Below are 111587 nucleotides of genomic sequence, written 5' to 3'. Positions count from 1 at the left end.
GGCCGCCTGGAAGGCGCGGGCCCGCTCGTTGGCCTCGCGGGCGGCGGCGGTGGCGACGGAGGGCCAGACGCGGTCGATGGCGGCGTTCACGGCGGCGCCGACGAGGACCGCGAAGGCCGAGATGCCGATCCAGAGGAGGACGGCGATGGGCGCGGCGAGGGAGCCGTAGATCGTCGGGCCCTCGACCTGGCTGGTCAGGTAGATGCGCAGCAGGAAGCTGCCGAGGACCCACATCCCGAGGGCGACGAGGGCGCCGGGGATGTCCTCGATCCACGGCGATCTGACGGGCACGGAGACGTGGTAGAGCGTGGTGAGGAAGGCGATGGAGAGCAGGATGACGGCCGGCCAGTAGAGGACGGCGACGACCTCGGTGCCCCAGGGGACGAACTCGACGACCCGGTCGGGGCCGACGACGGCCAGCGGCAGCACGACGGCTCCGATGAGCAGCGCCACGATGTAGAGGAGCAGGGCGAGGAGCCGGGTCTTGACGATGCCCCGGTGCCCGTCGAGGCCGTACATGACGGTGATGGTGTCGATGAAGACGTTCACCGCGCGCGAGCCGGACCAGAGGGCGATGGCGAAGCCGAGGGAGATCAGATCGGGCCGTTTGCCCTGGGTGATGTCGTCGAGGAGGGGTTCGGCGATCTCGTGGACGCCCCGGTCGGAGAGGACCGTGCCGGCCGCGTGGAGGATGTTCTCCCGGATGCTGGCGACGGTGTCGGTGTTGGTCCAGTCGTCGGCGTAGCCGAGGACGGCGATCAGGCCGAGCAGCAGGGGCGGCAGCGACAGCAGGGTGAAGAACGCGGCCTCGGCGGCGAGGCCGAGGATCCGGTACTCGATGCACGAGTCGACGGTGTCCTTGAGGAGCAGCCAGGCCATCTTCCGCTTCGAGACGTTGCGGTAGAGGACGCGCGCGCGGTGGAGCCTGCTCCAGGGCCGACGCTCGGGCCGATCGGGTGTTTCTCTTGCTGCCTGCACCTGCTTACCGTATCGGCATGGCAGCGAGCACCCACACCGTGACCAACCAGCCACCGCCCCTGCTCGGATACGACGTCTTCACGAGCGACCGGGCGCTGGCGGAGGCGGTCGAGCGCCACCTCTCCCCGGACCTCCTGGAGGAGGCGCGCGACGAGCTGGGCCTGCTGGGCCGGGCCACCGGTTCGGCGCAGGTGCGGGAGTGGGGTGAGCAGGCGAACGAGCACCCGCCCCGGCTGCGGACCCACGACCGGTACGGCCAGCGGATCGACGAGGTCCTGTTCCATCCGGCCTGGCACCGGCTCCTCGGGAAGTCCGTCTCGGCGGGGCTCACGCACGCGTGGGGCCGTCCGGGTGGTCATGTGCGGCGGGCCGCCGGGTTCCTGGTGGCGTCGCAGGCGGAGGCCGGGCACGGCTGCCCGGTGTCGATGACGCACGCGGCGGTGCCCGCGCTGCGCGCCGAGCCGGAGCTCGCGGAGGTCTGGGAGCCGGCGGCGCTCTCGCACGTGTACGAGCGGGAGCTCCGTCCGGTCGCGGAGAAGCCGGGGGCACTGCTCGGCATGGCGATGACGGAGAAGCAGGGCGGCAGCGACGTCCGGGCGAACACGACGGAGGCCCGGCCGCTCACGGCCGACGGCGAGTACGTCCTGACGGGGCACAAGTGGTTCTGCTCGGCGCCGATGTCGGACGCCTTCCTGGTCCTCGCGCAGGCGCCGGCGGGACTGACCTGCTTCCTGGTGCCCCGGGTGCTCGCGGACGGCTCGCGCAACGCGTTCGCGATCCAGCGGCTCAAGGACAAGCTGGGCAACCGGTCGAACGCCTCCGCCGAGGTGGAGTTCGACGGCACGACCTGGGCGCGCCGGGTCGGCGAGGAGGGGCGCGGGATCCGGACGATCATGGGGATGGTCGCGGCGACCCGGCTCGACTGCGTCCTCGGCTCGGCGGCGCTGATGCGGCAGGCGGTGGCGCAGGCCGTGCACCACGCCTCGTACCGCTCGGCCTTCGGCGGGCTGCTCGTCGACAAGCCCCTGATGCGGAACGTGCTCGCCGACCTCGCCGTCGAGTCCGAGGCGGCGACGGTCCTCGGCATGCGGCTGGCGGCGGCCTACGACGCAGCTGACGGCGGCGGCGGCGACGGCGAGCGGGAGCGGGCCTTCCTCCGCATCGCCGTTCCGGCGGCGAAGTACTGGGTGACGAAGCGGTGTACGCCGGTGGTGGCGGAGGCGCTGGAGTGCCTGGGCGGCAACGGGTACGTGGAGGAGTCCGGGATGCCCCGGCTGCTGCGGGAGTCGCCGCTCAACTCGGTCTGGGAGGGCTCGGGGAACGTGCAGGCGCTCGACGTGGTGCGGGCGCTGCGGACCGAGCCCGCCGCCCTCGACGCGCTGTTGCGGGAGGTGGGGGCGGCGCGGGGCGCCGACCACCGGCTCGACCGGGCCGTCCGGGACCTCCTCGCCGAACTGGCGGACCTGGAGGGGATCGAGGCCCGGGCGCGGCGGCTCACGGAGCGGCTGGCGCTGGTGCTCCAGGGCGCGCTGCTCGTGCGGTGGGCGCCGCCGGAGGTGGCGGACGCGTTCTGCGCGGCGCGGCTCGGCGGTGACGGCGGCGCCGCCTTCGGGACGCTCCCGCACACGCTGGACCTGCGGGCGGTGGTGGAGCGGGCGCGGGCCGTGGCCTGACGGGCGGTACGGGAGCACGGGCGTACGGGAGCACGGGCGTAGGGGAGCACGGGCCGTGCGGGAACGCGGGCCTTACGAGAACACGGGCTACGGGAGCACGGGCCGTGCGGGGGAGGTGTGCCGCGCGTGCCAGGGGTGGACCTGAGGGGGTGTCGGTCAGGTCGGCACGCGCGGAAAAGCGGGGGTGGTGCTGCGCCGACACGGCACCACCCGCCGCTGTCACCACCCTCGCCCAGGAGGCCGGTCGGTCGCCAGAGTTGCAAAGGGTTGCAGGATTACCCGAACCGGGCCTCGCCGGGCGCTCCCGAGCGGCACGATGGGCACCGACACTCCGGACGTCTGCTCTGTGCAGAACCGATACAGCGCCCCGGGTGGCTGGGAGAGACCGATGAAGAACACGCAGCTCGACATGAAGCGGCTCGCCGCCATGGACGCCGCCCAGGCCAGCCGGCTGCTGCACCGGGTGCGCGAGGAGACCCTGGCCGGCCGGCGGCCGCCGATCGCGCCCCGCCCGGTGATCGACGCGTCCTGGCGGCGGATGGCCCGGCTCGGCCTCGACCCGGACCAGAGCACCAGCACCGTGCTGCTCCAGCGGGACGAGCTGGAGGAGCGGCGCAGGACCACGCTCCTCTCCGAGGTGATGCAGACGCTGAGCGGCGGCATCGCGGGCATCGCCGACGCCTCCCTCCAGATCATGGTGGTCACCGACGAGCACGGCCGGGTGCTGTGGCGCCAGGGGAACCTCGCCGTGCTGCGGCAGGCGAACGGCATCTGCCTGGAGGAGGGGGCGGCCTGGACCGAGCACGCCACCGGGACGAACGCGGTGGGCACGGCGCTCGCCCTGGGCCGGGCGGTGCAGGTGCACTCCGCCGAGCACTACGTGCAGTCGCTGCACAACTGGACCTGCGCCGCCGCGCCCGTGCACGATCCGCGCGACCAGCGGCTCCTGGGGATCCTGGACGTGTCCGGACCCGCGTCCAGCTTCCATCCGGCGATGCTGGCCCTGGTGGGTTCGGTGGCCCGGCTCGCCGAGGCCGAGATGCGGGAGCGGCACCGCCGGTCGGTCGAGCGGCTGCGGGCGGTGGCGGCGCCGATCCTGTGCCGGGTGGGCGGCCGGGCGGTCGCGGTGGACGGCCACGGCTGGACGGCCGCGGTGACCGGGCTCGCGCCGGTGGACCGGATCCCGCTGCCGAAGTCGTTCCGGGCCGGCCGGGTCTGGCTGCCCTCGCTCGGCGTGTGCGCGGTGGAGCCGCTGCCGGGCGGGTGGCTGCTGCGGGTCGAGGAGGAGACCGTGCCCGAGGAGCCGGGCGCGGGGGCGGCGAGCCGGGTGGTCCTGGACCTGAGCAGACCGCGCCGCTGGACGGTGGCCGTGTCCGGGGCGGCGGGCAGCTGGCAGCAGGAGCTCAGCCCCCGGCACGCGGAGCTCCTCTATGTACTGGCGCTGCACCGTGACGGCCGGACGGCGGCGGAGCTGGCGGACGACGTGTTCGGGGACCGGACGCGGACGGTGACCGTCCGGGCGGAGATGTCCCGGGTGCGGCGGAACCTGGCGGGGGTCCTGGCGCACCGTCCGTACCGCTTCCGGGAGGAGGTCGCGGTGGAGGTCCTGCGTCCCGAGCGCCCGGAAGACCTGCTCCCCCACTCGACGGCTCCCGCCGTCCGCGCCGCGAGCCCGGCCTGACCGGCGGGGCCGGGAGGGGGACGGCCCGGTCGGCGGCGCGACAGCGCCTGTCCGCATGCCGGACAGGCTGTCCGCCGGCACCGAACAGAGTGGGAATCCGGCGCTCCGCATGATGCGATGGCCCCATGAGCATCACTCTCACCACCTGGTCCCTCGAACAGACCTCCCCGTCCGACCTCCGCCCCGCCACCCCGCCGGAGGGCGACGACGTGGTGATCCGGCGCGCCGAGGTGCCCTCGGCGGAGTTCAGCCGCTTCCTCTACACGGCGGTCGGCGGCGACATCCGCTGGTCCGACCGGCTGTCGCTGACGTACAAGGAGTGGCAGGAGATCGCGGAGAAGCCGGGCGCCGAGATCTGGGTGGCGTACGACAGGGGGACGCCGGCCGGGTACGTGGAGCTCGACCCCCAGGACGACGGCGTGGTGGAGATCATCTACTTCGGCCTGATACCGGCCTTCCGGGGCCGCAGGATCGGTGGCCACCTCCTCTCCCACGGAGTGGCGCGCGCCTGGGACCTGGCCGAGCGCTGGCCGGACCGGGAGGCCACGAAGCGGGTGTGGCTGCACACCTGCTCGTTCGACGGTCCGCACGCCATGGCCAACTACGAGCGGCGCGGCTTCCGCCTCTTCGACACCAAGGTCGAGGAGGTCGAGGAGCCGGAGACCCCCGGCCCCTGGCCGGGCGCCCACGCCTGAGCCGTACCCGCCGGGCGCCCACGCCCGAGCCGTACCCGCCGGGCGCGCACCCGAGCCGCCCGCCGAGGCGCACCGGTCGAGCCGCGCGCCCCGGCCGTGCGCACGGACTCCGTCGAAGGGGGCCCCGTTCAGGGCCCCTTCGACGTGACCTGGAGCACACCGTCTCGTTCTGCGAGACGAGTATGTCCAAATTCTGGACGATGCTGGACTGGGTCCAAAGTCCCGTGACACGCTTCCGTCATGTCTGGAACTGGAACTGCCTTGGTGAGTCGGCGGCACGTCGACCTCGGCCGCATGTCCAGCGCCATCTGTCCGGCGCGCTGAGAGAACCGGCACCGCCGCGATCTCCTTACCGCCCGACTCTGCCCCACCCTGCTGCGCACTGACGCGCCACCCTCTGACCTGAGCGCGAGTGTGCAGGTCAGAGCCGCCCTCTCGCAGTCCCGAAGGACAAGACGCCATGGCCGCCACCCCGGAAAACCCCACTCCCGCCGCCGCCCGCCGCAAGACCGGGCGCCACCGCGGCGAGGGTCAGTGGGCCGTGGGGCACTTCACCCCCCTGAACGGCAATGAGCAGTTCAAGAAGGACGACGACGGTCTCAACGTGCGGACACGTATTGAGACGGTCTACTCGAAGCGCGGCTTCGACTCCATCGACCCCAACGACCTGCGCGGACGCATGCGCTGGTGGGGCCTCTACACCCAGCGCAAGCAGGGTCTGGACGGCACCAAGACGGGCGTGCTGGAGCCGGAGGAGCTGGACGACGAGTACTTCATGCTCCGGGTCCGCATCGACGGCGGGCGGCTGACCACCGAACAGCTCCGGGTGATCGGCGAGATCTCCGAGGAGTTCGCCCGCGGCACCGCCGACATCACGGACCGGCAGAACGTCCAGTACCACTGGATCCGCATCGAGGACGTCCCCGAGATCTGGAACCGCCTGGAGGCGGTCGGCCTGTCGACCACCGAGGCCTGCGGCGACACCCCGCGCGTCATCCTCGGCTCCCCCGTGGCCGGCATCGCCGCCGACGAGATCATCGACGGCACCCCCGCCATCGACGAGATCCAGCGCCGGATCATCGGCAACAAGGACTTCTCCAACCTGCCCCGCAAGTTCAAGTCCGCGGTCTCCGGCTCGCCGCTCCTCGACGTGGCGCACGAGATCAACGACATCGCCTTCGTCGGCGTGGAGCACCCGGAGCACGGCCCCGGCTTCGACCTCTGGGTCGGCGGCGGCCTGTCCACCAACCCGAAGCTCGGCGTCCGCCTCGGCACCTGGGTCTCCCTCGACGAGGTCCCCGACGTCTACGAGGGCGTCATCTCGATCTTCCGCGACTACGGCTACCGCCGGCTGCGCAACCGCGCCCGGCTGAAGTTCCTCGTCGCCGACTGGGGCCCGGAGAAGTTCCGCCGGGTCCTGGAGGACGAGTACCTCGAGCGCAGGCTGACGGACGGCCCCGCCCCCGAGCAGCCCGCGGGCCGCTGGCGCGACCACGTCGGCGTGCACCGGCAGAAGGACGGCAGGTTCTACGTCGGCTTCGCGCCCCGCGTCGGCCGCGTCGACGGCGCCACCCTGACGAAGATCGCCGCGATCGCCGAGGAGCACGGCTCCGGCCGGGTCCGGACCACCGCCGAGCAGAAGATGCTCGTCCTCGACGTCGAGGAGGCGCAGGTCGAGTCCATCGTCTCCGCCCTGGAGGCGCTGGACCTGCGGGTCACCCCCTCGCCGTTCCGGCGCGGCACGATGGCCTGCACCGGCATCGAGTTCTGCAAGCTCGCGATCGTCGAGACGAAGGGCCGCGGCTCCTCGCTCATCGACGAACTGGAGCGTCGCATCCCGGAGTTCGACGAGCCGCTGACGATCAACATCAACGGGTGCCCGAACGCCTGCGCCCGCATCCAGGTCGCGGACATCGGTCTCAAGGGCCAGCTGGTCCTGGACGACGAGGGCAACCGCGTCGAGGGCTACCAGGTGCACCTGGGCGGCGCGCTCGGCCTGGAGGCCGGCTTCGGCCGCAAGGTCCGCGGCCTCAAGGTCACGGCGGCCGAGCTCCCGGACTACGTGGAGCGGGTCCTCAAGCGCTTCCAGGCGGAGCGCGAGACCGGCGAGCGCTTCGCGACCTGGGCGGCCCGCGCCTCCGAGGAGGCGCTGTCATGAGCGAGCGTGCCGCGCCGTTCCACTGCCCGTACTGCGGGGACGAGGACCTGCGTCCGGGCGAGCAGGGCCACGGCGCGTGGGAATGCGCCGCGTGCAGTCGAGCCTTCCAGCTGAAGTTCCTGGGGCTCCTCGCCCCGGCGACTTCGAGCAACACCACTGGGAGGGAAGAGACATGACGATCGCTCAGGACGCGACCTCGGCCGACCTGAAGGCACTCGCCGAGCAGGCCGGCCGCGATCTGGAGGACGCCTCCGCGCTGGAGATCCTCCGCTGGGCCGTGGACACCTTCGGCGACCGCTTCTGCGTGACCTCCTCCATGGAGGACGCGGTCGTCGCCCACCTCGCCTCGCGCGTGAAGCCCGGCGTGGACGTGGTCTTCCTCGACACGGGCTACCACTTCGAGGAGACCGTCGGCACCCGGGACGCCGTGGACGCCGTCATGGACGTTACCGTCATCACCCTGACCCCGCGTCAGACCGTGGCCGAGCAGGACGCCGAGTACGGTCCGAAGCTCCACGACCGCGACCCGGACCTGTGCTGCGCGCTGCGCAAGGTCAAGCCCCTCGAAGAGGGCCTCACCGCGTACGGGGCGTGGGCCACCGGCCTGCGCCGCGACGAGTCCCCGACCCGGGCGAACACCCCGGTCGTGGGCTGGGACGAGAAGCGCCGGAAGGTCAAGGTCTCCCCCATCGCCCGCTGGACGCAGGACGACGTCGACGCCTACGTCGCGGAGCACGGTGTCCTCACCAACCCGCTCCTCATGGACGGGTACGCCTCCGTCGGCTGCGCCCCCTGCACCCGCCGCGTCCTGGAGGGCGAGGACGCCCGCGCCGGACGCTGGGCGGGCCGCGCCAAGACCGAATGCGGGCTGCACGGCTGATGACCCCCACCCCTCAGACCTCCCAGGAGAACCACGTGACCGGTGCCACCATCTGGCTCACCGGCCTGCCGAGCGCCGGAAAGACCACCATCGCGTACGAGCTGGCCGGGCGCCTCCGCGACGAGGGCCACCGCGTCGAGATCCTCGACGGCGACGAGATCCGCGAGTTCCTCTCCGCGGGCCTCGGCTTCACCCGCGAGGACCGCCACACCAACGTGCAGCGGATCGGCTTCGTCGCCGAACTGCTCGCCTCGCACGGCGTGAAGGTCCTGGTCCCGGTCATCGCCCCGTACGGCGACAGCCGCGAGGCGGTCCGCAAGCGCCACCAGGCCGAGGGCACCGCCTTCGTCGAGGTGCACGTGGCCACCCCCGTGGAGGTCTGCTCCGTCCGCGACGTGAAGGGGCTCTACGCCAAGCAGGCCGCGGGCGAGATCAGCGGCCTCACCGGCGTCGACGACCCGTACGAGGCGCCCGAGAACCCCGATCTGCGGATCGAGTCCCAGAACCAGACCGTGCAGGAGTCCGCCGCGCAGCTCCACGCGCTGCTCACCGAGAGGGGTCTGCTGTGAGCGACGCACGCGCAGCCGCCGGGCCGCAGACGACCACGAAAGCCGCGCCGCCGCGCCGCGCGGACGGAGAAGCGAACGAAAGGGGCACCGTGACCACCGTCGCCCACGCCCACGACACCACGGACAGTCCGTTCGCGCTGTCGCACCTCGACTCCCTGGAGTCCGAGGCCGTCCACATCTTCCGCGAGGTGGCGGGCGAGTTCGAGCGGCCGGTGATCCTCTTCTCCGGCGGCAAGGACTCCATCGTCATGCTGCACCTGGCGCTGAAGGCCTTCGCCCCGGCGCCGGTCCCCTTCACGCTGCTGCACGTCGACACCGGGCACAACTTCCCCGAGGTCATCGAGTACCGCGACCGGGTCGTCGACCGGCACGGGCTGCGGCTGCACGTGGCCTCCGTGCAGGAGTACATCGACGCCGGCAAGCTCCGCGAGCGCCCCGACGGCACCCGCAACCCGCTGCAGACCGTCCCGCTGACCGAGGCGATCCAGCAGCACCGCTTCGACGCCGTCTTCGGCGGCGGCCGCCGCGACGAGGAGAAGGCCCGCGCCAAGGAGCGGGTGTTCTCGCTGCGCGACGAGTTCTCGCAGTGGGACCCGCGCCGCCAGCGCCCCGAGCTGTGGCAGCTCTACAACGGCCGGCACGCCCCCGGCGAGCACGTCCGGGTCTTCCCGCTCTCCAACTGGACCGAGCTGGACGTCTGGCAGTACATCCAGCGGGAGAAGATCGAGCTCCCCGAGATCTACTTCGCCCACGAGCGCGAGGTGTTCGCCCGCAGCGGCATGTGGCTCACCGCCGGCGAGTGGGGCGGCCCGAAGGAGTCGGAGACGGTCGAGAAGCGGCTGATCCGCTATCGCACCGTCGGCGACATGTCCTGCACCGGCGCCGTCGACTCCGACGCCACCACGCTGGACGCCGTCATCGCCGAGATCGCCGCCTCCCGGCTCACCGAGCGGGGCGCCACCCGGGCCGACGACAAGCTGTCCGAGGCCGCGATGGAAGACCGCAAGCGCGAAGGGTACTTCTAATGAGCACGTCCACCGAGCAGCTGTCCGACCAGCTGGCGGCCACCACCCTGCTGCGCTTCGCCACCGCCGGCTCCGTCGACGACGGCAAGTCCACCCTGGTGGGCCGGCTCCTCCACGACTCCAAGTCGGTCCTCGCCGACCAGCTGGAGGCCGTGGAGGCCGCGTCCCTCAAGCGTGGCCAGGAGGCGCCCGACCTGGCGCTGCTGACCGACGGCCTGCGGGCCGAGCGCGAGCAGGGCATCACGATCGACGTGGCCTACCGCTACTTCGCGACGCCCCGCCGCCGCTTCATCCTCGCTGACACCCCCGGGCACGTGCAGTACACCCGGAACATGGTCACCGGCGCCTCCACCGCCGAGCTGGCCGTGGTCCTGGTCGACGCCCGCAACGGCGTCGTCGAGCAGACCCGCCGGCACGCCGCCGTCGCCGCGCTGCTCCGCGTCCCGCACGTGGTCCTCGCCGTGAACAAGATGGACCTGGTCGACTACCGGGAGTCCGTCTTCGCCGCGATCGCCGAGGAGTTCACGACGTACGCCTCCGAGCTCGGCGTCCCGGAGATCACCGCCATCCCGATCTCCGCGCTCGCCGGCGACAACGTCGTGGAGCCGTCCGCCAACATGGACTGGTACGGCGGCCCGACGGTCCTGGAGCACCTGGAGACCGTCCCGGTCAGCCACGACCTGACGGCCTGCCACGCCCGCTTCCCCGTGCAGTACGTGATCCGCCCGCAGACCGCCGAGCACCCCGACTACCGGGGCTACGCCGGTCAGATCGCGGCCGGTGCCTTCCGGGTCGGCGAGGAGGTCACCGTCCTGCCGTCGGGGAAGAAGTCCACGATCACCGGGATCGACGCGCTCGGCGAGCCCGTGGACATCGCCTGGGCCCCGCAGTCGGTGACGATCCGGCTCGCCGACGACATCGACATCTCGCGCGGCGACCTGCTCGCGCCGAGCGCCGACGCCCCGGCCACCAGCCAGGACGTCGAGGCGACGGTCTGCCACGTGGCGGACCAGCCGCTCGCCGTCGGCCAGCGGGTCCTGCTCAAGCACACCACGCGCACGGTCAAGGCGATCGTCAAGGACATCCCCTCGCGGCTGACCCTGGACGACCTCTCCCAGCACCCGAACCCCGGGCAGCTGGCCGCCAACGACATCGGCCGGGTCGTGGTCCGCACCGCCGAGCCGCTCGCGCTCGACGCGTACGCGGACTCGCGCCGTACGGGTTCGTTCCTGCTGATCGACCCCGCGGACGGCACCACGCTCGCGGCCGGCATGGCGGGCGAGTCCTTCGCCACGACCAAGGCCGTCGTCGCGGTGGACGAGGAAGAAGGGTGGGACTTCTGATGACGGGTCAGGACTTCTGGTCCACCTTCGCGAAGGAGGGGGGCCGGGTGGGTTCCGGTGCCCTCGGCGCGGGCCGGGGAGGTGTCGCGCGATGTGCGTGCTGACCTCGACGCACCGCGCGAGCGGTGCGACACGGCTCCACCCGCTCCACCCCGAACGACATAGACGCAGGCTTCGCTGAGAAGTCGAACCGAGGGGAACCCACCCGTGCCCACCACCCGTACCACCCTGCGCCGCGGCCTGGCCGCCGCCGCCCTGCCGCTGCTGATCGGCGTCCTCGCCTCCTGCGGCTACGGCTCCGACGCCAAGAACGACGAGAAGAAGGTGGCCGCCGAGGGCGAGAAGCTCTCCGCCGACACCGTACGGCTCGGGTACTTCCCCAATCTGACGCACGCCACCGCACTCGTCGGTGACCAGGAGGGCATCCTCCAGAAGGAGCTGGGCGGCACCAAGCTGGTCCCCACCACCTTCAACGCGGGCCCGTCCGAGATCGAGGCGCTGAACGCCGGATCGATCGACATCGGCTTCATCGGCCCCTCGCCGTCCATCAACGGCTTCGTCAAGACCAAGGGCACCAACCTCCGCATCGTCGGCGGCGCCGCCTCCGGCGGCGTGAAGCTCGTGGTGAACCCGGCGAAGATCAAGACCCTGGACGACGTCAAGGGCAAGAGGATCGCCACCCCGCAGCTCGGCAACACCCAGGACGTGGCCTTCCTCAACTGGGTCTCCGAGAAGGGCTGGAAGGTCGACGCCCAGAGCGGCAAGGGCGACGTCTCCGTGGTCCGCACGGACAACAAGGTCACCCCGAACGCCTACGCCTCCGGTGCCGTCGACGGCGCCTGGGTGCCCGAGCCGACCGCGTCCAAGCTGGTCGCCGACGGCGCGAAGGTGCTGCTCGACGAGTCCGACCTGTGGCCCGACAAGAAGTTCGTCATCACGAACATCATCGTGTCGCAGAAGTTCCTCAAGGAGCACCCGGACGTCGTCGAGGCGTTCCTGCGCGGCTCGGTGAAGACCAACGAGTGGATCAACGCCAACCAGGACGAGGCGAAGGCCTCGGCCAACGCCAAGCTGAAGGACCTCTCGGGCAAGGCGCTGGGCGCCAAGGTGATCGACGCCGCGTGGCCGTCCATCCAGTTCACGAACGACCCGCTGGCGGCCACCCTGCAGGCCCAGGCCGACCACGCCGTGAAGGCCGGTCTCCTGGAGAAGCCCGAACTGTCCGGCATCTACGACCTGAAGCCGCTCAACAAGGTCCTGAAGGCCGCGGGTCAGCCCGAGGTCTCCGACGCCGGTCTCGGCGCGAAGTAACAGCCCGCAGCTGATCCCCAGGAGGTGACGACCATGGCCACGACCACGACGCTCGCCAAGGCCGAGGACCGTGCGGCGGTGACCCATGCCGCCCGCATCGAGCACGTCTCCAAGTCCTTCGGCGGACCCGCCGGCGGGCAGCTCGTCCTCGACGACATCTCGCTCGATGTCGCCCCCGGCGAGTTCGTCACCCTCCTGGGCGCCTCGGGCTGCGGCAAGTCCACCCTGCTCAACCTGGTCGCCGGGCTCGACCGGCCGTCCGCGGGGTCCATCGAGACCCCCGGCGGCCGGCCGGCCCTGATGTTCCAGGAGCACGCCCTCTTCCCGTGGCTCACCGCGGGCAAGAACATCGAACTGGCCCTGCGGCTGCGCGGGGTGCCCAAGGCCGAGCGGCGCGACGAGGCCGAGCGGCTGCTCGCCCTCGTCCGGCTCGGCGGCTCGTACGGCAAGCGGGTCCACGAGCTGTCCGGCGGCATGCGGCAGCGGGTCGCGCTGGCCCGCGCGCTCGCCCAGGACAGCGACCTGCTCCTGATGGACGAGCCGTTCGCCGCGCTCGACGCCATCACCCGGGACGTGCTGCACGACGAACTGACCCGGATCTGGCGGGAGACGAAGCTGTCGGTGCTCTTCGTCACCCACAACGTGCGCGAGGCCGTGCGGCTGGCCGAGCGCGTCGTCCTCCTCTCGTCCCGGCCGGGCCGGATCGCGCACGAGTGGACCATCGACATCCCTCAGCCGCGCCGCATCGAGGACTCCGCCGTCGCGGAGCTGTCCCTCGAGATCACCGAGCACCTGCGTGGGGAGATCCGCCGTCATGGCCAGCACTGAGACCAGTCCCAAGACCGACGACCTCGCCGGTCTCGAAGCCGGCCTGGACGCCCTCGACAGCGTGCAGATCCGGCGGACCCCGGTCCGCGAGGTGCTGGTCAAGAAGGTGCTCCCGCCGGTCGTCGCCGTCGTGCTCGTCCTGGTGGTGTGGCAGCTCCTGGTGTCCCTGGAGGTCACCGACGCGTACAAGCTGCCGGCGCCGTCCGCCGTGTGGGACAGCCTCACCGTGATGTGGCGGGAGGGCACGCTCTTCGGCGTCCTGTGGACCAGCGTGTCCCGGGCCCTGTACGGATTCGTCCTGGCGCTCGCGATCGGCACCCCGCTGGGCCTGCTCGTCTCCCGCGTGAAGTTCGTGCGCGCGGCGATCGGCCCGATCCTCGCGGGGCTCCAGTCGCTGCCCTCGGTGGCCTGGGTGGCGCCCGCCGTCCTGTGGCTCGGCCTCAACGACAGCATGATGTACGCGGTGATCCTGCTCGGCGCGGTCCCGTCGATCGCCAACGGCCTCGTCGCCGGCGTCGACCAGGTCCCGCCGCTCTTCCTGCGGGCGGGCCAGACGCTCGGCGCGAGGGGGCTCAAGGGCGCCTGGTACATCGTGATGCCGGCCGCGCTCCCCGGTTACCTGGCCGGTCTCAAGCAGGGCTGGGCGTTCTCCTGGCGTTCGCTGATGGCCGCGGAGATCATCGCCTCCTCGCCGGACCTGGGCCTCGGCCTCGGCCAGCTCCTGGAGAACGGCCGCAACAACATCGACATGGCCGGGATCTTCCTGGCGATCATCCTGATCCTGATCGTCGGCATCGCCATCGACCTGCTCGTCTTCAGCCCGCTGGAGCGCGCGGTCCTGCGCCGCCGCGGCCTGCTCGCGAAGGGTTGAGCCGTCCCGTGAACCGTCCCGTCCTCCTCGTCGTCGCCCACGGCAGCCGTGACCCGCGACACGCGGCGACCGTCCAGGCACTGGTGCGCCGGGCCGGTGCGCTGCGGCCGGGGCTGCGCGTGGAGACGGCGTTCCTGGACTTCAACCTGCCGTCGGTGCCCGGCGTCCTCGACCGGCTCGCCGCGGACGGGGTGCGGGAGGTCGTGGCCCTGCCGCTCCTCCTCACCCGGGCCTTCCACGCGAAGGCCGACGTCCCCGCCGTGCTGCGCCGGGCTCCCCAGCCCCTGCGCATCCGCCAGGCGGAGGTCCTCGGCCCGTCGCCGCTGCTGATCGCGGCGGTGGAGCGGCGGCTGTACGAGGCGGGCCTCACGCCCGCCGACAAGAGCGCGACCGGGGTCGTCCTGGCCTCGGCGGGCTCCACAGACCCGGAGGCGATCGCGGTGATCGCAGAAACGGCGCGGGAGCTGCGGCGCACCGGTTGGTGCTCCGTGCGGCCCGCGTTCGCCTCCGCATCCCTTCCCCGCACGGAGGACGCCGTCCGGGCCCTGCGCGCCGAGCCGGACGTCCGGCGGGTGGCCGTCGCCCCGTACGTGATCGCCCCGGGCCGCCTCCCGGACCGCATCGCGGCGGGCGCGGGCGGGGCCGACGTCCTCGCGGACGTCCTGGGCCCCTCCCCCGAGCTGGCCCGTCTGCTCCTGGAGCGGTACGACGGGGCCCACGCGGCCCGCCGCCCGGTCGCCAGGACCGCTTAGCCCTTCGGGTTCCGTCCGCTGACGGCGAGGGCGCGGTCGAACGCCGGGGCGTCGTCGGGCACGTCGACGGGGGCGGCGAAGCCCTCGTACCGGCGGTACGTCTCCGCGTACCGCTCGACCACGCCGAGCAGGAACACCGCCGTGGGCTCGGGCAGGTCGAAGTCCTGTCCGGTGGAGCGGGCCAGGTCCCAGCCGTGCAGGGCGAGTTCCTCGACGAGCATGGCGGCGACCTCGCCGGCCGGCATGGCACTGCCGACCATGTCGACGTCGCCCTCCCAGGCCTCCGGCCTCTCCCAGGCGGCCAGGGCCCGGTCGAGCCGGGCCGCGTACGCCTCGGCCCAGCCGTCCTCGCCGGCGAAGTCCCGCTGGACGGTCTCCTCGGGGAGCTGGGTGCGCAGGGCCCGGTGTTCGAGGCCGTGCGAGGTGTAGAGGACCAGGTGGTTGGCGAGTTCGCGGACCGTCCAGTCGGCGCAGACGGACGGCGTGCCGAGCTGTTCGGCGGTGACGGCGCGGGCGACCCGGACGGCCTCGGCGGCACAGAGAGTGAGGTGGTGATGGATCTCGTTCATATGCCCGACGCTAGGCAGCGCGGCGCCCCCGGTCTTGAACTTTCGCGACACCCCTAGCTGAAGTCCAGTCCGCCCGTGCGGGTGCGCTTGAGTTCGAAGAGGTCGGGGTGGCCGGCGAGGACGCGGAAGCCGTCGAAGAGTTCGGCCGCCTTCTCGCCCCGTGGGATCGCCCGCAGCACCGGACCGAACCAGACCGTGCCGTCGACGTGGATCGTCGGGGTGCCGACGTACCCCCCGACCTCGGGGTCCTTGCCCGCGTCGTGGCTGCGACGGACCACCGCGTCGTACGCCGGGTCGTGGGCCGCGGCGGCCAGTTCGGGCGGGAGGCCGAGCTCGTTGAGCGACTCGGCGATCACGGCGTCGAAGTCCTTCTGCTTCTTCTCGTGGATGCGCGTGCCGTACGCGGTGTAGAGCGGGCGCAGGACCTCCTCGCCGTGCTGTTCGGCGGCGGCCGCCGCCACCTGGACCGGGCCGATGGAGGCGTCGACGAGCTCGCGGTACCAGTCGGGCAGGATGTTGCCCTCGTTGTGGAAGTACAGGCTCATGACCTTGAAGCGGAGGTCGATGTCCCGGTGGCGCTCGACCTCCAGGATCCAGCGGGAGGTGATCCAGGCGAAGGGGCAGGCCGGGTCGAAGTAGAAGTCGACGACCGGGCGGTGGGGGGCGGACGTGGTCTCGGTGCTCGTCATGAGGTCGAACCTAGCCAGGAGGTGGCCCGCCGTCACGGGCCATTCGGCAGCCGATCGGCTGGGCCACTCTCGGTCAGTCCCCCCGTGTCATCTCGATGAGCTTGACCACGGTGTTCCAGTTCCGGCCGGTGGCGACGAGCCCCTTCACGACGGAGGGCCGGGAGACCGCCTCGCCCAGCTTGGACCTGCCGAGGCCCTCGGGGGCGTAGAGGTAGAGCACGCGGTCGCCGAGGGCGAAGTCCTCGGGCAGGAAGGCCTCGCGGTCGATCGCGGCGAAGCGCTCGGGGGCGACGGGCCCGGAGCAGTAGAAGACGTGGAGCTGCTTGCCCTGGAGTTCGGCGGCCGGGAAGGGGCAGGCGGCGGCGACGGCGGCGAGGTAGTCGCCGTCGCGGACGAGACAGTCGACGCGGAAGCCGAAGCGGTCCTCGATCGCGTCCTCCAGCGCGGTCCGGAGCGCGTCCTCGTCGGTGCCGGAGTCGGTGGTGAAGACGGCGTTGCCGCTCTGGAGGTAGGTGCGGACGTCCGTGTGCCCGAGACCTTCGAGGAGGTCCCGGAGCTCCGCCATGGGGACCTTCCGGTGCCCGCTCACGTTGATGCCGCGGAGCAGGGCCGCGTAGGTTTTCGCCTTCGTCATGAGGGCAAATCTAGGCGGCCACCGCGCCTCGTGGGGGGCGGCACGGTGGCCGGTTCGAACACTGTCCGATGGCGGGGGCGCGGAGAAGACCCTTCACGGATCTGTGACTTATTCAACAAGGTTTCGTAACAGCGAATCCGTCATCTGCGCTGATAGCGGGCGAGGACCCGGTTGCCGTCCTCGACCAGGCGTCTGCGCAGCTCCGCGCCGTCGATGGCGCCGCTGTAGTACTCCTGGAAGGCCGGTGTCGCCACCTTGTCCTTCCACTCCGGGTAACCGCGCACCGACTGCGCGGGCGCGGGCCGCAGCCATCGCGCCACCGCCGCCCCGGTCGCCCAGCCGTCCCGCGCGGTGTGCAGGGAGGGGTCGGCGAGCGCGGCCGTGCCGGTCGGCAGCATCCAGTCGCCGCGCGCGAGCCGCACCATGTTCGCCGGGCGCAGGAAGAAGTCGAGGAAGCGGGCCGCCTCCTTCTTGTGGGGGCTGTCCTCGGCGATCGACAGGGTCTGCGGGGAGACGCCCTGGGCGAGTCCTTCCTCGCCCGCGGGGGCGGGCAGCACGACCCACTCGAAGCCCTCGGGCGCCTGCTGCGCGATCTGCTGCCGGTAGGCGAAGCCCAGGGGGACCATGGCGTACTTGCCGGCGAAGAAGCCGGGCAGGGTGTCGGATCCGCCGCTGCCGAGCGTGGTGCGCGGGGCGGTCCGGTCGGTGACGACCTGGTCGTGGACGGTGCCGGGGACGATGCCGTCGGCCTCGGTGAAGTCGAGGGCGACCCGGCCGTCCGGGCCCCGGTGGAAGAGCCGGCCGCCGGCCGACACGCCGAGGTTGAGGCTGACGGAGACGGGCTCCCTGAGCGGCCAGGCGACCGCGTGGCGGCCGGGCCCCATGGTCCGGGTGAGGTCCTGGGCGATCCGCCGGAACTCGGCCCAGCCCCAGGGTCTCTCCGGGGTGGGGACGCGGACGCCGGAGGACTCCAGGATCCTCCGGTTGGCGATGAGGACGCGCGGTTCCTGGAGGAAGGGCACGCCGTACACGCCCTCGCCGAAGGTGGTGGTCTCCCAGCCGGCGGCGGGGATGTCGGCGCGCAGCCGCTCGGACAGCAGCGGGCGGAGGTCGGCGAGCCGGCCGCCGTAGGCGAAGTCGGCCAGGTCGTCGGAGGCGTCGTGGATGACGTCGGGCGCCTCGCCGCCCTCGAAGGAGGTGAGGAGCTGGTCGTGGACGGAGTCCCAACTGCCCTGGACGTACTCGACCTGGACGTCGGGGTGGGTGGCGTTCCACTCCTCCACCAGCTGCCGGTTGGCGTCGACGGACTCCTTCTGCCAGGCCAGGGACTGGAACCGGAGCCGTACGACACCGTCGTCGGGGCCGTCGCCGCCCGCGGTGCAACCGGTCAGGAGCAGGGCGAGCGCGGCCGCGGCGGCCAGGGTCCTCCTCATGACTTCACCGCCCCGGCGAGCGCCCCGCCCGCGATCCGTCTCTGGAGGATTCCGAAGACGACGAGGGACGGCAAGGTCGCGAGGAGGGCCGCGGCCGCCAGCGGGCCGAGGTCGGCGACGCCCTCGGCGCCGAGGAAGTGGGTGAGGACGACCGGGAGCGTCTGTTTCTCCGGGGTCTTGAGCAGGACGAGCGCGAAGAAGAACTCGTTCCAGGCGGTGACGAAGGCGAAGAGCGCGGTGGCGACGACGCCGGGGACGAGCAGCGGCGCGGTGACCGAGACGAGGGTACGGATCCGGCCGGCGCCGTCGACGGCGGCGGCCTCCTCCAGCTCGGCCGGGACGGCCCTGACGTACCCCATGAGCATCCAGAGGGCGAAGGGCAGCGACCAGACCACGTAGACCAGGACGAGACCGGTGACGCTGTCGATCAGGTGCAGGTTCTTGAGGACGAGGAAGAGCGGGATGATCACGAGGACGAAGGGAAAGGCCTGGCTGATCACCACCCAGCCGGTGGCGGCTCCGGCGAGCCGGCCCCGGTGGCGGGCCGTCGCGTAGGCGAGCGGGGTCGCGACGAGGACCGTGACCAGGGCGGCGAAGGCCGCGGCGAGCAGGCTGTTCGCGGCGGCCCCGAGCAGCGGCTGCTCGTCGAAGGCCTGCCGGAAGTTGTCCAGGGTGGGGTCCTCCGGGGTCCAGGTGGGGTGGAGCGAGGCCAGCTCGGGCGCGGGCTTGAAGGCGGTGGAGACCAGCCAGAGGAAGGGGAGGGCGAGGAAGGCCAGGTACGCGAGGAGGGCCAGGTACTGGCCCGCTCGCGCGGGCCCGCTCGTCCGCAGGGCGCTCACCGGTCCTGGTCCCCTTTCAGACGGCGTACGAGGGAGAGGGCGACGAGCACCGAGACGGCGGCGACCATCACGCAGCCCATGGCGGCGGCGTAGCCGAACTGCCCGTAGCGGAAGGCCTCTTCGTAGGCGAAGAGCATGGGGAGACGGGTCCGGCCGCCCGGCCCGCCGTTGGTCAGGACGTAGACCAGGGCGAAGGAGTTGAAGTTCCAGATGAGGTTGAGGGCGGTGACGGCGAGGGCCACCGGCCGCAGCGCGGGCCAGGTGACGGCGCGGAAGCGGCGCCAGGCTCCGGCGCCGTCGAGGGCGGCGGCCTCGTGGAGTTCCCGCGGGGTGTTCTGGAGCCCGGCGAGCAGGGCGACGGTGGTCTGCGGCATGCCGGCCCAGACGCCGACGACGACGACGGCGGGGAGGGCGGTGGCGAGTCCGGAGAGCCAGTCGCGGCCCTCGCCGAGGCCCAGGTTCCGGAGGGTCTCGTTGAGGATGCCGGCGTCGGGGTTGTAGACGAGCCGCCACATGATGCCGACGACGACCTCCGGCATCGCCCAGGGGACGATGGCGAGGGCGCGGGCCAGCCAGCGGAAGCGGAGCCTCTGGTCGAGCAGGAGGGCCAGGCCGAGGGCGAGCAGGAACTGCGGGACGGTCACCCCGACGGCCCAGACCACGCCGATGCGGAAGGATTCCCAGAAGAGCGCGTCGTGCAGCAGGTCCTGGAAGTTGAGGGTGCCGACCCAGCGGGTGGCCTGGGTGCGGCCGGACTGGGCGTCGGTGAAGGCGAGCGCGATGCCGTAGAGGAGCGGGCCGACGCTGAGGACCAGGATCGGCAGGAGTGCCGGGAGCACCAGGAACCAGGCGCCGGGGTCGGGGCCGCGGGGCCGGGCTCCGGGAGCGGCGCGCGGTGTGCGCGCGCCGCCGGGCCGCTCGGTCACGGTCGCCGAACTCACGATCAGACCCCCGTTCTCCCCCGGACCCCGTCCGGGGGGACCCCCTGCCGATGACGCCGCCGTGGGAACCCCGTCATGGTGCTGACGGGGCGTGGGGCCGTCAAGGCGCCCTGCGGGGCGGGCCGCGCGGATGGGAGACTTTGGCGCGAACGCACAGGTGAGGGAGAGGTCGATGGACGAGGCGCGGGCACGGGAGATCCTGGCCGGGGCGGGGCTGCCGGTCGCGGAGGCGCGGCTGCTCGCCCTGGGGGAGAACGCGGTCTTCGCGGTGGGCGACCTGGTGGTGAAGGTCGGCCGGGACGCGGAGCTGTCCGCGCGGGCCGAGCGGGAGCTCGCGCTGGCCTCCTGGCTGGAATCGGCGGGTGTTCCGGCCGTCCGGGCCGCCGAGGAGAGGCCCCGGCTCGTGGACGGCCGTCCGGTCACGCTCTGGCACCGGCTGCCGGACGCGGTGCGGCCGACGGAGCCCCGCGACCTGGCCCCGCTGCTGCGGGCCGTCCACGGGCTGCCGGAGCCGACGGGGTTCGCGCTCCCCCGCCGTGAGCTGCTGGGCGGGGTCGAGCGGTGGCTACGGCTCGCGGGGGACGCGATCGACCCGGCGGACGCGGCGTTCCTGCGGGAGCGGCGCGACTCCTTCGCCCCGGCGGCGGCCGCGCTCGTCCCGCACCTGCCCCCGGGCCCGATCCACGGGGACGCCCTCCCCCGGAACGTGCACGTGGGTCCCGACGGTCCGGTCCTGGTGGACCTGGAGACCTTCTCCTCGGACCTGCGCGAGCACGACCTCGTGGTCCTCGCCCTCTCCCGGGACCGGTACGGCCTGGACCCGGCGGCGTACGAGGCCTTCACCGAGGCGTACGGCTGGGACGTCCGGGAGTGGGAGGGGTGCGCGGTCCTGCGCGGGGCGCGGGAGACCGCGAGCTGCGCGTGGGTGGCCCAGCACGCGCCCTCGAACCCGAAGGCGCTCGCCGAGTTCGAGCGGCGGGTGGCCTCGCTGCGGGACGGTGCCACCGAGGTGCGCTGGTACCCGTTCTGACATCATGTCCGGTGCCGAACCGGGCCTGACGAACGGGGTGTCGAGATGCGTGTCGAACTGTCCGGGGTGACCCTCGACGTCGAGGTGAGCGGGGAGGGACCGGTCGTGCTGCTCGTGCACGGCTTCCCCGACAGCCACCGTCTGTGGCGGCACCAGGTCGAGGTGCTGAACACGGCCGGTTTCCGGACGGTCGCCCCCACCCTGCGGGGCTTCGGCGCCTCCGGCCGTCCCGAGGGCGGCCCGGCGGCGTACCACCCGGCCAAGCACGTGGGCGATCTGCTGGAGCTGCTCGCCCTGCTGGGGATCGACCGCTTCCACGTGGTCGGTCACGACTGGGGCTCGGGAGTGGCGCAGGGAATCGCGCAGGTCGTTCCGGACCGGGTGCTGAGCGCGACGCTCATGTCGGTGGGCAACCTCGCGGCGATCCTCGACGCCGGGTGGGAGCAGCGGCAGCGGCTGTGGCACGTGACGATGTTCCAGCACGAAGGGCTCGCCGAGGAGTGGCTCTCCCGTGAGGACTTCGCGCATCTGCGCGACATGCTCGGCGAACACCCGGACAGGGAGGCGGTCCTGGAGGAGCTGCGCGCTCCGGGCGCGCTGACCGCCGCCCTGAACATCTACCGGGCGGGCCTGCCGGTCGAGGTCCAGCTGGCCCCGCCGGCGGCCCTCCCCCCGTTGACCGTCCCCGTCATGGGCGTCTGGTCGACCGGCGACCGCTTCCTGACCGAGCGGCAGATGGTCGGCACCGCGGAGCACGTGACCGGGCCGTGGCGCTACGAGCGGGTGGAGGACGCGGGCCACTGGCTCCCCCTGGACCAGCCGGAGAGGGTCGGCGAGCTGCTGCTGTCCTTCCTCAAGGACAACGGCTGAGGACCGTCGCGAAAGGCCGCGGACGCTGCGGGCGCCCCGGGTGATCCGGGGGGGGCCGGACGCGTGGGGCGAGGACCTTCACCTCATGCGACCGCGGCAGGGACGCCCCGGGCCGGTGCCGGCCCCGGGCGGCGGGCCCGCAGAAGACCCGTGTCCCTGCTCCGGCCCCGCCTCACCTCCGCCAGAACAGGTGGTGGACGACGCCGCTCGCGGCGGGCACGACCTCCAGGTGGAAGCGGTCCAGCAGTTCCTCGGGCGACTCCCACAGCCGGATCCCGGAGCCGAGCTCCACCGGCGCGACCGCGATGTGCATCGTGTCGACGAGGTCCGCGTCGAGGAACTGCCGGACGGTGCCGACCCCGCCGCCGAGGCGCACGTCCTTGCCGTCGGCCGCCTTCCGCGCCCGGTCGAGGACGGTGGCGGGGTCGCCGTCGACGAAGTGGAACGTCGTGTCGGAGAGGGTGATCGAGGGGCGCTCGTGGTGGGTCAGGACGAAGACCGGCGTGCGGAACGGAGGCTCGTCGCCCCACCACCCCTGCCACGCGTGGTCCTGCCAAGGCCCGCGCTGGGGACCGAACTTGTTGCGTCCCATGATCTCGGCGCCGATGTTCCGGGCGAAGTCCCGCGTGAAGTAGTCGTCGAGCCCCCGGCTCCCGCCGGCGTCCGTGCGCATCGGCCAGCTCGCGGTGGCGCCGGCCCACGCGAACAGGCGCTCGGCGTGCGGGAGGCCGAACGGGTTCTCCAGACTCTGGCGCTCGTCGGGACCCGCCCCGATCCCGTCGCTCGACACGTTGAAGTTCATGACTCTCAGCAGCTGTCCCATGCGTCTCTCCTCCGTCGGGTCCTGTCGCGTCCGCGTGCGGCGCGGTGCTCACACCCGTACGTCGAACGGGACGCGTCGGAATCGACGGCGAAGGAGAGAGAACGGCTCCTCCCGACGGCGCGGAGACCCGGGCCCGCACGAAGCGGACCGGTCACCGGCCCTCGCCGGAAGCGCGCGAGGCCCCCTAGCCCGTCGCGACGGCCGTCCGCAGGGGCCACGTGGAGTCGACGACCGCCTGCGCGTCGCCCTTGCCGCGCAGGAAGGCCTGGAGGCCCTCGGCCCAGACGCGGTACCAGCCGATCTGACGCTCGTGCAGCTCGGCCGGGTCCAGGTCGGCGATCTGCGGGTGCCGCTCGGCTATCGCCACGGCGACCCGGACGGCGGCGAGCGCGTCGGCTGCGGCCTGGTGGGCGGTTTCGAGCACCACGCCGTACTCCCCGCAGACCGCCTCCAGGGTCCGCTTGCCGCGCCGGTAGCGGTCGACGGCCCGGTCGATGGTGTACGGATCGACGACCGGACCGACGGCCGCCCCGCCGAGCCGCTCCTCCAGCGACGGCAGCCCGTGGCGGCGCAGCTCGGCGGCGAGGAGCGTGAGGTCGAAGGAGGCGTTGTACGCGACGACCGGGACGCCGTCCTCCCAGTAGGCGGCGAGGGTCGTCGCGATCTCGTCGGCGACCTCGCGGACCGGCCGGCCCTCGGCCGCCGCGCGCTCGGTGCTGATGCCGTGGATCGCGGCGGCCTGGTCCGGGATGCGGACGCCCGGGTCGGCGAGCCAGTCCCGCCGCCGCTTGACCTGTCCGCCGCCGTCGACCTCGACGATCGAGGCCGTGACGATACGGGCCTCCAGCGGTTCGGTGCCGGTCGTCTCCAGGTCGAAGCCGACAAGGGTCGCGCCGTGCCAAGCCATCGAATCCTCCTTGCGTGATCTCCCCCGTGGTGCTGACCACCCTCGCACGCACCACTGACAACGTCCCCGGTCGCCCCCGGGGGCGGGTCAGGAGACCGGTCGGGAGTCGAGCCAGACCGACTCGAATTCTTCCCGGTACGTCTCGAAAAGTCCGTGATCTCCGTCACGGGTGGACTGTCCGTGCCGGACGACGTTCCGTCCGCCGCCGCGCAGGACGAGGACCGGCGCCTCCATGCCCCGGGCCCGGCGCAGGTACGACTGGACGACGCCGACCCCGTCCGGCCCGTCGCCGTCCACCAGGTAGGCGGTGAAGCGCGGGGTCTCGTCGAAGACGTGGATCTGGAAGGCGCCCGGATCGCGCAGTTTCGAGCGGACCCGGCGCATGTGCAGGATGTTCATCTCGACCGAGCGGCTCAGCTCGCCCTTCCTCAGTCCGAGTTCGCGCTCGCGGCGCTTGACGGCGCTGCTCGCGGGGTTGAGGAAGAGGAGCCGGGTCCGGCAGCCGGACTCGGCGAGCCGGACCATGCGGCGGCCGGAGAAGTTCTGCACGAGCAGGTTGAGGCCTATGCCCGTGGCGTCGAGGCGGCGGGCGCCGCCGAAGAGGTCCTCGGCGGGCAGCTGCCGCTGCAGCCGGACCCGGTCGGGGTGGACGGAGACGACGTCCGCGTACCGGTCGCCGACGAGGTCCTCGACCGCGTCCACGGGCAGCCGGTCGGCGGAGGGCACCCCGGCGCCGCCGCCGAGGATCTCCAGGATGCGGGCGGAGGCCCGCTCGGACTGGGCGAGGACGGTCAGCGAGAGGGCCCGGTTGCGGGAGACCACGTTCCGCGTGACCTCCAGCTCGTCGAGGGCGAGCTCGACCTCGCGCCGGTCGTCGAAGTAGGGCTCGAAGCAGGGCCAGTGCTGCACCATCAGCTCGCGCAGCTGCGGCAGCGTGAGGAAGCTCAGCACGTTGTCGTCGGCCGGGTCCAGGAGGTAGCCCTTGCGCCGGGAGACCTCGCGGACGGCGACGGCCCGCTGGACCCATTCCTGGCCGGCGGGTCCGGCCGCGGCCACCACCCACTCCTCGCCGTGCACCGGTTCGTACACGGGCCGCAGGACGGCGGCGACCACGGCCCGCAGCCGCTGTTCGACCAGATTCAGCCAGATGTAGGCGCGGCCGGCGCGCTGGGCCCGGGTGCGGACCTCGCTCCAGGCCTCGGGCCCCCAGTCGAGCTCCGCCCCGATCTCCACCGGCCGCCCGACGGCGACCGCGCCGGGCGGCACGGCCGTGTCCGGCGGCAGGACGACGCCCGGCGGCACGGTTGTGCCCGGCGGCACGGCCGCCCCGGACGGCGCCTCTGCGGGGTCGGCCGGGCCCCCTTCGTGACCCGCGTCACCTGGGGGCAGCTCCAGACCTCCCGAGCTCACCCGCACACCGCCTTCTGCTCCCGGACACCCGTTCCGGCGGACAGGATGACCATGTGACAACGATCAAGGAAGGGTACTCCGCGAGCGGGAGGCGGTGCAGCAGGATCGTCAGGCTGCTTCCTCAACTCCCCAGATCGGGCTGTCCGTTCTGGGAGGCGAGATCGGCCGGAGTGAGCGGATTCATAGCGGTTACGTCCCTGGGCGCGAGCTGGAAGCCCTGCCAGTGGACCGGCATCGGCTGCTGGTCCTCGTCCCGGGCGATGTGGTGGAACCCGATGTTGACCCACACGGACGGTTTGGTCAGGGTCTCCCCGTTGACCCACTTGTCCACGCTGTCGCCGGCGCCGGCCGCGCAGCCGCCGATGTTGTTGCTCGCGAACTTCTCGCAGGCCCGGGACTGGGTGAAGTAGACGTCGTGCTTGGTGAAGCCGCGGCCCGCGTGGGTGTCGGTGTGGCCGGGCACGATCTCGTACGAGCGGGCGTGGCCGTCGGCGTTCTTGCCGGTGCCGCTGACCACCCGCCACCAGCGCATGTTGTGGGCGTCGCCGGCGAGTTCCTTGGTGACGACGGTGCGCTTGGTCTTCACGGTGGGCCCGCCGCCGCCCGCGGGGGGCGCGGTGACGGTGGAGTCGAACTGCTCGATCCGGTCCTTGGTGGAGCCGTCCAGGCCGAAGTCGAGCTTCCAGAAGACGTTGTGGGCGTGGCTGGTGGCGTAGCCGCGGGCGCCCTTGCCGAGGGGCCAGCTCCGTCCGTCGGTGGCGTTGTAGTCGACGGGCGAGAGGCTGCCGGTGGCTCCGACGTTGGCGCCGATGGTGCCGTCGGCGGTGAAGCGCCACTCGGTGATGTACTCGTACCAGCCGACCTTGTTGACGGTGTAGACGAGCAGGTCCTTGGCCTGGGCCTGCCAGACCTTGGAGCCGTTGTCGCTGGCCATGCGGTACGCGTGTCCGCGCGCCCGCGTGGTGGTGCACAGGCCCTTGACGTCGCCGACGTCGGCCACCTTGACGGTGGTGAGGGTGCCGCCGGGGCACTCGGCCGGCTTGAGGTTCTGCAGGCCGTAGCCGAAGCCGGCGCCGGTGAGGTCGTCGTACTCGGCGCCGCCGTCGTCGTACGGCACGTGGATCTGGGCGAGCCGGGCGCTGTTGAGGACGGGGATGGGCGCGGTGGCGCCGGGCGGCTGGTAGGTGACCCGGTCGAGCGTGAGCCCGGCGTCGGTGTCGTACCGCCAGCACATGCGCCAGGTGGTGCCGCCGTCGAGCTTCTGTGTGATGCGGTACGCGGCCGAGCAGTCGGGCACGGCGGGCGCCGTGGCGGTCGAGGACGGCGGGTTGGGTGCGGCGGTGGCGCCGGTCGCGGGACCGGCGGCGGCCGTGGCGGTGCCGAGCAGGACGGCGGCGGTCAGGACGGCGCCCCGCTCGCGGGTGAGCCGGTTCCGGATTCGCTGGGTGGGCATGGGGACGTACTCCCTCGTACGTGTCGTGAGGCTGTGGAGTGGCCGGGCCGGTGGTCAGCCGACGCGGGTGACGGTCCTCGCGGAGAGGTCGACGATCAGGTTCCGGGTGTCGATCCAGGCCCCGTTGAGGACCTTGGTGACGAGCCGGACGCACCGGTGCTCCCCGCAACGGGCGAGCCGCTCGGGCACGTTGCCCTCGCGGTAGGTGCGGTAGACGTCGCCGTTGAACCACAGCTGCTTGCTGGAGGTCAGCTCCTTGCCGGTGGCGTCCTCGTAGTCCTCCTTGACGCCCTTGCCGAGCGGGCTCGCGAGGATGAGCTCCAGGGCCTCGCGCAGCTCCTCGGGGTGGGCGGAGGGCTGGACCCCGCGCTGTGTCCCGGACCTCTCGACCTTGCCGGTGTCGAGGTTGACGGTCTTGGTGACGAGCTCGTCCCGCCCGTAGTCGTAGAGGCGGACCTCGGCGCGGCGCGAGGCGTCGCCTGGGACCGGGTCGGCGAGCCGGGTGCCGAGGCGCTGGGGGCCCCGGCCGCCCGTGACGTCCTGCTGGGCGGAGGCGGCGGGCGGGTTCAGCGCCAGCGCCTCGGCCCGGGCGAGCTCGTCGTCCGTGAGCGGATCGCCGCCGACGCCCTTCTTCCCCTCGGCCGCGGGCGGGACCACGGTGGCCGGCTGCGGCGCGGAGCCCGCTGCCCGCTCTCCCGCCTCCCCCTGCCCGGTGGCGCCGGCCGGGCCTCCGCCCGTCGCCGCACCCGCGGCTCCGGCTGCTCCGGTTGCTCCGGTTGCTCCGGTGGTTCCGCCGGTTCCGGCGGAGTCGTTCGCTCCTGCCGCACCCGGCAGGCTGATCGCGACCGCGACGGCGGTTCCCGTCACCGCCATGGCCGCTCCGGCCACCACCTTCCCCAGGTGGCGGCGCGCTATTTCGTACACACTTCCCCCTCTGTCCCCCTCTTGGTCTGCGGTCACCCGGTAGGACGGGGCGAAGTCCTAGGAGGTTGCCACTCTTTCGGGCAGGATCTGGCCGAAGAAGAGCTATGAAACCCGGACAGAAGAGGAAGAGTCGTATCCATGCAGGTCTGGCCGGGACAGGCGTACCCCCTGGGCGCCACCTATGACGGAGCAGGAACCAACTTCGCGGTCTTCTCGGAGGCCGCCCACAGGATCGAGCTGTGTCTGCTGCACGACGACGGCTCGGAGACGGCGGTGGAACTGCGAGAGACCGACGCGTTCGTACGGCACGCCTATCTGCCGGGCGTGATGCCCGGTCAGCGGTACGGGTTCCGTGTGTACGGCCCGTACGCGCCGGAGCGCGGGCTGCGCTGCAACGCGGCGAAGCTGCTGCTCGACCCGTACGCCCGCGCGGTGTCCGGGCGGATCAAGTGGGGCGAGGCGGTCTACGGCTACCCGTTCGGGCGGCCCGACGCGCGCAACGACCTCGACTCGGGTCCGCACACCATGACCTCGGTCGTGGTCAACCCGTACTTCGACTGGGGCGACGACCGGCGCCCGCGCACCGAGTACCACCACACGGTGATCTACGAGGCCCACGTGAAGGGCCTCACGATGCTGCACCCGGACCTCCCGGAGGAGCTGCGCGGCACGTACGCGGGGCTCGCGCACCCGTCGGTCATCGGCCATCTGAAGGACCTGGGCGTGACCGCGCTCGAACTGATGCCCGTTCACCAGTTCGTGAACGACCACCGGCTGGTGGACGCGGGGCTCTCGAACTACTGGGGCTACAACACGATCGGCTTCTTCGCCCCGCACAACGCCTACGCGTCCTGGGGCGACCGGGGCCAGCAGGTGCTGGAGTTCAAGTCGGCGGTCCGGGCGCTGCACCAGGCGGGCATCGAGGTCATCCTCGACGTGGTCTACAACCACACCGCCGAGGGCAACCACCTGGGTCCGACGCTCTCCTTCCGGGGCCTGGACAACCCCTCGTACTACCGGCTCGCGAACGACCGCCGGTACCACACGGACACCACCGGCACCGGGAACTCGCTGCTCATGCGCTCCCCGCACGTGCTTCAAATGATCATGGACAGCCTGCGGTACTGGGTGACCGAGATGCACGTGGACGGCTTCCGCTTCGACCTGGCGGCCACCCTGGCCCGCCAGTTCCACGAGGTGGACCGGCTGTCCTCCTTCTTCGACCTGGTGCAGCAGGACCCGGTGGTCAGCCAGGTGAAGCTGATCGCCGAGCCGTGGGACGTGGGCGAGGGCGGCTACCAGGTGGGCAACTTCCCGCCGCTGTGGACCGAGTGGAACGGGAAGTACCGGGACTGCGTGCGGGACCTGTGGCGCGGCGAACCGCGCACCCTCGCCGAGTTCGCCTCCCGGCTGACCGGCTCCTCCGACCTGTACCAGGACGACGGGCGGCGCCCGCTCGCCTCGGTCAACTTCGTCACCTGCCACGACGGCTTCACGCTCCGGGACCTCGTCTCGTACAACGACAAGCACAACGAGGCGAACGGCGAGGGCAACCGGGACGGCGAGAGCCACAACCGCTCCTGGAACTGCGGGGTGGAGGGCGAGACCGAGGACGTCGGGATCGCCGAGCTGCGCGCCCGCCAGATGCGCAACTTCCTCGCCACGCTGATGCTCTCGCAGGGCGTGCCGATGCTCAGCCACGGCGACGAGTTCGGGCGGACGCAGGGCGGCAACAACAACGCGTACTGCCAGGACAACGAGGTCTCCTGGGTGCGGTGGCCGAAGGAGAACGACGACGCGGACGCCACGCTCCTGCGGTTCACCCAGGCGATGGTCCGGCTGCGCCGGGACCATCCGGTCTTCCGGCGCCGCCGCTTCTTCCACGGCAGGCCGGTGGAGGGCACCCACGACGAACTGACCGACATCGCCTGGTTCACGCCCGAGGGCGAGGAGATGACCTCCCGCGACTGGCAGGCGGCGCACGCCCAGGCGCTGACCGTCTTCCTCAACGGCAACGCCATCTCGGAGCCGGGCATGCAGGGCGAGCGGATCGCCGACGACTCCTTCCTCCTGATGTTCAACGCCTCCTCGAAGGAGTTGGAGTTCGCGGTGCCGGACAGCCACGGGCGCTGCTGGCGCATGGTGGTGGACACCTCGGACCCGGAGGGCATGCCGCCCCGGGAGGGCCCGGAGCTGGCGGGCGGCGAGCGGGTGACGCTGGCGCCGCTCAGCCTGACCGTGCTGCGCCGACCGGCCTGAGCCCTCCCCGTACGGGGCCGGGCGACCGGTCCGAGTTCCCGTACGGGGTCAGGCGACCGGCCCGAGTTCCCGTACGGGAGGGGTGGCCCGGACCGCCCAGGACAGCACCGCGCAGGCCACGGCCGCTCCCACCGCCACCGCGAAGGCGGCGGGGGCGCCGTGGCCTTCGGCGAGCCGGCCGGAGAGGGCGAGGGCCAGGGCCTGGCCGCCCACGATCCCGCTGGTGAGGAAGGCCATGGACTCGGCGAGCCGGGTGGCCGGCACGGTCCGCTCGGTGAGTCCGAAGACGGTGATCAGGTGCGGGGCGTAGGCGGCGCCGAGGACGACGACGACCGCGTACAGCGCGGCCAGGGAGTCCACCAGGAGCAGCGGCGCGGAGAGGACGACGAGGCCGGCGGTGGCGGCGCGCCAGCGGGTCGTGAGTCCGATCCGGGCGGGCACGGCGGCCGTGGAGAGGCCGACGGCGGCGCTCATGACGCCCATGGCCGCGTAGACCAGCCCGGCCTGGGCGGGCGCGCCCAGCTCCTCGGTGAGGGCGGTGATCCCGGCCTGCGAGGCGCCGAACATGGCGCCCTGGAGGGCCATCGTGCCGCGCAGGGCGTACGCGGACCCCGGCAGCCGCGTCCGTTCGGCGGCACCCGTACGGGTGGACGCGTCGCGCTTCGGCTCCGTCGCCCGGGCCGTCGGGTGGAGGGCGAAGGCCGAGCCGCAGCCGGCGAGCAGCAGCGCCGCCAGGAGGAGCGCGGCGGCGGGGTGGGCGAGGGCCGCGGCGAGTCCGACGAGGGCCGGGCCGAGGACGAAGGAGATCTCGTCGAGGGTGCCCTCGAAGGAGAGCACCGTGCCGACGAGCCGGTCGTCCGCGCCGGAGCGGCGGGCGAGGGCCACGGAGCGGCTCCGGGCGAGCGGCCCGATCTGCGGGACGGTGGCCCCGGCGAGCGCCCCGAGCGCCATGAGCGGGCCGGTGGCGATCCCGGCGAGGGCGGCGAGGACCAGGGCGGTGACGGCGACCGCGTTGGCGAGGGAGGCCGCGAGGACGATCCCGCGCTGGCCGTGCCGGTCGGCGAGCCGGCCGATGACGGGTCCGGCGACGGTCTGGCCGGCGGCGAGCGCGCCGCCCGTGAGGCCCGCGGTGGCGAGCGATCCGCTGGTCTCGGCGACCAGGAGCAGGCTGCCGAGCTGGCACATCGCGGTGGGCAGCCGGCCGAGGAAGGAGACGACCGGCAGGGCCGGGCCGAGCAACGAGAGGGTGGCGCGGTACGTCCTGAGCATCACGCGAACGTAACGCGATGCACTCGAACGGGTGCATGGGGCGATGACACAGAAGCCCTCCAGCGGGGTACGTACGTTCGCATGACGCCCATTCCACCCACCTCGACCTACCGGTTGCAGCTCCAGCCGGAGTTCCCGTTCGCGGCCGCCGAGCGGGCCGTGCCGCATCTGGCCGGCCTCGGGGTCTCCCATCTGCACCTCTCCCCCGTCCTGGAGGCGGTGCCCGGTTCGACCCACGGCTACGACGTCACCGACCACCGCTCGGTCCGGGCCGAACTGGGCGGCGAGGAGGGGCTGCGGGCCCTGGCGGCGACCGCGCGGGCGCACGGCCTCGGGCTCGTCGTGGACCTGGTGCCCAACCACATGGCCGCCTCCCCGCGCCACAACCACGCGCTGCGCGCCGTGCTCCGCGAGGGCCCCGACTCGCCGTACGCGCGCTGGTTCGACATCGACTGGCGCGCCGGGGACGGCCGGGTGCTGCTCCCCGTGCTGCCCGCGCGACTCCCGGAGGTGCGGGACCGGTTCCGGGTCTCCGGCGGGTCCCTGCACCTGGACGGCCAGGAGTTCCCGCTCCGCGCGGGCACCGAGGGGCTGCCGCTCGACGAGCTGCTCGACGCCCAGTGGTACCGGCTCGGCTGGTGGCGGCTCGCCCGCACCGAGCTCGACTACCGGCGCTTCTTCACCATCTCGGACCTGATCGGGGTGCGGGTGGAGGACCCCGAGGTGTTCGCGGCGAGCCACGCGAAGATCGTGGAGCTGGTCGCGGACGGGGTGGTCGAGGGGCTGCGCATCGACCACCCGGACGGACTCGCCGATCCGCAGGGGTATCTGGAGGACCTGGCGGCGGCGACCGGCGGGCGGTGCTGGACGGTCGTCGAGAAGATCCTCACGGGGTCCGAGACGCTGCCCGCCGCCTGGCCGGTCGCGGGCACCACCGGGTACGACGCGCTGCGGCAGCTCGACGGCGTCTTCACCGACCCGGTGGGCGCCGACGAACTCGCTGACGTCTACCGGGAGTTCGTGGGGAAGGCCGGGGACCGGGGCGGTCGCTGGGAGGCGACCGCGCACCGCGCCGCGTACGAGGTGGTCGGCCACGACCTGGCCGCCGAGACGGCCGCGCTGACCCGGATCGCCGGCCGGATCTGCGCCGCCGACCCCGAGCTGCGGGACCACGCCCCCTGGGCGCTGCGCACCGCGATCCGGGAGCTCCTCGTCCGGGTGCCCGTCTACCGCCCCTACCGGACCGGCGGCGAGGAGGTGCTGACCCCGGAGGCGGCACGCGGCGCGAAGGCCGCGTTCGCGGTGCCGGAGGAGGCGACGGCGGTCGACGTCGTACGGGACCTGGCGCTCGGGAGACGGGGCGACGGGCCCGAACACCGGGCGTTCCGCGCACGGTTCGCGCAGACCTCGTCCGCACTGCGGGCCAAGTCCGTGGAGGACACCGCCTTCTACCGGTACGCCCCGCTGCTCTCCGCGAACGAGGTCGGCGGCGACGCGGGCCGTCCGGCGGTCGCGGTGGAGGAATTCCACGCGTACTGCCTGCGGATCGCCCGGGACTGGCCGGACACCGGCACCGTGCTGACCACGCACGACACCAAGCGCAGCGCGGACGTCCGGGCCGGGATCGCGGTGCTCGCCCAGTGCCCGGAGGTGTGGACGGAGCTCCTCGCGGAGGTCGCCGGGGTGCCCGCGCCCGATCCGCACGTGGCGTGGACGGCCTGGCAGACGGCCTTCGGTTTCGGCACCCCGGACCCGGACCGGCTGGTTCCCGCGATCCTCAAGTCCGTGCGGGAGGCGGGGCTCCGGACCAGCTGGACGGAGCCGGACGAGGAGTACGAGCGGGCGGTGGCCGAGTTCGCGGCGGCCGGGCCCGGCCGGATCCCGCTCCGGACCGTCTCGGAGGCGGCCTTCGCCCTGGAGCCGCACATCCGGGCGCACGCGCTCGGGACGGCGCTCGCCCAGCTGACGATGCCGGGGGTGCCGGAGCTGTACCAGAACACGGAGCGGGAGTACCGGGCGCTCGTCGACCCGGACAACCGGGCGCCGTTCGCGGTCGGTCCGGAGGACGAGCGGACCGCCCTGGTCCGGGCGGCGCTGCGGCTGCGGCGCGCGCACCCGAAGGCCTTCGGAGCGGCCGGCACGTACGTGCCGCTGGCGGCGGAGGGGCCGGCGGCCGCGCACTGCCTGGCCTTCGCCCGCTCCGGCCGGGTGGTCACGGCCGTGACCCGGCTCTCCCTGCGGCTCGCCCAGACGGGCGGCTGGCAGGACACGGAGCTGGTGCTGCCCGAGGGGCGGTGGGTCGACGCGCTCGACGGGGTGCGGGAGTTCACGGGCGGTCCGGCGACGGAGGTGAAGCTGGCGGAACTGTTCGCGGAGCGGCCGGTGGCGCTGCTCGCCCGGCTGGAGTGAGCGGACCGCCGCGCCCGTGGCAAGCTGATGATCATGACAAAGGATCAAACGGGCCGGCTCATAGGCGGTGCCTTCGGGCTCGTGTTCGTCCAGGCCAACGTGACCACCCTGCCGACGGCGGTCGCCGCACCGCTGCGGCTGCTCGCCCTCGCGGCCTTCCTCGGCCTGGTCCTGTTGGGGCGCCGCGCCGGCCGGGCGGCGCCGTCGGCCGCCGCGGCCGAGGGCACCCGGTTCGGCCGGCGTTACTGGTACGTGGTGGCGGCGGAGGTCCTCGGCCTCGCGGCCGGGCTCCTGGTGATCAGCCGCGTGCTGCACGCCCCGCAGGCGTCCGTGGGCTGGATCGCCTTCGTGGTCGGCGTGCACTTCTTCGGCCTGGCGGTGGCCTGGCGCAGACCCGCGCTCCATGTGCTCGCCGCCGCGCTCACCGCCTGCGGGGCGGCGGGCCTGGTGCTGGCCGCGCTCGACGCCCCCGTCACCGCCGTCCGCGTGACCGCCGGGATCCTCCCCGGCGTCCTTCTGCTGGTGTCGGTCTGGTGGCCGGGCCGTACGGACCCGGCCGCGCCGGCACCCCTGGTCGGGAGCGGGACGCTCGGGTGACCTCGCACGTGGTGCGCTCGGAGCCGTCGCCGGACCCCGGGTGCCGGGTGGTCGCTTCGACGCTCCGGGAGGCGCCCGCCGCGACGGCGACGGCGGTCTTCCTCCCCACCGCGGTCGCGGGGCCGTTCAGCCGCCCGGCCGGACGATCAGACTGCGCGGGGCGCGCGTGATGAGGCCGGTGGAAGTGGGACGGAAGCCGTCGGCGAGGCGCAGGCGGGGCATGGCCGTGAAGAGGGCGCGCAGGGCGTACTCCGCTTCGAGCTCGGCGAGGAGGACCGCCGGGCAGAAACCCGTCCCGTAGGTGAGCTGACCGGGGTCGTCGCGGAACGGGTCGAAGCGGTCGGGCTCGCGGAAGCGTTCCGGATCGCGGCCCGCCGAGCCGACGAGCAGGGCGACGGACGCGCCCGCCGGGACGACGCCGCCGCTCACCGGCACTTCGGCGCCGGTGCGGCGCACCGCGATCTGCACGGGCGGGTCCCGGCGCAGCGACTCGGTCCAGGCGCGGGCGACGAGACCGGCGGGCGCGTCGCGGAGGGCGGCGACCTGGTCGGGGTCGACGAGGACGTTGCCGAGGAAGGAGGCGAGCGCCTTCTCCCGTACGGCGATCTGACCGCCGCACTCCCCCGCGAGCGCGCCCGCCGCCCGGCCGCGGACGAGCCGCATCATGTCCCGGTAGGGCACGCCGACGGCAGCGGCGACGGTGCCGGCCGGGAGCCAGTGGCAGAAGTCGGCGACCAGGTCCGCCCGGGACCGTTCGGCGATCCGGCGGGCCAGGACGTGGGCGGTGCGCTCGGTGGCCGCGCGCAGGGCCTCGACGTCCACGTCGACGTGGGCCCGCGCGCACGGCGGGTCGCCGGGCCGGTGGCCGTGGGTGAAGCGCTCGTCGGTGAGGGCGGCGGCCACGTCCGCGTACCGGCTGAGGACCCAGGCCCGCAGCAGCGGGTCGTACGTGAGCGGGAACTCCTCGCGCAGGATCCGGTGGATCCTGTGCGGGTCCAGCGTGGCGCCGGGGTCGAGGGGGCTCGGCGCGACGATCCGGCCACCGGGCGGGCGGGGCCCGGCGGCGGCCGGACCGACCAGGGCCCGCGCGCCTCCGGGGACGGGCCGGCGGCCGGTGCCGGGGGGACGGGCCGGGGTGCCGGCGGGGGCATCAGCCGGGGTCCCGCCGGGCCGGGTCGGCTTCGCGCGGGCAACGGCCGACGGCGTCGCCGGAGTCATCGACGGCAGGCGCCTCCAGGGGTCCCCGGTCTCCTCCGGCCGCTCGCTCCGCGTGCCCCGGTCCGACTCGTGGTTCGGCGCGTCGCTCATCTCGCCCCCTGTCGATCGGCGGTGGGTGCCGCGGCCGGAGATCATGGCGCGCGTCCGCCCAGCCCATCACCACACGGCCCGCACCGCCCGCCGCACACCGCCGAACGGGTGAAGGCGGGGGTTCAGTCGTGCGACAGCCGGAAGGACATCTGTCCGAAGCCGACCACGTCCCCCGGCCGTACGACCACGGCGCCGGTGACCCGCCGTCCGTTGACGGTGGTGCCGTTGGTCGAGCCGAGGTCGCGCAGCACCCACATCCCGCCCTGCAGGGAGAGTTCGGCGTGCAGCCGGGAGGCCGTCTCGTGGCTGAGCCGCAGCCCGTTGACCGGGTCGCGCCCGATCCGCAGCGGGTGCGGGCCGGGGCGCGGCAGCAGCAGCTTCGGGAGCCGCTCCGCGCTCCAGGCCCGCCCGATCCGCGCCGTGAACGCGGACATCCGCTCCACCGCGCCGACCACCCGCCGGGTCCAGGTGCCCTCGGTCCGCAGGTCGGCGGTGAGCAGGGCGAGTTCGTCCGGCCGGCGGGCCTGGAGCGCGCGCTCCATCCGGAAGAGGAAGGTGTCGTGCGAGAGGCGGCCCTGGGCGGCACCCTCACGGAGCAGCACCAGCGCGCGGTCCCGCTCGGCGTCGGTCAGCCGAGGGGAGTTCGCCGGGAGCTCGAAAGGGGTCGTCACATCCGAGATTGTCGGTCCGTCGCCCCCGACGTGTCCAGAAGGGCCGCCTGGAGTCCCGTCCCGACCGGGACCGCGAGGACCTCGTCGCGCCGAGGACGCCGGTCACGGGCGGAACGACCACCACCCCGTCATCGCGCACGTCGGTGTGCTGCCCGCCCACCGCGGGCACGGATGTGTCGACGACGTCCTGACGGAGGAGACCCGGATCCCGGCCGCCGCCGACGTGCCCCGGATCCGTGCGGCGACGGACCCGGGGAACGTGCCGATGGCGGCGTCCTTCGCCCGCGCGGGCCACGTGACGTTCGAGCGCGCGATCGACTGCGTGCGGGACGCGCCGGGCGAGTCGGGGTCCTGACTGCCAGGATGGTCGCGGTGGTGCAGTGAGCGGACCGTCGACGAGGGGATTCCCGTGCTCTTCGAGGTGTGGGCGCCGAGCGCCCGTGACCGGGTGACGCTGGAGCTGAACGGCTCCGCCCACCCCCTGGACCGGGACGCCGAGCGGGACGGCTGGTGGTCGGGCGTGGTGCCCGCCGGGGACGGCGACCGGTACGGCTTCTCGCTCGACGGCGGGCCCGTGCTGCCCGACCCGCGCTCGCGCCGGCTGCCCGACGGGCCCGACGGCCTGAGCGCGGTCGTCGACCACTCGGCGTACGCCTGGCGCCACGCGTCCCCGCGACTGCGGCTGCGCGGCGCCGTCCTGTACGAGCTGCACGTCGGCACCTTCACCCCGGAGGGCACGCTCGACGCGGCGGCCGCGCGGCTCGGGGAGCTCGCGGGCCTCGGCATCACCCATGTGGAGCTGATGCCGCTGTGCCCGTTCCCCGGGGTGTGGGGCTGGGGGTACGACGGGGTGGCCCCGTGGGCGGTCCACGAGCCGTACGGCGGTCCCGAGGCCCTGAAGCGGTTCACGGACGCGGCGCACGGCCTCGGCATGGGCGTGGTCCTCGACGTGGTGCACAACCACCTGGGCCCGTCCGGGAACCACCTCCCGTCCTTCGGGCCGTACTTCACGGACGCCCACCACACCCCGTGGGGCGCGGCGGTGAACCTGGACGCGCCGGGCTCGGACGAGGTCCGGGCGTACTTCCTGGGGAGCGCGCTCGCCTGGCTGCGGGACTACCGGATCGACGGGCTGCGGCTCGACGCGGTGCACGCCCTCGCCGACACGCGGGCGCTGACCTTCCTGGAGGAACTGTCGGCGGCCGTGGACGAGTTGGCGAAGGAGCAGGGCCGCCAGCACTTCCTGATCGCGGAGTCCGACCTCGCCGACCCGCGCACGACGACCCCGCGCGCGCTCGGCGGCCTCGGGGTGCACGCCCAGTGGAACGACGACTTCCACCACGCCCTGCACACCGCCCTGACGGGCGAGTCCCAGGGCTACTACGCGGACTTCGCGCGCGCCCCGATGGCGGCGCTCGCCAAGACGCTCACCCGCGTCTTCTTCCACGACGGCACGTACTCCGACTTCCGCGGCCGCCGCCACGGGCGCCCGGTGGACCGGGAGCGCACCCCCGCCCACCGCTTCCTGGGGTACGCGCAGACACACGACCAGATCGGCAACCGGGCCCTCGGCGACCGCCTCTCCTCCTCGCTCTCCCCCGGGCTGCTCGCCTGCGCGGCGACGCTCGTCCTCACCGGCCCCTCGGTGCCGATGCTGTTCATGGGCGAGGAGTGGGGGGCGAGCACGCCCTGGATGTACTTCACCGACCACACCGACCCGGAGCTCGCGGAGGCCGTGCGGCGGGGCCGGAAGCGGGAGTTCGCCGCGCACGGCTGGTCCGAGGACGAGGTCCCCGACCCCCAGGAGCCGGCCACCCGCGACCGCTCGGTCCTCGACCGCCGCGAACGCGAACGGGACCCGCACAAGCGGCTCCTCGCCTGGCACCGGCAGCTGATCGCGCTGCGCCGCACCCTGCCCGACCTGACGGACCCGGACCTGGCGGGCGTGAGGACGGCCTTCGACGAGGAGGCCCGCTGGCTGGTCTTCCGGCGCGGGGACCTGCGGGTGGCCGTGAACCTGGGCAAGGAGCCGACGGTGATCCCCCTCGGCTCCAACGGCCGCGACCGGGTCCTGGCCTCCTGGGACCCGGTCGAGCCCCCGGCGGCGGACGGGCTCCTCGGCCTCCCCGGCGAGTCCGCGGTCGTCCTCGCGGACGGCTGAGCCCCGGGCCCCTATTCCACGATGGCCATCTCGTGCGGGGTGTTGTTGAAGCGGCGCCCCGCGCCGTCCTCGGTGGCCGTGACGATGTCCTCGATGCGGACGCCGAAGCGGCCGGGGAGGTAGACGCCCGGTTCCACGGAGAAGCACATGCCGGGGACGACGGGGAGCTCCTCGCCCTCGATCATGTACGGCGGCTCGTGGGTGGTGACGCCGATGCCGTGGCCGGTGCGGTGGATGAAGTACTCGCCGTAGCCCGCGTCCGTGATGACCTTGCGGGCCGCCCGGTCGACCTCCTGGCAGGCGACCCCGGGGCGCACCGCCTCGAAGCCGGCCTGCTGGGCCTCGCGGACGAGGTCGTGGACGCGGCGCTCCTCGTCGGTGGGCTCGCCGACGTGGACGGTGCGGGTGGTGTCGGAGCCGTAGCCGTGCTTGAGGCCGCCGAAGTCGAGGACGACCATGTCGCCGCGCTCGATGACCCGGTCGCCGGCCTCGTGGTGCGGGTCGGCGCCGTTGGGGCCGGAGCCGACGACGGTGAAGTCGACCTGCGAGTGGCCGGACTCCATGAGGAACCGGGCGAGGTCGGCGGCGACCTCGGTCTCCTTGCGGCCGGCGAACCGGACCTCGAGGATCTCGCCGTACGCCTGGTCGGCGGCGGCCCCGGCGGCCGCGATCCGGGCCAGCTCGTGGGCGTCCTTGACGCCCCGGAGCATCGGCAGGGCCTCGGTGAGGGAGACGTACGAGGTGCCGGGCAGGGCCCGCTGGAGGCCGAGGAGGTGCATGGCCCAGGCGTTGTCGCTGACGCCGAACCGGCCGTCGACGTCGAGGAGCGGCGCGGTGACGGCGTACGGGTCCTTTCCGTCGGTCCAGTCGCGCAGGGTGAGCGCGGCGGCCCCGGCGGCCTTCTCCGCGTCGGGCGCCTCCAGGGTCGGGACGACGAGCACCGGTTCCCGGCCGACGGCGAGGACGAGGACGGTGAGCCGCTCGGTGATCGCGGTGGGCCGGTAACCGGTGAGGTACACCAGGTCGGGTCCGGGGGCGACGAGCACGCCCGCGAGTCCGGCGTCGGCGGCGGACTCGACGGCCCGGGCCATCCGGGCCCGGTAGTCGTCCGCGGTGAAGGGCACGACCTGGTCGGGGGGTTCCGTGCGCGACATGGGGCCTCTCCTCGCCGTCCTCGTCCGGTGCGTCGTACGGCATCCTGCCGGGCGGGGGCGCGGACCGCGACCGGATCAGCGGCGGTCGGGGCCCTGGGCGATGAGCCGTTCCAGGAGCTCGTGGAAGTCGTCGCCGACGACGATCCGCAGGTCGCCCCGCTCCTCGTCGTGCTCGCTGAGCTGGGTGAGCGTGCCGCCCCGCCACCAGAAGACGTACGGGCTGATGGCGCCCGGCACGTCCTCGTACCCGGCGGCGGCGAAGGAGGCCATCGCGCCGAGGGCCGGGATGATCGAGGTGTCCCGGATGGGGTGGAAGGCGAGCTGGTGCCGGAAGGGCAGGGCGACGAGGGCGCCGTGCTCGCCGAGCGGGAGGCCGGTGACCCGTTGGACGACGCCGTCGAGGTCGAGGACGCGGCTCGCGGTGTAGAAGGAGTCGCCGAGGATGATCTCGAAGGACATGCCGTCGGCGTCGCGGACGGTCTCGTGCTCCTCGACGGGCAGTCCGCGCAGGTTGCGCAGGGCCCGGGCGCGCAGCTGCGCGTGGTCCCCGAGCCGTTCGAGCGCCTCGTCGGTGAGCATCATGACGCTCTCGGGCAGGTCGAGGGCGAGGACCTCGTAGAGGCCGGGGGCGACGGTCCTGGCGTAGCCGAAGGCGCCGGCGTCGATGCCGTCGCCGCTGACGACCCGGGGGTAGAGCTGGGCGCGGATCTGCTCGGGCGGCAGGGTGTCGAGCGCGGAGGGGCCGTCCATGGCGCGGACGACGAGGCCGATGTGGCGGTCGATCATGCCGGGCCAGACGCGGGGGCCGCGCCGGTCCTGGTGGCAGACGGCGGCGAGGTTGCCGAGGCCGAAGCGGCGGCCCTTGTCGTCGACGACGTGGTCGGCGTAGACGGTGACCTCCAGGCCGAGCTCGGCGAAGGTCTGGCGGACCCGGCCGCGGAAGAGCGCGGCCTCGCGCTGGGAGAAGTACGCGAACCCGGGATCCCTCGGCGCGTCCTCACCGTCCCGCCTGGATCCTCGTCGCAGCCACCCCACGCCCGCCCGCCTTCCGTCGCCGTTGCGCCCCAGGGTAGCGACTGCGGGTGTCAGCCCTTGAGCCGTCGGGTGAACTCGGCCACCGGGCCGGACGGTTCGCCGTGGGCGCCCGCCGGGACGAGGAGTTCGGCGCGGTGGACGAGCCGGGGCGCGACCAGGGGGACGGCGACCGCGCCGGGGACGCCCTCCGTCGCGGACAGCGGCAGCAGGACGAGTCCGTGCCCGGCGGCGGCCAGGGCGGCGAGGGTGCGGATGTCGCCGCCCTCGTAGCGCAGGGCGGTGCGGAAGCCGCGCCCGGCGGGGCCGCCGTGGACGGCCCGCAGCCGGTCGAGCGGGACGCCGGCGGCGGGCGCGTCGAGCCAGCGGGCGTCGACGAGGTCGTCGAGGCGGAGCCCGGGGCGTCCGGCGAGGGGGTGCCGGGCGGGCAGGACGACGGCGAGCGGCTCCTCGGCGACGCCGGTCGCGGCGAGCGGGGCGACGTCGGGCAGCCGCAGCGGGTCGCTGGGGGCGGTGACCCCGTCGACGAGCCCGGCGTCGGCCTCGCCGGCGGCGACGGCGACGGGCACCCGCTCGCGGGGCAGGGCGCGCAGGGTGACACCGGTGGCGGGCAGGGCGGCGAGGACACGGGCGGTGAGGGCGAGCGGGGAGGCGGCGACGCTCAGGGTCGCGCGGGGCGCGGCGGCGAACCGGTCGAGGTCGGCGCGGGCCGCGTCGAGGCGCAGCAGCAGCGCCCCGGCGTGTTCGAGGAGCCGCTCCCCGGCCGGGGTGGGGGCGACGGGCCGCCGGGTGAGCAGGGGCAGCCCGAGGTCGGCCTCCAGGGCGGCGATGTGCTGGGAGACGGCGGACTGGGTGTAGCCGAGGTCGCGCGCCGCCTCGGAGAAGGAGGCGAGGCGGACGACGGTGACGTACGTGCGGAGGAGGTGCGGGTCCACCGGCTCAGGACCCCCAGGGGGTCTTCAGCAGGTCCTTGGCGTAGTGCGCGAGGGAGCGGTTGTAGCGGGGCAGCAGGGGCGCGAGGGCGCCGAGGGCGAGGGAGGCTGCCTCGCGGTCGCGGCCGGTGTCGGCGAGGGCCAGGGCGAGGAAGGCGTCGACGGCGCCGGAGAGCGCCCGCTCGTCGGCGTCGAGCCGGTCGGCGGGGAGGGCGCGCTCGGCGGTGAGGAGTTCGACGCTGCGGTCGGGGCGGCCGAGGTTGCGCAGGCTGCTGGCGAGCTGGATGACGGCCCGTCGGCGGCGCAGTCCGGTGAGGCCGAGGTCGAGGGCCCGCTCGTAGTGGACGACGGCTTCCTCGGGCATGCCGGTGGAGTCGTGGGCGGCGCCCCGCTCGAAGACGGCGGCCGGGTCGTCGGCGGGCCGCTCGGCGGCGAGGGCGGCGACGCGGGCGCGGAACTCGGCGGGCTCGTGGTCGTCGAGGCGCTCCCAGAGCGCGGCGACGCGGGTCTCCCAGTCGTGATCGTTCGTCATGCGGCCACCCTAGCCGGAGGGGCATAAGCGTCTCTGATGGAGAGTGCAGCATTCATCGTTGGACGTGAACGGGCGGGGCGGCCCAGCATGGTGGCCATGAACACGAACACGCACGCCCACCCCCGCACCCCCCGGATCGCCCTGGTCGGCGACCGCTCCCCGCACGTCCGCTCGCACGTCCGGATCCCGGTCCTCCTGGACGCCCTCGCCGAGCGGGACGGGCTCGCGCTCGACGCGTACTGGATCCCCACGGGCGACGCGGAGGCCCCCGGCGCCGTGAAGGGCTTCGACGCGGTGTGGGTGCTGCCGGGCAGCCCGTACGCCAGCGAGGCGGGGGCGCTCGCGGCGATCCGCACGGCCCGCGAGGACGGCATCCCCTTCCTCGGCACCTGCGCCGGCTTCCAGCACGCCCTGATCGAGTACGCGCGGGACGTCTGCGGCCTGGAGCGGGCGGCGCACGCCGAGAACGACCCGTCGGCGGACACCGGCGACCTCCTCATCGCCCCGCTCGCCTGCTCGCTCGTGGGCCACGAGGGGGTCGTACGGGTCACCCCCGGCTCCCTCGCCGAGAAGGCGCTCGGCGCGGAGCGGACGACGGAGCGGTACCACTGCGACTACGGCCCGGACAGCCGCCACCTGGACACCCTGCGGGCGCACGGCCTGCGCTTCACGGGCGCGGACGAGGAGGGCGGCATCCGGATCGCCGAACTCCCCTCGCACCCCTTCTTCCTGGCGACCCTCTTCCAGCCGGAACTGGCGGGCGAGGGCACCGTGCCGCACCCGCTGGTCCGTGCCCTGGCGGTGGCGGCGACGGAGCACGCGGACCGCGGCTCGGTCCCGCGGCGGTGAGGCGACGGCCGGCACGGTCTGCTCGCGGGGGCTTCACGGGCGTGGCTCGCTTGACCGGCCGGGGCGCCGCCTGCAAAGTCGGGATGCGGCGCCGTGGCGGCGTCGCCTCCCCCTCCCGGCCGCCCCCTCCCGCACGTGCGGCGGACGGCCCTGACATCCAGGAGTGACCGGTCCGGTGACCCTTGACCTGGTGGTGATCGGGACGGCCATCACGCTGGGGCCCTTGCACAACAGTGCCTTCATCCTGTTGCTCTTCTCGCGGCGCGGCGTTCGCCAGGGCATGGCGTTCCTGCTGTCGTGGCTGGCCAACCTGGTCACGGTGATCGCCGTGGTGGTGCTGCTGACCGGCGGCAAGCCGCCGGCCCGTCACAGCGCGCCCTCGACCGCCGCGATCATCGCGAAGCTCGTCATCGGTCTGGCACTGGTGCTGTACGGGACGTACCGGCACCGTCGGCCGCCCCGCCCGCACGGCCCGCCCCGCTGGACCGCCCGGGTCGACAACGCCTCCCCGGTCGCGGCGGCCGGTCTGGCGTGGCTGCTGCAGCCCTGGGGACTGGTCGCCGCCGGCGCCGCGACCGTCGTCGACGCGGACCTCTCCGCCCTCGACGACTGGCTCGCCCTGGCCGGCTACTGCCTGCTGGCCACGCTCAGCCTCATCGTCATGGAGATGTACGTGGTCTGGGCGCCCACGGCCGCGAACGCCCGGCTGAACTCCCTGCGGGAGTGGCTGGGCGGACACCAGGAACAGCTCGTCGTCACGCTCGCCCTGGCCGTCGGCCTGTGGCTGACGGCCCGGAGCATCTACCAACTGGTCGCCTGACGCGGCGGACCGGCGGACCGGCGGGGCTCAGTCGGTGCGTCGCAGCGCGGGCGGGGTCCATTCGCCGGTGAGGGCGGGCTGCCGGGGCCAGTACAGGCGGAGGAAGACGTTGAAGCTGCCCGCGGGGGCAGGCAGCCAGTTGCTCTCGCGATCGGGTCCGGGGTCGTCGTGCTGGACGTGGATGTCCAGGGAGCCGTCGGGGTTGGTGCGCATGCCGCTGCGGTCGCCGATCGCGTACCGGTTCAGCGGGTTGTCGACGAAGAGCTGACGCTCGTTCATCATCGTGAGGGACCAGAAGCCGTCGACGGGCGGGATCCGATCGGCGTCGAAGTGCAGCACGTAGGCGTGGGCCCCGTCGAGGGGGCGGCCGTCGGCGTCGGTGGTGGCGTGCGGGTACAGCGCGTCGGCGTCGAGGTTGGCTCCGTACCCGAACCGGGTGATGACCGCGCGCTTGGCGTAGTCGGTTCCGTAGTCCCCGAGGCCTCGGTGCACGGCCCATCCACCGGTCTCGGCGGACTCCGCCCGGTCGAGCAGCTCGCGCAGGGCCTCCGGACCGCGCCGCGCGCCCGCGTCCAGGACGGCGAGCTCCTCGGCGGACAGGTCGTCCAGGCTCGCGCCGGGTGCGATGCCGAGTTTGGCCAGGCGGCCCAGGAAGGGGGCGTCGGCGGGGTCGGGAGGGTTGTCGACCATCATCCGGTTGAGGAGGGTGAAGTAGTCGCGGCCGTCGAGGGCGTGGACCTGGTCGACGGGCGCCGTCGTGGTGTCGGCGCCTGCGGGGACGGGGACGTCGGTGGGAGGGGAGTAGTCGTCGGGGTCGCCGGTCCACTGCGAGAGCGGGATCAGCCGGGTGGCGTCCTGGAGCTCGTTGACGGCCGGGAAGTCCGACGGGCCGCTGGTCGCGTACCGGGCGATGATCCAGTTCACGGCGGTGGGCGACTTCAGCAGGGTCAGCCCGGTGGGGACCGCTCCGGACCAGGACGGCCCGGCGATCAGGAACGGGCCGGCGGACGATCCGTTCCCGCGCCGGCCGACGACGGCGCAGACGTTGGACCAGGCGTCCAGGATCGGGACCATCCAGAAGCGGTCGCCGAAGTCGGGCAGGGTCAGCACCAGGGGCTGGTCGGACAGGTCGAGCCAGGCGCTGGAGTACAGGGTGTCGGCGTTCGGCGAGACGACCTCGGTGAAGGAGGCGTCCGGGGTGGCGCGCATGTAGCAGAACTGGTTGACCGGGGCCTTCCGGCGCGCGTCGTCCCGGGCCGGCACCGCCGTCATGCTGCTCTTCGTCACGGCCGCCGTGACCAGCGGGTATCCGTAGAGCCACGCCTCCGTGGCCGGCTTCTCCATCGACTCATCCGTCATCGGCTGCTCCAGGTGTGAGGACGATCCCCGTTCCGGCCCGACGCTATGAGCACGCCCCCTCCGTCGCCCGGCGAGTCCGCCGAACGGGTGGCGGGACGGCGGCCCGCGGGGTCGCCGGACCGGCAGGGCGCCCCCTAGGACATCCGGACGACCAGGTGGGCCCGGTGGCGGCCCCGGGCCACCAGGCGGGCGTTGGGCTCGTCGGACGCGTCGACCCAGCGCTCGGCGTGCGCCCGGTCCTTGCCGAAGCGGACGTGCCGCTCGACGAGCCGGGAGACGCGGTGGCGGTCGTCCAGGTCGAGGTACCAGACCTCGTCGAGCAGCGGCAGGACGTCGGCCCAGGCGCCCCCGTCGTGCAGCAGGTAGTTCCCCTCGGTGACCACGAGCGGGACCTCGGGCGGGACGGGGATCGCCCCGGCGACCGGCTCCTCCAGGGAGCGGTCGAACGCGGGCGCGTAGACGGTGGTGCCGGGGGCGGGGGCGCGGAGCCGGGCGAGGAGCGCGGTGTACCCGGCGGCGTCGAAGGTGTCCGGCGCGCCCTTCCTGTCGGCCCGCCCGAGCCGCTCCAGTTCGGCCCCGGCCAGATGGAACCCGTCCATCGGGACGAGCACGGCGAGCCCGCCGAGCCGGTCGACGAGCCGGTCGGCGAGCGTGGACTTCCCGGAGCCGGGCGCCCCGGCGAGCCCCAGGATCCGCCGCTGCCCCGACGGGACGAGCGCCCGCGCGCGGGCCTCCAGCCGATCGAACTCCTGCGCGTCCATGCACCGCATTCTCGCACCGCGCGCCCCGCGGGGACGGCTCCGCTCCGGAGCCCGCCGCACGCCCTCGGGAACGGCCCCTCCCCCGAAGCCCCCGCCCGGGCAGCGCTCGGCGACCCGGCGACCCGACTGCCCGGCGGCCCGACTGCCCAGCTGCCCGGCGGCCCGACTGCCCGACTGCCCCGACGACCCTCGGGGCGACCCTCCCCGGACCCTCGTTCCGACCCTCCTTTCCGCAAGGGTCGTCCCCCGCCACGACGCGGGTCGACGCGGGTGGGTTCCTACCCTTCCGCGTATTACGTTGGGGAAATGCCGTCCATCGCACTCGTCACCCTCGTCGTCCGTGCATACGACGAGGCCATCGCCTTCTACACCGACGCCCTCGGCTTCGAGCTGGTCGAGGACACCGACCGCGGCGACGGAAGCCGCTGGGTCGTCGTCCGTCCGCGCGGCTCGGCCGGCGTCGGCGGCCTCGGCAACACCGGGCTGCTCCTCGCCCGCGCGAAGAACGAGGAGCAGGAGGCCTCGGTCGGCAACCAGACGGGCGGCCGGGTCGGCTTCTTCCTCCACACGGACGACTTCGCCGGCGACCACGAGCGCATGTCGGCCGCCGGGGTGAAGTTCCTGGAGGAGCCCCGCCACGAGCCGTACGGCTCGGTCGCCGTCTTCGAAGACCTCTACGGCAACCGCTGGGACCTCCTCCAGCCGGCCGCGTAGCCACCGCGCCACCCCGGCACCACCCGAACAATTCGGTGTCGCCCGCGCGGCGGCCCTCCCTACACTCGCGGCACGGCACACCGACCGGTGTGCCGTGCCGCGAGCATTCACCGAGGAGAGCCGACCGTGCGTACGCGCCGCTTCGACGTGATCCTCGCCTCTCGCTCCGGCCGGTGGCGGCTGCGCGCCCGCCATCGCCGACCCGTGACGTCCTGACCCCTCGGGGATCCGTCCGGGAATCGCGCTGCCCCGTTCTCCACGCAGCAGCGAAAGGCACCACCCCATGCGCATCCGCAACCTCGGCATCCTCGCCCACGTCGACGCCGGCAAGACCACCGTCACCGAGCGGTTCCTGTACCTCACCGGCGCCACCCACAAGCGCGGCGAGGTCCACGACGGCACCACCGTCACCGACTTCGACCCGCAGGAGCGGGACCGGGGCATCACGATCTTCGCCGCGGCCGTCAGCTGCGACTGGGCGGGCCACCGGATCAACCTGATCGACACGCCCGGTCACGTCGACTTCTCCGACGAGGTCGAGCGCTCGCTGCGCGTCCTCGACGGCGCCGTCGCCGTCTTCGACGCCGTCGCGGGCGTCGAGCCGCAGAGCGAGACGGTGTGGCGCCAGGCCGACCGGCACGGGGTGCCGAGGATCGCGTTCGTCAACAAGCTGGACCGCGCGGGCGCGGAGCTCGACGCCGCCGTGGCGTCGATCCGGGACCGCCTCGGCACCGTCCCGCTCCCCGTCCAGCTGCCCATCGGGCGCGAGGACGGCTTCACGGGCGTCGTGGACCTGGTCCGGATGCGGGCGTACGTGTGGGCCGACGGCGCCGACGCGTTCGCCGACCTGCCGGTCCCCGACGACCTCCGGGACGAGGCCCACCACCGCAGGAGGCGCCTGGAGGAGACGGTCGCGGAGCTGCACCCGCGCGCCCTGGAGGAGTTCTGCGAGCGGGACGAGCTCTCCGAGGACGTCCTCACGGCCGCCCTCCGCGACCTCACCCTCTCCGGCGAGGCCGTCGTCGTCCTCTGCGGCTCGGCGTACCGCGACCGGGGCATCGAGCCGCTGCTCGACGCCGTCGTCGCGTACCTCCCGGCCCCGTCGGACATGCCGCCGGTGCGCGGCGGGGTCCCGGCGGACCCGGAGGCGCCGTTCACCGCGCTCGTCTTCAAGGTGAACGCGACGGCCACCGGCCGCACGACCTGTCTCCGCGTCTACGCGGGCACGATCGGGAAGGGGGACACCGTGCTCGACACCACCACCGGGCGTACGGAGCGGATCGCCCGCATCCTGCGCGTCCAGGCCGACCGGGCGACGGAGGTGGACACGGCGCGCGCCGGTGACATCGTCACCGTCGTCGGGCCGAAGTCCGCACGTGCCGGGGCGACGCTGTGCGCCCCGGACGCTCCGGTCGTCCTCGAACCGCCGACGACCGCCGACCCGGTCGTCTCGGTGGCCGTGGAGGCCCGCCGCGGCACGGACACGGGCCGGCTCGCGACGGCCCTCGCCCGGATGACGGAGGAGGACCCGTCGCTCGTGGTCCGGTCCGACCCCGAGACGGGCCAGACGGTCCTGTCCGGTCTCGGCGAGCTGCACCTGGAGGTCGCGGTGGAGAAGCTGCGGCGCGACCGGGGCCTGGAGGTCACGGTCGGCCGCCCGCAGGTGGCGTACCGGGAGACGGTGACGAAGGGCGTCAGCGGCCTGCTGTACCGGCACGTCAAACAGGACGGCGGCGCGGGCCAGTTCGCCCACGTCGTCATCGACGTCGAACCGACGGAGAACGAGGAGTTCGCCTTCGCCTCCACGGTCACGGGCGGCCGCGTCCCGCAGGAGTACGTCCGCGCGGTCGAGGCCGGCTGCCGGGACGCCCTCGTCGAGGGCCCCCTCGGCGGCCACCCGGTGACGGGCGTCCGGGTCACGCTCACGGACGGCGCCACGCATCCGAAGGACTCCTCGGAGACGGCGTTCCGCGCAGCGGGCAGGTTCGCGCTGCGCGAGGCGCTCCGCGCGAGCGTGATGACCCTGCTCGAACCGGTGGCCGAGGTGACGGTCACCGTCCCCGCCGAGTCGGTCGGCCCGGTCCTCGGCGACCTCGCGGCCCGCCGGGGCCGGGTCACGGACCGGACGACCCGCCTCGGCACGGCGGTGGTGGAGGCGACGGTGCCGCTGGCCGAGCTCTTCGGCTACGCGTCCCGCCTCCGGGGCCGCACCCAGGGTCGGGGCACGTTCACGACCCGCCCGGCGGGGTACGAGGCGGCCCGGAGCTGAGGTCGCGTTCGGCCCGCACCGACCGTGCGGGCCGAACGCCCGGCACCGGCCCGGCACGCCCCGGAAGGCAGGCCCTAGTCCTGCGGCGCCGGGCCGCGCAGGACGCAGAACTCGTTGCCCTCGGGGTCCGCCATGACCACCCAGCTCCGGCCCGGCCCCTGGCCCACGTCCGCCCTGGTGGCGCCGAGGCCGAGCAACCTGGTCACCTCGTCCTCGGTGCCGCGGTCGATCGGGCTGACGTCGATGTGGAGCCGGTTCTTCGCGGTCTTGCCCTCGGGCACCCGGACGAAGCCCAGGGTGGGCGGCATCGGGCGGGCCCGGACCTCCTCGACGGTCGGCTCCCGGGAGCCGATCTCGACCACGTCCTCGCTCCGGTCGATCACCTCGAAGTCCAGGACCTCGCACCAGAAGGCCGCGAGCGCCTCAGGATCGTGGCAGTCGACGACCAACTGGGTGAACCTGCTCGTCATGACTCTCCCCAAAAGTGCGGAAAGGTTCAGCGTACCGATCGCTCCGGGGCCGGTGGCAGGTCGAACTCGGCCCGTACGGTCTTCCCCACCGGTACGCGGCCGAGCACCGTCCACCGCGAGGCGAGCGCCTCGACGAGGAGCAGTCCGACGGCGTCGGAGGTCTCGGAGCCGTACGGAAGGCGCCAGCGGTCCAGCTGGTGGAGAGCGAGCCGGCGGGCGAGGCGGGCACCGCGCGGGGTCGAGCTGAAGCGCTGGGTGAACACACTTAAGGCGACGGCCGGTTCGCGGATCGCGGGGGAGGTCATGGGGCCAATGTGGCGGCGCCCGGCGGGAGGTGTCGGGGTGACGGACGAGGTCCCGAAGGGAAGCGAACCGGAGACGTCGGAGAGCCTGAAGGCCTTCGGGGAAGTGGTCAAGGCCTTCCGCAGGAGGGTGGCCCTGACACAGGAACAGTTGGTCCCGCTGGTGGGGTACTCGGTGCCGATGATCGCCTCGATCGAACAGGGAAGGCGCCTGCCGTCGAAGGAGTTCGTGAACCGGGCGGAGGAGGTGCTGGAGGCGTTCGGGGTCATCAGGGCGGCGGCGAAGCATCTGACGCGGAGGGCGGGACTTGCGAAGTGGTTCGCGGGATGGGCCGAGCTGGAGCCGCTGGCGGTGACGCTGTGCACCTACGAGAACCGACTCGTGCCCGGTCTGTTCCAGACGCCCGCGTACGCCCGGACGCTCTTCGAGAAGCAGATCCCGGCGATGGGCGACGACAAGATCGAGTCGAACCTGGTCGCCCGCATGGAGCGGGCAAGCATCCTGACGGATCGACCGGAGACCCTCTTCAGCTTCATCGTCGAGGAGCACGTACTGCGCCGCCAGATGGGCGGCCCGGAGGTCATGCGCGAGCAGGTCGACCACGTCCTCGCGCTCTGCGAGCGACGCACCATCGACATCCAGGTCATGGCGCAGTCGCGTGGGCACCACGCGGGTCTCGACGGCCCCTTGTGCCTCCTGGAGACCCGGGAGAACGCCGGGTACGCGTACTGCGAGGGCCAGGAGACCGGCCAGCTCATCTCCGACCCCAAAGTGGTCAGCATCCTCCAGCAGCGGTATGCCAGGATGCGGGCACAGGCTCTGTCCGAAGAAGCGTCCGTGGGCCTGCTGCGGGAGATCCGAGGAGGACTATGAGCACGACTGAACTGGCCTGGTTCAAGAGCAGCTACAGCAGCGGAAGCGGCGACAACTGCGTCGAGGTCGCCACCTGCCCCGCCACCGTCCACGTCCGCGACTCCAAGAACCCCACCGGCCCCCAGCTGGTCCTCTCCCCCGACATCTGGACGGAGTTCCTCGACCAGCTCGGCTGAGGAAGCATCACCTCCATGTCCGTGGTGCGCAACGAGCAGTCCCGCACCGGAATGCGGCAGCCGCACCGGTGAAGAACCTGCTCGTCGAGCCATACGAAGGACACGGGGGATCGCCCTGCGCGCTGCCCGCAAGAGCTGGAAGACGTACGCCCCGGGAGCCGCGGCCGTGACCGCGCTCCTCTCGACCACGGCGTGCGGGCCGGACGGCGGGACGGATGACGGGGCCGTGAGCCCGGCCCCGTCCCGTACCGCGAGCGCGACCGGCACCACCGCCCCCACCACCCCGAGCCCGACCACCGACGCCCCGCAGCCCACCGCGACCCGCTCCGCGAAGCCGAGCGGCGGCAAGGAGAAGGCTCCGGACCCGTCGGTGACGTTCTGGAACCTCGACCGCCGCGAGGTCGAGAGGTTCGTGTTCAAGGCCCGGTGACGACGGCGACACGGTGGTCGCTGGGCCGGGTCCCGTACACGCGCTTGAAGGCGACGCTCAGGCCGAACGCGCTCCGGTAGCCGACCTGTCGGGCGATCGACTCCACGGTGGCGTCGGTGCGGGTCAGCAGGTCGGCGGCGAGGGCGAGGCGCCAGCCAGTCAGGTACGTCATGGGCGGTTCGCCGACGAGGTCGCCGAAGCGGCGGGCGAGCGTGGCCCGGGAGACCCCGGCCTCCTGGGCGAGGGCGGTCACGGTCCACGGGCGCGCGGGGCGGTCGTGGATGAGGCGCAGGGCGCGGCCCGCGACGGGGTCGGCGAGCGCCCGGTACCAGGCGGGCGGGTCGGATTCGGGGCGGCTGAACCATCCCCGCAGGGTGGAGAGCAGCAGGAGGTCCAGGAGCCGGTCGAGGACGGCTTGCTGGCCGGGGTCGTCGCGGCTGATCTCGGTGTCGGTGAGTTCGAGGATCGGGCCGGCCCTGTCGTCCCGGGGGACGACGAGGACGCGGGGGAGGCCGCCGACGAGGCGGGCGGAGACGCGGCCGTCGACCTGGTAGCTGCCGGTGAGGAGCACGGTGGTGCCGCCGGGGGCGTTGGCGCAGGTGCGGAGGCCGAGGATGACGTCCTCGCTGACGTCCTCGCCGTCGGCGGTGGTGCAGTGACCGGAGTGCACGACGTAGAAGGGCGGGGTCTTCGCGGACGGGTCGTCGGTGACGGTGAACGGCTCCGCGCCGGTCACGAGGGCGACGTCGCCGGGGCCGAGCGGGACGGGCGGGAGGTCATCGCCGGGGACGACCCAGCCGGAGCCGCGGAGCAGGGTGACGACGGCGAGGGGCGTCCCGTCGGCGAAGCCGATCGACCAGGGCGAGGCCAGGACGTTGCGGCTGAACAGGGCGCCGTCGGAGCGGACTTCGTAGAGGAGGCTCGCGAGTGGATCCACGGGGCGAGTCTAGGAGGGCTGAGCGTCCGGGACATCGGGATGAGCGCGAGGACCATTCCGTGACGCACCGGCCCACCGTTTGACTGATCGCATGACGACGGACTCGAACACGAACACGAACACGAGCACGAAGACGAAGCCGATCCTGGTCCTCGGCGGGAGGGGCAAGACCGGCCGCCGCGTGGTCTCCCGCCTGAAGGAGCGGGGGTACGAGGTCCGGGCGGCCTCCCGCAAGGGGCCCGCCCGGTTCGACTGGAACGACGAGAACACCTGGGAGCCCGTTCTCGAGGGGGTCGGCGCGGCCTACCTGGTCGACTCGATGCAGAGCGACGCGGCGGTCTCGATGGGTGCCTTCGGCAAGCTCGCCGCGGCCGGCGGGGTCGAGCGGCTCGTCCTGCTCTCGCACCGCGACTGGGTGGCGGCCGAGGGCGAGGAGAAGCTGCCCTGCGAGCGGGCGGTGCGGGAGTCGGGCGCGGAGTGGACGCTCCTGAAGCCGGCCTGGTTCGCGCAGAACTTCGGTGAGGAGCCGTTCTTCCGGGACCAGGTCGTCGACGGCGAGGTGGTGTGGTCGGCGGGGGCGGGCGCGGAGCCGTTCGTCGACGTCGAGGACATCGCGGACGTCGCCGTGGCGGCGCTCACCGAGGCCGGTCACGCCGGGGAGGCGTACGAGCTGTCCGGACCGCGCCTGCTCACGCTGGGGGCGGTGGCCGAGGAGGTCGCCCGGGCGACGGGCCGGGACATCACGTACCGTCCCGTCTCCCCGGACGAGTTCACGGCGTACGCGGCGCGGAAGGGCCTGCCCGAGGACTTCGTCGCCCTCCTGAACACGCTCTTCGGCTGGATCGCCGACGACCGCTTCGCCACGCTCGGCGACGGCGTGCGGCGGGCCCTGGGCCGCGCACCCCGCGATTTCGCCGACTACGTGCGGGCGACGGCCGCGACCGGGGTCTGGCACGGCTGATCCGGAGCCGTGTGCCAGGATGCGGGGACCGGCCGTCCGCCGCACGCGGTCGGCCGGCGCCGTACGACACGAGGAGCGAAACGATGGGCACGAACCCGGCCGGTTACCTCTCCGGGATGTTCTCGCTCGAAGGGCGCAACGCCCTCGTCACCGGCGGCAGTTCCGGCATCGGCAGGGCCATCGCGGGGGCCCTGGCCCGGGCGGGGGCGAGCGTGGTGGTGCTGGCCCGCAAGGAGGCCGAACTCGTCGCGACCGTCGACGAGTTGACGGCCGACGGCTGCCGGGCGGCCCGGGTGAGCGCCGACCTGAGCACCCGCGACGGCATCAAGGCCGGGGCGGAGGAGGCGGCGGCCGTCTTCGGGGAGCCGGACGTCCTGGTGAACTCGGCCGGCATCAACCTCCGTCCGCCGTTCGGCGAGTTGGGCGAGGAGACGTGGGACACGACGATGACCGTGAACCTGGAGGCGCCGTTCCTCCTGGGCCGGCGCTTCGGCCCCGGCATGGCCGAGCGGGGCTTCGGCCGGATCATCCACATCTCCTCGCAGCAGGCGCACCGCGCGTTCGTCCGGAGCGGGGCGTACGGGGTGTCCAAGGGCGCCCTGGAGTCGCTGGCCCGCTCGCAGGCCGAGGCCTGGTCCCCGTACGGGGTCACCGCCAACACCCTGGTCCCCGGCTTCGTGATGACCCCGCTCAACGAGCGCCTCTCTTCCGACCCGGAGAAGGTCGCCGCCCTGGCCGCCCGCACGATGGTCGGCCGCAACGGCCTGGCCGAGGACTTCGCGGGCGCGGCCGTCTTCCTGGCGAGCGCCTCCTCCGCGTACGTCACGGGCCAGTCGCTCTTCGTGGACGGCGGCTTCTCGGTGCACTGAGAAGCCGGGTCGCTCGGCGACGTTCCGGCCGGGAAACCAGCCGTGCTCGCCGAACCAGACGTCGACGTCGGCGGGGACTTCGCGACGGGGCACAAGGGACTCCTCGGTCGCGTGGGGGCGAACGACGGTCAGGACACCGGGGAACCCGCCCAGTCCGCGAGGGCCCGGGCGCAGGCGTCCAGGGCCTTCGCCGTGGGGCCGGACGTCGCGGACAGCGCGGCCGACAGGGTCAGGGCGGGGCCCTCGGTCTCGCCGCCCACCGTCACGGCGCAGGCGACCGTCGCCGCCGGGCCCTCCGCGCCGGGCGGCGCGGACACGGTGAGGGTCAGTTCGCAGGCCCCGGGGCGCGCCCCGGCCGCTTCGAGGCGGCCGGTCATCGCCTCCGCGAGCGGCTCCGCGTTGTCCTCAAGGGCCCCCGGGCGCAGCGGGAACTCCTCGTCCACGGCCACGACGCCGATCCCCCGCAGGGTGGTCGCCCGCAGGTGCAGGGCGCGGGCGCCGAACAGGCCCGTGCTGTGCAGGACGTACACGGCGACGAGCGCGGCCCGCACCGCCGCCCCGAGGTCGTTCTCGGGGCCGGGCAGCGGGAAGCGCCACCGGGGCGGCCGGAGCCGTACCGGCGCGATTCCGGAGGTCAGCGCCGTCAGACCGGCGCGGACCGTCTCGCCGAGGAGCCAGGGACCGCCGGGGCCGAGCACGAGGAGCCGCCCGTGCTCGTCGACCGCGAGCGGCGCGTCCGTGTCCGTACGGCCGAAGGGGAAGAGGCGGGCGCCGAGGGAGTCGGCGAGCCGGTTCAGGGCCGGGACGTCGTGGCGGGCCTCGCGGGGGTCGACGACCGCGCCGAGGGCGGCGACCTCCCGGCCTCCGTCGGCGGCGGGGAGGAGGTGCAGGCCGTGGAACTCGCGCACGGCGCGTTCGGCGGCGGGGAAGAGCTCCGCGCCGACGGTCACCACGACGAGGACCGCCGCCATGGCGGGGTCCCCCGCGTCCCGGCCCGGCCGCCGGCCCGCTTCCGCCAGTGCCTCGCTCATGCCCGGTCGCGTCATGTCCGGTCGTGTCATGCCCGGTCGTGGATGATCGCGATCCCCAGCCGGTCGAGGAGCGCCGTGCAGGAGCGGCACACCTCGGCCTCCGTGCCGTGCTCGGGGTCGCCGTGCGGGCGGATCTTGCGGGCGACGATCGCGGCGCCCGCGAAGTGCGGGACGGCCTCGTCGAGGGTGGCGGTGCGGCCGTCGCCGCGCTGCCGGTCGAACCCGAAGAGCTCGTCGGAGACGAGGGCGGACTCGGCGCAGTAGCCGATGAAGGGTTCGCGCAGGGCCGGCGGGAGGCCGTCGAAGAACTCCCGCACGGCCGGGTGGAGGTCGGGCTCGCCGTCACCGGTGAGGTTGGTGTGGCTGGTGATGGTGCCGTGGACGAGCAGCGAGGCCGCCGTACCGGGGATCAGGTCAGACATAGAAATCCTCCGCGTCCTGCATGGGCGTCCGGTACAGGCCGATCATCGCCTCGTGCTTGCCGGTGCCCATGTAGTAGTCACCCGTGTGGTGCATGCAGAAGAACCGGCCCTGCTCGTCCACGACGTACAACTCCGCGTCCGTGGAGTCCCATCCGACCGGAAAGAGCCGCACGCCGAGGTTGCGGCTCAGCTCCGCCATGTCCTCGAAGGTGTGGCCCCAGTAGGGCACGGGCGTGAATTCGATGTAGTCGTCACGCCGGGCGTCGTGCACCACCCGAAGCCCGGCGTGCTCGTTGAGGAAGTCGGTCGCGACGGCGAACGGCTCCACCGGAAACCCGCGCTTCCGGCTCTCCTCGACGACGACCGCCACGAACGCCGCGGCCGACTCGCCGGCCTGCCGACCGGGAAACCAGCCATGCTCGGTGAACCAGGCGTCGACGTCCGCCGGGACCTTGAGAGGGGGCATGAGGGGCTCCTAACCTGCGTAGGCGGTGATGCCGGTGATGTCCAGGGCGATCGCGCACGAGGGGCACGGCTCTTTGTAGTCGTTGTGACCGAGGAGTCCGCGCCTGTCCCGCCCGATCTGCACGCTGTACATCTGCGCACCCGTCATCGCCTCCCGTACCTGGTCGATCGTACGGAGGGAGGTGCCGGACGGGTCGAGCTGACGGAGCCGGTCCGACAGGAGCATGGCCTCCGCGCACTTCCCGTGGCCCGCGCCGGCGTTCGTGCCCCGGGCGGCGTGGATGGCCTTCACCTCGTCGTAGACCTGCTGCGCGCCCGGATGCAGGTCGGGCTTGTCCTTGCCCTCGAACTGGGTCGCGCTGGTGTGGCTCGTCACGACACCGTCGTGGAGCAGCCCGCCGGAACAGGAGTTGTCCTTGAGGAGGTGCTCACCGACCGGAAAACGGGTCTTGGCCAGGTCGATCTGGTGCTTGGGGTCGTCCGGGTTCTCCGGGTCGGCCCTGCGCGCCCGGTCGGCGAGGTCGCGGGCCTCCTGGACGAGGGCCTCGCGCTGCTGCTCGGGCGTGAGGTGACTGACGTCGAGCGGATCGGTGCGGTGGTGGCGCATGGTACCCGCCGAGCTGCCGTGCCAGGGCGGGGCCGGAGTGATGCGCTTGCCTCCGGAATCGTCGCCGGAACCGGGACCGGAGCCGCCGTTCCCGCCGGGGGGATTGCCGCCTCCACCACCGTCGCCCGCGCCGCCCTCGCCCCCGTTGTCGTGGTCGCCCCCGCGCTGGCGGGCGAAGCGGTCGCGCAGGTCGTCGTCGGTGTTCTTGTGGTCCACCGAGATCTGCTTGACGACCTTCGGGAGCGTCTGGCCGACGTGGTCGCCCATCGACTTCGCCGCCTTGGTCAGGGCCTCCATCGCCTTGTCCGCGATCGGGTCGATCGCGTCGGCGATCGAGTCGCGCCCCCGGGTGCGGCCGTGCGCGGTCTTCGCCTTCGTGAGTTTGCCCGTCGTCTTCCCGTGGATGCGCACGCTGACGGTGTCGAGCTGGGTGGAGGCGTGGGTGTGCTCGGCGTGCTCGATGTGCAGGTTCTTCAGCCCGCTGCCCTTCGAGCCGCCGCCGCCCCCGCCTCCTCCGGCCGAGGCCAGGTTCAGGCTCTCCTTGCCGGACTGCACCCCGTCCTTGAAGCCGTCCGTACCGGCCTTCTTGGCCTGGTCGAGGTCCACCCCGTCCTGCAGGCCGATCGCCATCGCGCCCAGCTGCACGACCAGGTCCGCCGCCAAGCCCTCCAGGGCCGCCACCGCCGGCTCGGTCAGCGCCGCCACGACGTACCCGACGGCCTCCTCCGCGCACTCCTTGACCAGCCGCTTGACGACCTCCTGCGTGGCCCGCATCGCCCCCGCGCCGATCAGCGCCGACAGGCCACCGGTCACCGGGATCAGCGAGAGGGCGATGCCCGCCTCGGAGGCGAGGTAGCCCAGCTGCACCAGCGCCGCGAGCTTCATGCCCTCGACGGCGCCGGCCGCCAGGTCCAGGCCGCCCGCGATCGTGCGGGCGGCGCCGGCGACGTCCTTGAAGTGCTTGCCCTTGACCTTCTGCCAGTGCTCGTCGAGCGCGTCGAGCGCCTCGCCCTGGCCCGAGGACAGCAACCGCTCGAAGTGGTTGTTCGCGAGCTGGCCGTCGTCCTCCAGGTCGTCCGCGAACTCCCTGAGCGCGTCCGCCATCTCGCGGTACGCGTCCTCGTCGACGTTCGGCCAGGCCACACCGATCAGATCGAGAAGCGTGTCGGCCCAGTCCGGAACCGTGACAGCCATGTTCGTGCCCCCGTGTCGGCTGTTTGCAATGCGCAACAGTCCTACCACAGGGGGCGGCTGACGAACCGTCCGGGGGTCAGCCCTCCTCGGGCTCCAGACGCAGCGAGATCGAGTTGATGCAGTACCGCTGGTCCGTCGGGGTCGGGTAGCCCTCGCCCTCGAAGACGTGGCCCAGGTGGGAGCCGCAGCGGGCGCAGCGGACCTCGGTGCGGACCATGCCGTGGGAGGTGTCCGCGACGAGCTCGACGGCCTCGCTGTCCTTCGGGTCGTAGAAGGACGGCCAGCCGCAGTGCGACTCGAACTTCTCGTTCGACGTGAAGAGCTCCGCCCCGCAGGCGCGGCAGGAGTAGACGCCCTTCGTCTTCGTGTCGGTGTACTCACCCCGGAAGGCGGGCTCCGTGCCGGCCAGCCGGAGCACCTGGTACTCCGTCGGGCTCAGCTGCGCCTGCCACTCCTCGTCCGGCTTCTCGACCTCGTACGCCATCGTTCGTCCACTCCCTCAGTTCGACAGGCGGGCGAGGATCTTCGGACCGAGATCCGTGACGTCGCCCGCGCCCATCGTGAGAACGAGGTCGCCGGGGCCTGCCATTCCCGCGACGACGTCGGGGACCGACTCCTTGTCGTGGACGGCCGTGACGTCGGCGCCGGCCCGCTCGGCCGCCGCGATGATCAGCTCGCTGGTGATGCCCGGGATCGGGTCCTCGCGGGCCGGGTAGATGTCGAGGACGACGGAGGCGTCGGCGAGGGCCAGCGCGTCGCCCATCTCCTTGCCCAGCTCCTGGGTGCGGGAGAAGAGGTGCGGCTGGAAGACGACGAGGAGGCGGGAGGCCCCGGCGGCGCCGCGCATGGCCTCCAGGTCGGCGGTCATCTCGGTGGGGTGGTGCGCGTACGAGTCGATGACCTGGACGCCCTTGGCCTCGCCCTTGAGCTGGAGGCGGCGGCCGACGCCGGTGTAGGCGGTGAGGGCCTGGGCGAGCTCGGCCGGGTCGATGCCGACGCGGGCGCCGGCGGCGAGGGCCGCGGCGGCGTTGTGGGCGTAGTGGCGGCCCGGGACGGAGACGGTGAAGGCGTGCTCGACGCCGTCGAGGAGGACGGTCACCTCGCTCTTCATGCCGTTCGGGACGATCTTGAGGATGCGGGCGTCGGAGTCCTCGGACTCTCCGACGGTGACGACGCTCAGGCCGTCGCGGTCCGCGACGCGGCGGGCCAGCTCGCGGGCGCCGGCGTGCTCGCCGACGACCAGGGTGCCGCCGGGGCGGATCTTGGCGGTGAAGGCCTCGAAGGACTCGTAGATCTCGTCCATCGACGCGTAGTTCGCGTGGTGGTCCAGCTCGACGTTGAGGACGATCGCGACCTCGGGGTCGTACTTCTGGAAGCTGCGGTCGCTCTCGTCGGCCTCGGCGACGAAGATCTCGCCGGCGCCGTGCCGGGCGTTCGTGCCGGGGCCCGCGAGGTCGCCGCCGATGGCGTACGAGGGGTCGAGGCCGAGCTCGGTGAGCGCGACGGCCAGCATGGAGGTGGTGGTCGTCTTGCCGTGCGTGCCGGCGACGGCGATCGCGCTCAGGCCGCCCATGAGGGAGGCGAGGGCGTCGGAGCGGTGGACGACGGGGATGCCGAGCTCGGCGGCGCGGGCCAGCTCGGGGTTGTCGGCGCGGATGGCGCTGGAGACGACGACGGCGGAGGCGTCGTCGGCGAGGTGCTCGGCGGCGTGGCCGATGTGCACGGTGGCGCCGAGGGCGCGCAGCGACTCGGCGGTCGCGGACTCCTTGGCGTCGCTGCCGGCGACCTTGGCGCCGCGCTGGGCGAGGATCTTCGCGATGCCCGACATCCCGGCACCGCCGATGCCGATGAAGTGCGGCCGTTCCATGGCGGCGGGAATGGCGGGTGCCATGCGGATCTCTCCCCGGGTGGTTCGTGGCCACCTGTTGCGCGCGCAACGGGTGGGCGTCTGGAAACACCCAGCCTAGTGGCTCCCGGCCGGGGCCCCGGCGGTCGGCGGGTCCGTGTCCGCGGGGACGGGCCGGCCGTGTCCTCGGGGACGGGCCGGCCGTGTCCTCAGGGACGGGCCGGCCGTGTCCTCGGGGACGGGCCGGCCGTGTCCTCGGGGACGGGCCGGCCGTGTCCTCGGGGACGGGCCGGCCGTGTCCTCGGGGACGGGCCGGCCGTGTCCGCGCCCCCTGCACGGGGCGCGGACACGGGCCGGCCGCTACTCGCTGTGGGCGAAGAGCTTCAGGACGGGGACGCCGACCTTGTGGCGGGCCCGGGACGCCCAGTCCCGGTGGAAGAACTCCTCCACGTAGTGCGGAGCGGTGAGAACGATCACCTCGTCCGCCTTCGACTCGTCGACCACCGCCTTCATCTTGTCGAGCGGGTGGTTCTCGACCACCTGGCCGACCGCTTCGCAGCCTGCCTTCCTCAGGGCCCGGAGGGAGACCTCCAGGGCCTGCTCGGCGGGAACCCTGGCCGCCTTGCCCTCCGGTTCGTCGCCCTCCCGGGCGGCGTCCTTGAGCTCGCCCATGGCGACGTCGTCGATGGCGCGCAGCAGTACATCGGCCTGGTCACCACGCGGCTGCATGAGGACGATGAAGGACACGCCCTCGTCGCCGTGCAGGGTGGTGACGAATTCCACGTCGACGGACGTGAGGGGCTTCTCGATCATCAGAACGCTTGTGAACACCTCAGGAGCCCTTCTGCGGAAACCATCCTTCCCCGTGCCCGCACGGGGTCTGCGACAGTAAGTGTGCCCAGCCGACACTAAGCGGAACGACAAATTCCGCCGATTGTCAGATCCGACGGTAGCGGGTGAAGAGGAAGCCGTCCTGCTCCAGCACGGAAGCCACCTGGAAGCGTGTCGGGACGGCCACCGCGGGGCCCCCGGCGATCCGTTGGGCGTCGCCCGCCGTCATCGTCGGCGAGATCGTCAGGCACAGCTCGTCGAGGACGTCCGCCCCCACGAACTGGCCGAGCAGCCGGGGCCCGCCCTCGGTCAGCTGGCGGCGCAGCCCGCGCTCCGCGAGCACCGCCACCGCGCGGGCCGGCATCACCCGGGCCCCGTCGCCCGCGAAGAGCACCTCGGCGCCCGCCTCCCGGGCGGCCCGGATCCGGTCGGCGGGGGCGCCGGACCCGGTGAGGACCACGGTCGGCACCAGCGGCTCGGTGAAGAGCGGCAGCGAGAAGTCCAGGTCGAGGGAGGCGCTGACCACGGCGATCACGGGCGCGGGGCCCTGTCCCGCGGCGGCCCGGCGGCCCGCGAAGGCCTCCCGCGCCCGGGCCGGGCGGTAGCCCTCCAGCCGTACCGTTTCCGCGCCCACCACGACCACGTCGGCGAGCCCGCGCAGCATGCCGAAGATCCGCATGTCGGCTTCGGAGGAGAGCGGCTGGGAGCGCCCGTCGTGCTGACCGGCGCCGTCGAGCGAGGAGACCATGTTGGCCCGCAGCCAGGTGCCGCCCCCCTCCGGATACGCGTAGGCGTCGGCGAGGGCGTCGAGCGACCACTCGCGATCGGAGGCGGCCGACCGCCCCTGGTCGGAGGCGGTCGAGGCTGTCATGTCCGTCACAGGGAAGAGCTGGCGCATCCTCGCAGTCTGGCACGGCGCTTACAGTGGGGAACTGTGTCGACCCGTGCCCTCACCGAAGCGGCTTCCTCCGAAGCGGCCCCGCTCTCGCTCTGCTCCCGAGAGCCCCACGTCCCCGCCGAGCGCCTCGTGGCGGAGATGGTGCCGCCGCCGCGCTTCGACTCCGTGCGCTTCGACACGTACCTGCCCGACCCGCACCAGCCGAGCCAGACGGAGGCCGTCAAGGTCCTCTGCTCCTTCGCCGAGGGCCTCGGCGGAGCGCACGCCTCCGGCGCCGGCAGGCGCCGCTGGTTCGCGAGGAAGCCGGCCGCCCCGAGCGGCCCGCGCGGGGTCTACCTGGACGGCGGATACGGCGTCGGCAAGACCCACCTGCTCGCCTCGCTGTGGCACGCGACCCCCGCGGAGCCCGCGCTGAAGGCGTTCGGCACCTTCGTCGAGCTGACCAACCTGGTCGGCGCGCTCGGCTTCCAGCAGACCGTGAAGACGCTCAGCGGGCACCGGCTCCTCTGCATCGACGAGTTCGAGCTCGACGACCCGGGCGACACCGTCCTCGTCTCCAGCCTCCTCGGCAAGCTCGTCGAGTCGGGCGTGGCCCTCGCCGCCACCTCGAACACGCTCCCGGGCAAGCTCGGCGAGGGCCGCTTCGCCGCCGCCGACTTCCTCCGCGAGATCCAGGGCCTCTCCGCCCACTTCCGGCCGCTGCGGATCGACGGCGAGGACTACCGCCACCGCGGTCTGCCCGAGGCCCCGGCCCCGTACTCCGACCAGGTCGTCACCCAGACCGCGTACGCGACGCCGGGCGCCTCCCTCGACGACTTCCCGCACCTGCTCGAACACCTGGCCAGGGTGCACCCGAGCCGGTACGGCGCCCTCACGGACGAGCTCAGCGCCGTCTGCCTCACCGACGTCCGGCCGGTCCCGGACCAGTCCACGGCGCTGCGGCTCGTCGTCCTCGCCGACCGGCTCTACGACCGCGAGATACCCGTGCTCGCCTCCGGTCTCCCCTTCGACGGGCTGTTCAGCGAGGAGATGCTGAACGGCGGCTACCGCAAGAAGTACTTCCGGGCGATCTCGCGGCTCACCGCGCTCGCCCGCGACGCGAAGGGGCTCGTCGCGCAGTAGCTTGGGGGCCGTACCCGATCGAAAGGGATCCACCATGGCCACCGTGCGTCACGCCCACACCGTCTGGCAGGGCGACCTCCTCAAGGGCTCCGGCGTCGTCACCCTCGACTCCTCCGGTCTCGGCTCGTACGACGTCTCCTGGCCGGCCCGGTCGGAGGAGCCCAACGGCAAGACCAGCCCCGAGGAGCTGATCGCCGCCGCGCACTCCTCCTGCTTCTCGATGGCCTTCTCCAACGGTCTGGCCAAGGCGGGCCACGCTCCCGAGCGCCTGGAGACGAAGGCCGACGTCACGTTCCAGCCGGGCGAGGGCATCACCGGCATCCACCTGTCCGTGAGCGGCACGGTCCCCGGCCTGGACGCGGACGAGTTCCAGGCGATCGCCGAGGACGCGAAGAAGAACTGCCCGGTCAGCCAGGCGCTCGCCGGCACGACGATCACCCTCACCGCCGAACTGGCCTGACGCCCAGTCAGCACACACGCCACATGGGGCAGTTGCGGCCCGCATGGTTCACGTGCCACGAGGGTGCGTGATACACACATGCGGGTCACACGTCACGTCACACACCTGTCCTCCCCCCGGGCCCGGCGGCCCGGGGGGACCCCCTGCAGGAAAGTGGGTTGCCTCATGTCCGCGACACGACGTCAGATCCTCTCCCGCACCGGCGCGTCCGTCGCCGGGATCGCCTTCACGGGCGCCCTCTCCGAACTCTTCGCCGGAAGCGCCGCGGCCGCGGGCCGCCGGGGAGGTCACGGCCCCCTCGTACCGGACCCGGACGGTCTCCTCGACCTCCCGGCCGGCTTCCGCTACAAGGTGCTCTCCCGGGAGGGCGACCCGCTCCGCTCCGGCGAGGGCCCGGTCCCCGGCAACCACGACGGCATGGGTGCCTTCGCCGGCCGCCGCGGCCGGGTGCACCTCGTCCGCAACCACGAGAACCGGGTCACCGGGAAGATCGCCGTGCCCACCGTCCCGGGCCTCACGTACGACCCGGCCGGCAAGGGCGGCTGCACGGTCCTCGAACTCGACGGCCGCAACGACGTCCTCGGCGAGCGGGTCGCCATCGCCGGGACCGCCGTCAACTGCGCCGGCGGCCCCACCCCGTGGAACACCTGGCTGACCTGCGAGGAGACCGAGGACCGGGCCGGCACCAACGGCTACGCCAAGGACCACGGCTTCGTCTTCGAGGTCGACGGGGCCGACCCGCACCGCACCGGAGCCGTCCCGCTCACCGCGATGGGCCGCTTCCAGCACGAGGCGATCGCGATCGACCCGAAGAGCGGCATCGTGTACGAGACGGAGGACGCCTTCGAGCGGCCCTTCGGGCTCTTCTACCGCTTCCTCCCCGAGAAGCCGCTCGGCGGCACCGGCTCGCTGCGCGCGGGCGGCGCCCTGGAGGCCATGCGGGTGCCCGGCGTGCCCGACCTCTCCGTCGTCCAGGAGACCGGTGCCCGCTTCGAGGGCATCGAGTGGGTCCCCGTACCCGACCCCCTGGCGACCACGACCTCGATCCGGCACCAGGACTTCGGGCCCGGGGGCATCACGCACGCCCAGAAGCTGGAGGGCTGCTACTGGGGCGGCCGGGCCGTCTACTTCGTGTCCTCCTTCGCGCGGACCAAGGACGGCTCGGCGGCCACGCACTTCGGCCAGGTGTGGAAGTACGAGCCGCACCGGCGCCGGCTCACCCTCGTCGTGGTCTTCGGCCCGGACACCGACGTCCGGCTCCCCGGCGAGTCCCCGGACAACATCTGCCTGGCGCCGACCGGGGGCCTGATGGTCTGCGAGGACGGCAACGGGGCGCAGCACGTCTTCGGGGTGAGCAGGGAGGGCGAGGTGTACGCCGTCGCCCGGGGCGCACAGAACATCGGCACCCCGGACGCCCCGGAGTGGGGCGAGTTCGCGGGCGTCACCTTCTCCCCGGACGGCTCGACCATGTACGTCAACTGCTACGCGCCCGGCACGACCTTCGCGGTCACGGGCCCGTGGTGCTGAGCTAGCGGGCGCCCGGGATCCGGCGCACGATCGGGAGAGGACGACCGGCGCGGCGGAAGGGGCGGAGGATGCCGAAGAAGGACGGCGGACGGAAGCGGGAGAGGGCACCGGAGCCCGTGCTGCGCGACCTCCTCCGCGTTCCCGGGGGCGAGCGGATCGACCTCGCCTCGTACGACGCGGGGGCGACCCCGGGCGGCCCCGCCGGCAAGGCGGCGGGGCTCGCCGCCACCGCCGCCCTGGGGCCGCGCCTCGCCGAACTCCAGGAGCGGCTGTACGCGGCGAGCACCGCCGGCGACCGCCGGAGGCTGCTCCTCGTCCTCCAGGGCATGGACACCAGCGGCAAGGGTGGCACGGTCAAGCACGTCATCGGTCTCTTCAACCCGTCCGGCTGCCGCATCCACGCCTTCAAGGCACCGACGCGGGAGGAGCGGAACCACCCCTTCCTCTGGCGGATCATGCGGGCGCTCCCCGAGCCGGGCGAGATCGGCATCTTCGACCGCTCGCACTACGAGGACGTCCTCATCGCCCGGGTCCGGGAGCTGGTCCCCCGCCGTCTGCTCGGCCGCCGCTACGGTCAGATCAACCGCTTCGAGAAGTCCCTCGCCGAGGACGGCGTGACCGTGGTCAAGGTCTTCCTGCACCTCTCCTACGAGGAACAGCGCGCCCGGCTCCTCGCGCGCCTGGACGATCCCGACAAGCACTGGAAGTTCAACCCGGGCGACATCGAGGAGCGGGCGCTGTGGCCGGCGTACCAGCAGGCGTACGAGCTCGCCCTCGAACGCTGCACGACGGACGGGGCCCCCTGGTACCTGGTCCCGGCGGACCGCAAGTGGTACCGCAACTGGGCGATCAGCAAGCTGCTCCTCGACCACCTGGAGGAGCTGGACCCGCGGTACCCGCCGGGGGACTTCGACGTGAAGGAGTACCGACGACGGCTACTGGCCTCGTGAGCGGTGCCGGTCGCGGACGGCGCGCTGCAGCCGTCCGGACGTGCGGGCGTCGAGGAGGTCGAGGAGCTCCAGCCTTCCGCACTCGGCCATCGTGGTGAGCAGCCGGTCGAGGAGTTCCGTCTCGTGCGCGCGGGCCAGCCGGTCGGCGAAGGTGGTCATGACGTCCGTGTCGTCCAGCCAGGCCACCAGATCGAACAGGCTGTCGATCCCGGCGTCGTCGAACGCCCCGACCCAGCGGCCGAGCCGCACGTCGTCGATCTCGTCGCCCTTCCGGTCCGGCGCGTGGCCGGCCGCGGCGGCGATGACGAGGGCCGCCACGTCGAGCCGCCCCGCCTCCGCGAGCCCGACGGCGACCCGCAGACCGAACGGGTCGAGCCGGCTCCCCTTGGCCAGCTTCTCCGCCAGTCGCGTCAGACGGGCCGGGGGCGCCGTGCCGGCCAGGGCGGCCGAGACGAGGGCGACCGCCTCCGCGTTGCTCCGCACGCGGCCCACCGCCGCGGCGAGAACGCGGTCGGCCTCGGCCTCGGAGCGGGTTTCGGGGTCCCGCAGCCCCTGGTAGACGGCGGCCGCGTTGCGCTCGGTGACCCGAGCGGCGACGGCGGACGTCCATGACTCCCGGATGCGGGACCGTCCCAGCCGCTCCACTTCCGGGGCGAAGGCGAGCACGTCCGCCAGCGGCCGCAGCCGCGCCACGTCCGCGGCGAACGTCTCCGGGGACGCGCCGTTCTCCCTGAGCCAGCGCAGCAGCTCCGCCACTTCCGCCAGGGGGCGGGACCACGCGGCCTCGGTCAGGTCACGCGCCGCCTCGGGCAGGTCCTCCTCGTCCCACGTCCACCGGAGCTGCTCCTTGAACAGCTCCAGCGGCACGTCGCCGAGGGAGGTCCCCGGCCTCCGCCGCGACAGCTCCTCCTCCAGGTCCAGCACGTGGTCCCGCAGCTCCCGGGTCTGGCGTTCCGCCTCCGCCCGGAGGTGTTCCGCGTCCTGGAGGTCCTGACGGAGTTCTGCCACCTGGCGGAGGAGGTCCTCCTGGGTGTGGGCGAGGGCGGCCCGCTCCGCGCCCCAGTCCAGGCGGAGGCGGGTGAGGTCGTCGGCGACGTCCCGCACCTCCGCCTCCTTCCTGTCGAGGAGGGCGTGCAGCGCCTCGATGGTGCGGTGGGCCCGCTGCGCGTCCCGGCGCGAGCGCGCCAGCTCGTCCCGCAGGCTCTCCAGCCGGAACTCGTCCGGACTGTGGACCCGCAGCGCCTCCAGCCTCCGTCCGCGGAGCGCCTCCTTCGCCTCCGGCCGGAGCGGCGCTCCGAGGTGGTCCTCGATCTCCCGGACCAGGCGGTCGATGAAGTCCTGGGGCGCGATGCGGCGGCCGGCCAGGTAGCGGGAGACGGCGGACTTGTCGAGGTGGACGCGGTGGGCGTACTGGCTCTGGCTGACGCCCAGCCCGTTGAACAGCTCCTTCAACGCGTTGCCGAGCGCCGCGACCTCGGGGGCCCCGCCCCGCTCGACCTCCGAGGAACTCCCCTGCGTACGGGCCACTTCGGTCATCGCACCCCTCCCCCAGAGCGTTGCCACCGCACCGGCAACGGTTGCGGCTGTCGCAACGTACCGGATGCCGCCGACGGTGGGGGTCCGTACAAGCCACCACCCCTGAGGATCCCCATGCGTACGCTCCGATGGGCCCAGCGCGCCCTGATCGTCCTCGTGTCGACCCTGCCCCTGCTCCTCGTGACGCTCGCCTTCGTGCCCGCCCTGCTCGTCCTCCCCTTCCGTCGGGACCGGGCCGCGCACGCTCACGCGATGGTGCGTCAGCTCAGCGCGTGGACTCGGGTGCTGCTGCTGTCGAGTCGCGAGCGATAATCACTTTGATCGGTTAACTTCCGATCGTGAACACTTCTGTACGAAAATTGGCGGCGCTCGGTCTCCTGGGCGCCGCCCTCGTCGGCTGCGGCGGCGGCGCGGCCGAAAACCCGGCGTCGAAGGCGAAGGCGGCCGTCGTCGACGGCCCCTCGCCGAAGCCCAGCGAGGCCGCCCCCGGCCCCAAGCCCGCGCGCGTCCCCGCCGCCCCGCCCACCATGGCGCCCGGCCCCGGCGGCCTCACCCCCGTCTACACGCACCGCGCGAAGGGCGCCGAGAAGGTCGTCGCGCTGACGTTCGACGCCGACATGACCGCCGATCAGGGCCCCCGCGCCGCACGCGGCGAGCACTTCGACAACCCCGAGCTCATCGCCACCCTGCGCCGGCTCGAGGTGGACGCGACCGTGTTCATGACCGGACGCTGGGCGGAGGAGTACCCGGACCAGGCCAAGTCCATCGGCGGCGACCCGCGCTTCGAGATCGCCAACCACTCCTACAGCCACTACGCCTTCTCGTCCCCCTGCTACGGCCTGCCGACCGTCTCCCGGCCCGACATGGCGTCCGACGTGCAGCGCGCCTTCGACGCCTTCCGGGACGCCGGGGCCGTCAACGTCGTCCCGTACTTCCGCTTCCCCGGCGGCTGCTACGACGACGCGGCCCTGCGCGCCCTCGCCCCCGCCGGCGTCACCGCGGTCCAGTGGGACGTCGTCAGCGGCGACGCCTTCGCGAAGGACGCGGACGCCGTCGCCGAACAGGTCCTCGACGGCGTGAGGCCCGGCTCGCTCGTCGTCATGCACTGCACGCGCAGCGCCGCCCCCGTGACCGAGCGGGCGGTCCGCCGGATCGTCCCCGAGCTCCGCGCCCGCGGCTACCGCTTCGTCAAGGTCTCGGAGCTCATGAGCCGCTGACCCGACGACGTCCCTCCGGTCACTCCAGGCGCGCCGTCGCCCGGCACGCGAGCACCACCGTCGCCGCCGCCAGGAGCAGCGCGCCGCCGCAGGCCGCCCAGGGCGGCTCGACGGTCGCCGTGCGGGCCCCGGCGACCAGGGCGGTCATCGCGGACTTCGCCGGGGACCCCGTGGTCACGAGCGCGAGGAGGGAGCCGAGGACGAGGGCGGCGAGGGACCAGCCGGGGGCCCGGAGGAAGGGGCGGGAGGCCAGCGCGCCGACGGCGGCGCCCGTCAGGGCGCAGGCCAGGGCCGCCGACAGCCCCGTGAGGACGGCGGCGAGCGGGGTGACCCCGCGCCGGTCGCCGACCGCCGTCACCGCGAGCACCGCGACCGTGCCGACGAGCACCGGCCAGGCGGCCCCGGTGAGCAGCGCCGCGAGATGGGCGCGGCCCCGGCCGGCCGCCGCCGCGACCACGCCCCGGGCGGCGGGCGGCTCCTGGGTGAGACAGGTCCGCACCGTCCAGGCGGACACCGGGAGCAGCGCGGCCGCGGTGAACCCGAGCGCCCCGAGGACCGGCTCGCCGGCCTGGACGCCGACGCCGATGAGGGCCGCGTAGAGGAGCAGCGGTGCAAGCCAGCGCTGGGACCGGAGCAGCAGAGCCGACTGGTAGCGCAGGAGCGCCGTCATGTCCGTACGCCTTCGGTGCCGAGGTGGTGGATGTGCCAGGACGCGGCGAGGAGCACGCCCAGGAGCGCGTCGGAGTGCGCCGCGTCCACGGTGAGGACGGTGGCGCCGCCGTCGGCGCCGGGGGCGACCGCGGGGCCGCCGGGCAGGCGCCCGGGAAGCGGTCGCCCGCCGGAGGCGACGATACGGACGGAGCGCCGGGGGGCGGCGGGAGCGGACGTCGGCAGGGGCACGGCGGGAGCGGGCGCGGGCCCGCCCGTCGAAGGACCGCCCGCCGTCGGCCCGGGCCCGGGCCGGGCCTCCCGGAGACCCGCGCCCGTCGCCGCGCGTCCGGGCCCGGCCGCCGGGCCTCCGGGCCCCGGCCCCGCGAGTCCGGCAGGCGCCGCCTGCCGCACCCGGCCCGCCTGCACCCCGTACACCGCCGTCGCCTCCCCCCGCAGGCGGCGTGGGTCGTGGTCGACGAAGACGACCGTCGTGCCCGCCGCGAGGCGCTCGCGGACGACGGTGTCCAGTTCGGCGCGGGCGCCGGTGTCGAGGCCGGTCCAGGCCTCGTCGAGGACGAGCAGGGCCGGGTCGGCGAGGAGGGCCTGGGCGACGGCGACCTTCTGGCCGGTGCCCTTGGAGAGCTCCGCGAGCCCGGTCCCGGCGTGCTCGCCGGCCCCGAAGCGCTCCAGCCACTCCCCCGCCCGGGTCCGCGCCGCCGCCCGGCCGAGGCCCTGGACGCGTCCGAGGTGGACCAGGTAGTCGACGGCCGTGAAGGGGAGGGCGACGGGGAAGCGCTCGGGGACGTACGCGGTGCGGGCGGGCCGGCCGGTGACGCGGCCCTCGGTCGGCGCGTCGATGCCCGCGAGCAGCCGGAGCAGCGTGGACTTGCCGGTGCCGTTGGTGCCGACGACCCGGACGAGCGCGCCGGCGGGCAGGTCGAGCGAGACCTCCCGCAGCACCCACGGCCCGCGGAGGCCGTGCCGCCGCCCGACGTGCTCCAGCCTCAATTCGAGGGGTTCTTCTGCGGGGTGAGCTCGCTCGGCCGGACGACGACGAAGCCCTGCCCCTCCAGCTTGAGCTGCACCGCCTCGCCCGAGCCGCCGCGGATCATCGAGCCGAGGGACTGCGAGCGGTGCAGGGAGGTGTGGAGCTGCTCGCTCCAGCCGACGACGGCGTCGGTGTCGACGTGCACCGGGGCCTGCGGGGTGACGGGGATGACGATCGGGTTGCCCTCGCACACCAGGGCGATCTTGCCGTAGCCGGAGAAGACGGAGTTGAAGAGGCCGCCGCCGGTCATGCCGGCGCCCTTCACGGTCCTGATGTCGTAGTGGAGGGTGGAGTCGAAGCAGAGGACGTTGCGGCCGTTGACCGTGAAGGCCTCGCCCTGCTCGATCTCCACGATGAAGCAGTTCTGCGCCTCGTGCGCGAACCAGGCCTCGCCCTGACCGCGCACGGCCATCAGCGGCAGGCCCTCGCCGGTGACGGCGCGCTTGAGCAGGCCGCCGATGCCCTGGCCCTTGCGCTCGAACTGGAGGTCGCCGCGGAAAGCGATCATCGAACCCTGGCGGGCGTGCATCTCGCCGTTCACGGTGTACTTGACCGACTTGGCGTTCTGCAGGGTCATCCCCGGGAAGGTCGCCGCCTCGGCGAGGTGCTCGCCGGAAAAAAGATCGCTCTTCATGAGGGGCATCCTGGCCCGGAAGGGATCATTCCCACAAGAATCGCTCCTGAGTCCGATGGCAGACTTGCCGGGTGAGCAGCAACGAGACCGATCTCCGCGACGAGAAGCCCCAGTTCGTCCTCCCCCTGGTCGTCCGGATCGAGCGCGACGCGCCCCCGAGCCGTACCGACGCCCTGGAGACCGCGGCGCGGGCCGTCCTGGAGATCCTCGGCGACGACCGCTCCCTCGGCGAGGGCGAGTGGGCGCGGGCGATCACCGACTGGCAGGACGCCCGGATCCGGAAGGTGGTGCGCCGGGCCCGCGGCGCGGAGTGGCGCCGCGCGGGCGCCCTCCCCGGGATCACGGTCGGCGGTACGGAGGCGGAGGTGCGGGTCTTCCCGCCGGTCCCGCTCGACGGCTGGCCCAAGGAGCTCGCCCGGCTCCAGGTGTCGGGCACCGACCTCGACGACCCGGCCGAGCCCGGTCCCGTGCCGGAGGGCGCGGTGGTGCTGTGGTTCAACCCGGAGCTCCACATGTCGGCCGGCAAGGCGATGGCCCAGGCCGGGCACGGGGCGCAGCTGCTGTGGTGGGCGATGCCGGACGCCGACCGGAAGGCCTGGCGCGAGGCGGGCTTCCCGCTCGCGGTGCGGACCGCGACGGCCGGGGAGTGGGCGCAGCTGACGGTGAGCGGCCTCCCGGTGGTGCGGGACGCGGGCTTCACGGAGATCGCCCCGGGTTCGTGCACGGTGGTGTCCGAGGGCGGTGCGCGCTTCGCCCCGCAGCTGCGGCTCCCCCGGACCTCCTGACCGCCGCCCGCCCCGGCGGACCGACGGCCGGGCCGCCGCGCTCGGTGACGGCGCCCGGGCGACGGCGTCCGGGGCCGGCGGCGCCCTGTGCGTCCGGGCGGCGGCCGAAGCTCAAATGAAGCTCTGAACCCGGGGCGTTCACGGTTCGGACGGAGGCGCCCGGGCCATCACCTGGGGGACTGGGGACCGAAGGAGGGGGACATGACGGAACTCGGCATCGGCATCGGCTGGCGTCCCGAGATCGCGGAGGCGGTGGAGGCGCTGCCCGGCGTCGACTGGGTGGAGGTCGTCGCGGAGAACATCTGCGCGGACCATCTGCCCGATTCCCTGACCCGGCTGCGCGGGCGCGGCGTGACGGTCGTGCCGCACGGCGTCTCGCTCGGGCTCGGCGGCGCGGACCGGCCGGACCCGGCGCGGCTCGCGGCGCTCGGCGAGAAGGCGGTGGCCCTGGGGGCGCCGCTGGTCACGGAGCACATCGCGTTCGTACGGGCCGGGGGGCCGCTCACCGCGACCCCGCTGCTCGAAGCGGGCCACCTGCTGCCCGTGCCCCGCACGCGGGACGCCCTCGACGTGCTCTGCGAGAACGTGCGCATCGCGCAGGACGCGCTGCCCGTGCCGCTCGCCCTGGAGAACATCGCGGCCCTGATCGCCTGGCCGGGCGAGGAGATGACGGAGGGGGAGTTCCTGGCGGAGCTGGTGGAGCGCACGGGGGTGCGGCTCCTCGTCGACGTCGCCAACCTGCACACGAACCACGTCAACCGGGGCGAGGACCCGGCGCGGGCCCTGTCCGAGCTGCCGGTCGGGGCGATCGCGTACGTGCACGTGGCGGGCGGTGTCGAGCGGGACGGCGTCTGGCACGACACCCACGCCCACCCGGTGCCGAAGCCGGTGCTGGACGTCCTGGCGGACCTCGCGTCCCGGGTGTCGCCGCCGGGGGTGCTGCTGGAGCGTGACGACGACTTCCCGCCCATGGCGGAGCTCGCGGGGGAACTGGACGCGATCCGGACCACTGTGGGCCTGCGGTCCGCCGGGGCGGAACGGGCGGGCGCGGCCCGCGCGCACGGCGCCCTTCCGCTGATACCCGCACCCCAACGGGCCCCGCTCCTGATCGGCGCCGGCGCCCGCGCGTCGGGCGGCCCGATGCCGAGCGCCCCGGTCGTCCACGAGCCCGCGCCCGCCCCGTGCGACGGCGCCCGTCAACGCCTGGCCGTCACCCAGGCCGCCCTCCTCTCCGCGCTCGTCGCCGGCACCCCCGTCCCCGAAGGGTTCGACACCCGTCGGATCGGGGTCCAGAGCCGTGCCCTCGCGGCCAAGCGGGCCGGGGTCGTCGCGAAGGTCGCGCCGGAGCTGCCGGAGATCCTCGGCAAGGGCTTCCGGCCCGCGTTCCTCGCGTACGCCCGGTCCCGTCCCATGACCGGCGGCTACCGCCGGGACGCGCTCGACTTCGTCGAGCACCTGCTGCTCGCCGGCCGTCCGGAGGACCCGGCGGCGCGGCGGCTGCTCACGGAGTGGTGGCAGGACCGTTCCGGCAACCGTCCGCCGGGCCGCGCCACCCGGCTCGTACGGGCCGCCCGCCACGCCCTCGTAGGGAGATGACCATGGACTTCCTGCTCGCCCTCCTCTACCTCGCGGGCGCCGTCGGCATCGCCCTCGTCATCACCCGGGTGGTCCGGACGCGCGGCGGTCCCGGCGGGCCCGTCCACGACCGGTACGAGGTCGCGTTCCTCAACGGCGGCCCGGCCCGCGTCGTCGACACCGCGCTCGCCGCCCTCCAGGCGGACGGCAGGATCGCGATCGGCGGTCCCGGCATCGTCGCGGTCGTCCGCCCCACCGCGTACGACCCGGTGGAGCGCGCCGTCCTCCAGGAGCACGCCGCCGCCCCGCACGGGGCCCTGCCCCCTCTGCGTCTCGGCGTGATGCGGCACCCGGCGGTCCAGGAGATCGGCGACGGCCTCGCGGCGCGCGGGCTGATCGTCGCGCCGGCGACGCGGCGGACCACCGCCCGCCGGTGCCTCGCCCTCGGCCTGACGGCCCTCGTGCTCTTCCCCGTCTCGATCCTCCTCACGGTGATCGACTTCGCCGGCGACCCGGAGTTCCGGCTCCCGTTCGTCATCAAGGTGCTGCCGGTGCTGTTGGCCGCCGGGATCACCGCGATCGTCTGCGGGTCGATCTCCGCCCGGCAGGTCACCTCGGCCGGCCGCCGCGCGGTCTTCGCGTACGGGCGGGCGCACGGCGGCCCCGCCGACGCCGGGCACCTCGTGGCCCTGCACGGGCTGCGGGCGCTGCCGGATCCGGTGCTCCGGGAGCAGCTGATCGCCGCCGCCCGGTTCCACGCGCCGCCGCGGCGGCGGAACGGGCGCGGCGGGCGGCCCTCGCCGTCGCACTTCTCCTCCGCGGACGCGGCCGTCCTCGGCGCGGCCACGGAGTGGTGCGCGACCAACAGCTCCTGCGGAGGCGGGGGCGGGAGCTCCTGCTCGGGCGGCGGCGGGTCCTGCTCGTCCGGGTCCTGTTCCTCGGGCTCCTGCTCCGGCGGCGGTTCCGGCGGCGGTTCGTGTTCCGGTTCGAGCTCGTGCTCCAGCTCCAGCTCGTGCTCCAGCTCAAGTTCGTGTTCGAGTTCGAGCTCCAGCTCGTGTTCCAGCTCCAGCGGCTGAGCTCCCCCGGCCGTGCGGCCGATCGGGTGGCGGACGCGCCCGTCCTCCCGTAGAACCGGGGCATGGCCTGGGTTCCGCTCCTCCTCGTGGCGTACGTCGCGGCCGGTGTCGGCTGCGTGCGGGTCTGCCGTGCCTCGCTCGCCGCCGCCCGCCCGCACGGGTCGCCCGGCGGTGCGCGGGAACTCACCGTGCGCGAGGCGGCCTACCTCGCCGGGGGGCCGCTCCGGGTCACCGACCTGACCCTGGTGTCGATGCACCGGGCGCGGCGGCTGCTGCTCGCCCGCACCGGCTGGGCGACGGTCGTGGACGCGAGCGGCGGGGACGGGCTGGAGCGCGCGGTGCTGGCCGCCATCGGGCCCGGCGGGCAGTCGCCGATCCCCGCCGTCCGTCCGGTGGTCGCGGGCGCCGAGTCCGTGCGCCTCCTCGCGGAGGATCTCGTCGGCCGGGGGCTCGCCGTGTCCGAGGAGGGCCGCCGGGAGATCGCGGCGGGGGTGCGGGCGGTACGGGCGGGGTTCCTGCTGGCGCTGGTGCTGGGGACGGTCGCGGCGCTCCTGGTGCCGGCGGCCGATCGGACCCCGGTCGTCGCCGCGTTCGCGCTGCCGCTGATCGGGTCGGGGCTCTGCCTGCTGATCGGCCGGGTCGAGGTGTACCCGTACACCCGCTGGGCGTCGCCGGCCGGGCAGCGGCTGCTCTCCGGGCTCTCGTCGGCCGATCCGCTCACGGCTCTCGCGACGCGCGGTCCCGCCGTCCTCGAACCGGAGCTCCGCGCGGCCCTTCGGGGCTGAGCCCGGACGGAAGAGGGGCCGGGCGAGAAAGGGCCCGGAAATGACGCCGGTGCGGCGCGCGTGACGCGCGCCGCACCCGGAGCCGGACCCGGTGTCGCTGGAGCGACGGGCAAGGGTGCCGCCCGCCGTCTGATCTTCCGGGTCAAGGGATGGCGCGCCCGGCCGGGAGCCGGGCGCGCCACCAGGTCTCGTACGGCCGTCAGGCCAGGCCCGCCACCAGGTCGGCGACGCTCTTGCGGCGGCCGGTGAAGAACGGGACCTCCTCGCGGACGTGCATCCGCGCCTCGGAGGCGCGCAGGTGACGCATGAGGTCGACGATGCGGTGCAGCTCGTCGGCCTCGAAGGCGAGGAGCCACTCGTAGTCGCCGAGCGAGAAGGAGGCGACCGTGTTGGCGCGGACGTCGGGGTAGCCGCGGGCCATCTTGCCGTGGTCGGCGAGCATGCGGCGGCGGTCCTCGTCCGGCAGCAGGTACCAGTCGTAGGAGCGCACGAAGGGGTACACCGAGACGTAGTCGCGCGCGTTCTCGTCGGCCAGGAAGGCCGGGATGTGCGACTTGTTGAACTCGGCGGGGCGGTGCAGCGCCATGTTCGACCAGACCGGCTCCAGGGCGCGGCCCAGCCTGGTGCGGCGGAAGAGGTTGTACGCCTCCTGGAGCTCGTCGCTCGTCTCGGCGTGCCACCAGATCATGACGTCGGCGTCGGCGCGCAGACCGGAGAGGTCGTACGTGCCGCGGACCGTGATGTCCTTGGCCGCGAGCTGGTCGAACAGCTCCTGGACCTCGTCGGCGTAACCGCCGCGGTCCTCGGGGAGGACGTCGCGCAGCTTGAAGACGGACCACAGGGTGTAGCGGATGACCTCGTTGAGGTCCTTCGCCTTCTTACCGGCGTTCGGGATCTTTTCGGGCGCACTCATACGCCTATTCTCGCCCGTCACGAGGAGTGCCCCGCACCGGGGTGCCCCGTTCCCGACGTGGCGGTGATCTCGTCGGCGATCTCGTCCGCGGCCCGGTGTGCCGAGGCGACGCAGGCGGGGATGCCGACGCCGTCGTACGCGGCGCCCGCGAGCCGCAGCCCGGGGAGGGCGGCGACGGCCGCGCGGACGCGGGCGACGCGGGCGAGGTGGCCGACCGGGTACTGGGGCAGGCCGCCGATCCAGCGGGTGACCGTGCCGGCGACCGGGCGGGCGGAGAGTCCGGTGGCGGCGGCGAGGTCCTTGAGGGAGGCGTCGACGAGGTCGGAGTCCTCGCGGTGGACCTGCGCCTCCTCGCCGTGGCGGCCGACGGAGGTGCGCAGCACGAACAGGTCGGGGGCGCCGTCGGAGACCCACTGCCACTTCCGGCCGGAGAACGTGGAGGCCTTGATGGTGTGGCCGTCGACGGGGGGCACGAGGAACCCGGAGCCCGGCAGGGCGGGCACGTCGGAGCGGCGGAAGGCGAGGGTGACCAGGGCCATGGAGGCGTAGTCGATCGCGTCGAGCTCGGCGGCGGCGGCCGGGGCGTGCCCGCCGAGGAGCCCGGCGGTGGCGCCGGCGGGGGTGGCGAGGACGACGGCGTCGGCGTCGAGGGTCCGGTGCGGGGTGACCACCCGCCAGCCGGTGGCGCCGGTGCGGACCAGGGCCTCGACGGGCGTGCCGGTGAGGATCTCGCCGCCCGCCGCGCGGATCGCGTCGGCGACCGCGCCGGGAAGGGTGCCGATGCCGCCCGCGATGCCGAGGAAGGCGGCGCCGCCCAGGCCGGTGGCGGCGCCCGCCGCGTCGGTGGGGGTGGCGGCGCCGGCCCGCTGGACGGCGTGGACGGCGGCGGTGAGCGTGGGGTGGACGCGGGCGGCCTCGAAGAGGGCGGGGACGGCGGCCTTCATGGAGATGCGGTGGGCGTCACCGGCGTAGACCCCGCCGAGGAGGGGTTCGACGAGCCGGTCCACGACCTCGTGGCCCATGCGCGCGGCGACGTACGCGCCGATGGCGACGTCCTCGCCGATCTCGGTGGGCGGCAGCTCCACGTCGCCGCCGACGCGGCGCACGCCCTCCGCCGAGAGGAGGCCCTCGACGGCGGCGGGGGCGCCGGGGACGCCCATGACGTGCCCCTTGGGCATGGGGACGAGAGCGCCCCGGGACCAGACGGACGCGGTGGTCGTCGCGGGGGCCTGGAGCCGGTCGCCGAGACCGACGGCCCGGGCGAGGGCGACGGCCTCGGGGCGGCGGGCGAGCAGGGACTCGGCACCGAGGTCGACGGGCGCGCCCGCGATCTCCCCGGCGAGGAGCTTGCCGCCGATCCGGCCGTCCGCTTCGAGGAGGGTCACCCGGTGGCCGGCGAGGGCCAGCCGGTGGGCGGCGGCGAGTCCGGCGATCCCGCCTCCGGCGACGACGACGTGGGGCCCGGCGTGCTGTCCCGTGGTGTCCGCATTCATGGCACCACTCTCTCAAACCGCCCGCCCGCTCCCGTTCCGAGGCCGGACCGTGACCGCATCGCTACCGCAGGAGGGCAACTCCCGCCGGGGGCCGTACGTCCAAGGAACGTCACTCTTCACCACCCTGGGGGGATCCTCGTGCGGGCAACAAGGACGAGAACGACGGCCGCGGCCCTGCTGGCGGCCTCACTGCTCCTGGCCGGCTGCGGCGCGGGCGCCACGGACACGGCCTCGGACGGCAAGGGGGGCACGGCTGCGGCGGGGCCCGCCGACGCGGGGGCCGAGGGCGCCGCGGACCGTTCGGCCGCCGGAGCCGCCGGAGCCGCCGGGAAGCCTGCGGCGAAGACGCCGGCCGGGCAGCACGTCATCCGTACCGCCTCGCTCTCCGTGGAGGTGGAGGACGCGGCGAAGGCCCTGGTCACGGCCCGCCGGGTGGCGGCGGACGCGGGCGGGCACGTGGAGAACGAGTCGACGGAGCGGGTCGACGACGTCGCCCTCACCTCGCAGGTCGTGCTGCGGGTGCCGCAGGAGCGGTACGACTCCGTCCTCGCCGAGCTCGCGGGCACCGGGAAGCTCCTCGGCCGCAAGGCCGACGCCAAGGACGTCACCGACCAGGTGGTGGACGTGGAGAGCCGGATCGCCACCCAGCGGGCGAGCGTGGCGCGGGTGCGGGCCCTGATGGACCGGGCGGAGAGGCTGTCCGACGTGGTGACCCTGGAGGGCGAGCTGAGCCGTCGTCAGGCGGACCTGGAGGCGCTGCTCGCCCAGCAGGCCTCGCTGAGGGACCGGACGACGACGGCGACGATCACCCTGCGGCTCTCCGAGCGGGAGAAGGCGTCGGCGGAGGAGCCGGAGGAGGGCCGTCCCGGCTTCGGGGACGCCCTGAGCGGCGGCTGGAACGCGCTGGTGGGCGCGGCGGCCTGGATCGGGATCGTCCTGACCGCCCTGGCCCCGTGGCTCGCGGTCGCCCTGGTCGTCTTCGTCCTGTGGCGCCGGTTCGTCCGGCCGCGCCGCGCGGCCCGTCCCCGGCCGGCGCCTCCGGCTCCCGGCCTGCCGGACGCTCCGCGGAACGCCGCCGGGGCCGCCGTGGCCCCCGAGGCGGTGAAGCCCCCGCAGCCCCGGGAGGCCCCCGAGAAGTAGCGTCTCCCCATGAGCGAACGACTGGTGATCATCGGCGGCGACGCGGCGGGCATGTCCGCAGCGTCGCAGGCACGCAGGCTCAGGTCTCCCGGGGAGCTGGAGATCGTCGCCTTCGAGCGCGGGCACTTCTCCTCCTACTCGGCCTGCGGCATTCCGTACTGGGTCGGCGGGGACGTGGCCGCGCGCGGGGAGCTGATCGCGCGCTCCCCCGAGGAGCACCGGGCCCGCGACATCGACCTGCGGACGCGGACCGAGGTGACGGAGATCGACGTCCCGGGGCAGCGGGTCCGCGCGCGGGACCTGGAGGCGGGCACGGAGGCGTGGACCGGCTTCGACAAGCTGGTGATCGCGACCGGGGCCCGGCCGCTGCGCCCGCCGCTGCCGGGGATCGACGCGCCCGGGGTGCACGGGGTGCAGGACCTGGAGGACGGCCAGGCGCTGATCGACTCGCTGTCCGGTACGGAGGGGCGGCGGGCGGTCGTGGTGGGCGGCGGCTACATCGGCGTGGAGATGGCCGAGGCCCTGCTGAACCGGGGCTACGAGGTGACGGTCCTGACCCGGGGCGAGCAGCCGATGGCGACGCTCGACCCGGACATGGGGCGGCTCGTGCACCGGGCGATGGACGGACTGGGGATCAGGACGGTCGTCTCGGCGCCGGTGACGAAGGTCCTGACGGGCTCGGACGGCCGGGTGCGGGCGGTGGCGACGGAGGCGGACGAGTACCCGGCGGACGTGGTGGTGCTGGGCACGGGCGTGGCGCCGGAGACCTCGCTCGCGAAGGCGGCGGGGCTGCCCCTCGGGGCGTACGGCGGGCTGCTCACCGATCTGTCGATGCGGGTCCGGGGCCACGGGAACGTCTGGGCCGGCGGCGACTGCGTGGAGGTCCTCGACCTGGTCTCGGGCCGGGAGCGGCACGTGCCGCTGGGCACGCACGCGAACAAGCACGGGCAGGTGATCGGCGCGAACGTGGGCAGCGGTTACGCGACCTTCCCGGGCGTCGTGGGGACGGCGATGTCGAAGGTGTGCGACCTGGAGATCGCGCGGACGGGCCTGCGGGAGAAGGACGCCCGGGAGGTGGGGCTGCGGTTCGTGACGGTGACGGTCGAGTCGACGAGCCGGGCGGGCTACTACCCGGGGGCCGCGCCGATGACGGTGAAGATGCTGGCCGAGCGGCGCACGGGCCGGCTGCTCGGGGTGCAGATCGTGGGCCGGGAGGGCGCGGCGAAGCGGGTGGACGTCGCGGCGGTGGCGCTCACGGCGGGGATGACGGTGGAGGCGATGACGGCCCTGGACCTGGGGTACGCGCCGCCGTTCTCGCCGGTGTGGGACCCGGTGCTGATCGCGGCGCGGAAGGCGGCGGGGGCCGTTCGGGCGGCGGGCTGACCCGGGCGGCACCGGGTCCGGTCCGTGCCGGGCGGCGGCCCGTCCGTCGGCCGCGGGGCCCGGCACCCGCCGGTCGCGGGGCACGACCGTCCGTTCCCCGTGTGCCGCCGGTCCCGGCGGCGCACGGGGGCGCGGGGGCGGCGCTCAGCGGGCCGTCCGCGTGTGCACGTACTCGACGAGCCGGCTCAGCGCGTCGGGGTCCATCGCCGGCATCACGCCGTGGCCCAGGTTGAAGACGTGGCCCTCCAGGTCCTTCGCGGCGTCGAGGACCTCGTCGGTCTTGGCCTCCACGACCTCGCGCGAGGCGAAGAGCACGGCCGGGTCCAGGTTGCCCTGGAGGGCCTTGCCGGGGCCGACGCGGCGGGCGGCCTCGTCGAGCGGGACGCGCCAGTCGACGCCGACGACGTCCGCGCCGGCCTCGCCCATGAGGCCGAGCAGCTCGCCCGTGCCGACGCCGAAGTGGATGCGCGGGACGCCGTAGGGGGCGACCGCGTCGAAGACCTTGGTGGAGGCCGGCATCACCGAGCGGCGGTAGTCGGCCGGGGCGAGGGCGCCGACCCAGGAGTCGAAGAGCTGCACGGCGGAGGCGCCGGCCTCGATCTGGACCTTGAGGAAGGCCGAGGTGATCTCGGCGAGGCGGTCGAGCAGGTCGGCCCAGAGCTGCGGGTCGCCGTACATGAGCGCCTTGGTGTGCTCGTGGCTGCGGGACGGGCCGCCCTCGACGAGGTAGCTCGCGAGGGTGAAAGGCGCGCCGGCGAAGCCGATGAGCGGGGTGTCGCCCAGCTCTCCGGTGAGCATGCCGATGGCCTCGGTGACGTAGTGGACGTCCTCGGGGGTCAGGTCGCGCAGCCGGGCCAGGTCGGCGCGGGTGCGGATCGGGTCGGCGACGACCGGGCCGACGCCGGGCTTGATGTCGAGGTCGATGCCGATGGCCTTGAGCGGGACGACGATGTCGCTGAAGTAGATGGCGGCGTCGACCTTGTGGCGGCGCACCGGCTGGAGCGTGATCTCGGTGACCAGCTCGGGCCGCATGCACGACTCGAGCATGCGGATGCCCTCGCGGACCTTCAGGTACTCGGGGAGGGAGCGCCCGGCCTGTCGCATGAACCAGACGGGGGTGTGGGGCACCGGCTCGCGTCGGCACGCCTTGAGGAACGCGGAGTCGTGCGTCCGCGACTGCTGCTTCGTCTGCTGGCCCTGCGGGCTGTCCATGGCACTCACGCCCAAATCTTCGCATGTGGCGGGAAGCCGCTCGTCCGGGCCGGGTGTCCTCCCTGCACAGAGGCCCCGTTCCGCCTACTCTTCCCCGCATGGCTGCGGCTCAGGGACATTTTTCCGATCATTCCGACGGCGATCGAGGGACGGACGAAACGGCGGACAGTACGGAGGCGAATCCGGTTCCGCCCGCGTTCCGGCGGGCGGTGGAGGCCTTGCGGTCGGCGAGGCTGCGGTCCGAGATCGAGATCGATCCGACCAGGCCGCCGCAGCGGCTCGCCCCGTACGCGTACGCGGTGGAGGCGGCCGTCGTGGAGGGCGAGGAGGACCTGGCGGACGGGCGGCTCGTGCTGCTGCACGACCCGGACGGCCACGAGGCCTGGAAGGGCGCGTTCCGCCTGGTGACCCTGGTCCGGGCGGAGTTGGAGCCCGAGATGGCGGCGGACCCGCTGCTGCCCGAGGTGTGCTGGTCCTGGCTGACCGGGGCGATGGAGGCGCGGGGGCTCGCGTACGGGGAGGCGAGCGGGACCGTGACGATGGCGGGCTCGCACTACTTCGGCGGGCTCGCGGACCGCAGGCCGGCGACCCAGATCGAGATCCGGGCGTCCTGGACCCCCCGCGAGGGCCTGGGCGGGGTGCCGGACACGGGGGCGCACCTGGCGGCCTGGTGCGATCTGCTCTGCCAGATCGCGGGGCTGCCGCCCGCGCCGGCGGATCCGGGGGCGGGGACGGTGACGGGTGCGGGGGTCGTCTCGTTGCCCCAGCGCCGGGGGCCGCAGGGGGCCTGAGGGTCCCGGCGCGGCTCCCGGCCCCCTTCGGAAGGGTGCTCCGGGGCTCCCTCGTGGGAGTGAGGGGGCGGGCCCGCTCGTAGGATGATCGATCACGTGTCCGAATCGCCCTAATTGTTACTCACCAAATCGTGATCTTTCCCTAAAGGCGGGCGGCCCGGCTGCCGAAGGAGTCAGTGACCCCTTCACATCACGGGTTCGCCCCCGGCTTCTTCCCCGAGCCGGCTCCGTCCCGCACCCTTCCCCCCAGGAGGCCTGGTGTCCGTTCTCCTCGAGCAGCCCGCAAGCCTGGTCGCCTACCGCCCGAACAAGCCGACGGCCATGGTCGTCGTGGCCGATCCGCGCGTCCGTTCCACCGTGACCCGCCACCTGTGGGCCCTCGGAGTACGCGACGTGATCGAGGCTTCGTCCATCGCGGAGGCCCGTCCCCGCGTCGGCAACCCGCGCGACATCTGCGTTGCCGACGTCCACCTGCCCGACGGCAGCGGTCTGACCCTGCTGTCCGAGACCCGCGCGGCGGGCTGGCCCAACGGCCTCGCCCTCTCGGCCGCCGACGACATCGGCGCCGTGCGCAACGCCCTGGCGGGCGGCGTGAAGGGCTACGTCGTCACCGGCACCCGCACCAACATCGGCCACCCGACCCGCCCCGGCGCCGCCCCCATCGGCGCCGCGGCGGCCCGCCTCGGCCACCGCCGCCCCCCGGGTGCCCCGAGCCACCCGGGCGGCTACCGCGAGCTCTCCGGCCGTGAGGTGGAGGTGCTGCGGCTCGTCGCGGAGGGCCAGTCGAACAAGGCGATCGGCGTCTCCATGGGCCTCTCCGCCCTCACCGTCAAGAGCCACCTCGCCCGCATCGCCCGCAAGCTGGGCACCGGCGACCGCGCCGGCATGGTCGCGGTGGCCCTGCGGACGGGGATCATCCACTGACGGCCGGTGGACACGGGTCGGCGCCTGTCGGCGGAACGTTCCGCCGACAGGCGCTTGCCGTCGACCGATACCCTTGACACGTGACCGACGCCCAAGAGACCGCAGCAGACACAGCACTGCGCACCACCGGGGGCGGCCCCCCGGACGACGACGTCCCTGCGAATGGGCTTCCGATCCCGTTGCTGGAGCCCCGTGAGGGGATCCCGCCCGTCGTCGAGACCGAGGACGCCCTCGCCGGGGTGATCGCCGCGTTCGCCGCCGGAAGCGGCCCCGTGGCCGTGGACGCCGAGCGCGCCTCCGGCTACCGCTACGGCCAGCGCGCCTACCTCGTCCAGCTGCGTCGCGAGGGCGCGGGCACCGCGCTCATCGACCCCGTCGGCTGCCCCGACCTCTCGGGGCTCGGCGAGGCGCTCGCCGGGACCGAGTGGATCCTGCACGCCGCGACCCAGGACCTCCCGTGCCTGCGCGACATAGGCATGCTCCCCACCTCGCTCTTCGACACCGAGCTGGCCGGCCGTCTCGCGGGCTTCCCCCGGGTCGGCCTCGGCGCGATGGTCGAGTCCGTCCTCGGCTACGCCCTGGAGAAGGGCCACTCCGCGGTCGACTGGTCCACCCGCCCGCTGCCCGAGCCCTGGCTGCGCTACGCGGCGCTCGACGTCGAGCTCCTCGTCGACCTGCGCGACGCGCTGGAGAAGGAGCTCGACCGGCAGGGCAAGCTGGAGTGGGCCCACCAGGAGTTCGACGCGATCGCCTCGGCTCCGCCGGCCCCGCCGCGCAAGGACCCGTGGCGCCGCACCTCCGGCATGCACAAGGTGCGCCGCCGCCGTCAGATGGCGGTCGTACGGGAGCTGTGGACGGCCCGTGACAAGGTCGCCCAGCGGCGCGACGTCTCCCCCGGCAAGGTGCTGAGCGACACGGCGATCGTGGAGGCGGCGCTCGCGGTGCCGCTGAACGTGGCCGCGCTCACCGCGCTGCCCGGCTTCGGCAACCGGATGGGCCGGCGCCAGCTGGAGCAGTGGCAGGCCGCGGTGGACCGCGCCAGGGCCCTTCCGGAGGGCGAGCTGCCCCAGCCGGGCCAGCAGGTGGCGGGGCCGCCCCCGCCGCGCGCCTGGGCGGACAAGGACCCGGTCGCGGCGGCCCGCCTCGCGGCGGCGCGCGCGGCGGTCTCGGCGCTCGCGGAGGAGCTGAACCTCCCGCAGGAGAACCTGATCACCCCGGACACCGTGCGCCGGGTCTGCTGGGAGCCGCCGGTCCCGGGCACCCCGGACGCGGTCGCCGCCGCCCTCACGGGCCACGGCGCCCGCCCGTGGCAGGTCGAACTGGTGACCCCGCTGCTGGTGAAGGCGCTGACGGCGAGCGCGTGAACCCCGCTTCCGGAGCCCCCGGCCGCGTGCGGCCGGGGGCTCCGCCGTCCTGTCCGCCGTCCTGGGGGACGGGGGTGGGGTTGCCGGCGGTGTCCATGTCGAAGACTCCGTTGGTCTTGCCGTCGACCTTGAGGTGCTTGGGCCGGTGCTTCGAGAGGTTGTGCACGTTCTGGTGCTGCGTCTCCCACTGGTGCTGCGTCTCCCACACCACCGAGTGCCCCGCGCAGGCCGGCTCGACCGTCACGGGCCCGTGGTGAACACCGCGGCGGACCAGCCGACGAAGGCCACCATGTCCACCTCGCACTCGTCGGGGATGAATTCCACGACGGCGTTCGGTTCGTCCCGGTCGCCGTTCGAGTCGGACAACTGGAACGGGTAGCTCGGCGGGCCCGGCACGAATCCGATCCGGGGCCTCGCGCCCCGGCCGGTGCCGCCTTCCGTCCGTCGGAGGCCCTCCGGCCGCGACGCGGCCGTCGCCCTGGGCCCATCGGGTCGCAGGAGACTTCGATCGGACGGGCGCGCGCCGGGGGCGTTCGGCCGTGTCGGTGGCATCCTCGGTGTGACCTTCACCGCTTGGCCCTCAGGGGGTGGGCAGCCTGGTTACTCACAAGTAGCATGGGGGGAAGCAAGCGCACGCTTAGGCGTGGGCCGCAGCAGCAGTGCCATCCCGCACCCTGGAGGAGAGCCATCGTGCCTCGTACCGTCAGGGACGTCGTCTTCGTCGACGGCGTCCGCACCCCGTTCGGCAAGGCGGGCCCGAAGGGCATCTACCACGAGACCCGCGCCGACGACCTCGTCGTGAAGGCCATCCGGGAGCTGCTGCGCCGCAACCCGGGCCTCGACCCCGCGAAGATCGACGAGGTCGCCATCGCCGCGACCACGCAGATCGGCGACCAGGGCCTGACCCTCGGCCGCACGGCGGGCATCCTCGCCGGGCTGCCGCAGTCCGTGCCGGGCTACTCCATCGACCGCATGTGCGCCGGCGCCCTCACGGCCGTGACGAGCGTCGCCGGTTCGATCGCCTTCGGCGCGTACGACGCCGTCATCGCCGGTGGCGTCGAGCACATGGGCCGCCACCCCATGGGCGAGGGCGTCGACCCGAACCCGCGGTTCGTCAGCGAGAAGCTGGTCGACGAGTCCGCCCTCTTCATGGGCATGACCGCCGAGAACCTGCACGACCGCTACCCCACCATCACCAAGCAGCGCGCCGACGAGTACGCCGTGCGCTCGCAGGAGAAGGCCGCCAAGGCGTACGCCGACGGCAAGATCCAGCAGGACCTGGTGCCGATCTCGGTGCGCCGCACCGACGCCTCCACCGGCGAGACCGGCTGGGGCCTGGTCACCGCCGACGAGCCGATGCGCCCGGGCACCACCCTGGAGTCGCTGGCGAACCTGAAGACGCCGTTCCGCGTCCACGGCAACGTCACCGCGGGCAACGCGGCCGGTCTCAACGACGGCGCCACCGCCTCGATCATCGCCTCCGAGGACTTCGCCCGCGAGAACGACCTCCCGGTCAAGATGCGCCTCGTCTCGTACGCCTTCGCCGGCGTCGAGCCCGAGGTCATGGGCTACGGCCCGATCCCGGCGACCGAGAAGGCCCTCGCCAAGGCCGGTCTGTCCATCGAGGACATCGACCTCTTTGAGATCAACGAGGCCTTCGCGGTCCAGGTCCTCGCGTTCCTGGAGCACTACGGCATCGCCGACGACGACGCCCGCGTCAACCAGTACGGCGGCGCCATCGCCTACGGGCACCCGCTCGCCTCCTCCGGCGTCCGTCTGATGACGCAGCTGGCCCGCCAGTTCGAGGAGCAGCCGCAGGTCCGTTACGGCCTCACCACCATGTGCGTCGGCTTCGGCATGGGCGCGACGGTCATCTGGGAGAACCCCCACTGGGAGGGCAAGTGAGCACCACCGCCGAGCTTCTGAAGGGCGCCGCCGAGCTCTTCCCGGACGAGGTCGTGACCTCGGCCCACGTACGGCACTTCGAACTGCCCGCCGGTGCGGGCCGGTTCGCGCTGATCACGCTGGACAACGGCTTCGACCACACCAAGCCGACCACCTTCGGCCCGCAGTCCCTCGCCAATCTGAACACGGCGATCGACCAGGTCGAGGCCGAGGCCGCGAACGGTGAGATCGTCGGCGTCGGCATCACCGGCAAGCCGTTCATCTTCGCCGTCGGCGCCGACCTCAAGGGCGTCGAGCTGCTCAAGAAGCACGACGAGGCGCTCGCCATCGGCAAGGGCGGCCACGACGTCTTCAAGCGCCTCTCCGCGCTCGCCGTGCCGACCTTCGCGTACTACAACGGCGCGGCCATGGGCGGCGGCGTCGAGGTCGGTCTGCACTGCACCTACCGCACCGTGTCGAAGGCCCTGCCGGCCTTCTCGCTGCCCGAGGTCTTCCTCGGCCTGGTGCCCGGCTGGGGCGGCTGCGCCATCCTGCCGAACCTGATCGGTGCCGAGAAGGCCGTCTCGGTCGTCATCGAGAACTCGCTCAACCAGAACCGCCAGCTCAAGGGCAAGCAGGTCTTCGAGCTCGGCATCGCCGACGCGATCTTCGAGGGCGCCGACTTCCTGGAGCAGTCGCTGATCTGGACCGCCTCGGTCCTCAAGGGCGACGTCACCGTGGACCGTCCCGAGGTCGACCGCGGCGAGGCCTGGGACCAGGCCGTCGCCAAGGGCCGCGCCATCGCCGACTCCAAGGTGCACGGCGCCGCCCCGGCCGCCTACCGCGCCCTCGAGATCATCGAGGCCGCCAAGGACGGCGACCTGCAGAAGGGCTTCGACGCCGAGGACCGGGCCCTCGCGGACCTGATCATGGGCGGCGAGCTGCGCTCCGGCATCTACGCCTTCAACCTGGTGCAGAAGCGCGGCAAGCGCCCGGCCGGCGCCCCGGACAAGTCCCTGGCCCGCCCGGTCACCAAGGTCGGCGTCGTCGGCGCCGGTCTGATGGCCTCCCAGCTCGCCCTGCTCTTCCTGCGCCGCCTGGAGGTGCCGGTCGTCCTGACCGACATCGACCAGGAGCGCGTCGACAAGGGCGTGGGCTACGTCCACGCCGAGATCGACAAGCTGCTCGGCAAGGGCCGCATCAACCAGGACAAGGCCAACCGCCTCAAGGGCCTGGTCTCCGGCGTCCTGGACAAGGCCGAGGGCTTCGCGGACGCGGACTTCGTCATCGAGGCCGTGTTCGAGGAGATGTCCGTCAAGCAGAAGGTGTTCGCGGAGGTCGAGGCGGTCGCTCCGGCGCACGCGATCCTCGCCACCAACACCTCCTCGCTGTCGGTCTCCGAGATGGCGTCCAAGCTCCGGCACCCGGAGCGCGTGGTCGGCTTCCACTTCTTCAACCCCGTCGCGGTCCTCCCGCTCCTGGAGATCGTCAAGGGCGAGCAGACCGACGACGCCTCCCTGGCCACCGCCTTCGGCGTCGCCAAGAAGCTGAAGAAGACCGCGGTCCTCACCAAGGACGCCCCGGCGTTCGTCGTGAACCGCATCCTGACCCGCTTCATGGGCGAGATCCAGAACGTCATCGACGAGGGCACCTCCGTCGAGACGGCGGAGAAGGCGATCGAGCCGCTCGGCCTGCCGATGTCCCCGCTGGTCCTCCTGGAGCTCGTCGGCCCGGCCATCGGCCTGCACGTCTCCGAGACCCTGAACCGCGCCTTCCCGGAGCGCTTCACGGTCTCCCCCAACCTGAAGGCCGTCGTCGAGGCCGGCAAGCGCGGCTTCTACGTCTACAAGCCGGAGAACGGCTTCAAGCCGGAGCTCGACCCCGAGGTCGCCGCGCTCCTGAAGCAGGGCGACGTCGTCCTGACGGAGGAGCAGGTCCGCGACCGCGTCCTCGACGCGGTGGCGCAGGAGATCGGCCTCATGCTGGAGGAGGGTGTCGTCGCCGAGGCGCAGGACATCGACCTCTGCCTGATCACCGGTGCGGGCTGGCCCTTCCACCTGGGCGGCATCACGCCGTACCTGGACCGCGAGGGCGTCTCCGAGCGCGTCAACGGCAAGCGTTTCCTGGCGCAGGGCGTGGCGAGCGTCCCGGCGTAACACCAGGGCGTCACGACGGACGGCCCCGGCACCTCGCACAGGTGCCGGGGCCGTTCCCGTGTCGCGGGCGGGCTCACCCTATGGAGCGCCAGCCTTCGAGCAGCAGCCCCTCGGCCCCCACCTTCTGACGGGTGGTGACCGGCGCGCGTCCGTCGGCGACGGCCATCGCGACCAGACCGCCGTCGAGGCCCCGGGTGAGGACGGCGTCCAGGTTCCCGTGCCGCTCCCCCGTCTCCGACCAGTTCAGGCCCTCCGCCTCCTGCTCGCTGGGGTAGGCGGCGAGGGCGAGCCGGCCGTCCTCGGACTGCTGGGCGAGGACCGTGCAGTCGAAGCCGTCGATGAGGCAGCGGGTGACGGCCGGCCGGCCGGTGCCGACGGCCTTGCCCAGCGGCGTCGGCCGCAGCGAGCGCTCCGGCGACCAGGCGGTGATCTGGCCCTCCTGGTCGAGGTAGAAGGCCGTCACGTGCCCGGAGGGCCCGGTGACGGCGGCGAGGGTGCCCATGGTCACCGAGGCGGGCAGGAGCTCCTCGCGGACCGGCTTCGCCCCGGCCTCGCGCTGGACGTAGCGGACGAGGCCCTTGGCGTGCGAGCTGTACAGCTCGACGAGGCCGGAGCCGTTGGTGACGGCGACCGGCGAGGGGTCGGTCTTGGAACCCATCAGGTCCCACCAGGGGTGCCAGCCGCCCGCGTCCTTCTGCGCGCGGACGCTGAGGCCGCCGCCGCCGTTCCGTACGAAGGCGTAGACGCGGCCCTGGGCGTCCACGGCGACGGCGGGGTTGCCGGTCCAGGGGCCCTTGCCGTTCGAGTGCCCCAGCGACCGCCAGGCGGCCGCGGGACGGCCCGTCTGGAACTGGACGGCGTGCACCAGCTCGACGTGCCCCTCGTCCCCGCCCGTCGGCCGCAGGCCGACGAGGTGGACGTAGCGGTCGGCGCCCTGGCCGACGGCGAGGAAGGGGGTCAGGCCGTCGCCGCCGAGGGAGACGGGGCCGCTCCAGCCTCCGCCGGGCTCCTCGGTCCAGCGCACCACCTCGCCGTCCCGGGGCAGGTAGGCGCTGAACCGGCCCTCCTCCCCTCTGGTCAGCCAGCCGCCCTGGAGCACGGGGGCGGCGGGGCCGTGAGGATGGTCGGTGGGGGCGTGGGATCGATTCGCCATGAGGGGATCCAGCACTCCGGTCGTCGGGAGGAGTTCGGGTACGAACCGACTGTAGTCGCCCTCCCGGACCGTCCCCGACGCGCCCGGGGCCCTGCGGCCCCGGCCCGCTCAGTAGCGGGCTTCCCGGCCCTCCCGGCCGAGCCGGCTGTGACTGCGCCCGTACAGGAAGTACACGACCAGGCCGATCACCATCCAGACCGCGAACCGGAACCAGGTCTCGCCCGGCAGGTTGAGCATCAGCCAGAACGAGGCGGCGATGGAGAGGATCGGCAGCACGGGCACCCAGGGGGTGCGGAAGGCCCGCGGCAGGTCGGGACGGGTGCGGCGGAGCACCATGACGCCGACGGCGACGACGACGAAGGCGAAGAGGGTGCCGATGTTCACCAGGGTCGCCAGTTCGTTGATGCTGGTGAAGCCGGCGACGATCGCGATGATCACACCGAGCAGGATGGTCGGCCGGTACGGGGTCCTGAACCGGGGGTGCGTGACCGAGAAGAAGCGCGGCAGCAGGCCGTCGCGGCTCATCGCGAAGAAGACGCGGGTCTGGCCGAGCAGCAGGATCAGACAGACGGTGGTGAGGCCGACGGCGGCGCCGAAGCTGATCACGCCCGCGTAGAACGGGTGTCCCACCGCCTTGAAGGCGTCGGCGAGCGGGGCGCTGGTGGACAGCTCGGTGTATTTCTCCATGCCCGTGACGACGAGGGCGACGGCCACGTACAGCACGGTGCAGATGAAGAGCGAGCCGAGGATGCCCCGGGGCATGTCCCGCTGCGGCAGCTTGGTCTCCTCCGCGGCGGTGGCCACCACGTCGAAGCCGATGAAGGCGAAGAAGACGACGGAGGCGGCGGTGAAGATGCCCATGACGCCGAAGTTGGTCGGCTCGTAGCCGAAGATCAGCTGGACCAGCGGCTCGCTCCAGCCGGAACCGCCGCCGGGCGGGGTGACGGCCGGGGGGATGAAGGGCTTGTAGTTGTCGCCGACGATGAAGAACAGGCCGGCGACGATCACGATCATCACCACGGTCACCTTGATCGCGACGACGACCCCGGTGATCCGGGCGGAGAGCTTCATGCCCAGGACGAGGACGGCGGTCAGCACGAGGACGAGCAGGAACGCCAGGATGTCGAAGGTGCCGCCCCCGACGTCCGGGCCTTCGAGCGCGGCCGGCAGGTGCCAGCCGATGTTGTCCATCAGGGATCTGACGTACCCGGACCAGCCGACGGCGACCACCGCCGTGCCGAGGGCGAACTCCAGGACCAGGTCCCAGCCGATGATCCAGGCGGGGAGCTCGCCGATCGAGGCGTACGCGAAGGTGTACGCCGATCCCGCCACCGGCACCGTCGAGGCGAACTCGGCGTAGCACAGGGCGGCGAGGGCGCAGACGATGCCGGCGGCGACGAAGGCGAGGGCGGTGGCCGGCCCGGCGTTCTCCTTGGCGACCTTGCCGGTGAGGACGAAGATGCCGGTGCCGATGATGACGCCGACGCCGAACACCGTCAGGTCCCATGCCGACAGGGACTTCCGGAGCGCGTGCTCCGGCTCCTCGGTGTCTCGGATCGACTGCTCGACCGACTTGGTCCGGAACATTCCGGTATTGGCGCGTGGCTGTTGGTCCGTACTCACGTCCACCTCCCTGCCATGGGGCTGCCCGCCCTGTGGTCAGAATGCACGCGAAAGGGCCGGTCGGCACTCCGAAGAGTGAGCCGACCGGCCCAAAGGTGACGCCGGGTGACGCCGATCCGTCAGTCGCGGGCGGGCTCCACGGCCTGGGCGCTGCTCTCGAACCGTCCGTCGAGCCGCGAGACCAGACCGGTGACCTGGCGCGCGACGTCCGGGGCGGTCAGCCCGATCTCGGCCAGGACCTCGGCGCGGGAGGCGTGGTCGAGGAAGCGCGGGGGGATGCCGAAGTCACGCAGCGGTACGTCCACACCGGCGTCGCGCAGCGCCTGGGCGACGGCGGAGCCGACGCCGCCGACGCGGCTGTTGTCCTCCACGGTGACGACGACCCGGTGGCGCTCGGCCAGCGGGGCGAGGGCCTCGTCGACCGGCTTGACCCAGCGGGGGTCGACGACGGTGGTGGAGATGCCCTGCCGGTCGAGCAGGTCGGCGATCTCCAGGCACATCGGCGCGAGGGCGCCCACGGAGACCAGGAGGACGTCGGGCCGCTCGCTGTCGGCCTCGCGGAGCACGTCCATGCCGCCGACGCGGCGCAGGGCGGGGACGGCCGGGCCGACCGCGCCCTTGGAGAAGCGCACCACGGTCGGGGCGTCGGTGACCTCGACGGCCTCGCGCAGCTGGGCGCGGACCTGGTCGGCGTCGCGCGGGGCGGCGAGCCGCAGGCCGGGCACGACCTGGAGGATCGACATGTCCCACATGCCGTTGTGCGAGGCGCCGTCGGTGCCGGTGACGCCGGCCCGGTCCAGGACGAAGGTGACGCCGCACCTGTGCAGGGCCACGTCCATCAGGACCTGGTCGAAGGCGCGGTTGAGGAAGGTCGCGTAGACCGCGAAGACCGGGTGGAGGCCGCCGGTGGCGAGGCCGGCCGCGGAGACCGCGCCGTGCTGCTCGGCGATGCCGACGTCGAAGACCCGCTCGGGGAAGGCCTTGGCGAACTTGTCGAGGCCGACGGGCTGGAGCATGGCCGCGGTGATGGCGACGACGTCCTCGCGCTCCTTGCCGAGCGCCACCATCTCCTCGCCGAAGACCGAGGTCCAGTCGGCGCCGGAGGAGGCGATGGGCAGGCCGGTGTCGGGGTGGATCTTGCCGACGGCGTGGAAGCGGTCGGCCTCGTCCTGGAGGGCGGGCTGGTAGCCGCGGCCCTTCTCGGTCAGGCAGTGGACGATCACGGGGCCGCCGAAGCGCTTGGCGCGCGTGAGGGCGGACTCCAGGGCCTCGATGTCGTGGCCGTCGATGGGCCCGACGTACTTGAGGCCGAGGTCCTCGAACATGCCCTGCGGGGCGATGAAGTCCTTGAGGCCCTTCTTGGCGCCGTGCAGGGTCTCGTAGAGCGGCTTCCCGACGACCGGGGTGCGCTCCAGGATGTCCTTGCCGCGGGCGAGGAAGCGCTCGTAGCCGTCGGTGGTGCGCAGGGTGGCCAGGTGGTTGGCGAGGCCGCCGATGGTGGGCGCGTAGGAGCGCTCGTTGTCGTTGACGACGATGACGAGCGGGCGGTCCTTGGCGGCGGCGATGTTGTTCAGCGCCTCCCAGGCCATGCCGCCGGTGAGGGCGCCGTCGCCGATGACCGCGACGACGTGGTCGTCCTTCTTCAGGACCTCGTTCGCCTTGGCCAGGCCGTCGGCCCAGCCGAGGACGGTGGAGGCGTGCGAGTTCTCGATGACGTCGTGCTCGGACTCGGCCTGCGAGGGGTAGCCGGAGAGGCCGCCCTTCATCTTGAGCTTCGAGAAGTCCTGGCGCCCGGTGAGGAGCTTGTGGACGTAGCTCTGGTGGCCGGTGTCCCAGAGGACCTTGTCCTTCGGGGAGTCGAACACCCGGTGCAGGGCGATGGTCAGCTCGACCACACCGAGGTTGGGGCCGAGGTGCCCGCCGGTCTTGGAGACGGCGTCCACGAGGAACGTCCTGATCTCGTCGGCCAGCTGGTCCAGCTGTTCCGGGGAGAGCCGGTCCAGATCTCGCGGTCCCCTGATACGGGTCAGCAGAGCCACCCGTTCCTCCTTGCGTTGAGCTGGTCGAGCTTGCCGATTTGTCGAGTCTAATGTTCCGTCTTGGATCGTGGGCATCGGGCCGGGGGGTGAGGCGTCACCCGCACGGCCGACAAGCCGCTGATCCGTACGGCTCCGTACGCGCGCGTGCGCTGGATTCCGTACGCGCGCGTGCACTGGTCCGGACGCACCGCGGCCCGGCACCGGTTTCCCGGTGCCGGGCCGTTGTGACGGGGGTTACGCGCGGCCCGCCGTCTTCTGCGTGCGGCGCGAGACCGAGTCGATGATCACGGCGATGAGCAGGACCGCTCCGGTGATCATGTACTGGATCGCGTTCGAGGACAGGTTCATCTGGTTGAGGCCCTGGACGATCGACTGGATGACCAGGATGCCCAGGAGCGCCGACCAGACCTTGCCGCGTCCGCCGAACAGGGACGTGCCGCCGATGACCGCGGCCGCGATGCACATCATCAGCTGGTTGCCGCCGCCGAGGGAGCGGTCGGCGCCGCCCGTCGCGGAGGCGAGGAAGAGACCGCCGACGGCGCCCATCGTGCCGGAGATCATGAAGACCGAGATCCGGATCCACGACACGTTGATGCCGGCGCGGCGGGCGGCCTCGATGCCGCCGCCGACCGCGAAGACCTGGCGGCCGTACGTGGTGCGGCGCAGGACGAAGTCGGTGGCGAGCAGGATCACCAGGAAGATCACCAGGGAGAGCGGCAGGCCCTGCTCCTGGTTGAAGCCGTACGCGGCGACGAGGACCAGGACCGCGAGGACGGCGGTGCGCAGGATGATCTCGCTCTGCGGGCGGTGCGGCAGCTCGGCGGCCTTGCGGCGGCGGGAGTCGCGCAGCTGGGCGAGGTAGAAGGCGGCGATCACGACGACGGCGAGGCCGTAGGCGGCGGCGACGTCGGAGAAGTAGTACTTCGTGAGGTCGCCGACGAAGCTGCCGATCGGGGTGGAGATGGTCGACCGGTCGCCCATCACCCAGGTCTGCAGACCGGCCCAGCCGAGGAAGCCGGCGAGGGTGACGACGAAGGCGGGCACGCCGATCTTGGCGAAGACCAGGCCGTGGAAGGCGCCGATCAGGGTGCCGGACAGGATGCCGAGGAGGATGGCGAGGCCGTCGGGCATGTCGGTGCCGAGCACGCCCCAGACCGAGCCGGCCAGACCCGCCACGGAGCCGACGGCGAGGTCGATCTCGCCGAGCAGCAGGACGAAGACGATGCCGACGGCCATGATGCCGGGGCCGACCGCGTACAGGGTGATCTGGTCGAGGTTGTACGAGGTGATGAAGTTGCCGGTGAGGGCCTGGAAGACGATGCCGATGACGATCAGGCCGACGACGACGGGCAGCGAGCCGATCTCGCCCGAGCGGATCTTGCGCTTGAACTCGTCGACGTAGCCCTTGAAGCCCTGCTCGCGGACGAGGAGGCGGGGGTCGACGGCGGGGACCGCGGCGGCGGCCGGGGGCGCCTCCTCGCCCGCGCGCGGCTCGGGCACGGTGTCCTCGGAGGTGCTGGGGGTCGTGCTCACTTCGCTACCTCCGCGTTGCGGGCCTGGCGGCGGGTCACGGCGTTGTCCGTGGCTCCGGTGATCGCGGCGATGATCTCTTCGTGCGTGGTGGTGGCCACCGGGAAGGTGCCGTTGTTGCGGCCGAGGCGCAGCACGGCCACGGTGTCGGCCACGGCCTTGACGTCGGCCATGTTGTGGCTGATGAGGATGACGCCGAGGCCCTGCTCGCGCAGCCGCTCGACGAGGTCGAGGACCTGCGCGGTCTGCTCGACGCCGAGCGCGGCGGTGGGCTCGTCCAGGATCACGATCTTGGGGTCGCCGACCAGGGCGCGGGCGATGGCCACGACCTGCCGCTGGCCGCCGGAGAGGGCGGCGACGGGGATGCGGACGCTGGGGATGCGGATGGAGAGCGTGGAGAGCAGGTCCTTGGCCCGCTTCTCCATGGCGACCTCGTCGAGGACGCCGCCCTTCTTGATCTCGCGGCCGAGGAACAGGTTGGCGACGACGTCGAGGTTGTCGCAGAGCGCGAGGTCCTGGTAGACGGTCGCGACACCGAGGTTCTGGGAGTCGTGCGGGCGCTGGATCTCGACGCGCTCGCCCTCCCACTCGATGACGCCCTCGTCGATGGGGTGCACACCGGCGATCGTCTTGACCAGCGTGGACTTTCCCGCTCCGTTGTCGCCGACCAGCGCGACGACCTCTCCTGCGTGGACTTCGAGATCGACACCGGAGAGGACCTGGACCGCTCCGAACCGCTTGAAGATCCCGCGCAACGCCAGCACGGGCGTCTGGGACACGTGAACCAACTCCTTCGCCGCCCGGGGGCGGCGGCATGTCGCGCCGCCGGTGCAGCGCCGAAGTTTCGAGGGGGGCTGGGCTCGTCCGGCCCCCGGACCGACAGCGGGGTCTGGGTCGGCCGGGGGCCGGACGGGCTCGGGGGGCGGATCCCGGCGTCGTGCGCCGGCCTTGTTACCGGGGGTCTTCACCCTCTGTACTCGGGGCCGTGCGGCGCCCGCTTCGGGGGCGGCTCACGCCGGGATCCGTGCCGGCGGGCCCCCGCGGGGCCCGGCCGGGTCGGGCGGGGTTACTTGATGCCCAGCTCGGTGCACTTGGCGGCGAGGTCCGCGGTGCAGAGGTCGGCGGCCTTGTAGATGCCGTCCTTGACGACCGTGGACTGGATGTTGGTCTTGTCGACCACGACCGGGGCGAAGAGCGTGGAGGGCACGCCGTCGGTCTGCCCCTGGGCGGCGAGGTCCTTGCCCTTGAGCAGGTTCACCGCGAACTTGGCGGCCTCGGGGGCCAGCTGGAGCGGCGACTTGTAGATGGTGAAGGTCTGGGTGCCGGCGATGATGCGCTGGACGCCCGCGACCTCGGCGTCCTGGCCGCCCACCGGGATGCCCTTGACGCCGGCGTTCTCGAGGGAGGTGACGATGCCGCCGGCCATGCCGTCGTTCGCCGAGTAGACGGCGCCGATCTTGTCCTTGCCGACCGAGGAGATCGCGGCGGACATCTTCTCGCCCGCGACCTTCGGGTCCCACTCGCCGGAGGCCTCGTAGGCGATCTTGCCGACCTTGCCGTCGAGGGCGGTGTGGGCGCCCTTCTTGAAGAGGGCGGCGTTCGGGTCCTTCTCGTCGCCGTTGATCATCACGACGTTGGCGGTGGCGGCCTTCGCGCCGAGCGCGGTCAGCAGGGCCTGGCCCTGGAGCTCGCCGACCTTGTTGTTGTCGTGGCTGACGTAGGCGTCGGCACCCGGGACGGCACGGTCGTACGCGACGACCTTGACGCCCTTGGCCTTCGCGTCCTTGACCCAGCCCTCGGCCTTGGCGGCGTCGACCGGGTCGAGGGCGATGACCTTGACGCCGTCGGCGATCAGCTGGTCGAACTGCTGCTTCTGCTTCACGACGTCGGAGACCGCGTTGTTGTAGACGATCTCGCAGTCGGAGCAGGCGGCCTTGACGGCCTTCTCGAACTGGGGCTTGTCCAGGGCCTCGTAGCGCGAGGTCTTGTTCTCCGGCAGGAGCAGACCGATCTTGGTCGAGCTGCCCTTGTCACCGCTGTCGTCGCCACCGGCCTTGCCGCAGGCGGCGATCGAGAGGGCCATCGAGACCGCGGCCGTGGCTATGACGGCACGACGCGTCACTGCGTTCATGTGGGGTTGCCTCCCTGACGAGGCCGCGACGGTGCGGCCGAGGTGTCCCGAAGTCAACTCGGCCGCAACGTCGCCGTCAAGAAGTAAATCCTTAACGAGATGACAACGACGGTGTTCGTTATCTAAGTGAAGGCAAGGCGGGAGACCGGCGCGGCTGCGGGCAGCGCACTCTCCAACAGGGTCGAATCACCCATTTCACTCAGTACGAGGGCCAGGGCGCCGAGCACCTCGGCGCGCCCGCCCAGGGCTCCCTGGGCCAGCGAGAGCTGCCGGGCGGCGCTGGGGATCGCGTACCGCGAGACGGAGTCCCTGATGGGCCCGAGGACCAGCTCACCGGCCTCGGCGAGGTCGCCGCCGAGCACCACACGGCTGGGGTTGAGGAGGTTGCAGAGGTTGGCGATGCCGCTGCCGATGTGCCGTCCGACGTCGGCGACCACCCGGCGGCAGCCGGGGTCGCCCTCCCGCGCCAGCTGGACGACCCGCTCCATGGTCAGGTCGGGGCCGTGGCTCGGCTGGAGCAGCGGCAGGACGTACCGCGCGGCGGTGAAGGTCTCCAGGCAGCCGCGGTTGCCGCAGCGGCAGACGGGGCCCGACTCGTCCAGGGTGATGTGCCCGATCTCCCCCGCGGTGCCGCCGGGCCCCCGGTAGACCCGCCCGTCGATGACGAGTCCGGCGCCGACGCCGCTGGCCACCTTGATGTAGGCGAGGTCCTTGACGCCCCGGCCGCTGCCCCAGACGAGCTCGCCGAGCGCGCCGAGGTTGGCGTCGTTGTCGACGTGCACGGGGACCCCGAGCCGGCCGGAGAGCTCCTCGGCGGGGTTGATGCCGCTCCAGCCCGGCAGGATCGAGGTCGAGCCGAGGGTCCCGGAGGAGACGTCGATCGGGCCGGGCACGCCGAGGCCGACGCCGATCACCTTGTCGGGGCCGATGCCGGTGACCCGGATCAGCCGCTTGACCAGCTGCTCGGCACGGTCGAAGCCCTCGGCGGAGGAGCCGTCCACGTCGAGCGGCTCGGCCTCCTCGGCGAGCACCTGGTGGGCGAGGTTGCCGACGGCGACCCGCAGGTGGGTGTGGCCGAAGTCCACCCCGATCACGATGCCGGCGTCGCCGGAGAGCGAGACGCTGCGGGCCCGGCGGCCCCCGGCGGACGTCGGCGTGACCTCGACGGTGCCGCCGTCCTTCAGCTCCCGCACGATGTTGGAGACCGTGGCGGCGGAGAGGCCCGTCGTCCGGGCGATCTCCGCCTGGGTGAGCGAGCCGGCCATGCGCACCGCCCGGACGACCCGTTCGAGATTGGCCCTGTGCAGAGACGTCTGCGACCCAGGAGTCTCCATCGACTCACTCACTCCCACCGTTTTCTCCAACATGTGAACTCTAAGGGGACTCTTTCGGCTTGGTCCCCGTCAAGACCTTGAGTGTCGGACGGCGAGCGTCACACGACGCGCGGGCCCCCGGCGCGGAGGCGCCGAGGGCCCGGGGAACGCGGTGGCGGGGTTACTTCACGGCGCCGGCGGTGAGGCCGGCCACCACCTGCCGCTGGAAGACGACGTACGCCGCCAGGACCGGCAGCATCGCCATGACCAGGCCGGCGAAGAGGCCGGACCAGTCGCCCTTGTAGCCCTGGCTGACGGCCAGCTGGACGAGGCCCTGGGAGAGCACCTTCTTCTCCGGCTCGGTGTTGAGCACCGTCGGCAGCAGGTACTGGTTCCACTGGCCGAGGAAGTTGAAGATGCCGACGCTGATGAGGCCGGGCTTGGCCATCGGCAGCATCACCTGGAAGAAGGTCCGGGTGTGCGAGGCGCCGTCCACGAAGGCCGCCTCCGCCACCGAGGTCGGCAGGGTGCGGAAGAAGGCCGTGAGGAAGAAGACGGTGAACGGCAGCGAGTACGCGATGTAGACCAGGATCAGGCCGTGCAGCGTGTTGAGCAGGGCCATGTTCTGGAGCACGTAGAAGAGCGGCACGAGCGCCAGGATGACCGGGAAGCTCATTCCCCCGATGAAGAGGAAGTAGATGAAGCGGTTGCCCGGGAAGTCGAAGCGGGCCAGGACGTAGGCCGCCATCGAGCCGAGGAGGAGCGTGCCGACGAGCGAGCCGCCGACCACCAGGAGGGTGTTCAGGAAGTAGTCGCTCATGTGCGCCTCGGTCCAGGCGCGCGACCAGTTCTCGAAGTGCAGCTTGTCGGGCAGCGACCAGGGGGAGGTGAAGATCGCCTTGTCGGTCTTGAAGGAGGTCATGACCGCCCAGAGCAGCGGCATGACGACCATGATCGCCCAGATGATCAGGACGCCGTGCGAGAAGACGTTGAGGGGCGCGCCCTCGGCCTTGGCGGTCCTGCGCGGGGCGGGCGCCGTCGTCTTGGTGACCACGGGGCCCGGGCCGGCCGGGGAGCCGGGGGTCTCGACGCCGGTGGTGGCAGTGTCGGTCGTCTTCATCAGAACTCCAGCCGCTCGCGCCGGCCCACCTTCATCACGACGGCCGCGAAGGCCAGCGTGACGACGAGGAGCGCGACGCCGATGGTCGTTGCGTAGGCGGCCTGACCGTCCCGGAATGCCTTCTGGTACACGTACAGCGGAAGGACGATGGTGGAGAAGTCGGGTCCGCCGCCGTTGGGGCCGACGGTCATGATCTGGACGACGGCGAAGGATTCCGCGCCGAGCGCGAGGATGCCCATGTAGATCCAGCCGGACTGCACGGTGTCCCAGAGCAGCGGCATGGTGATCTTGAAGAACGTGGTGAAGCGGTTCGCGCCGTCGAGCAGGGCCGCCTCGTAGAAGTCCCTCGGAATGGAGGCCATGCCGGCCGAGAAGAGGACGACGAAGAATCCGACCGTGGACCAGACGAGGACGACCATCACGCAGATGAGGGCGAGGTCCGGATCGCCGAGCCAGTCCGGCTGGACGCCGTCGAGACCGACGGCCTTCAGTACGGAATTGATGGCTCCGCTGTTCGGGTTGTACGCGAACTGGAAGAGCAGCGCGACGATCGCGATCGACAGCACCTGCGGGAAGAAATAGACGATCTTGTAGAAGGAGGAACCGCGCACGCCCGCGATCGCCGCGCCCCCGCGGCGCCGACCGCCGACATTGAGCATGAAGGCGAAGAAGAGCGCGAGCCCCACGGTCACCAGCGGCAGCACCACCGCGAAGGTCAGACTGTGCTGGAGCGATTTCCAGAAGACCTCGTCGTCCAGCATCCGGCTGTAGTTGTCGAATCCGACCATCCCGAATTCGGGACTCAGTCCGGTCCAGTCCGTGAACGAGTAGTAGATGGACTGGATGAACGGCCAGATGACGAACAGCACGTAGAGGGCGAGGGGGGCCGCCAGGAACCCCACGATGAAACGGTACTTTCCGTGTTGCATTCCTACCGACCCCGATCTTCCCGCGGAGACGCGCCGCTGGTGCCACGCGCCGCTGCTGCCGCGCGCCATGGAGCCGGGGCCCGCTCCCGGTCGGCGGGAAGGGGCCCCGGCACTGCTCACTGGTGCTTGTAGTGCTTGATCGAGGAGTCCTTGGCCGCCTCGTCGGCGTACTTCTGGATCTTCTTGATCGTCTCGGCCGGGGTCGCGCGGCCGGCCATCATCTCGCCGAGGCCGGCGACGCCGATCTTCTCCTTCTGGAGGGCGACGTACCAGTCCTGGAGGCGCGGGTTGACGACGTTCTGGCCGGCCTTCTCCAGGGCGGCGACGCCGGACTTGAGGCCCGGGGTCAGCTCGATGCCGTCGGTGCCGCCGTTGAAGGCGGTCAGGGACTTCACGGACTGCGTGAAGTTCTTCGAGGAGGCCTCGCTGAGCATGATGCGCAGCTGCTCCAGGCCGCCCTCCAGGTTCTTCGCCTTCGCCGGGACGATGAAGGGCTCGCCGCCGGAGGCCCAGATGGTGCCGAAGGGCATCTTGTCGGAGGAGTCGATGCCGGTCGGGGCGGAGACGGCCAGGCCGAAGTCGGCCGGCATGGTCTTCGCGGCCTCGTTCTCGACCCAGGAGCCGTTCGGGATGAACAGCGCCTTGCCCTCGGTCCAGGCGGTCTGCGACTGGATGTGGTCGAGGCCGGGGGTGCCCTTGAGGATGTAGCCCTTCTTGACGAGCTCGTAGTACGCCTCGAAACAGGTCTTGACCGCGGGGTGCTCCCAGGCCTTCGGCTCCAGGTTGTCGATGGCGTCGAGGACCTCGCGGCCGCCGACCTTGCCGATCATCGGGTAGAGCGAGAAGGGGACGTAGTACGGGTACTTGCCGGCGTACGTCCAGCCCGCGATGCCCTTCTTCTTGGCCTTCTCGCAGACGGCCAGCATCTCGTCCCAGGTCTCGGGGTACTTCGCGTCCAGGGAGTCGAGCAGCTTCTGCGAGTACCAGACGCCGTAGACCGTGTAGGCGTAGTACATGATCCACACCGGGTCGCCGTCGAACTGGCCCATCTCGACGATGCCGGGCCGCAGGGTGTCGCGCACCTTCTTGCTCGGGTCGTCGACGGACGGCGCGTCCAGGAGCGGGGTGAGGTCCGCCAGCTGCTTCTGGCCGACGAGGACGCCCATGTCCATCTGCTCGGCGCCGGAGTTGTCGATGAGGTCCGGCGGGGTGCCGCCGTTGAAGCGCGGCTGCAGCGTGGTGGTGATCTTCTGGGTCGGGGTGAACTTGACGCTCGCCTTGGGATAACTGGTCTCGTAGACCTTGATCGCGTCCTTGGCGTACTGCTGTCCGAATCCGCCGTCGAAGAGGACGAAATCGAGCGGGGCCGACTCGTTCACCCCGAGCGGGTTCTTGTCGGACTTCGTGCCCTTCTCGACCTTTCCGTTCCCACCGCTGTCACTGCTCGCGCAGGCGGACAGGAAGCCCATGGTCGGCACCGAGATCAGACCGATGGCGGCGGAACGCTTGATCAGATCGCGACGGCCGAGGCCCTCACTGTGGTGTGCGGAGGTGGATCCCATGCTCAAGTCCTCGCCTTCATTCAGGACTCAGGCGGTGTACCGGTCGCCCGTACTCACTCGCCACAGGCGAAGGGCCCCGCCACCGCGGTCATTTGCAGCCGGGTCGTGCACGCGTCGGGCCGTCGCCGGATTGCTCCGACTGGCTGGACGCCGACAGGTATAGTCCACTTCCCTTCACGGGAGCAAGATCGAAACCAGGTTTCCCCGACCATCTTTCCCGAGTTGAGACCTCCGGGATAAGCACGCTGGATCTGCGGCGTTTCGTCCAACGATTCGCCACGCAATGCCCTTGACACGGGATCAGGGTCACCCCATGGACGGGGCCGGAGCGGCAGGCGCCCGAAGGCGCGCGGAAGGAAACGCGCAAATGGGGCATTCGATCGACATCGAAACAGTTGTGTCACAAACCAGTTGCCCGGTGAAGATCTCGTGAGAAGGATCCGAGATCATAGAGGTCCCGCCCGGCCCTGCCTCCAGTACGGGCATGCGGTGGGATCTGCCTCATTTCATACGGATCTGGAGTATTACGTGGCCAACTCTTCTGGCCTGAACCGCACGGGCGTCCTGTCCCGTGTCACGGTCGCGGCGATCACGGCCGCCCTGGTGGGCACGTCGACGGCCGCCATGGCCGCCGACGCGCCGGCCACTCCGCGCGCGGTGAAGCCCGCCGCCGCCTCGATCGCCGCCGACGCGGGCACGACCGCCGCCTCGGCCGACGCCGAGGTCCGCGTCCTGAACGGTGTCGCCGGCGGCACCCTCTACTGGTACGAGCCGAACGGCTCCGGCGGCTTCAACGCCCGCAACTACGCCACCAACACCTGGGACTACGTCAAGAACGCCCAGCAGGCCGACAACGACCTGGACGGCGTCGCCGACGACGTCTGGATCTGGTACACGAGCGGCACCCTCGCCTACGCGGCGGGCGAGTCCACCTCCACCGCCTTCACCACCATCGGCAGTGGCTGGAACATCTACAACAAGGTGCTCTCGCCGGGCCAGCTCGGCGGCGGCGCGGCCGCGGACATCATCGCCCGCGACTCGTCCGGCACCCTGTGGCTCTACCTGGGCTACGGCAACGGCAAGCTCACCAGCCGCTACAAGGTCGGCACCGGCTGGAACATCTACAACCAGATCGCCGGCGTCGGCGACCTGAGCGGTGACGGCAAGGCCGACATCGTCGCCCGCGACAGCTCGGGCGTCCTGTGGCTGTACAAGGGCACGGGCGACTACAAGAAGCCGTTCGGCGGTCGCACCAAGATCGGCGGCGGCTGGGGCGGGTACAACACCCTCCTCGGCATCGGCGACCTCGACTGGGACGGCCGCAGCGACCTGCTCGCGCGCGACACCGCCGGCAAGCTATACCGCTACAGCGGCACCGGCAACGCCGCCGCGCCGTTCAAGCCGCGTGCCGTCGTCGGCACCAGCGGCTGGAACACCTACCGTCTGATGTTCTGATCCCCGCTCCCGCCGCGAGGCGGGACGGGTGAACGAACGAAAGGGCCCCGCTCCTCTTCCGAGGAGCGGGGCCCTTGCCGTCCACCGAATCCGGTGCTGAGGTCAGCCTCGGATCAGGTTGCGGAGCACGTACTGCATGATGCCGCCGTTGCGGTAGTAGTCCGCCTCGCCGGGGGTGTCGATGCGGACGACCGCGTCGAACTCGACACCGGTGTCGGTGGTGACCTTGACCGTGCTCGGCGTGGTGCCTTCGTTCAGCTCCGTGACGCCCGTGATGGAGAAGGTCTCCTCACCGGTCAGGCCGAGCGAGTCGGCCGACTGGCCGGCCGGGAACTGGAGCGGCAGGACGCCCATGCCGATGAGGTTCGAGCGGTGGATGCGCTCGTACGACTCGGTGATGACGGCCTTGACGCCGAGGAGCGCGGTGCCCTTGGCGGCCCAGTCGCGGGACGAGCCGGAGCCGTACTCCTTGCCGCCCAGGATGACCAGCGGGGTGCCGGCGGCCTGGTAGTTCTGCGAGGCGTCGTAGATGAACGACACCGGGCCGTCGGCCTGGGTGAAGTCGCGGGTGTAGCCGCCCTCGGTGCCCGGCGCGATCTGGTTGCGCAGGCGGATGTTGGCGAAGGTGCCGCGGATCATGACCTCGTGGTTGCCTCGGCGCGAGCCGTAGGAGTTGAAGTCACGACGCTCCACACCGTGCTCGGTGAGGTACTTGCCGGCCGGGGTGTCGGCCTTGATGGCGCCGGCCGGGGAGATGTGGTCGGTGGTGACCGAGTCGCCCAGCTTGGCGAGCACGCGGGCACCGGTGATGTCGGTGACCGGGGTGGTCTCCATCGTCATGCCCTCGAAGTACGGGGGCTTGCGGACGTAGGTCGACTCGGCGTCCCACTCGAAGGTGTTGCCGGTCGGGATCGGCAGCGCCTGCCACTGGGCGTCGCCCGCGAAGACGTCCTGGTAGGACTTGTTGAACATGTCCTCGCCGATGGCGTTGGCGACGACGTCGTTGACCTCGGCCTCGGAGGGCCAGATGTCCTTGAGGAAGACCGGGTTGCCCTCGGTGTCGGTGCCGAGCGCGTCCTTGGTGATGTCCACCTTCATGGAGCCCGCGAGGGCGTACGCGACGACCAGCGGCGGGGAGGCCAGGTAGTTCATCTTGACGTCGGGGTTGATGCGACCCTCGAAGTTGCGGTTGCCCGAGAGCACCGAGGTCACGGCCAGGTCGTGCTCGTTGACGGCCTTGGAGACCTCCTCCGGCAGCGGGCCGGAGTTGCCGATGCAGGTGGTGCAGCCGTAGCCGACGAGGTTGAAGCCGACCTTGTCGAGGTACGGGGTGAGGCCCGCCTTGTCGAAGTAGTCGGTGACGACCTTCGAGCCCGGGGCGAGGGTGGTCTTGACCCACGGCTTGCGGGTCAGGCCCTTCTCGACGGCCTTCTTCGCGACGAGCGCGGCGGCGACCATCACGTACGGGTTCGACGTGTTGGTGCAGGAGGTGATGGCCGCGACCGTCACCGCACCGTGGTCGAGGGTGTAGGTCGAGCCGTCGGGGGCGGTGACCTCGACCGGGTTCGACGGGACGCCGTTGGTGACGGCCGGGGCGTCGGAGGCCGGGAAGGACTCCTGGCCCGCCTCGTCGACCATGTCGACGTAGTTGCGGACGTCCTGCTTGAACTGCTCGGCGGCGTTCGCGAGGACGATGCGGTCCTGCGGGCGCTTCGGGCCGGCGATCGACGGGACGACGGTGGAGAGGTCGAGCTCCAGCTTCTCGGAGAAGTCCGGCTCGGCCTTCGGGTCCAGCCAGAGGCCCTGCTCCTTGGCGTACGCCTCGACGAGCGCGACCTGCTGCTCGGAGCGGCCGGTGAGCTTGAGGTAGTTCAGGGTCTCGTCGTCGATCGGGAAGACCGCGGCGGTGGAACCGAACTCCGGCGACATGTTGCCGATGGTGGCGCGGTTGGCGAGCGAGGTGGCGGCGACGCCCTCGCCGTAGAACTCGACGAACTTGCCGACGACACCGTGCTTGCGCAGCATCTCGGTGATGGTCAGCACCAGGTCGGTGGCGGTGGTGCCGGCGGGCAGCTCACCGGTCAGCTTGAAGCCGACGACGCGCGGGATGAGCATGGAGACCGGCTGGCCGAGCATCGCGGCCTCGGCCTCGATGCCGCCGACGCCCCAGCCGAGCACGCCGAGGCCGTTGACCATGGTGGTGTGCGAGTCGGTGCCGACGAGGGTGTCGGGGTAGGCCTGGCCGTTGCGGACCATGACCGTGCGGGCCAGGTGCTCGATGTTCACCTGATGGACGATGCCGGTGCCGGGCGGGACGACCTTGAACTCGTCGAAGGCGGTCTGGCCCCAGCGCAGGAACTGGTAGCGCTCCTTGTTGCGGCCGTACTCCAGCTCGACGTTCTGGCCGAAGGCGTCCTTGGTGCCGAACTTGTCGGCGATGACCGAGTGGTCGATGACCAGCTCGGCCGGGGCCAGCGGGTTGATCTTCGCCGGGTCGCCGCCGAGCTCCTTGACGGCCTCGCGCATGGTGGCGAGGTCGACGACACAGGGCACACCGGTGAAGTCCTGCATGATCACGCGGGCGGGCGTGAACTGGATCTCCTGGCTCGGCTGAGCCTGCGAGTCCCAGTTGCCGAGGGCCCGGATGTGGTCGGCGGTGATGTTCGCGCCGTCCTCGGTGCGGAGCAGGTTCTCCAGGAGGACCTTCAGGCTGTAAGGGAGGCGCGCGGAGCCCTCGACCTTGTCCAGCTTGAAGATCTCGTACGACTCGTCGCCCACGCGCAGCGTGCTGCGGGCGTCGAAGCTGTTCGCCGACACGACAGTCTCCTTCATATATGTGCGCGTTCCACCACATCCTGCCGCCACGTACACGTCGTCGATCCGCTGAGGTAAGGCTAAGTTAGGTAACCCTTACCAGGGTGGCGGCAGCGGTGCGCCTCGGCAGATATCTCGATGTCGAGATAACTCTAGTACATCACCGCCGCCCGGTCATGCCCGGCAGGCCACGGATCCGCACCCGCCCGGGAGGCCCCGCCCCGAACGGGTGCGGTCCGATTGCCGCGGCGGGCGCCCCGGCCGACGATCGATCCATGATCAGCGGCGCGCACGTGGTTCTCTACACCCGGGACGCGGAGGCCGACCGGGCCTTCCTCAAGGACGTCGTCGGCTTCGCGCACGTGGACGCCGGAGGGGGGTGGCTCATCTTCCGGCTGCCGCCCGCCGAGATCGCCGTGCACCCCACGACGGGCGAGCCGCAGCACGAGGTGTACTTCATGTGCGACGACCTCACCCGCACCCTGACGACCCTGGAGGACCGGGGCGCGGAGATCTCACGGGCCATCACCGACCAGGGCTGGGGCCTGCTCGCCGCCGTCCGGCTGCCGAGCGGCACCGAACTCCCCCTGTACGAACCGCGCCACCCGACCGCGCACGACGATTCACCCTGACGGCCTACCCCAATGACAGGTCACATCTCATATCTGAGATAACGTGACGCCATGGCAGACGACTACCTCGTACGCATCGGCAAGCTCATCCGTGACGCCCGGCAACACCGCGGCTGGACACAGACGCAGCTCGCCGAAGCGCTGGCCACGAGCCAGAGCGCCGTCAACCGGATCGAGCGCGGCAACCAGAACATCAGCCTTGAGATGATCGCCCGGATCGGCGAGGCCCTCGACAGCGAGATCGTGTCCCTGGGATACGCGGGACCCATGCACCTCCGGGTCGTCGGCCGCCGCCGCCTCTCCGGCTCCATCGACGTCAAGACGAGCAAGAACGCCTGCGTCGCACTGCTCTGCGCCTCGCTCCTGAACAAGGGCCGCACCGTCCTGCGCCGGGTCGCCCGCATCGAGGAGGTCTTCCGGCTCCTGGAGGTCCTCAACTCCATCGGCGTCCGCACCCGCTGGATCAACGACGGCGTGGACCTGGAGATCGTGCCGCCGGCCGACCTCGACATGGAGTCCATCGACGCCGAGGCCGCGATCCGCACCCGCTCGATCATCATGTTCCTCGGACCGCTGCTGCACCGCATGGACCGCTTCAGGCTGCCGTACGCCGGCGGCTGCGACCTCGGTACGCGCACGATCGAGCCGCACATGATCGCGCTGCGCCGCTTCGGACTGGAGGTCACGGCCACCGAGGGCATCTACCACGCCCAGGTCGACCGCTCCGTCTCCCCCGACCGCCCGATCGTCCTGACCGAGCGCGGGGACACCGTCACCGAGAACGCGCTGCTCGCCGCCGCCCGGCACGACGGCGTGACCGTCATCCGCAACGCCTCCTCCAACTACATGGTCCAGGACCTCTGCTTCTTCCTGGAGGCCCTCGGCGTCCGGGTCGACGGCATCGGCACCACCACCCTGACCGTGCACGGCGTGCCGCGGATCGACGCGGACGTCGACTACTCCCCCTCCGAGGACCCGGTCGAGGCGATGAGCCTGCTCGCCGCGGCCGTGGTGACGGAGTCGGAACTGACCATCCGCCGGGTCCCCGTCGAGTTCATGGAGATCGAGCTCGCCGTCCTGGAGGAGATGGGCCTCGACCACGACCGCTCGGCGGAGTACCCCGCGGACAACGGCCGCACCCGCCTGGTCGACCTGACGGTCCGTCCCTCCAAACTGGAGGCGCCGATCGACAAGATCCACCCGATGCCGTTCCCGGGCCTCAACATCGACAACGTCCCCTTCTTCGCGGCGATCGCGGCGACGGCCCAGGGCAAGACCCTCATCCACGACTGGGTCTACGACAACCGCGCCATCTACCTCACCGACCTCAACCGCCTCGGCGGCCGCCTCCAGCTCCTCGACCCCCACCGCGTCCTCGTGGAGGGCCCGACCCGCTGGCGCGCCGCCGAGATGATGTGCCCGCCGGCCCTGCGTCCGGCCGTGGTCGTCCTGCTCGCCATGATGGCGGCGGAGGGCACCTCGGTCCTGCGCAACGTGTACGTCATCAACCGCGGTTACGAGGACCTCGCGGAGCGCCTCAACTCGATCGGCGCGCAGATCGAGATCTTCCGGGACATCTAGGTCCCGGATCGACGGGCTCCGCCACCGGCCCCGTCACCTCCGCGCTCCGTCCGGCGGCCACGGCCTCCGGCGGCTCCCTACAATGCGCCTCTCGGATCCGTTCGAAAGAGAGCACCGTGAAGAAAGCGCGCATTTGTCTCGTGGTGGCCTGCGTTCTCGTGGTCGCCTCGTGCGGGGGGAAGAGCACCTCTGTCGACACGTCCCGTCTGACGGACCGCGAAAAGGAATGGGTCGAGTTCTCCCACGCGCACGAGAAGGACCGGGACGTCAGGGAGAAGTGGGAACGGCTGCCGGCCGACGGCGTCAAGTCCTACCTCGACGAGCAGCTCCCCCGGCTCTGCGGCGACACCGCGGCGCTGATGGAGAGCCTGAGGAAGGCGGGCTACGAGGCCGACGAGATGCGGGACTACAAGCAGAAGACCGCGGAACTCATCTGCTGACCCCCGTCCGGCGCGTTCACGCGACGAAGGTCCCCGCCGTCACCGGCGGGGACCTTCGTGTTCCGTGGGCTACGCCACCGCGCCGCCGAGGATCCTCAGCGAGTACGTGTCGTACGCCCGGTGCAGCACCATCACCACGGGACCCGAGGTGAAGACCCCGCTGACGACGTACTCCTTGTCGTTCCCGGTCTCGGCGACCTTCTTCCCGTACAGGGAATCGGTCTCCTTCCTCGCCCGGTCGAGCCACGAGGAAGCCTTGGTGTGATCGATTCCCGCGACGTCGAGCCGGGTGCAGGCGGTGAGGAAGGCGAAGTCCTCGGAGCGCTTCGTGCCGGTCCTGCACAGAAGCGAGGACATGTTCTCGTGGTCGGCGTATCCGGCCGACACCGCCGTCCCGCCTCCACCGCGCCCGTGGACGTAGGTCTTCTTCTTCCCGTCGGGCATCTCCTGCTCGACGGGCTCGTCCAGCTTCAGCTTCCAGTCCTCCGCGAGCCCCGCGAGGAATTCCTTTCCGGTGTATCCGGTGTCCATCGTGCCCGCCGCGCCGAAGCTGGGCCGCTCGTCACCGGCCACCGCGTGCTGCGGCAGATCGGCGGTGCGCGGAGCGGTCCGCCCCGTCGTGGTCGGCCCGGGCCTCGGGGCCGTGGCCGTGGCCGTGGCCTTCGGACGCTCGGACTCCGCGGTCGTCCCGGGGCCGGTCCGGCTGCAGGCGGCGGCTCCCGCCGCGCCGACGACGACCGTCATCAGCACGACGGGAACACGGAAGGCGGCGCGGATCACAGGCCACCGTCGACGAGACCGCACGGACCGGGCTCGGCGTAGTTGTACGGAACGAAGGCGATGGCGTCGAACACCACGTTGTCGTCGCCGGTGCCGCCCTTCTGGATGTTGTCCATCTCGATCCGTCCTCCCTTCCAGAAGCTGAAGGTGCCCATCTCGAACCAGGTGTCCGCGCCCGCGGCACGGGTTCCCTGGTTCACGTTGCAGTAGTCGGGCTTGGCGCCCGCCGTGTTGTCACCCGGGATGAAGTCGTACCGGACGACCGCCTCCGCGCCGTGGCTGGGCAGGTGGAGGTAGATCTTGTACCGCTGTCCGGGCTGGTCCCCGGAGGGGAGCTTCTCCTGGTTGACCTGCCACCGGCCGGTGACCTTGTGGAACGGTTCGGTGTACGGGTAGCTGTGCGTGAAGTAGACGTGGTGGTCGTACCCGGCGCCGAGCTGGTGCAGGTCGAGCCCGGCGATGTACGGGCTGGCGCGGAAGGTGCCGTCGTCCCTCAGCGTGGTGACGTTGTCGCCGAGCTGGAGGGTGAACTTGCCGTCGTCGGCGCCCTCGAAGTCCCCGCAGCCGTAGGTCTCCTCGTGCTCCCCGAGGTCGTCGACGATGATGGCGTTGGTGTAGACGCTCGGGTGGTCGATGCACGGGCCGTGGCCGTACTTGCTCTGGAGCGCGGGTTCACCCGATCCGAGCGAGTAGCTGAGCTTCTCCGTGGTGGAGTTGTCGGTGTTCTGCACGCCCATCCAGTCCGCGGTGCCGCTCCAGCGGCACTGGTCGTCCCAGGTCGGGCACGGGTCGGCCGCGGTCGGGGTGCACGCGTTGATGGACGGCGAGCAGAACAGGGTGCGCGGCGGGATCTTGATGACGCCCATCGGCATGTCCGGCTCGGAGTACGACTCCTCGGAGTTCCACGTCATCTGGGGCGTCTCCGCCCAGCCGAGGATCTTCTCCGAGTAGTTCCACTCGCCGGGGCGGGAGGCGTCGTCGTAGCTGTAGCGGAGGAAGGGCTGCCGGTCGGCCGGGTAGCTCGGGTTGACCGGGTTGTTGAAGAAGCCGAGGCCGACGGAACCGGAGGTGTAGACACCGGAGTTGTAGCCCCAGAGCGCCATGTACCAGTTCTCGATGTAGGCCGGGTCGCCCGAGTTGGCCTTCATGCCCAGGGCCTTGAGCTGGTTCCACTTCTCGGCCAGGATGCCGAGACCGGCGGCGATGTTCGCGGCGTAGTCCGTGGTGACGGCACCGGCCCGCAGGGGGTCGAGCTGGGTGTCGTGCTTCTCCGACATGCCGGTCGTCACCTGGGCGATGCCGTAGCCGCAGTCGGCCTTCTCGCGGTTGGGGTAGCCGTGGGTGCCGTTCAGGTTCCCGAACCAGTCGGACCGGGTGACGTTGCCCGAGTCGCCGTTCATGGAGTGCCAGGAAGCCTGCTTGAAGTTGGACTCCTGGGCGAGGATGCCCAGCATGACCTGCGCCGGGATCTCACCTCCGCCGGTCAGCGCCGGCTTCGGGAACAGGCCCTGCGGGGTGTACGCGGCGAGGCCGGTGTCGTGCCAGTTCTGCGGGCGCGAGACGTACAGCCGGCCGTGGACGGCCTGGTCGACCGCCCACTCGACCTGGTTCGCGCTGGCCTGGAGCGCCTGGCGCTTGGGGTCGTTGCGCCGGACGATGCACGGGGTCTCCATCGTGCCGACCTTGCCCCAGACGGGCGCGCCGTATCCGGAGAGGCACTTCGTCTCGGCGTCGCCCTCGCCGCAGTTCGCCGGATCGTCGTCGTCGTCGAGGGGCAGGGCGAACGCGGCCGGGCCCATCGGCAGCGAGGAGTCCTGCTTCGGCCGCTTCCGGTCGGCGTCCACGCGCTCGGTGGCCTCGGTGCCGGTCCTGAGCGCGGTCGCCCGGACGGTCAGCGATCCGGCGCCCTCGGCCGAGGCCGCGCCGACGCGCGAGGTGACGCCCTTCATCTGCTCGGAGAACACCGAGTGGGTCACCAGGTGGCCCTGGCGGGAGATCCCGGCCACGCGGCCTTCGACGGCGTGCTTGGCGAGCCCCGGGGCCTTGCCGGTGTCGATCCCCTTGACGTCGCCGACCACCGCGGTGCCGTCGGCGACGGGGAGGAGCTTGACCTTCCCCTTCGGGGCGCGGCCCAGCTCGGTGAAGCCCTTGCCGTCGAAGTGGGAGATGACGCTCTTCTCGCCGTCGACCGTGCCGACGTCCACGCCGTCCTTCGAGGCGGTCAGGGCGAACATCGGGCCGGGCAGCGCGGCGAGCTTGCCGGCGGTCAGCTTCTTGCCGGCGCCCTTGAGGTCCACGAGGTTGCCGTCGAGCACGCCGACGGATCCCTGCCGCGTGGGCGTGACGTGGGTCAGGTAGCCGTCGACCGTGCGGCGGGAGGAGACCGATCCCGTGGTCGCGTCGACGGAGATCACCGTCGTCGCGCCGGCGTCGGTGTCGGTGGCCGAGCTGGAGGTGAACGCCACCTCGTCGCCCGTGCCGCAACCCGGCGTGAAGTAGGCCAGCTTGACCCGGTCGGGCAGCTCGGTGACCTTGCCGTCGGAGAGCCGGACGACGGCCGCGAAGGCGCCGCGCTCGTACGCGCCGGGCTGGTTGGACCAGACCGACGGGGCGTAGACCGCCGCCGCGTAGTTCCCGGAACCCGTGGTGCAGACGTAGCCCGTCCACGGGCCGATGTCGGACAGTTCCTTGCGGTCGAGGCGGGCGATCTCGTAGAAGGAGAACCCGTCGCTCTCCTTTGCCGCGAGGATGTGCAGTCCTTCGGCGTCGCCGGTGGCCTGCACGATCGCGTCCGACGAGGAGGCGTACTCCGCTCCCAGGTCCTTGCCGGGGGTGGAGAACAGACGGGGCGTCGTGCCGTCCGCGGCGGCGGGGGCCACCGTGGCCTCCGCCGAGGCCAGGGGGACGAGGGCGGCGGAAGCCGCCACCACGCTCAGGGCGAGCAGCGGGTTCGTGAGGAAGTACCGTCCAAGGCGTCGTGTGCGCATCGTCTTCCTCACATCCAGTCCGTGCAGCTGCCGTGCAGCGTCGGAAGGCTCGCGTCGACCGGCTTGTCCCCGGTGGCGGAGGGGTCCTGGATGACGTACTTCATCGGCGCGGGGTCGAACTGGGCGTTGACGTCGTTCCAGCACGCCTTCGCCGTCGTGCTCTTCCAGTTCCGCATC

Annotated in this window: 103 protein-coding genes and 3 pseudogenes (2 of these 106 only partly in view); 51 read left to right on the top strand and 55 right to left on the bottom strand. The window is 72.7% G+C overall.

Translation table 11 applies throughout. The annotated features are described in order from the left end of the window. A protein-coding gene (locus tag ACZ66Z_RS24420; protein WP_469937276.1) for a YihY/virulence factor BrkB family protein crosses the window boundary here: on the bottom strand, positions 1-978 show its 5' portion. The gene continues 147 nt to the left of window position 1, outside the view; the window shows 978 of its 1125 coding nt (coding positions 1-978); the start codon lies at positions 976-978; the stop codon falls past the left edge of the window. 17 nt (positions 979-995) lie between these two features. Between ACZ66Z_RS24420 and ACZ66Z_RS24415 the strand changes: the two genes are divergently transcribed. The 14 genes from ACZ66Z_RS24415 (at position 996) to ACZ66Z_RS24350 (ending at position 14764) form a co-directional block, all read left to right on the top strand. Continuing rightward, on the top strand, positions 996-2651 hold the full coding sequence (locus ACZ66Z_RS24415) for an acyl-CoA dehydrogenase family protein (protein ID WP_469937274.1): 1656 nt from the start codon (positions 996-998) through the stop codon (positions 2649-2651). A gap of 388 nt (positions 2652-3039) precedes the next feature. Then, positions 3040-4332 carry a GAF domain-containing protein gene (locus ACZ66Z_RS24410; RefSeq protein ID WP_469937272.1) on the top strand — a complete coding sequence of 431 codons (1293 nt, stop codon included), beginning with the start codon at positions 3040-3042 and terminating at the stop codon, positions 4330-4332. Between the two features lie 125 nt (positions 4333-4457). Further along, positions 4458-5027 (top strand): GNAT family N-acetyltransferase, encoded by a 570-nt coding sequence (locus tag ACZ66Z_RS24405; RefSeq protein ID WP_469937270.1) that lies wholly within the window; start codon positions 4458-4460, stop codon positions 5025-5027. Positions 5028-5267: 240 nt separating this feature from the next. Next, entirely contained in the window at positions 5268-5351 is an 84-nt protein-coding gene (locus ACZ66Z_RS24400; RefSeq protein ID WP_312846743.1) for a putative leader peptide, read from the top strand. Between the two features lie 136 nt (positions 5352-5487). Continuing rightward, positions 5488-7185: a nitrite/sulfite reductase gene (locus ACZ66Z_RS24395; protein ID WP_469937268.1), complete on the top strand. Its 1698-nt coding sequence runs from the start codon at positions 5488-5490 to the stop codon at positions 7183-7185. Continuing rightward, positions 7182-7361: a hypothetical protein gene (locus tag ACZ66Z_RS24390; protein ID WP_469937266.1), complete on the top strand. Its 180-nt coding sequence runs from the start codon at positions 7182-7184 to the stop codon at positions 7359-7361. Before ACZ66Z_RS24395 ends, ACZ66Z_RS24390 begins: the two co-directional genes overlap by 4 nt. Next, positions 7358-8065 (top strand): phosphoadenylyl-sulfate reductase, encoded by a 708-nt coding sequence (locus tag ACZ66Z_RS24385; RefSeq protein ID WP_469937264.1) that lies wholly within the window; start codon positions 7358-7360, stop codon positions 8063-8065. Before ACZ66Z_RS24390 ends, ACZ66Z_RS24385 begins: the two co-directional genes overlap by 4 nt. Further along, complete coding sequence (gene cysC / locus ACZ66Z_RS24380; protein WP_469937263.1) at positions 8065-8634, top strand: adenylyl-sulfate kinase; 570 nt, start codon at positions 8065-8067, stop codon at positions 8632-8634. The genes ACZ66Z_RS24385 and cysC overlap by 1 nt, the downstream gene beginning before the upstream one ends. A gap of 89 nt (positions 8635-8723) precedes the next feature. Continuing rightward, a complete protein-coding gene (gene cysD / locus ACZ66Z_RS24375) occupies positions 8724-9659 on the top strand; it encodes a sulfate adenylyltransferase subunit CysD (protein WP_469937261.1) in 936 nt (311 codons plus the stop codon). Then, on the top strand, positions 9659-11002 hold the full coding sequence (locus ACZ66Z_RS24370; protein ID WP_469937259.1) for a sulfate adenylyltransferase subunit 1: 1344 nt from the start codon (positions 9659-9661) through the stop codon (positions 11000-11002). The genes cysD and ACZ66Z_RS24370 overlap by 1 nt, the downstream gene beginning before the upstream one ends. 207 nt (positions 11003-11209) lie before the next feature. After that, positions 11210-12313 (top strand): aliphatic sulfonate ABC transporter substrate-binding protein, encoded by a 1104-nt coding sequence (locus ACZ66Z_RS24365; RefSeq protein WP_469937257.1) that lies wholly within the window; start codon positions 11210-11212, stop codon positions 12311-12313. 33 nt (positions 12314-12346) lie between these two features. Then, the gene (locus tag ACZ66Z_RS24360; RefSeq protein ID WP_469937255.1) at positions 12347-13141 is read left to right on the top strand and encodes an ABC transporter ATP-binding protein; all 795 of its coding nucleotides are present in this window, start codon (positions 12347-12349) and stop codon (positions 13139-13141) included. Continuing rightward, on the top strand, positions 13128-14012 hold the full coding sequence (locus ACZ66Z_RS24355) for an ABC transporter permease (RefSeq protein WP_469937253.1): 885 nt from the start codon (positions 13128-13130) through the stop codon (positions 14010-14012). Before ACZ66Z_RS24360 ends, ACZ66Z_RS24355 begins: the two co-directional genes overlap by 14 nt. Before the next feature lie 8 nt (positions 14013-14020). Further along, positions 14021-14764: a sirohydrochlorin chelatase gene (locus ACZ66Z_RS24350; protein ID WP_469937251.1), complete on the top strand. Its 744-nt coding sequence runs from the start codon at positions 14021-14023 to the stop codon at positions 14762-14764. Here ACZ66Z_RS24350 and ACZ66Z_RS24345 read toward each other — a convergent pair. The 6 genes from ACZ66Z_RS24345 to ACZ66Z_RS24320 form a co-directional block, all read right to left on the bottom strand. Then, positions 14761-15333, bottom strand: a complete 573-nt coding sequence (locus ACZ66Z_RS24345; RefSeq protein WP_469937249.1) for a TIGR03086 family metal-binding protein — start codon at positions 15331-15333, stop codon at positions 14761-14763. The genes ACZ66Z_RS24350 and ACZ66Z_RS24345 overlap by 4 nt on opposite strands. 53 nt (positions 15334-15386) lie before the next feature. Then, the gene (locus ACZ66Z_RS24340; protein WP_469937247.1) at positions 15387-16022 is read right to left on the bottom strand and encodes a mycothiol-dependent nitroreductase Rv2466c family protein; all 636 of its coding nucleotides are present in this window, start codon (positions 16020-16022) and stop codon (positions 15387-15389) included. A 73-nt stretch (positions 16023-16095) separates the two neighbouring features. Continuing rightward, positions 16096-16656: a DUF1697 domain-containing protein gene (locus ACZ66Z_RS24335; RefSeq protein WP_469937245.1), complete on the bottom strand. Its 561-nt coding sequence runs from the start codon at positions 16654-16656 to the stop codon at positions 16096-16098. A 140-nt stretch (positions 16657-16796) separates the two neighbouring features. Beyond that, entirely contained in the window at positions 16797-18089 is a 1293-nt protein-coding gene (locus ACZ66Z_RS24330) for an ABC transporter substrate-binding protein (RefSeq protein ID WP_469937243.1), read from the bottom strand. Beyond that, complete coding sequence (locus ACZ66Z_RS24325) at positions 18086-18928, bottom strand: carbohydrate ABC transporter permease (protein WP_469937241.1); 843 nt, start codon at positions 18926-18928, stop codon at positions 18086-18088. Before ACZ66Z_RS24325 ends, ACZ66Z_RS24330 begins: the two co-directional genes overlap by 4 nt. Further along, positions 18925-19869 carry a carbohydrate ABC transporter permease gene (locus ACZ66Z_RS24320; protein ID WP_469937239.1) on the bottom strand — a complete coding sequence of 315 codons (945 nt, stop codon included), beginning with the start codon at positions 19867-19869 and terminating at the stop codon, positions 18925-18927. Before ACZ66Z_RS24320 ends, ACZ66Z_RS24325 begins: the two co-directional genes overlap by 4 nt. Positions 19870-20041: 172 nt before the next feature. On the opposite strand from ACZ66Z_RS24320, the gene ACZ66Z_RS24315 reads away from it, so the two are divergent. Together ACZ66Z_RS24315 and ACZ66Z_RS24310 are read left to right on the top strand one after the other, a co-directional pair. Continuing rightward, a complete protein-coding gene (locus tag ACZ66Z_RS24315; RefSeq protein ID WP_469937237.1) occupies positions 20042-20899 on the top strand; it encodes a phosphotransferase enzyme family protein in 858 nt (285 codons plus the stop codon). 45 nt (positions 20900-20944) lie between these two features. Continuing rightward, complete coding sequence (locus tag ACZ66Z_RS24310; RefSeq protein WP_469937235.1) at positions 20945-21769, top strand: alpha/beta fold hydrolase; 825 nt, start codon at positions 20945-20947, stop codon at positions 21767-21769. 172 nt (positions 21770-21941) lie between these two features. Here the strand turns inward: ACZ66Z_RS24310 and ACZ66Z_RS24305 are convergent, their stop codons facing one another. From ACZ66Z_RS24305 to ACZ66Z_RS24285, 5 genes are all read right to left on the bottom strand, one after another. Then, a complete protein-coding gene (locus ACZ66Z_RS24305; protein WP_469937233.1) occupies positions 21942-22592 on the bottom strand; it encodes a dihydrofolate reductase family protein in 651 nt (216 codons plus the stop codon). Positions 22593-22776: 184 nt separating this feature from the next. After that, positions 22777-23499 (bottom strand): exonuclease domain-containing protein, encoded by a 723-nt coding sequence (locus ACZ66Z_RS24300; protein WP_469937231.1) that lies wholly within the window; start codon positions 23497-23499, stop codon positions 22777-22779. 87 nt (positions 23500-23586) lie between these two features. After that, a complete protein-coding gene (locus ACZ66Z_RS24295; protein ID WP_469937229.1) occupies positions 23587-24909 on the bottom strand; it encodes an SAV2148 family HEPN domain-containing protein in 1323 nt (440 codons plus the stop codon). 121 nt (positions 24910-25030) lie between these two features. Beyond that, the gene (locus ACZ66Z_RS24290; RefSeq protein ID WP_469937227.1) at positions 25031-26362 is read right to left on the bottom strand and encodes a copper amine oxidase; all 1332 of its coding nucleotides are present in this window, start codon (positions 26360-26362) and stop codon (positions 25031-25033) included. A gap of 54 nt (positions 26363-26416) precedes the next feature. After that, the gene (locus ACZ66Z_RS24285; protein WP_469937225.1) at positions 26417-27286 is read right to left on the bottom strand and encodes a Tat pathway signal sequence domain protein; all 870 of its coding nucleotides are present in this window, start codon (positions 27284-27286) and stop codon (positions 26417-26419) included. 138 nt (positions 27287-27424) lie between these two features. Between ACZ66Z_RS24285 and glgX the strand changes: the two genes are divergently transcribed. Next, positions 27425-29545 (top strand): glycogen debranching protein GlgX, encoded by a 2121-nt coding sequence (glgX, locus tag ACZ66Z_RS24280; protein ID WP_469937223.1) that lies wholly within the window; start codon positions 27425-27427, stop codon positions 29543-29545. A 48-nt stretch (positions 29546-29593) separates the two neighbouring features. On the opposite strand, the gene ACZ66Z_RS24275 is transcribed toward glgX, so the two are convergent. After that, positions 29594-30814, bottom strand: coding sequence for an MFS transporter (locus ACZ66Z_RS24275; protein WP_469937221.1), 1221 nt, complete (start codon positions 30812-30814; stop codon positions 29594-29596). A gap of 90 nt (positions 30815-30904) precedes the next feature. On the opposite strand from ACZ66Z_RS24275, the gene treY reads away from it, so the two are divergent. Continuing rightward, entirely contained in the window at positions 30905-33223 is a 2319-nt protein-coding gene (treY, locus tag ACZ66Z_RS24270; protein WP_469937333.1) for a malto-oligosyltrehalose synthase, read from the top strand. Between the two features lie 33 nt (positions 33224-33256). Beyond that, entirely contained in the window at positions 33257-33820 is a 564-nt protein-coding gene (locus tag ACZ66Z_RS24265; protein WP_469937219.1) for a hypothetical protein, read from the top strand. 126 nt (positions 33821-33946) lie between these two features. Here ACZ66Z_RS24265 and ACZ66Z_RS24260 read toward each other — a convergent pair whose 3' ends face one another. Then, positions 33947-35128, bottom strand: a complete 1182-nt coding sequence (locus ACZ66Z_RS24260) for a cytochrome P450 (RefSeq protein ID WP_469937217.1) — start codon at positions 35126-35128, stop codon at positions 33947-33949. 122 nt (positions 35129-35250) lie between these two features. Beyond that, complete coding sequence (locus ACZ66Z_RS24255; RefSeq protein WP_469937215.1) at positions 35251-35799, bottom strand: FHA domain-containing protein; 549 nt, start codon at positions 35797-35799, stop codon at positions 35251-35253. 109 nt (positions 35800-35908) lie between these two features. On the opposite strand from ACZ66Z_RS24255, the pseudogene ACZ66Z_RS24250 reads away from it, so the two are divergent. Both ACZ66Z_RS24250 and treZ read left to right on the top strand, forming a co-directional pair. Beyond that, positions 35909-36154, top strand: a pseudogene (locus tag ACZ66Z_RS24250) (GNAT family N-acetyltransferase); the annotation flags it as partial. Between the two features lie 54 nt (positions 36155-36208). Beyond that, complete coding sequence (gene treZ, locus ACZ66Z_RS24245) at positions 36209-37960, top strand: malto-oligosyltrehalose trehalohydrolase (protein ID WP_469937213.1); 1752 nt, start codon at positions 36209-36211, stop codon at positions 37958-37960. Positions 37961-37971: 11 nt separating this feature from the next. On the opposite strand, the gene ACZ66Z_RS24240 is transcribed toward treZ, so the two are convergent. From ACZ66Z_RS24240 to ACZ66Z_RS24225, 4 genes are all read right to left on the bottom strand, one after another. Beyond that, complete coding sequence (locus ACZ66Z_RS24240; RefSeq protein ID WP_469937212.1) at positions 37972-39114, bottom strand: aminopeptidase P family protein; 1143 nt, start codon at positions 39112-39114, stop codon at positions 37972-37974. Positions 39115-39189: 75 nt separating this feature from the next. Then, entirely contained in the window at positions 39190-40149 is a 960-nt protein-coding gene (locus ACZ66Z_RS24235; RefSeq protein ID WP_469937211.1) for a DUF1444 domain-containing protein, read from the bottom strand. Between the two features lie 50 nt (positions 40150-40199). After that, on the bottom strand, positions 40200-41081 hold the full coding sequence (locus ACZ66Z_RS24230) for a LysR family transcriptional regulator (RefSeq protein WP_469937209.1): 882 nt from the start codon (positions 41079-41081) through the stop codon (positions 40200-40202). Between the two features lie 4 nt (positions 41082-41085). Continuing rightward, a complete protein-coding gene (locus tag ACZ66Z_RS24225) occupies positions 41086-41610 on the bottom strand; it encodes a tetratricopeptide repeat protein (protein WP_469937207.1) in 525 nt (174 codons plus the stop codon). Between the two features lie 96 nt (positions 41611-41706). On the opposite strand from ACZ66Z_RS24225, the gene ACZ66Z_RS24220 reads away from it, so the two are divergent. Together ACZ66Z_RS24220 and ACZ66Z_RS24215 are read left to right on the top strand one after the other, a co-directional pair. Then, positions 41707-42459: a CTP synthase C-terminal region-related (seleno)protein gene (locus ACZ66Z_RS24220; protein WP_469937205.1), complete on the top strand. Its 753-nt coding sequence runs from the start codon at positions 41707-41709 to the stop codon at positions 42457-42459. A 175-nt stretch (positions 42460-42634) separates the two neighbouring features. Continuing rightward, on the top strand, positions 42635-43279 hold the full coding sequence (locus tag ACZ66Z_RS24215; RefSeq protein ID WP_469937203.1) for a GAP family protein: 645 nt from the start codon (positions 42635-42637) through the stop codon (positions 43277-43279). Positions 43280-43306: 27 nt separating this feature from the next. Here the strand turns inward: ACZ66Z_RS24215 and ACZ66Z_RS24210 are convergent, their stop codons facing one another. Together ACZ66Z_RS24210 and ACZ66Z_RS24205 are read right to left on the bottom strand one after the other, a co-directional pair. Continuing rightward, positions 43307-44638 (bottom strand): DUF1254 domain-containing protein, encoded by a 1332-nt coding sequence (locus tag ACZ66Z_RS24210; RefSeq protein ID WP_469937201.1) that lies wholly within the window; start codon positions 44636-44638, stop codon positions 43307-43309. Positions 44639-44772: 134 nt separating this feature from the next. Next, positions 44773-45408, bottom strand: a complete 636-nt coding sequence (locus ACZ66Z_RS24205) for a nucleoside/nucleotide kinase family protein (RefSeq protein ID WP_469937199.1) — start codon at positions 45406-45408, stop codon at positions 44773-44775. A gap of 297 nt (positions 45409-45705) precedes the next feature. Between ACZ66Z_RS24205 and ACZ66Z_RS24200 the strand changes: the two genes are divergently transcribed. Next, entirely contained in the window at positions 45706-46113 is a 408-nt protein-coding gene (locus ACZ66Z_RS24200) for a VOC family protein (protein WP_469937197.1), read from the top strand. A gap of 283 nt (positions 46114-46396) precedes the next feature. Then, entirely contained in the window at positions 46397-48382 is a 1986-nt protein-coding gene (gene fusA, locus ACZ66Z_RS24195) for an elongation factor G (protein ID WP_469937195.1), read from the top strand. 74 nt (positions 48383-48456) lie between these two features. Here fusA and ACZ66Z_RS24190 read toward each other — a convergent pair whose 3' ends face one another. Next, complete coding sequence (locus tag ACZ66Z_RS24190) at positions 48457-48852, bottom strand: VOC family protein (protein ID WP_469937193.1); 396 nt, start codon at positions 48850-48852, stop codon at positions 48457-48459. A 26-nt stretch (positions 48853-48878) separates the two neighbouring features. Beyond that, positions 48879-49157 carry a hypothetical protein gene (locus tag ACZ66Z_RS24185; RefSeq protein ID WP_469937191.1) on the bottom strand — a complete coding sequence of 93 codons (279 nt, stop codon included), beginning with the start codon at positions 49155-49157 and terminating at the stop codon, positions 48879-48881. Positions 49158-49164: 7 nt separating this feature from the next. Here ACZ66Z_RS24185 and ACZ66Z_RS24180 point away from each other — a divergent pair, with 7 nt between their 5' ends. The 3 genes from ACZ66Z_RS24180 to ACZ66Z_RS24170 all read left to right on the top strand — a co-directional run bounded on the left by ACZ66Z_RS24180 (position 49165) and on the right by ACZ66Z_RS24170 (position 50634). Beyond that, positions 49165-50028 carry a helix-turn-helix domain-containing protein gene (locus ACZ66Z_RS24180; RefSeq protein ID WP_469937331.1) on the top strand — a complete coding sequence of 288 codons (864 nt, stop codon included), beginning with the start codon at positions 49165-49167 and terminating at the stop codon, positions 50026-50028. Beyond that, positions 50025-50204 (top strand): DUF397 domain-containing protein, encoded by a 180-nt coding sequence (locus ACZ66Z_RS24175; RefSeq protein WP_469937189.1) that lies wholly within the window; start codon positions 50025-50027, stop codon positions 50202-50204. The genes ACZ66Z_RS24180 and ACZ66Z_RS24175 overlap by 4 nt, the downstream gene beginning before the upstream one ends. Before the next feature lie 166 nt (positions 50205-50370). After that, positions 50371-50634, top strand: a complete 264-nt coding sequence (locus ACZ66Z_RS24170; protein ID WP_469937187.1) for a hypothetical protein — start codon at positions 50371-50373, stop codon at positions 50632-50634. Here ACZ66Z_RS24170 and ACZ66Z_RS24165 read toward each other — a convergent pair. Continuing rightward, entirely contained in the window at positions 50621-51571 is a 951-nt protein-coding gene (locus ACZ66Z_RS24165) for a cupin domain-containing protein (protein ID WP_469937185.1), read from the bottom strand. The two genes, ACZ66Z_RS24170 and ACZ66Z_RS24165, sit on opposite strands and share 14 nt — an antisense overlap. A gap of 91 nt (positions 51572-51662) precedes the next feature. Between ACZ66Z_RS24165 and ACZ66Z_RS24160 the strand changes: the two genes are divergently transcribed. Together ACZ66Z_RS24160 and ACZ66Z_RS24155 are read left to right on the top strand one after the other, a co-directional pair. After that, positions 51663-52532: an NAD(P)H-binding protein gene (locus ACZ66Z_RS24160; RefSeq protein ID WP_469937183.1), complete on the top strand. Its 870-nt coding sequence runs from the start codon at positions 51663-51665 to the stop codon at positions 52530-52532. 83 nt (positions 52533-52615) lie between these two features. Continuing rightward, positions 52616-53401: an SDR family NAD(P)-dependent oxidoreductase gene (locus ACZ66Z_RS24155; protein ID WP_469937181.1), complete on the top strand. Its 786-nt coding sequence runs from the start codon at positions 52616-52618 to the stop codon at positions 53399-53401. A 128-nt stretch (positions 53402-53529) separates the two neighbouring features. Here ACZ66Z_RS24155 and ACZ66Z_RS24150 read toward each other — a convergent pair whose 3' ends face one another. The 9 genes and pseudogenes from ACZ66Z_RS24150 to ACZ66Z_RS24110 form a co-directional block, all read right to left on the bottom strand. Continuing rightward, the gene (locus tag ACZ66Z_RS24150; RefSeq protein WP_469937179.1) at positions 53530-54432 is read right to left on the bottom strand and encodes an SUKH-3 domain-containing protein; all 903 of its coding nucleotides are present in this window, start codon (positions 54430-54432) and stop codon (positions 53530-53532) included. Positions 54433-54458: 26 nt separating this feature from the next. Then, positions 54459-54854: a YwqJ-related putative deaminase gene (locus ACZ66Z_RS24145; RefSeq protein ID WP_469937177.1), complete on the bottom strand. Its 396-nt coding sequence runs from the start codon at positions 54852-54854 to the stop codon at positions 54459-54461. Beyond that, a complete protein-coding gene (locus ACZ66Z_RS24140) occupies positions 54847-55320 on the bottom strand; it encodes an SUKH-3 domain-containing protein (RefSeq protein ID WP_469937175.1) in 474 nt (157 codons plus the stop codon). Before ACZ66Z_RS24140 ends, ACZ66Z_RS24145 begins: the two co-directional genes overlap by 8 nt. 9 nt (positions 55321-55329) lie before the next feature. Further along, positions 55330-55689, bottom strand: a pseudogene (locus tag ACZ66Z_RS24135) (YwqJ-related putative deaminase); the annotation flags it as partial. Positions 55690-56028: 339 nt separating this feature from the next. Further along, a pseudogene (locus ACZ66Z_RS24130) lies at positions 56029-57120 on the bottom strand (WXG100-like domain-containing protein); the annotation flags it as partial. Positions 57121-57196: 76 nt separating this feature from the next. Further along, a complete protein-coding gene (gene msrB / locus ACZ66Z_RS24125) occupies positions 57197-57604 on the bottom strand; it encodes a peptide-methionine (R)-S-oxide reductase MsrB (protein ID WP_469937174.1) in 408 nt (135 codons plus the stop codon). Between the two features lie 15 nt (positions 57605-57619). Then, positions 57620-59011 (bottom strand): UDP-N-acetylmuramate--L-alanine ligase, encoded by a 1392-nt coding sequence (gene murC, locus ACZ66Z_RS24120; protein WP_469937173.1) that lies wholly within the window; start codon positions 59009-59011, stop codon positions 57620-57622. Between the two features lie 315 nt (positions 59012-59326). Next, positions 59327-59797 carry an indole-3-glycerol phosphate synthase gene (locus ACZ66Z_RS24115; protein WP_469937172.1) on the bottom strand — a complete coding sequence of 157 codons (471 nt, stop codon included), beginning with the start codon at positions 59795-59797 and terminating at the stop codon, positions 59327-59329. Positions 59798-59903: 106 nt separating this feature from the next. Continuing rightward, the gene (locus ACZ66Z_RS24110) at positions 59904-60695 is read right to left on the bottom strand and encodes a pyrimidine reductase family protein (protein ID WP_469937170.1); all 792 of its coding nucleotides are present in this window, start codon (positions 60693-60695) and stop codon (positions 59904-59906) included. Between the two features lie 36 nt (positions 60696-60731). Between ACZ66Z_RS24110 and zapE the strand changes: the two genes are divergently transcribed. The 4 genes from zapE (at position 60732) to ACZ66Z_RS24090 (ending at position 64754) form a co-directional block, all read left to right on the top strand. Further along, positions 60732-61817, top strand: coding sequence for a cell division protein ZapE (gene zapE, locus ACZ66Z_RS24105; protein WP_469937168.1), 1086 nt, complete (start codon positions 60732-60734; stop codon positions 61815-61817). A 34-nt stretch (positions 61818-61851) separates the two neighbouring features. Further along, positions 61852-62277: an OsmC family protein gene (locus tag ACZ66Z_RS24100; RefSeq protein ID WP_469937166.1), complete on the top strand. Its 426-nt coding sequence runs from the start codon at positions 61852-61854 to the stop codon at positions 62275-62277. Between the two features lie 165 nt (positions 62278-62442). Beyond that, positions 62443-63804, top strand: a complete 1362-nt coding sequence (locus ACZ66Z_RS24095; protein ID WP_469937164.1) for an alkaline phosphatase PhoX — start codon at positions 62443-62445, stop codon at positions 63802-63804. A 68-nt stretch (positions 63805-63872) separates the two neighbouring features. Beyond that, positions 63873-64754, top strand: coding sequence for a PPK2 family polyphosphate kinase (locus ACZ66Z_RS24090; protein WP_469937162.1), 882 nt, complete (start codon positions 63873-63875; stop codon positions 64752-64754). Here ACZ66Z_RS24090 and ACZ66Z_RS24085 read toward each other — a convergent pair. Next, positions 64740-66290, bottom strand: a complete 1551-nt coding sequence (locus ACZ66Z_RS24085) for a hypothetical protein (RefSeq protein WP_469937160.1) — start codon at positions 66288-66290, stop codon at positions 64740-64742. The genes ACZ66Z_RS24090 and ACZ66Z_RS24085 overlap by 15 nt on opposite strands. Positions 66291-66404: 114 nt before the next feature. Here ACZ66Z_RS24085 and ACZ66Z_RS24080 point away from each other — a divergent pair, with 114 nt between their 5' ends. Together ACZ66Z_RS24080 and ACZ66Z_RS24075 are read left to right on the top strand one after the other, a co-directional pair. Further along, complete coding sequence (locus ACZ66Z_RS24080; RefSeq protein WP_469937158.1) at positions 66405-66602, top strand: hypothetical protein; 198 nt, start codon at positions 66405-66407, stop codon at positions 66600-66602. 23 nt (positions 66603-66625) lie between these two features. Then, positions 66626-67507, top strand: coding sequence for a polysaccharide deacetylase family protein (locus ACZ66Z_RS24075; RefSeq protein WP_469937329.1), 882 nt, complete (start codon positions 66626-66628; stop codon positions 67505-67507). Positions 67508-67526: 19 nt separating this feature from the next. On the opposite strand, the gene ACZ66Z_RS24070 is transcribed toward ACZ66Z_RS24075, so the two are convergent. The 3 genes from ACZ66Z_RS24070 to ACZ66Z_RS24060 are packed head-to-tail and all read right to left on the bottom strand — an operon-like array spanning position 67527 to position 69840. Further along, the gene (locus ACZ66Z_RS24070; RefSeq protein ID WP_469937156.1) at positions 67527-68177 is read right to left on the bottom strand and encodes an ABC transporter; all 651 of its coding nucleotides are present in this window, start codon (positions 68175-68177) and stop codon (positions 67527-67529) included. Further along, positions 68174-69166, bottom strand: a complete 993-nt coding sequence (locus tag ACZ66Z_RS24065) for an ATP-binding cassette domain-containing protein (RefSeq protein WP_469937154.1) — start codon at positions 69164-69166, stop codon at positions 68174-68176. Before ACZ66Z_RS24065 ends, ACZ66Z_RS24070 begins: the two co-directional genes overlap by 4 nt. Next, entirely contained in the window at positions 69163-69840 is a 678-nt protein-coding gene (locus tag ACZ66Z_RS24060; RefSeq protein WP_469937152.1) for an AIM24 family protein, read from the bottom strand. The genes ACZ66Z_RS24065 and ACZ66Z_RS24060 overlap by 4 nt, the downstream gene beginning before the upstream one ends. Positions 69841-69911: 71 nt before the next feature. Here ACZ66Z_RS24060 and ACZ66Z_RS24055 point away from each other — a divergent pair, with 71 nt between their 5' ends. The 4 genes from ACZ66Z_RS24055 to ACZ66Z_RS24040 all read left to right on the top strand — a co-directional run bounded on the left by ACZ66Z_RS24055 (position 69912) and on the right by ACZ66Z_RS24040 (position 74061). Beyond that, entirely contained in the window at positions 69912-70625 is a 714-nt protein-coding gene (locus ACZ66Z_RS24055; protein WP_469937150.1) for a peptidyl-tRNA hydrolase, read from the top strand. 201 nt (positions 70626-70826) lie between these two features. Further along, positions 70827-72221, top strand: coding sequence for an MbnB/TglH/ChrH family RiPP precursor modification enzyme (locus tag ACZ66Z_RS24050; protein WP_469937148.1), 1395 nt, complete (start codon positions 70827-70829; stop codon positions 72219-72221). Positions 72222-72223: 2 nt separating this feature from the next. Then, entirely contained in the window at positions 72224-73276 is a 1053-nt protein-coding gene (locus ACZ66Z_RS24045; RefSeq protein WP_469937146.1) for a TIGR04222 domain-containing membrane protein, read from the top strand. Between the two features lie 62 nt (positions 73277-73338). Beyond that, complete coding sequence (locus ACZ66Z_RS24040; protein ID WP_469937144.1) at positions 73339-74061, top strand: TIGR04222 domain-containing membrane protein; 723 nt, start codon at positions 73339-73341, stop codon at positions 74059-74061. 199 nt (positions 74062-74260) lie between these two features. Here the strand turns inward: ACZ66Z_RS24040 and hemQ are convergent, their stop codons facing one another. Both hemQ and hemG read right to left on the bottom strand, forming a co-directional pair. Next, positions 74261-74974: a hydrogen peroxide-dependent heme synthase gene (gene hemQ, locus ACZ66Z_RS24035; protein ID WP_469937142.1), complete on the bottom strand. Its 714-nt coding sequence runs from the start codon at positions 74972-74974 to the stop codon at positions 74261-74263. Positions 74975-74991: 17 nt separating this feature from the next. Further along, positions 74992-76467 carry a protoporphyrinogen oxidase gene (hemG, locus tag ACZ66Z_RS24030; RefSeq protein ID WP_469937140.1) on the bottom strand — a complete coding sequence of 492 codons (1476 nt, stop codon included), beginning with the start codon at positions 76465-76467 and terminating at the stop codon, positions 74992-74994. 138 nt (positions 76468-76605) lie between these two features. Between hemG and ACZ66Z_RS24025 the strand changes: the two genes are divergently transcribed. Next, positions 76606-77607, top strand: coding sequence for a DUF4349 domain-containing protein (locus tag ACZ66Z_RS24025; protein WP_469937138.1), 1002 nt, complete (start codon positions 76606-76608; stop codon positions 77605-77607). A 9-nt stretch (positions 77608-77616) separates the two neighbouring features. Continuing rightward, on the top strand, positions 77617-78990 hold the full coding sequence (locus ACZ66Z_RS24020; protein ID WP_469937136.1) for an FAD-dependent oxidoreductase: 1374 nt from the start codon (positions 77617-77619) through the stop codon (positions 78988-78990). Between the two features lie 144 nt (positions 78991-79134). Here ACZ66Z_RS24020 and hemE read toward each other — a convergent pair whose 3' ends face one another. Next, positions 79135-80211: a uroporphyrinogen decarboxylase gene (gene hemE, locus ACZ66Z_RS24015; protein ID WP_469937134.1), complete on the bottom strand. Its 1077-nt coding sequence runs from the start codon at positions 80209-80211 to the stop codon at positions 79135-79137. An 89-nt stretch (positions 80212-80300) separates the two neighbouring features. Between hemE and ACZ66Z_RS24010 the strand changes: the two genes are divergently transcribed. From ACZ66Z_RS24010 to ACZ66Z_RS24000, 3 genes are all read left to right on the top strand, one after another. After that, a complete protein-coding gene (locus ACZ66Z_RS24010) occupies positions 80301-80993 on the top strand; it encodes a DUF3000 domain-containing protein (protein WP_469937132.1) in 693 nt (230 codons plus the stop codon). A 258-nt stretch (positions 80994-81251) separates the two neighbouring features. Then, positions 81252-81917, top strand: coding sequence for a response regulator transcription factor (locus tag ACZ66Z_RS24005; protein ID WP_015037008.1), 666 nt, complete (start codon positions 81252-81254; stop codon positions 81915-81917). 80 nt (positions 81918-81997) lie between these two features. Further along, positions 81998-83281 carry an HRDC domain-containing protein gene (locus tag ACZ66Z_RS24000; protein WP_469937130.1) on the top strand — a complete coding sequence of 428 codons (1284 nt, stop codon included), beginning with the start codon at positions 81998-82000 and terminating at the stop codon, positions 83279-83281. Between the two features lie 240 nt (positions 83282-83521). On the opposite strand, the gene ACZ66Z_RS23995 is transcribed toward ACZ66Z_RS24000, so the two are convergent. Beyond that, entirely contained in the window at positions 83522-83647 is a 126-nt protein-coding gene (locus ACZ66Z_RS23995; RefSeq protein WP_469937128.1) for a hypothetical protein, read from the bottom strand. 324 nt (positions 83648-83971) lie between these two features. Here ACZ66Z_RS23995 and ACZ66Z_RS23990 point away from each other — a divergent pair, with 324 nt between their 5' ends. Together ACZ66Z_RS23990 and ACZ66Z_RS23985 are read left to right on the top strand one after the other, a co-directional pair. Further along, entirely contained in the window at positions 83972-85186 is a 1215-nt protein-coding gene (locus ACZ66Z_RS23990) for a thiolase family protein (RefSeq protein WP_469937126.1), read from the top strand. Further along, positions 85183-87321 carry a 3-hydroxyacyl-CoA dehydrogenase NAD-binding domain-containing protein gene (locus ACZ66Z_RS23985; RefSeq protein WP_469937124.1) on the top strand — a complete coding sequence of 713 codons (2139 nt, stop codon included), beginning with the start codon at positions 85183-85185 and terminating at the stop codon, positions 87319-87321. The genes ACZ66Z_RS23990 and ACZ66Z_RS23985 overlap by 4 nt, the downstream gene beginning before the upstream one ends. A 73-nt stretch (positions 87322-87394) precedes the next feature. Here ACZ66Z_RS23985 and ACZ66Z_RS23980 read toward each other — a convergent pair whose 3' ends face one another. From ACZ66Z_RS23980 to ngcE, 10 genes are all read right to left on the bottom strand, one after another. Beyond that, complete coding sequence (locus tag ACZ66Z_RS23980) at positions 87395-88474, bottom strand: PLL family lectin (RefSeq protein ID WP_469937122.1); 1080 nt, start codon at positions 88472-88474, stop codon at positions 87395-87397. A gap of 108 nt (positions 88475-88582) precedes the next feature. After that, on the bottom strand, positions 88583-90061 hold the full coding sequence (locus ACZ66Z_RS23975; RefSeq protein ID WP_469937327.1) for an amino acid permease: 1479 nt from the start codon (positions 90059-90061) through the stop codon (positions 88583-88585). Positions 90062-90216: 155 nt separating this feature from the next. Then, positions 90217-92136 (bottom strand): 1-deoxy-D-xylulose-5-phosphate synthase, encoded by a 1920-nt coding sequence (gene dxs, locus ACZ66Z_RS23970; protein WP_469937120.1) that lies wholly within the window; start codon positions 92134-92136, stop codon positions 90217-90219. A 234-nt stretch (positions 92137-92370) separates the two neighbouring features. Continuing rightward, positions 92371-93669 (bottom strand): sugar ABC transporter permease, encoded by a 1299-nt coding sequence (locus ACZ66Z_RS23965; protein WP_469937118.1) that lies wholly within the window; start codon positions 93667-93669, stop codon positions 92371-92373. Then, positions 93666-94454, bottom strand: coding sequence for an ATP-binding cassette domain-containing protein (locus tag ACZ66Z_RS23960; protein WP_015037000.1), 789 nt, complete (start codon positions 94452-94454; stop codon positions 93666-93668). The genes ACZ66Z_RS23965 and ACZ66Z_RS23960 overlap by 4 nt, the downstream gene beginning before the upstream one ends. 278 nt (positions 94455-94732) lie before the next feature. Beyond that, positions 94733-95797 carry a sugar ABC transporter substrate-binding protein gene (locus tag ACZ66Z_RS23955; RefSeq protein ID WP_469937116.1) on the bottom strand — a complete coding sequence of 355 codons (1065 nt, stop codon included), beginning with the start codon at positions 95795-95797 and terminating at the stop codon, positions 94733-94735. A 122-nt stretch (positions 95798-95919) separates the two neighbouring features. After that, positions 95920-97131, bottom strand: coding sequence for an ROK family transcriptional regulator (locus tag ACZ66Z_RS23950; protein WP_469937114.1), 1212 nt, complete (start codon positions 97129-97131; stop codon positions 95920-95922). A 160-nt stretch (positions 97132-97291) separates the two neighbouring features. After that, the gene (locus tag ACZ66Z_RS23945; RefSeq protein ID WP_469937112.1) at positions 97292-98230 is read right to left on the bottom strand and encodes a carbohydrate ABC transporter permease; all 939 of its coding nucleotides are present in this window, start codon (positions 98228-98230) and stop codon (positions 97292-97294) included. Then, entirely contained in the window at positions 98230-99159 is a 930-nt protein-coding gene (locus ACZ66Z_RS23940; RefSeq protein ID WP_469937110.1) for a carbohydrate ABC transporter permease, read from the bottom strand. Before ACZ66Z_RS23940 ends, ACZ66Z_RS23945 begins: the two co-directional genes overlap by 1 nt. 116 nt (positions 99160-99275) lie before the next feature. After that, on the bottom strand, positions 99276-100721 hold the full coding sequence (ngcE, locus tag ACZ66Z_RS23935; protein ID WP_469937108.1) for an N-acetylglucosamine/diacetylchitobiose ABC transporter substrate-binding protein: 1446 nt from the start codon (positions 100719-100721) through the stop codon (positions 99276-99278). A 528-nt stretch (positions 100722-101249) separates the two neighbouring features. On the opposite strand from ngcE, the gene ACZ66Z_RS23930 reads away from it, so the two are divergent. Continuing rightward, positions 101250-102176, top strand: a complete 927-nt coding sequence (locus ACZ66Z_RS23930; protein ID WP_469937106.1) for an FG-GAP repeat domain-containing protein — start codon at positions 101250-101252, stop codon at positions 102174-102176. Between the two features lie 102 nt (positions 102177-102278). On the opposite strand, the gene acnA is transcribed toward ACZ66Z_RS23930, so the two are convergent. Further along, positions 102279-104993, bottom strand: coding sequence for an aconitate hydratase AcnA (gene acnA, locus ACZ66Z_RS23925; RefSeq protein ID WP_469937104.1), 2715 nt, complete (start codon positions 104991-104993; stop codon positions 102279-102281). A 272-nt stretch (positions 104994-105265) separates the two neighbouring features. Here acnA and ACZ66Z_RS23920 point away from each other — a divergent pair, with 272 nt between their 5' ends. The 3 genes from ACZ66Z_RS23920 to ACZ66Z_RS23910 all read left to right on the top strand — a co-directional run bounded on the left by ACZ66Z_RS23920 (position 105266) and on the right by ACZ66Z_RS23910 (position 107643). Then, the gene (locus ACZ66Z_RS23920) at positions 105266-105622 is read left to right on the top strand and encodes a VOC family protein (RefSeq protein WP_469937102.1); all 357 of its coding nucleotides are present in this window, start codon (positions 105266-105268) and stop codon (positions 105620-105622) included. Between the two features lie 51 nt (positions 105623-105673). Then, entirely contained in the window at positions 105674-107203 is a 1530-nt protein-coding gene (locus tag ACZ66Z_RS23915) for a helix-turn-helix domain-containing protein (RefSeq protein ID WP_469937100.1), read from the top strand. A 116-nt stretch (positions 107204-107319) separates the two neighbouring features. Further along, positions 107320-107643, top strand: a complete 324-nt coding sequence (locus ACZ66Z_RS23910) for a hypothetical protein (RefSeq protein WP_469937098.1) — start codon at positions 107320-107322, stop codon at positions 107641-107643. Between the two features lie 69 nt (positions 107644-107712). On the opposite strand, the gene ACZ66Z_RS23905 is transcribed toward ACZ66Z_RS23910, so the two are convergent. The 3 genes in view from ACZ66Z_RS23905 to ACZ66Z_RS23895 are tightly spaced (at most 32 nt apart) and all read right to left on the bottom strand, a layout consistent with a single transcriptional unit that may run on beyond the window. Next, on the bottom strand, positions 107713-108387 hold the full coding sequence (locus ACZ66Z_RS23905) for a hypothetical protein (protein ID WP_469937096.1): 675 nt from the start codon (positions 108385-108387) through the stop codon (positions 107713-107715). 32 nt (positions 108388-108419) lie between these two features. After that, the gene (locus tag ACZ66Z_RS23900) at positions 108420-111410 is read right to left on the bottom strand and encodes a hypothetical protein (protein WP_469937094.1); all 2991 of its coding nucleotides are present in this window, start codon (positions 111408-111410) and stop codon (positions 108420-108422) included. An 8-nt stretch (positions 111411-111418) separates the two neighbouring features. Beyond that, positions 111419-111587, bottom strand: the final stretch of a protein-coding gene (locus ACZ66Z_RS23895) for a DUF2690 domain-containing protein (protein ID WP_469937092.1). The gene runs 380 nt beyond the window's last position; only the last 169 of its 549 coding nucleotides appear in the window; its start codon lies off the right edge, out of view; it ends in the stop codon at positions 111419-111421.

This window comes from Streptomyces sp. NPDC107498, assembly GCF_055582805.1.
Note: the sequence above shows the minus strand (reverse complement) of the source record. Positions and strands in the feature narration are given on the sequence as shown.

Bases quoted from the DNA above. Each gene is read 5' to 3' on its own strand.
- ACZ66Z_RS24415 (WP_469937274.1), top strand. From the start codon at position 996: ATGGCAGCGAGCACCCACACCGTGACCAACCAGCCACCGCCCCTGCTC.
- ACZ66Z_RS24410 (WP_469937272.1), top strand. From the start codon at position 3,040: ATGAAGAACACGCAGCTCGACATGAAGCGGCTCGCCGCCATGGACGCC.
- ACZ66Z_RS24405 (WP_469937270.1), top strand. From the start codon at position 4,458: ATGAGCATCACTCTCACCACCTGGTCCCTCGAACAGACCTCCCCGTCC.
- ACZ66Z_RS24400 (WP_312846743.1), top strand. From the start codon at position 5,268: ATGTCTGGAACTGGAACTGCCTTGGTGAGTCGGCGGCACGTCGACCTC.
- ACZ66Z_RS24395 (WP_469937268.1), top strand. From the start codon at position 5,488: ATGGCCGCCACCCCGGAAAACCCCACTCCCGCCGCCGCCCGCCGCAAG.
- ACZ66Z_RS24390 (WP_469937266.1), top strand. From the start codon at position 7,182: ATGAGCGAGCGTGCCGCGCCGTTCCACTGCCCGTACTGCGGGGACGAG.
- ACZ66Z_RS24385 (WP_469937264.1), top strand. From the start codon at position 7,358: ATGACGATCGCTCAGGACGCGACCTCGGCCGACCTGAAGGCACTCGCC.
- cysC (WP_469937263.1), top strand. From the start codon at position 8,065: ATGACCCCCACCCCTCAGACCTCCCAGGAGAACCACGTGACCGGTGCC.
- ACZ66Z_RS24370 (WP_469937259.1), top strand. From the start codon at position 9,659: ATGAGCACGTCCACCGAGCAGCTGTCCGACCAGCTGGCGGCCACCACC.
- ACZ66Z_RS24360 (WP_469937255.1), top strand. From the start codon at position 12,347: ATGGCCACGACCACGACGCTCGCCAAGGCCGAGGACCGTGCGGCGGTG.
- ACZ66Z_RS24355 (WP_469937253.1), top strand. From the start codon at position 13,128: ATGGCCAGCACTGAGACCAGTCCCAAGACCGACGACCTCGCCGGTCTC.
- ACZ66Z_RS24345 (WP_469937249.1), bottom strand. From the start codon at position 15,333: ATGAACGAGATCCATCACCACCTCACTCTCTGTGCCGCCGAGGCCGTC.
- ACZ66Z_RS24340 (WP_469937247.1), bottom strand. From the start codon at position 16,022: ATGACGAGCACCGAGACCACGTCCGCCCCCCACCGCCCGGTCGTCGAC.
- ACZ66Z_RS24335 (WP_469937245.1), bottom strand. From the start codon at position 16,656: ATGACGAAGGCGAAAACCTACGCGGCCCTGCTCCGCGGCATCAACGTG.
- ACZ66Z_RS24330 (WP_469937243.1), bottom strand. From the start codon at position 18,089: ATGAGGAGGACCCTGGCCGCCGCGGCCGCGCTCGCCCTGCTCCTGACC.
- ACZ66Z_RS24315 (WP_469937237.1), top strand. From the start codon at position 20,042: ATGGACGAGGCGCGGGCACGGGAGATCCTGGCCGGGGCGGGGCTGCCG.
- ACZ66Z_RS24310 (WP_469937235.1), top strand. From the start codon at position 20,945: ATGCGTGTCGAACTGTCCGGGGTGACCCTCGACGTCGAGGTGAGCGGG.
- ACZ66Z_RS24305 (WP_469937233.1), bottom strand. From the start codon at position 22,592: ATGGGACAGCTGCTGAGAGTCATGAACTTCAACGTGTCGAGCGACGGG.
- ACZ66Z_RS24300 (WP_469937231.1), bottom strand. From the start codon at position 23,499: ATGGCTTGGCACGGCGCGACCCTTGTCGGCTTCGACCTGGAGACGACC.
- ACZ66Z_RS24290 (WP_469937227.1), bottom strand. From the start codon at position 26,362: ATGCCCACCCAGCGAATCCGGAACCGGCTCACCCGCGAGCGGGGCGCC.
- glgX (WP_469937223.1), top strand. From the start codon at position 27,425: ATGCAGGTCTGGCCGGGACAGGCGTACCCCCTGGGCGCCACCTATGAC.
- ACZ66Z_RS24275 (WP_469937221.1), bottom strand. From the start codon at position 30,814: ATGCTCAGGACGTACCGCGCCACCCTCTCGTTGCTCGGCCCGGCCCTG.
- ACZ66Z_RS24265 (WP_469937219.1), top strand. From the start codon at position 33,257: ATGACAAAGGATCAAACGGGCCGGCTCATAGGCGGTGCCTTCGGGCTC.
- ACZ66Z_RS24260 (WP_469937217.1), bottom strand. From the start codon at position 35,128: ATGAGCGACGCGCCGAACCACGAGTCGGACCGGGGCACGCGGAGCGAG.
- ACZ66Z_RS24240 (WP_469937212.1), bottom strand. From the start codon at position 39,114: ATGTCGCGCACGGAACCCCCCGACCAGGTCGTGCCCTTCACCGCGGAC.
- ACZ66Z_RS24225 (WP_469937207.1), bottom strand. From the start codon at position 41,610: ATGACGAACGATCACGACTGGGAGACCCGCGTCGCCGCGCTCTGGGAG.
- ACZ66Z_RS24220 (WP_469937205.1), top strand. From the start codon at position 41,707: ATGAACACGAACACGCACGCCCACCCCCGCACCCCCCGGATCGCCCTG.
- ACZ66Z_RS24210 (WP_469937201.1), bottom strand. From the start codon at position 44,638: ATGACGGATGAGTCGATGGAGAAGCCGGCCACGGAGGCGTGGCTCTAC.
- ACZ66Z_RS24205 (WP_469937199.1), bottom strand. From the start codon at position 45,408: ATGCGGTGCATGGACGCGCAGGAGTTCGATCGGCTGGAGGCCCGCGCG.
- ACZ66Z_RS24200 (WP_469937197.1), top strand. From the start codon at position 45,706: ATGCCGTCCATCGCACTCGTCACCCTCGTCGTCCGTGCATACGACGAG.
- fusA (WP_469937195.1), top strand. From the start codon at position 46,397: ATGCGCATCCGCAACCTCGGCATCCTCGCCCACGTCGACGCCGGCAAG.
- ACZ66Z_RS24190 (WP_469937193.1), bottom strand. From the start codon at position 48,852: ATGACGAGCAGGTTCACCCAGTTGGTCGTCGACTGCCACGATCCTGAG.
- ACZ66Z_RS24185 (WP_469937191.1), bottom strand. From the start codon at position 49,157: ATGACCTCCCCCGCGATCCGCGAACCGGCCGTCGCCTTAAGTGTGTTC.
- ACZ66Z_RS24180 (WP_469937331.1), top strand. From the start codon at position 49,165: ATGTGGCGGCGCCCGGCGGGAGGTGTCGGGGTGACGGACGAGGTCCCG.
- ACZ66Z_RS24175 (WP_469937189.1), top strand. From the start codon at position 50,025: ATGAGCACGACTGAACTGGCCTGGTTCAAGAGCAGCTACAGCAGCGGA.
- ACZ66Z_RS24160 (WP_469937183.1), top strand. From the start codon at position 51,663: ATGACGACGGACTCGAACACGAACACGAACACGAGCACGAAGACGAAG.
- ACZ66Z_RS24155 (WP_469937181.1), top strand. From the start codon at position 52,616: ATGGGCACGAACCCGGCCGGTTACCTCTCCGGGATGTTCTCGCTCGAA.
- ACZ66Z_RS24150 (WP_469937179.1), bottom strand. From the start codon at position 54,432: ATGAGCGAGGCACTGGCGGAAGCGGGCCGGCGGCCGGGCCGGGACGCG.
- ACZ66Z_RS24145 (WP_469937177.1), bottom strand. From the start codon at position 54,854: ATGTCTGACCTGATCCCCGGTACGGCGGCCTCGCTGCTCGTCCACGGC.
- ACZ66Z_RS24140 (WP_469937175.1), bottom strand. From the start codon at position 55,320: ATGCCCCCTCTCAAGGTCCCGGCGGACGTCGACGCCTGGTTCACCGAG.
- msrB (WP_469937174.1), bottom strand. From the start codon at position 57,604: ATGGCGTACGAGGTCGAGAAGCCGGACGAGGAGTGGCAGGCGCAGCTG.
- murC (WP_469937173.1), bottom strand. From the start codon at position 59,011: ATGGCACCCGCCATTCCCGCCGCCATGGAACGGCCGCACTTCATCGGC.
- ACZ66Z_RS24110 (WP_469937170.1), bottom strand. From the start codon at position 60,695: ATGCGCCAGCTCTTCCCTGTGACGGACATGACAGCCTCGACCGCCTCC.
- ACZ66Z_RS24100 (WP_469937166.1), top strand. From the start codon at position 61,852: ATGGCCACCGTGCGTCACGCCCACACCGTCTGGCAGGGCGACCTCCTC.
- ACZ66Z_RS24095 (WP_469937164.1), top strand. From the start codon at position 62,443: ATGTCCGCGACACGACGTCAGATCCTCTCCCGCACCGGCGCGTCCGTC.
- ACZ66Z_RS24090 (WP_469937162.1), top strand. From the start codon at position 63,873: ATGCCGAAGAAGGACGGCGGACGGAAGCGGGAGAGGGCACCGGAGCCC.
- ACZ66Z_RS24085 (WP_469937160.1), bottom strand. From the start codon at position 66,290: ATGACCGAAGTGGCCCGTACGCAGGGGAGTTCCTCGGAGGTCGAGCGG.
- ACZ66Z_RS24080 (WP_469937158.1), top strand. From the start codon at position 66,405: ATGCGTACGCTCCGATGGGCCCAGCGCGCCCTGATCGTCCTCGTGTCG.
- ACZ66Z_RS24070 (WP_469937156.1), bottom strand. From the start codon at position 68,177: ATGACGGCGCTCCTGCGCTACCAGTCGGCTCTGCTGCTCCGGTCCCAG.
- ACZ66Z_RS24060 (WP_469937152.1), bottom strand. From the start codon at position 69,840: ATGAAGAGCGATCTTTTTTCCGGCGAGCACCTCGCCGAGGCGGCGACC.
- ACZ66Z_RS24050 (WP_469937148.1), top strand. From the start codon at position 70,827: ATGACGGAACTCGGCATCGGCATCGGCTGGCGTCCCGAGATCGCGGAG.
- ACZ66Z_RS24045 (WP_469937146.1), top strand. From the start codon at position 72,224: ATGGACTTCCTGCTCGCCCTCCTCTACCTCGCGGGCGCCGTCGGCATC.
- ACZ66Z_RS24040 (WP_469937144.1), top strand. From the start codon at position 73,339: ATGGCCTGGGTTCCGCTCCTCCTCGTGGCGTACGTCGCGGCCGGTGTC.
- hemQ (WP_469937142.1), bottom strand. From the start codon at position 74,974: ATGAGTGCGCCCGAAAAGATCCCGAACGCCGGTAAGAAGGCGAAGGAC.
- hemG (WP_469937140.1), bottom strand. From the start codon at position 76,467: ATGAATGCGGACACCACGGGACAGCACGCCGGGCCCCACGTCGTCGTC.
- ACZ66Z_RS24020 (WP_469937136.1), top strand. From the start codon at position 77,617: ATGAGCGAACGACTGGTGATCATCGGCGGCGACGCGGCGGGCATGTCC.
- ACZ66Z_RS24010 (WP_469937132.1), top strand. From the start codon at position 80,301: ATGGCTGCGGCTCAGGGACATTTTTCCGATCATTCCGACGGCGATCGA.
- ACZ66Z_RS23980 (WP_469937122.1), bottom strand. From the start codon at position 88,474: ATGGCGAATCGATCCCACGCCCCCACCGACCATCCTCACGGCCCCGCC.
- ACZ66Z_RS23975 (WP_469937327.1), bottom strand. From the start codon at position 90,061: ATGTTCCGGACCAAGTCGGTCGAGCAGTCGATCCGAGACACCGAGGAG.
- ACZ66Z_RS23955 (WP_469937116.1), bottom strand. From the start codon at position 95,797: ATGAACGCAGTGACGCGTCGTGCCGTCATAGCCACGGCCGCGGTCTCG.
- ACZ66Z_RS23950 (WP_469937114.1), bottom strand. From the start codon at position 97,131: ATGGAGACTCCTGGGTCGCAGACGTCTCTGCACAGGGCCAATCTCGAA.
- ACZ66Z_RS23945 (WP_469937112.1), bottom strand. From the start codon at position 98,230: ATGAAGACGACCGACACTGCCACCACCGGCGTCGAGACCCCCGGCTCC.
- ACZ66Z_RS23940 (WP_469937110.1), bottom strand. From the start codon at position 99,159: ATGCAACACGGAAAGTACCGTTTCATCGTGGGGTTCCTGGCGGCCCCC.
- ngcE (WP_469937108.1), bottom strand. From the start codon at position 100,721: ATGGGATCCACCTCCGCACACCACAGTGAGGGCCTCGGCCGTCGCGAT.
- ACZ66Z_RS23920 (WP_469937102.1), top strand. From the start codon at position 105,266: ATGATCAGCGGCGCGCACGTGGTTCTCTACACCCGGGACGCGGAGGCC.
- ACZ66Z_RS23915 (WP_469937100.1), top strand. From the start codon at position 105,674: ATGGCAGACGACTACCTCGTACGCATCGGCAAGCTCATCCGTGACGCC.
- ACZ66Z_RS23905 (WP_469937096.1), bottom strand. From the start codon at position 108,387: ATGACGGTCGTCGTCGGCGCGGCGGGAGCCGCCGCCTGCAGCCGGACC.
- ACZ66Z_RS23900 (WP_469937094.1), bottom strand. From the start codon at position 111,410: ATGCGCACACGACGCCTTGGACGGTACTTCCTCACGAACCCGCTGCTC.